The sequence below is a fragment of the Lautropia dentalis genome (assembly GCF_003892345.1).
GTDB lineage: Bacteria > Pseudomonadota > Gammaproteobacteria > Burkholderiales > Burkholderiaceae_E > Lautropia > Lautropia dentalis.
Window position 1 is genome coordinate 1,961,120 of record NZ_RRUE01000001.1, and the last position, 92,273, is coordinate 2,053,392.

At 65.9% G+C, this 92,273-nt stretch carries 60 protein-coding genes and 6 tRNA genes (1 of these 66 cut by a window edge); 26 read left to right on the forward strand and 40 right to left on the reverse strand.

The annotated features are described in order from the left end of the window. Both EHV23_RS07630 and EHV23_RS07635 read left to right on the forward strand, forming a co-directional pair. Nucleotides 1–2,747 carry the 3' portion of an efflux RND transporter permease subunit gene (locus EHV23_RS07630; protein ID WP_125095383.1) on the forward strand. Its footprint begins 388 nt before the window's first position, so only the last 2,747 of its 3,135 coding nucleotides appear in the window; its start codon lies off the left edge, out of view; its stop codon occupies nt 2,745–2,747. Beyond that, nucleotides 2,744–4,561, forward strand: coding sequence for an efflux transporter outer membrane subunit (locus tag EHV23_RS07635; protein ID WP_238990324.1), 1,818 nt, complete (start codon nt 2,744–2,746; stop codon nt 4,559–4,561). The genes EHV23_RS07630 and EHV23_RS07635 overlap by 4 nt, the downstream gene beginning before the upstream one ends. Before the next feature lie 151 nt (nt 4,562–4,712). Here EHV23_RS07635 and EHV23_RS07640 read toward each other — a convergent pair whose 3' ends face one another. The 8 genes from EHV23_RS07640 to EHV23_RS07675 form a co-directional block, all read right to left on the reverse strand. Next, on the reverse strand, nt 4,713–6,104 hold the full coding sequence (locus EHV23_RS07640; protein ID WP_125095384.1) for an NAD-dependent succinate-semialdehyde dehydrogenase: 1,392 nt from the start codon (nt 6,102–6,104) through the stop codon (nt 4,713–4,715). 614 nt (nt 6,105–6,718) lie between these two features. Beyond that, nucleotides 6,719–6,794, reverse strand: a tRNA-Gly gene (locus EHV23_RS07645). Between the two features lie 350 nt (nt 6,795–7,144). Further along, complete coding sequence (locus EHV23_RS07650; RefSeq protein ID WP_238990325.1) at nt 7,145–8,122, reverse strand: ABC transporter substrate-binding protein; 978 nt, start codon at nt 8,120–8,122, stop codon at nt 7,145–7,147. 66 nt (nt 8,123–8,188) lie between these two features. Continuing rightward, nucleotides 8,189–8,440, reverse strand: a complete 252-nt coding sequence (locus EHV23_RS15225; RefSeq protein ID WP_158615880.1) for a hypothetical protein — start codon at nt 8,438–8,440, stop codon at nt 8,189–8,191. Nucleotides 8,441–8,450: 10 nt separating this feature from the next. Then, nucleotides 8,451–10,400, reverse strand: coding sequence for a TonB-dependent receptor plug domain-containing protein (locus EHV23_RS07660; protein ID WP_238990384.1), 1,950 nt, complete (start codon nt 10,398–10,400; stop codon nt 8,451–8,453). 595 nt (nt 10,401–10,995) lie between these two features. Next, nucleotides 10,996–11,071: transfer RNA gene (locus EHV23_RS07665), tRNA-Gly, on the reverse strand. A 71-nt stretch (nt 11,072–11,142) separates the two neighbouring features. Further along, complete coding sequence (gene aldA / locus EHV23_RS07670) at nt 11,143–12,579, reverse strand: aldehyde dehydrogenase (protein ID WP_125095386.1); 1,437 nt, start codon at nt 12,577–12,579, stop codon at nt 11,143–11,145. A 265-nt stretch (nt 12,580–12,844) separates the two neighbouring features. After that, nucleotides 12,845–14,500 (reverse strand): putative transporter, encoded by a 1,656-nt coding sequence (locus EHV23_RS07675; protein ID WP_125095387.1) that lies wholly within the window; start codon nt 14,498–14,500, stop codon nt 12,845–12,847. A gap of 526 nt (nt 14,501–15,026) precedes the next feature. On the opposite strand from EHV23_RS07675, the gene EHV23_RS07680 reads away from it, so the two are divergent. Both EHV23_RS07680 and EHV23_RS07685 read left to right on the forward strand, forming a co-directional pair. Next, nucleotides 15,027–17,273, forward strand: coding sequence for a putative bifunctional diguanylate cyclase/phosphodiesterase (locus EHV23_RS07680; protein WP_338034500.1), 2,247 nt, complete (start codon nt 15,027–15,029; stop codon nt 17,271–17,273). A gap of 1,042 nt (nt 17,274–18,315) precedes the next feature. Continuing rightward, nucleotides 18,316–19,623 (forward strand): hypothetical protein, encoded by a 1,308-nt coding sequence (locus EHV23_RS07685; protein WP_125095388.1) that lies wholly within the window; start codon nt 18,316–18,318, stop codon nt 19,621–19,623. A gap of 246 nt (nt 19,624–19,869) precedes the next feature. On the opposite strand, the gene EHV23_RS07690 is transcribed toward EHV23_RS07685, so the two are convergent. Then, complete coding sequence (locus EHV23_RS07690) at nt 19,870–20,067, reverse strand: type II toxin-antitoxin system PrlF family antitoxin (RefSeq protein WP_238990326.1); 198 nt, start codon at nt 20,065–20,067, stop codon at nt 19,870–19,872. A gap of 291 nt (nt 20,068–20,358) precedes the next feature. On the opposite strand from EHV23_RS07690, the gene lexA reads away from it, so the two are divergent. From lexA to EHV23_RS07710, 4 genes are all read left to right on the forward strand, one after another. Then, nucleotides 20,359–21,153, forward strand: a complete 795-nt coding sequence (lexA, locus tag EHV23_RS07695; protein WP_125095390.1) for a transcriptional repressor LexA — start codon at nt 20,359–20,361, stop codon at nt 21,151–21,153. A 49-nt stretch (nt 21,154–21,202) separates the two neighbouring features. Continuing rightward, the gene (gene imuA, locus EHV23_RS07700) at nt 21,203–22,138 is read left to right on the forward strand and encodes a translesion DNA synthesis-associated protein ImuA (protein WP_238990327.1); all 936 of its coding nucleotides are present in this window, start codon (nt 21,203–21,205) and stop codon (nt 22,136–22,138) included. A gap of 3 nt (nt 22,139–22,141) precedes the next feature. Next, nucleotides 22,142–23,629: a Y-family DNA polymerase gene (locus tag EHV23_RS07705; RefSeq protein ID WP_125095391.1), complete on the forward strand. Its 1,488-nt coding sequence runs from the start codon at nt 22,142–22,144 to the stop codon at nt 23,627–23,629. A gap of 131 nt (nt 23,630–23,760) precedes the next feature. Further along, nucleotides 23,761–27,444 carry an error-prone DNA polymerase gene (locus EHV23_RS07710; protein ID WP_238990328.1) on the forward strand — a complete coding sequence of 1,228 codons (3,684 nt, stop codon included), beginning with the start codon at nt 23,761–23,763 and terminating at the stop codon, nt 27,442–27,444. A gap of 266 nt (nt 27,445–27,710) precedes the next feature. On the opposite strand, the gene EHV23_RS07720 is transcribed toward EHV23_RS07710, so the two are convergent. The 3 genes from EHV23_RS07720 to EHV23_RS07730 all read right to left on the reverse strand — a co-directional run bounded on the left by EHV23_RS07720 (nt 27,711) and on the right by EHV23_RS07730 (nt 31,861). After that, nucleotides 27,711–28,022, reverse strand: a complete 312-nt coding sequence (locus tag EHV23_RS07720; RefSeq protein ID WP_125095392.1) for an RpnC/YadD family protein — start codon at nt 28,020–28,022, stop codon at nt 27,711–27,713. A gap of 97 nt (nt 28,023–28,119) precedes the next feature. After that, a complete protein-coding gene (gene pdxK, locus EHV23_RS07725) occupies nt 28,120–28,980 on the reverse strand; it encodes a pyridoxine/pyridoxal/pyridoxamine kinase (RefSeq protein WP_125095393.1) in 861 nt (286 codons plus the stop codon). A 346-nt stretch (nt 28,981–29,326) separates the two neighbouring features. Then, complete coding sequence (locus EHV23_RS07730; protein ID WP_158615881.1) at nt 29,327–31,861, reverse strand: MFS transporter; 2,535 nt, start codon at nt 31,859–31,861, stop codon at nt 29,327–29,329. Between the two features lie 710 nt (nt 31,862–32,571). On the opposite strand from EHV23_RS07730, the gene EHV23_RS07735 reads away from it, so the two are divergent. Further along, nucleotides 32,572–33,795 (forward strand): ABC transporter substrate-binding protein, encoded by a 1,224-nt coding sequence (locus tag EHV23_RS07735; protein WP_203228907.1) that lies wholly within the window; start codon nt 32,572–32,574, stop codon nt 33,793–33,795. Between the two features lie 984 nt (nt 33,796–34,779). Here the strand turns inward: EHV23_RS07735 and EHV23_RS07740 are convergent. Then, the gene (locus tag EHV23_RS07740) at nt 34,780–37,044 is read right to left on the reverse strand and encodes a TonB-dependent siderophore receptor (protein ID WP_125095395.1); all 2,265 of its coding nucleotides are present in this window, start codon (nt 37,042–37,044) and stop codon (nt 34,780–34,782) included. A gap of 480 nt (nt 37,045–37,524) precedes the next feature. Between EHV23_RS07740 and EHV23_RS07745 the strand changes: the two genes are divergently transcribed. From EHV23_RS07745 to EHV23_RS07765, 5 genes are all read left to right on the forward strand, one after another. Beyond that, nucleotides 37,525–38,334 (forward strand): ABC transporter permease, encoded by an 810-nt coding sequence (locus EHV23_RS07745; protein WP_125095396.1) that lies wholly within the window; start codon nt 37,525–37,527, stop codon nt 38,332–38,334. Further along, on the forward strand, nt 38,331–39,497 hold the full coding sequence (locus EHV23_RS07750) for an ABC transporter ATP-binding protein (protein ID WP_238990329.1): 1,167 nt from the start codon (nt 38,331–38,333) through the stop codon (nt 39,495–39,497). Before EHV23_RS07745 ends, EHV23_RS07750 begins: the two co-directional genes overlap by 4 nt. A 158-nt stretch (nt 39,498–39,655) precedes the next feature. Then, nucleotides 39,656–41,092, forward strand: coding sequence for an NnrS family protein (locus tag EHV23_RS07755; protein ID WP_158615882.1), 1,437 nt, complete (start codon nt 39,656–39,658; stop codon nt 41,090–41,092). A gap of 230 nt (nt 41,093–41,322) precedes the next feature. Beyond that, complete coding sequence (locus EHV23_RS07760; protein ID WP_125095398.1) at nt 41,323–41,715, forward strand: DoxX family protein; 393 nt, start codon at nt 41,323–41,325, stop codon at nt 41,713–41,715. Nucleotides 41,716–41,745: 30 nt separating this feature from the next. After that, nucleotides 41,746–42,351, forward strand: a complete 606-nt coding sequence (locus EHV23_RS07765; RefSeq protein WP_125095399.1) for a nitroreductase family protein — start codon at nt 41,746–41,748, stop codon at nt 42,349–42,351. Between the two features lie 211 nt (nt 42,352–42,562). On the opposite strand, the gene EHV23_RS07770 is transcribed toward EHV23_RS07765, so the two are convergent. The 15 genes from EHV23_RS07770 to EHV23_RS07840 all read right to left on the reverse strand — a co-directional run bounded on the left by EHV23_RS07770 (nt 42,563) and on the right by EHV23_RS07840 (nt 61,194). Then, the gene (locus tag EHV23_RS07770) at nt 42,563–43,792 is read right to left on the reverse strand and encodes a multidrug effflux MFS transporter (protein WP_125095400.1); all 1,230 of its coding nucleotides are present in this window, start codon (nt 43,790–43,792) and stop codon (nt 42,563–42,565) included. Between the two features lie 337 nt (nt 43,793–44,129). Beyond that, complete coding sequence (gene efeO / locus EHV23_RS07775; RefSeq protein WP_338034501.1) at nt 44,130–45,104, reverse strand: iron uptake system protein EfeO; 975 nt, start codon at nt 45,102–45,104, stop codon at nt 44,130–44,132. Between the two features lie 150 nt (nt 45,105–45,254). Then, complete coding sequence (efeB, locus tag EHV23_RS07780) at nt 45,255–46,712, reverse strand: iron uptake transporter deferrochelatase/peroxidase subunit (RefSeq protein ID WP_238990330.1); 1,458 nt, start codon at nt 46,710–46,712, stop codon at nt 45,255–45,257. A 41-nt stretch (nt 46,713–46,753) separates the two neighbouring features. Beyond that, on the reverse strand, nt 46,754–47,938 hold the full coding sequence (gene efeO, locus EHV23_RS07785; RefSeq protein WP_238990331.1) for an iron uptake system protein EfeO: 1,185 nt from the start codon (nt 47,936–47,938) through the stop codon (nt 46,754–46,756). 168 nt (nt 47,939–48,106) lie between these two features. Beyond that, complete coding sequence (gene efeU / locus EHV23_RS07790) at nt 48,107–48,934, reverse strand: iron uptake transporter permease EfeU (RefSeq protein WP_125095402.1); 828 nt, start codon at nt 48,932–48,934, stop codon at nt 48,107–48,109. 424 nt (nt 48,935–49,358) lie between these two features. Beyond that, nucleotides 49,359–49,435 (reverse strand) — tRNA-Asp (locus EHV23_RS07795). A gap of 39 nt (nt 49,436–49,474) precedes the next feature. Further along, a tRNA-Asp gene (locus EHV23_RS07800) sits at nt 49,475–49,551 on the reverse strand. Nucleotides 49,552–49,620: 69 nt separating this feature from the next. Further along, nucleotides 49,621–49,696, reverse strand: a tRNA-Val gene (locus EHV23_RS07805). A gap of 109 nt (nt 49,697–49,805) precedes the next feature. Next, nucleotides 49,806–52,217, reverse strand: coding sequence for an endopeptidase La (gene lon / locus EHV23_RS07810; RefSeq protein WP_125095403.1), 2,412 nt, complete (start codon nt 52,215–52,217; stop codon nt 49,806–49,808). Nucleotides 52,218–52,690: 473 nt separating this feature from the next. After that, on the reverse strand, nt 52,691–53,956 hold the full coding sequence (gene clpX / locus EHV23_RS07815) for an ATP-dependent Clp protease ATP-binding subunit ClpX (protein ID WP_125095404.1): 1,266 nt from the start codon (nt 53,954–53,956) through the stop codon (nt 52,691–52,693). Between the two features lie 21 nt (nt 53,957–53,977). Beyond that, the gene (gene clpP, locus EHV23_RS07820) at nt 53,978–54,598 is read right to left on the reverse strand and encodes an ATP-dependent Clp endopeptidase proteolytic subunit ClpP (RefSeq protein ID WP_125095611.1); all 621 of its coding nucleotides are present in this window, start codon (nt 54,596–54,598) and stop codon (nt 53,978–53,980) included. A 385-nt stretch (nt 54,599–54,983) separates the two neighbouring features. Next, nucleotides 54,984–56,297 carry a trigger factor gene (tig, locus tag EHV23_RS07825; protein ID WP_125095405.1) on the reverse strand — a complete coding sequence of 438 codons (1,314 nt, stop codon included), beginning with the start codon at nt 56,295–56,297 and terminating at the stop codon, nt 54,984–54,986. Nucleotides 56,298–56,340: 43 nt separating this feature from the next. Further along, nucleotides 56,341–56,425, reverse strand: a tRNA-Leu gene (locus EHV23_RS07830). Nucleotides 56,426–56,665: 240 nt separating this feature from the next. Then, on the reverse strand, nt 56,666–60,052 hold the full coding sequence (locus tag EHV23_RS07835; protein ID WP_125095406.1) for an efflux RND transporter permease subunit: 3,387 nt from the start codon (nt 60,050–60,052) through the stop codon (nt 56,666–56,668). A gap of 2 nt (nt 60,053–60,054) precedes the next feature. Continuing rightward, nucleotides 60,055–61,194 (reverse strand): efflux RND transporter periplasmic adaptor subunit, encoded by a 1,140-nt coding sequence (locus tag EHV23_RS07840; RefSeq protein ID WP_125095407.1) that lies wholly within the window; start codon nt 61,192–61,194, stop codon nt 60,055–60,057. 232 nt (nt 61,195–61,426) lie between these two features. Between EHV23_RS07840 and hpnC the strand changes: the two genes are divergently transcribed. The 3 genes from hpnC to hpnE all read left to right on the forward strand — a co-directional run bounded on the left by hpnC (nt 61,427) and on the right by hpnE (nt 64,800). Next, complete coding sequence (gene hpnC / locus EHV23_RS07845; RefSeq protein WP_238990332.1) at nt 61,427–62,362, forward strand: squalene synthase HpnC; 936 nt, start codon at nt 61,427–61,429, stop codon at nt 62,360–62,362. An 85-nt stretch (nt 62,363–62,447) separates the two neighbouring features. After that, complete coding sequence (gene hpnD, locus EHV23_RS07850; protein WP_125095408.1) at nt 62,448–63,314, forward strand: presqualene diphosphate synthase HpnD; 867 nt, start codon at nt 62,448–62,450, stop codon at nt 63,312–63,314. Between the two features lie 34 nt (nt 63,315–63,348). Then, a complete protein-coding gene (gene hpnE / locus EHV23_RS07855) occupies nt 63,349–64,800 on the forward strand; it encodes a hydroxysqualene dehydroxylase HpnE (protein WP_125095409.1) in 1,452 nt (483 codons plus the stop codon). Nucleotides 64,801–65,023: 223 nt separating this feature from the next. On the opposite strand, the gene radA is transcribed toward hpnE, so the two are convergent. Together radA and alr are read right to left on the reverse strand one after the other, a co-directional pair. Continuing rightward, a complete protein-coding gene (gene radA, locus EHV23_RS07860; protein ID WP_125095410.1) occupies nt 65,024–66,385 on the reverse strand; it encodes a DNA repair protein RadA in 1,362 nt (453 codons plus the stop codon). 141 nt (nt 66,386–66,526) lie between these two features. Further along, nucleotides 66,527–67,663 carry an alanine racemase gene (alr, locus tag EHV23_RS07865; RefSeq protein WP_125095411.1) on the reverse strand — a complete coding sequence of 379 codons (1,137 nt, stop codon included), beginning with the start codon at nt 67,661–67,663 and terminating at the stop codon, nt 66,527–66,529. Nucleotides 67,664–67,967: 304 nt separating this feature from the next. Here alr and lplT point away from each other — a divergent pair, with 304 nt between their 5' ends. Then, nucleotides 67,968–69,254, forward strand: a complete 1,287-nt coding sequence (lplT, locus tag EHV23_RS07870) for a lysophospholipid transporter LplT (RefSeq protein ID WP_125095412.1) — start codon at nt 67,968–67,970, stop codon at nt 69,252–69,254. Between the two features lie 105 nt (nt 69,255–69,359). Here lplT and EHV23_RS16045 read toward each other — a convergent pair whose 3' ends face one another. The 3 genes from EHV23_RS16045 to tsaB form a co-directional block, all read right to left on the reverse strand. Next, complete coding sequence (locus tag EHV23_RS16045) at nt 69,360–70,301, reverse strand: uracil-DNA glycosylase (RefSeq protein ID WP_420813035.1); 942 nt, start codon at nt 70,299–70,301, stop codon at nt 69,360–69,362. A gap of 488 nt (nt 70,302–70,789) precedes the next feature. Then, nucleotides 70,790–71,335, reverse strand: a complete 546-nt coding sequence (locus EHV23_RS07880; protein WP_125095413.1) for a GNAT family N-acetyltransferase — start codon at nt 71,333–71,335, stop codon at nt 70,790–70,792. Continuing rightward, a complete protein-coding gene (tsaB, locus tag EHV23_RS07885) occupies nt 71,332–72,309 on the reverse strand; it encodes a tRNA (adenosine(37)-N6)-threonylcarbamoyltransferase complex dimerization subunit type 1 TsaB (RefSeq protein WP_125095414.1) in 978 nt (325 codons plus the stop codon). The genes EHV23_RS07880 and tsaB overlap by 4 nt, the downstream gene beginning before the upstream one ends. A gap of 574 nt (nt 72,310–72,883) precedes the next feature. Here tsaB and ompR point away from each other — a divergent pair. Together ompR and EHV23_RS07895 are read left to right on the forward strand one after the other, a co-directional pair. Beyond that, nucleotides 72,884–73,597 carry an osmolarity response regulator transcription factor OmpR gene (gene ompR / locus EHV23_RS07890; RefSeq protein WP_125095415.1) on the forward strand — a complete coding sequence of 238 codons (714 nt, stop codon included), beginning with the start codon at nt 72,884–72,886 and terminating at the stop codon, nt 73,595–73,597. A 110-nt stretch (nt 73,598–73,707) separates the two neighbouring features. Next, the gene (locus EHV23_RS07895) at nt 73,708–75,174 is read left to right on the forward strand and encodes an ATP-binding protein (protein WP_125095416.1); all 1,467 of its coding nucleotides are present in this window, start codon (nt 73,708–73,710) and stop codon (nt 75,172–75,174) included. Here the strand turns inward: EHV23_RS07895 and ispF are convergent. Both ispF and ispD read right to left on the reverse strand, forming a co-directional pair. Continuing rightward, nucleotides 75,083–75,568, reverse strand: a complete 486-nt coding sequence (gene ispF, locus EHV23_RS07900; RefSeq protein WP_125095614.1) for a 2-C-methyl-D-erythritol 2,4-cyclodiphosphate synthase — start codon at nt 75,566–75,568, stop codon at nt 75,083–75,085. The genes EHV23_RS07895 and ispF overlap by 92 nt on opposite strands. 166 nt (nt 75,569–75,734) lie before the next feature. Then, the gene (ispD, locus tag EHV23_RS07905; protein ID WP_125095417.1) at nt 75,735–76,526 is read right to left on the reverse strand and encodes a 2-C-methyl-D-erythritol 4-phosphate cytidylyltransferase; all 792 of its coding nucleotides are present in this window, start codon (nt 76,524–76,526) and stop codon (nt 75,735–75,737) included. A gap of 183 nt (nt 76,527–76,709) precedes the next feature. Here ispD and mfd point away from each other — a divergent pair, with 183 nt between their 5' ends. The 3 genes from mfd to EHV23_RS07920 all read left to right on the forward strand — a co-directional run bounded on the left by mfd (nt 76,710) and on the right by EHV23_RS07920 (nt 82,671). Next, nucleotides 76,710–80,696, forward strand: coding sequence for a transcription-repair coupling factor (gene mfd, locus EHV23_RS07910; RefSeq protein WP_420813036.1), 3,987 nt, complete (start codon nt 76,710–76,712; stop codon nt 80,694–80,696). A gap of 29 nt (nt 80,697–80,725) precedes the next feature. Further along, nucleotides 80,726–81,580 carry a phosphoserine phosphatase SerB gene (serB, locus tag EHV23_RS07915; RefSeq protein ID WP_125095418.1) on the forward strand — a complete coding sequence of 285 codons (855 nt, stop codon included), beginning with the start codon at nt 80,726–80,728 and terminating at the stop codon, nt 81,578–81,580. Between the two features lie 308 nt (nt 81,581–81,888). Then, a complete protein-coding gene (locus EHV23_RS07920) occupies nt 81,889–82,671 on the forward strand; it encodes an acetoin reductase (RefSeq protein WP_125095419.1) in 783 nt (260 codons plus the stop codon). Between the two features lie 193 nt (nt 82,672–82,864). Here EHV23_RS07920 and phaR read toward each other — a convergent pair whose 3' ends face one another. Beyond that, nucleotides 82,865–83,494 (reverse strand): polyhydroxyalkanoate synthesis repressor PhaR, encoded by a 630-nt coding sequence (phaR, locus tag EHV23_RS07925; RefSeq protein WP_125095420.1) that lies wholly within the window; start codon nt 83,492–83,494, stop codon nt 82,865–82,867. A 123-nt stretch (nt 83,495–83,617) separates the two neighbouring features. Here phaR and EHV23_RS07930 point away from each other — a divergent pair, with 123 nt between their 5' ends. Both EHV23_RS07930 and EHV23_RS07935 read left to right on the forward strand, forming a co-directional pair. Beyond that, complete coding sequence (locus EHV23_RS07930; RefSeq protein WP_125095421.1) at nt 83,618–84,037, forward strand: hypothetical protein; 420 nt, start codon at nt 83,618–83,620, stop codon at nt 84,035–84,037. 133 nt (nt 84,038–84,170) lie between these two features. Further along, nucleotides 84,171–85,379: an alpha-amylase family protein gene (locus EHV23_RS07935; RefSeq protein WP_125095422.1), complete on the forward strand. Its 1,209-nt coding sequence runs from the start codon at nt 84,171–84,173 to the stop codon at nt 85,377–85,379. Here the strand turns inward: EHV23_RS07935 and pgeF are convergent. Beyond that, nucleotides 85,324–86,160: a peptidoglycan editing factor PgeF gene (gene pgeF, locus EHV23_RS07940; RefSeq protein WP_158615883.1), complete on the reverse strand. Its 837-nt coding sequence runs from the start codon at nt 86,158–86,160 to the stop codon at nt 85,324–85,326. The genes EHV23_RS07935 and pgeF overlap by 56 nt on opposite strands. A gap of 303 nt (nt 86,161–86,463) precedes the next feature. Beyond that, nucleotides 86,464–87,429 carry an outer membrane protein assembly factor BamD gene (locus EHV23_RS07945; protein WP_125095424.1) on the reverse strand — a complete coding sequence of 322 codons (966 nt, stop codon included), beginning with the start codon at nt 87,427–87,429 and terminating at the stop codon, nt 86,464–86,466. Nucleotides 87,430–87,758: 329 nt separating this feature from the next. Here EHV23_RS07945 and EHV23_RS07950 point away from each other — a divergent pair, with 329 nt between their 5' ends. After that, complete coding sequence (locus EHV23_RS07950) at nt 87,759–88,868, forward strand: hypothetical protein (RefSeq protein ID WP_125095425.1); 1,110 nt, start codon at nt 87,759–87,761, stop codon at nt 88,866–88,868. Between the two features lie 143 nt (nt 88,869–89,011). On the opposite strand, the gene EHV23_RS07955 is transcribed toward EHV23_RS07950, so the two are convergent. Together EHV23_RS07955 and EHV23_RS07960 are read right to left on the reverse strand one after the other, a co-directional pair. Next, the gene (locus EHV23_RS07955; RefSeq protein WP_275265096.1) at nt 89,012–91,774 is read right to left on the reverse strand and encodes a non-ribosomal peptide synthetase family protein; all 2,763 of its coding nucleotides are present in this window, start codon (nt 91,772–91,774) and stop codon (nt 89,012–89,014) included. Nucleotides 91,775–91,795: 21 nt separating this feature from the next. Continuing rightward, nucleotides 91,796–92,273, reverse strand: a 478-nt coding sequence (locus EHV23_RS07960) for an IS3 family transposase (protein WP_125095615.1), incomplete at its 5' end; no start/stop codon positions are given.

Consider the following 92,273-nt stretch of genomic DNA (forward strand, 5'->3'; position numbering starts at 1 on the left):
CCAAGTCCTCCGGTGACATGTTCATGGTGCTGGCTTTCACGTCCGAGAACGGCAGCATGACCGAGAGCGACATTGCCGACTACATGGTGTCGTCGGTGAAGGACTCGATCAGCCGTGTCTCCGGTGTGGGCGGGGTGCAGGTGATGGGGTCGAAGTATGCGATGCGCATCTGGCTGAACCCGGAGAAGCTGCGCCATTATTCGCTGATGCCGTCGGATGTGACCTCGGCCATCACGGCGCAGAATGCCGACGTCTCGTCCGGCTCGCTGGGGGCGGTACCTTCGGTCCGGGGGCAGCGGCTGGATGCGACGGTGTCCTCGCGCAGCCGCCTGAAGACGGTCGACCAGTTCCGGAACATCATCCTCAAGTCCGACAGCAGTGGTGCCGTGGTGCGCCTGTCGGACGTGGCTACCGTCGAACTGGGTTCGGAAGACTATTCGGCAGCCAGTACCTTCAATGGTCAGCCGGCCTCCGGTGTGGGTATCGAGCTGGCCTCCGGTGCCAATGCCATCAGCGTGGCCAGCGCCGTGCAGGCGAAGCTGGACGAGCTGGCGCCCTTCTTCCCCACCGGGCTCAAGTATCACGTTGCCTACAGTACGACACCCTTCGTGAAGATCTCCATCGAGGAGGTGGTCAAGACGCTGGTCGAGGCCATCGCGCTGGTGCTGATCATCATGTACCTGTTCCTGCAGAACTGGCGGGTCACGCTGATTCCGGCGGTGGCCGTGCCGGTGGTGCTGATGGGCACCTTCGGGGTGCTGTCGCTGCTGGGCTATTCGATCAATACGCTGTCGATGTTCGCCATGGTGCTGGCCATCGGCCTGCTGGTGGACGATGCCATCGTGGTGGTGGAAAACGTCGAACGGGTGATGAGTGAGGAAGGTCTCTCCCCTTATGAGGCCACCCGCAAGTCGATGGGCCAGATCACCGGCGCACTGGTGGGCATTGCGCTGGTGCTGACAGCGGTATTCCTGCCGATGGCCTTCTTCGGGGGTTCCACCGGCGCCATCTACCGGCAGTTCTCCGTCACCATTGCGTCGTCGATGATCCTTTCGGTGCTGGTGGCCATGACGCTGACGCCGGCTCTGTGCGCCACCATCCTGCTGCCCATCGAAAAGGGGGGGCATACCACGCCGCGCGGGCCGCTGGGGCGTTTCTTTGCCTGGTTCAACCGTGGGTTCGACCGCATGGGGCGCGGTTATCAGGGCGGTGTGGGCCTGATCACGCGCCACCGCAAGACCGGCATGCTGACCTATCTGGCCATTCTGGTGGCCCTGGGGTTCCTGTTCTGGCAGTTGCCCACCTCCTTCCTGCCGGAAGAGGATCAGGGCGAGCTGATGGTGCAGGTCAAGTTGCCGTCGGGGTCCACACAGGAGCAGACGGTGAAGGTGATCAACGAGGTCACGGCCTGGGTGCGCGAGCAGCCCGAGGTGGCGTCGATGATGGCGGTGGCGGGCTTCAGCATGGGCGGCAGCGGGCAGAACTCCGGCATGGGCTTCATCGAGCTGAAGGACTGGAATTCGCGCAAGGCCAGTGCCGGCGAGATTGCCGACCGCATCACGGCGGCCATGGCCGGCAAGTACAAGGATGCCCAGATCTTTGCCTTCTCGCCGTCGGGCATTCCCGGGCTGGGTGAAAGTGCCGGCTTCTCGATGCGGCTGCAGGATCTGGGCGGCGCCGGCCATGAAGCACTGGTGTCGGCCCGCGAGCAGCTGCTGAGTCTGGCCAACCAGAATCCGAAGCTCAATGCCGTACGTTATTCGGCGCTGGAAGATGCACCGACCTTCGATATCAAGATCGATGATGCCAAGGCCAGCGCGCTCGATCTGAGCATCAGCGACATCAACAGTACACTGAGCACCGCGCTGGGCGGCTCCTATGTGAACGACTTCGTCAACCGGGGCCGGATCAAGCGGGTGTATGTCCAGGGTGAGGCCGGCGCGCGGATGGCACCGCAGGACATCAACCGCTGGGCCGTGCGCAACAGCAGCAATGCGATGGTGCCCTTCGCCTCCTTCAGCTCGACCGGCTGGAGCTATGCACCGGCCTCACTCGCCCGTTTCAATGGCTATTCCTCGATGGCCATCACCGGCGAGCCGGCCAGTGGTGTGAGTTCCGGTGACGCCATGAATGAAATGGCCAGGCTGGTCAGCCAGCTGCCCAACGGCTTCGGTTACGCCTGGACGGACCTGTCCTATCAGGAGCAGCAGTCGGGCTCCCAGGCACCGATGCTCTACGCAGTGTCGCTGCTCTTCGTGTTCCTGTGTCTGGCCGCGCTGTATGAAAGCTGGTCTATTCCGTTCTCGGTGATGCTGGCGGTGCCGATCGGCATTCTGGGTTCGGTACTGGCCACCACGCTGCGCGGTCACGAGAACGACATCTACTTCCAGGTGGGCCTGCTGGCCACGGTGGGTCTGGCTGCCAAGAACGGCATCCTGATCGTCGAGTTTGCCAAGGAACTGGAGGAACAGGGACGCACGCTGATCGATGCCACGCTGGAGGCGGCCCGCCAGCGCCTGCGCCCCATCCTGATGACCTCGCTGGCCTTCATGCTGGGTGTGCTGCCGCTGGTGGTCAGCACCGGCGCCGGTTCGGGGGGGCGCCAGTCGCTGGGGACCGGTGTGTTCGGTGGAACGCTGGTGTCGACCGTGCTGGGCATCTTCTTCGTGCCGCTCTTCTACGTGATCGTGCGGTCCATCTTCCCGGGTCGCCGGCGCAACCCCCCTGCCGTGGAGCAGCTCTCATGATGAAATCCTCGCACATCAGGCTGAAGCCTTCGTCCATGAGGCTGAACCCCTCATGCCTCTGGCGGAAACCCTCGACCACCCGGCCTGCCTCGCAGCAGCCGTCCCGTCTGGCCGTCGCCATGGCCGTGGCCTGTGCCGCCGTGCTGGCCGGATGCAGCAGCATGGCGCCCAGCTACCAGCGCCCTGAATCGCCGGTGCCGGATACGTTCCGGGATGGTGCGGCCGCAGCAGATGCGGTGCGCGGCAGCCAGGCGGCCGGTCATGGCCAGACGGCGCAGGACAGGCACCATGGAGGCTGGGCCGATGGCATGGTGGCCTCCCCGCAGGCCGGCAAGGGCGCGGGTGCGGCCAGCCGTACAGGGGCGGCTTCTGCCGGTTCCACTGAAGCTGGAGCAGGCGGTAGTGCAGCCAGCGGCGGTCAGGATGCTGCCGGTGCACCGGCGGGTGACACCATGGCCGCCATGCCCGACTGGCAGCAGCTGTTCGTCGACGAACGCCTGCGGCAGGTCATTGCCCTGGCCCTGAACAACAACCGCGACCTGCGCGTGGCCATGCTGAACATCGAGAAGGCCCGGGCCGAGTACCGCATCCAGCGTGCCAGCCTGTTCCCGGCCGTCACCGCCACGGGCAGCCATACGGCGCAGCGCAGCAGCTCGGTGGGTGGCATGAGCGGCAGCACGGGCACGCAGGCCGGCGGGACGGGGGCCGCGTCCGGCGGCCTGTCGGGTGATTCCCGCACCAGCCGTACCGCCAGTCTGGACGTGGGCATCACCAGCTGGGAGCTGGACCTGTTCGGCCGCGTGCGCAGCCTGAAGGACCAGGCGCTGGAGAGCTGGTTATCCATGAACGAGACCCAGCGCAGCACCCGCCTGAGCCTGGTGGCCGAGGTGGCCACCGACTGGCTGACGGTGGCGGCGTACCAGCAGCGGCTGGCGCTGGCGCAGGAAACGCTGGCCAGCCAGCAGCAGACCCTGCTGCTCACGCAGCGCAAGCATGCGCTGGGCGTGGTGTCGGGCGTGGACCTGGCCTCGGTGCAGGGCAGCGTGGAGAGCGCCCGGGTGGATGTGGCCAACTATGGCAGCGAGCTGGGCCAGGCCATCAATGCCCTGGAGCTGGTGGTGGGTTCACGCGTGCCCGATGCCCTGCTGCCCGAGCCCGGCGCCCATGTGGATGCCAGTGCCGTGGCGCTGGCGCCGCTGCCGGCCAACCTGTCGTCGAAGGTGCTGCTGGAGAGGCCGGACGTGCTGGCGGCCGAACATACGCTGAAGGCCGCCAATGCCAACATCGGGGCGGCGCGTGCGGCCTTCTTCCCGACCATTTCGCTCACGGCCACCACGGGGCGCTCCAGCGATTCGCTCTCCAGCCTGTTCGATGGCGGACGCGGTACCTGGACCTTCATGCCCAGCATCAGCGTGCCGATCTTCAATGCGGGTTCGCTCAAGGGTTCGCTCGATTCGGCGAAGATTGCCGGCGCCATCGAAGTGGCCAACTATGAAAAGGCCATCCAGACAGCCTTCAGCGAGGTGGCCAATGCGCTGGCCGTCCGGGCGCGCGTACAGGAGCAGCTCGATGCCCAGAAAGCCTACGTGAACACCATGACCCGCGCCCACCGGCTGGCCGAGGCGCGCTACCGCCATGGTGTGCAGAGCTATCTGGAGGCGCTGGATGCCCAGCGTACCCTGTACAGCGCCCAGCAGAGCCTGATCACCCTGCTGCTGCAGGAAGCCAGCAACCGGGTGACGCTCTACAAGGTGCTGGGGGGTGATGCACAGGCGCAGGCGGGCGCGGCTGCCTCGGGCACTGCATCGCGGTGAGCCGGATGCCCTGGTCAGGCTGGTGGCCCCGGATCTTCGGGGACCACCAGCATCTGCTGAAAATGTTGCCTGGAGCGCCCCGCCTGCCGGCCTCTCAGCCGGCACAGCGGGGCGTTTTCAACCAGCGCAACGGGTATCCGGGCCCCTGCCCTCAGAAATTGCCGTCGATGTCGGTCACGCCGATCAGCTTGTGATTGACGAACTCCTTCAGGCCCAGGTCGATCAACTCGCGACCGAAGCCCGAACGGCGGATGCCGCCGAACGGCAGGTCGGCCTTCACGGCCGTGGGATGGTTGATGTAGACCATGCCGGTGGAGATCTGTGCCGCCACACGGCGGCCGCGCTCGATGTCCTGCGTGAACACCGAACCACCCAGCCCGAACGGTGAGTCATTGGCCACCGCGATGGCTTCGGCCTCGTCCTTCACCTTGAACACCATCGACACCGGACCGAAGAACTCGCACTTGAAGGCGGGGTTCTCGAGGGTGACGTTGGTGAGCAGCACCGGGCGGGCAAAGGAACCCTTCGACGGTACTTCGGCGCCGATCACCTCCAGTTTGGCACCACGGGCCACGGCCTGGTCGATCTGTTTCTTCAGGTCGTCGACGGCCGCCTGCGACGACAGCGGGGCCAGCGTGGTGTCGGGATCCATCGGGTCGCCGGCCTTGAGCGCCGCCACGCCGGCCCGGTATTTTTCCATGAAGGCGTCGTAGACCGACTCGACCACGATGATCCGCTTGGACGAGCAGCAGACCTGGCCGGCGTTCCAGTGACGGCCGAACACGGCCCACTTTGCGGCCTTCTCGATGTCGGCATCGTCCAGCACGATGAAGGCGTCGGAACCGCCCAGTTCGAGCGTGGCCTTCTTCATGGCCTTGCCGGCCTGTGCGGCCACGATGGCCCCTGCCCCTTCCGATCCGGTCAGCGCCACGCCGTGCACGCGCGGGTCGTTGATGATCGTCTCGATCTGGTCGCGCGTGGCGTAGAGGTTCGTGAAGCCGCCCTGCGGCAGGCCCGCGTCGAGCATCAGTTTCTCGAACAGCGCGGCGCACTGTGGCACGTTGGAGGCGTGCTTGAGGATGACCACGTTACCCGCGGCCAGCTGCGGCGCGATGATGCGGGCAATCTGGTAGTACGGGAAGTTCCATGGTTCGATGGCCAGGATGATGCCCAGCGGATCGTGAACCAGTACGGCGTCGGAGACGGCCGGATCCTTGCACGGCAGCTTCTGCGGGGCCAGCTGGGCCTCGGCGTTGTGCACGTAATACTCGAAGATGGCGGCCGACAGTTCGACCTCGCCCTTGGCCTCGGTGAGCAGCTTGCCCATCTCGAGGGTCAGCATCTTCGCGTACTCGTTCCTGTTGGCCCGCAGCAGGTCGGCCGCCTTCTGCAAGACGGTCACGCGCTGGCTCACCGGTTTTGCCTTCCACTGCCGGAATGCTGCGTCACCCTGCTGCAGTGCCTGCTGCACCTCGGCATCGGTGGCATTGGGGAAGGTCTTCAGGGTCTCGCCCGTGAACGGGTTGGTGGTTGCGTAAGCCATGGTCATGCTCCTTCGGTTGAATGAAGGGGAAAACGCACAGGCGCGTTTCCGGACATCACTTTCGGGGCCGAAGGCTCGACACCCGAACGGGAGCCGGCATGACTGTGGCCTGCGCGAAGTCTCCGCCGGCGGTCTGTCCCGAAGTGTGTCATGGCCTCATCCAAACCCTTGACCCCCTCTTTGGGCGCGCAGGACGAGGCGGCCCGCCCTGCCTGCGCAGCCGCGCCCTGTCGGCACAGGGCCGGGGTCACGCGGGGATGAATGAGGTCATGACACGCTCCAGCGGCCGTCACTGGTGTGTCTGGGCATCATAGTACAAATGACAAACCCACGTTCGGGACAGGCCCTGTTGACCGTGATGGTGGTGCGGGAAAGGGGCTGGCGCTGGATGCCCAGCCCCCTTGCGAAGTCATGACGAAGATTCTCGATAACTACGCCAGCCCTCTCGTTGCACTTGATTCTTGAGATTGCCCGATGCTTCGGATGGCCACAAAAGGGAAAGGTCCGGCAGGCAAGACCGGATCCGCTCACGGAAGAGAAAAGCCCGGCAGAGAAAAGCGATCGACCATGAAAAAGGCCGCCAGCGGCATGAACCGGGCGGCCCCTTTGAAACCTGGAGCGGGAAACGAGTCTCGAACTCGCGACCTCAACCTTGGCAAGGTTGCGCTCTACCAACTGAGCTATTCCCGCATCGAAGAAGACATGATTATAGGGGGTTTCCGGCTCCTGTGGATGGGTGTTGCAAATAAACGTCACGGGCTGCGTCGTTCACCCACGCGGGTGCGAGTCTTTCGCGCTCATCAAAACATGTCCACTGCGTCAGAGCGCGTCATTCGCCTCTGCCAGAACGCGTCATCCACCCACGCACGTCATCCATCCACGCGCCAGCGTGAGCGGGCGGCGCGCTCCGGTGCAGATGAATGACACATGCGGGCGGCGCGCTCCGGTGCAGATGAATGACACATGCGGGCGGCGCGCTCTGGTGCAGATGAATGACACATGCGGGTCGAGCGAACGACACGCGCCAACGTGCCATTCGCTCACGCCGGTGTCCAGCTTCCCGCCAGCAGGCGCTGTGCATCCGCCGCCGGCAGCGGGTGACCGTAGAACAGCCGGAAGAAGTGCTGCACGGTCTGTGGCAGTGGGTTCTGTCCCCGCAGTGCCGGATGGCCGGGGTGCAGGTGTTCCAGCAGCCAGCGGATGCCGATCAGCCGGTTGACGCCCGGAGGGCTGTCCAGCCAGCCAAAGGGCAGCGCCGGTGCGCAATGCACGCGCCCCGTGCGCACGGCGCTGATGTTCCGCCAGAGCGGATCGGTACGCACCCGGCGGGCAAAGGCTGCATCCTGCGTGACGATGATCTGCGGATCCCACTGCAGCAGCTGTTCCATCGACACGCGGGCCAGTGAGCCCTGCTTCATGCCGGCTGCCACGTTGTGGGCCGCGCAGAAGTCCAGCAGTTCGGCGTTGATGCTGCCGGGACGCGCCGTTTCCAGTCCGTCCGTGCCCCGGTCGAAATACACGCGTGGACGTTGGGCCGGCGGGATGCCGTTGCGTATCCGCGTGGCCAGATCGATGAAATGCTGCGCCTCGCCGGCCAGCCGGGCTCCCCGGCCGGCTACGCCGAGCAGATGTCCCACTTCTCGCAGCTGGGCGGCCTGTTCGCCGATCCGGCCCTGGATGAGCACGGTGGGCAGGCCGGTCTGCTCGCTCACACGCCGCATGCCGGACACGTAGGTGTCATCCGCCGTGCCGGCGTCCAGCACCAGGTCGGGGTCCTGTTCGATCAGCGCCTCGAGTGGCACCGTGCTGCCCCGCCCGGCCAGCCGGCCGGTGACGGGCAGGTTGTGCAGCGCCGGGCCGAGCAGCGCCCGTGCACCGTCGGCCAGTGGTGTGGGCCAGCCCAGCAGTTTTTCGGGGGCGAGCACGGCTACCAGCACGCCGGCGGGCGGGCCGGCTGCGAAGACCCGGCGGATATGTCCGGGGGCCGGCAGCCCGGCACGGCCACCGAACCGGGCCACGATCACCTCGCCGGAGGCCGCTGCCGGCTCCTGCGCCTGTTCCTGTGCCCGCCTCTGTGCCCTTCCCTACAGCCGCGCCTGTTCCTGCCCTTGCTTCTGCCCCTGCCCCTGCCCCTGCCTCTGTTCCTGTTCCTTTCCTTGCGCCGGCCCCTGCTGCCTCTGTTCCTGTCCTGGCGCCTGCGCCTGTCCGTGTGCCGGTCCCTGTTCCTGCGCCTGCGTCGCGGCGGCGGTTCGCAGGTGTGCGAACGAGGCGGTCAGACCCAGCCCGGCCAGCAGCTGCAGGCAGTGGCGCCGTTGCGGGGGGATGTCCTGGTCCATGGCGGGAGCCTCAGAAGCGGTAGGTACCATTGATGAACCAGGTTCGGCCTGGCATGGGCAGGCCGTCGGCCAGCTCATACCACCGGTTGCCGATGTTGTTCACGCCAACGTCCAGCGACACGTCGGAGCGTGGTGTCCAGGTGGCGCCGAGGTCCACCACGCCGTAGCCGCCCGGTTCGCGCCAGGTATTGGTGCGCGCGGTGGCAAAGGATACCTTGCGGCCCTGTTCGGCCTCCACCGTCGACATCAGTGTCCACTGGGCGTGAACCTGCCAGCGCACGGCGGCAAACAGGCGGTGACGTGGCGTGTCGAGCAGCACGACGCTGCGGTCACTCAGGTTGGTGCGGTCCAGATAGGTATAGCTGGCATCTGCCTGCCACTCATGTCCGAACTGCTGCGACAGCGATAGCTCCACGCCCTGGTTGCGGGCGCGGCTGATGTTCTGCGCCTGTTCGCAGGTGGTGCCGCCACAGCTCGTGGAAGGCACGACGGCCGTCTGTATCAGGTTGCTCACACGGCTGTGGAACACGGCGGCCTGTCCTGTCGCGCCCGTCCAGGGTTGCCCGGTGATACCCACTTCGAGATGGTTGGCCGTTTCGGGCCGGAGATCGGGATTGGGCAGTGCACGGCCCATGCGGGCCGAGTAGCGGTCCTTGATGGTGGGAAAGCGTGTCCGGTGCGAGAGGGCCACGTACACTTCATCGCCCTGGGGCGTGAGGCTCCAGCCCAGCCGGGCCCGTCCATTGGTGGCGCTGGCCGAACCCGTAGGCCACTGCCAGACCCGTTTGGCATCGCGCTTCTCGTGGCTGGCCCCCAGCGCCAGATGCAGCCGGTCGGAGAGCGTGAGGGTGTCTTCGGCCACCAGCGAGGTGGTCACGTCGCGGTAGTAACGGCCGGTGTCGTCGTGGGTGTCGGTCTTGTAGTGCGCGGCCAGGCGCAGGTCGTGCCCTTTCCAGCGGGCGTTGGCCCATTCGAGGGTGGCGCCCTTGCTGGTGTCGCGGTAGCTGCTGGTGGGGCTGTGCTGGCTGTACGTGGCGTCGGTGTACATGTCCAGCCCGTTTTTGTAGGTGTCGTGATAGAGGCGCACCCTGAGCGCGTTGTCGGCGTTCAGGCGCGTGCTGCTCACGAAATAGACGCTGTCCTTGTCCCAGTACGGCCAGCGCCAGTAGCGCACGGCGTTGCGCTGGGTGGACCGGCCGGTGTAGACCGGATTGCCCTTCTCGCCCCGCTGGCGCACATAGCCCAGCGCGTATTCATCGGTGGCATTGGGCGTCAGCCCCAGCTTGAACGACAGGCGGTTGTCGGTGCGTGCGGCGTTGGCGCGGCTGTGACCCGTATCGGTGGGCGTGCGCTTGTAGTCCCGGAAACCGTGCGGCAGCGGGAAGCTGTCGGCATCCAGCCGGGACGCACCCAGCTGGTAGTACCAGCCTTGCTGCCTGCCGCCCAGATTGACGGCTGCCTTGCGGGTCTGGCCCGAACCCAGGCCCAGACGTACATCGCCCTCGAAGGGCCTGACCGGCTTGCGGGTGACGAGGTTGATGGCACCGCCCAGGGTGTTGGGGCCATAGAGCAGCGAGGCATCGGCACGGGCCACACGGATCTCGGCCAGGTCGAAGGTGGTGAAGCGACCAAAGTCCACGTAGCCGTCGTAGGGAACGTACAGGGGCACCCCATCGACGAACACCGGGACCTGACGGGGATCGAAGCCGCGCAGGCTGATCATTTCCTCGTTGCGCCCGTTGCGCGACAGGCTCACACCCGGCAGCAGGCGGGTCGCGTCGGCCACGGTGTCGGCGTTGTGGCGGGCGATGGTCTGCTGGCGCAGGGTGCTTTCACCAGGGGTCTGCCCGCCGTCCCGCGTGCCCGATACTGTCACGGTGCCCAGCGCGAACACGCCATCTGCGGCCTGTGTGCCTGAGTCCTGCGTGCCCGCCGCCGCCTGCATGTCTGCCCTTTGCATGTTTGCCGTTTGCATGTCTGCAGCGGGCGCGTCGGCCATCCCGGCGCGGGTGGTCTGTGTTTCTGCCGCCCGCACCTCGTCTGCCGGCGTGCCGCTGGCCTGTACGCCGGCCGCGTGGACGCCCGTGGCCATGAACCCGAGCGTGGCGAGCAGCAGCAGGCGGCCGGCCTGGTGACTGGTATGGGGGCTGTTGTGATGGCTGATGTGGTAGCCGTTGTGGTGGCTGGTGTGGTGGTTGGTGTGGTGGTTGGCGTGATGGCGCCGTTCTGGGGATTTTTCTGGGGAGTGTGCCTTGTCTGCCATGTCGATGCGTTATGTTCGAGGTTATATAACGGTGACAAGGCGACTATAAGCGATGAGGGCCGATGCCGGCGCTGACCCGGGTCAAGGCAGACGGCCGATGTGTGACGGGTCACACGCAGGGGCATGCGCAGGGCGCAGGTACTCGTCATGGCACCGGCATCCGTACATGGTGCGGATGTCTGCATGGCACGGGTGGTCGCAGGGTGCAACGGGTTCCTGTCCATGGCAGGGCGCAGGCGCCCATGCACGCGAAAAGGCCGCCAGCGGCATGAACCGGGCGGCCTTTGAAAACTGGAGCGGGAAACGAGTCTCGAACTCGCGACCTCAACCTTGGCAAGGTTGCGCTCTACCAACTGAGCTATTCCCGCATCGAAGAAGACGTGATTATAGGGATGTTTCCGGAGAATGCAAGGCCCTGCACGCAGGGCCTGATCAACGCTCAGCCCTGCAGGTATACCACCTGCGTATGGGTGTACTCGTACAGCCCGTGCTTGCCGTCGGCACCGCCCAGGCCGGACTTGCGCACGCCGGCGTGAAAGCCCTGCATGGCCTCGAAGTTCTCGCGGTTGATGTAGGTTTCGCCAAAATCCAGTTCGCGCATGGCCTGCATGGCCTTGCCCAGATCGCGGGTATAGACCGAGGAAGTCAGGCCGTAGTCGCAATCGTTGGCCAGTGTGATGGCCTCGTCCAGATCATCCACCACCTGAATGGGGACCACGGGCCCGAAAATCTCGCGACGCATGATGTCCATGCCATTGTGGCAGTTGGTCAGCACCGTGGGCTGGTAGTGAAAGCCCTGCCCCAGGTCGGCAATGCGGCCGCCGGTGACGACGGTGGCGCCGTCGTCCACGGCCCGGCGCACGCTGGCCGCCACGTTGTCCAGGCCCTTGCGGTTGATCAGGGGCCCCATCTCCACCTCGTCGTCGCCCCCGAGCGGATCGCCGTAGCGGGTGGCGGCCATGGCCTCGGCCAGGCGGGCGATGAATTCGTCGGCCACCGGCCGCTCCACATAGACGCGCTCGACGCAGTTGCATACCTGGCCGGTGTTGATGACGCGCGATCTGCGAACGGCATGGACGGCCAGTGCCAGGTCGGCATCGGCCAGCACGATGGCGGGGGCCTTGCCACCCAGTTCCAGATTGAGCTTGGTGATGTACGGGGCCGCTGCTGCCGCGATGCGTTCACCGGTGGCCACGCTGCCGGTAAAGCTGATCATGTCCACGCCCGCATGGGAGGCCATGGCCGCTCCGGTCGTGCCCTGCCCGTAGACCACGTTGAAGACGCCGGGGGGCAGCTCGCACTGGGCCAGCAGCTCGGTGAACAGGTGGCAGTTGATGGGCGTTTCCTCGCTGGGCTTGATGACGAGGGTGTTGCCGGTCACCAGGGCCGGTGCCATCTTGCGGGCGATCAGGAAGAACGGAAAATTCCACGGCAGGATGCCAACCACCACTCCCATCGGCTTGCGCAGCAGCAGGATCTGTTCGTCGGGACGGTCGCTGGTGATGATCTCGCCCTCGATGCGGCGTGCCCACTCGGCCATGTAATCCATGTAGTCGGCGGTGAAGGCAACCTCCACGGCGGCCAGGCTGCTGATCTTGCCCTGCTCCTCGGTCAGGGTGCGGGCGATGCGTGTGGCGTTGTCGCGGATGCGGCTGGCCACGCGACGCAGGTACTGGGCCCGTTCGATGGCGGGCCGGCGTGCCCACGCCTGCCGGGCGCCATGGGCCGCAGCAATGGCCCGGTCCACATCGCCCTGGGTGGACCGGGGAGCCCGGGCCAGCAGGGCACCGGTGGCGGGGTTGGTCACGTCGAGCAGGTCGGCGCTGTCGGTGAAGGTGCCGGCGATGTAATTGCGCAGCACGGGGACGGCAGTCATGTGAAGTCTCCTTTAAAAAGCTGTCCGTAACATGCGCTGGTCCCCGGGCCAGCGGCTACACGGTGCATGAGGCGAATCCTCTGCGGGATCTGGCCTGCCTCATTTTTCCTTCACATCTTACTCCTCCAGGGCCGCCGTGGGCGGGCCTGCCGTACCGGCAAAAAAATCCCCGGAAGTGGACCGGTGTCCGGCTTCCGGGGCGTGTCTGGCGCGTGTCATGGTTATGTTTGCCCACGCGCTTCCCTGTTTTTGGGCGTACTCTGCCCTACCCCGCCCACAGCAGTACCGCCAGTACCTGCGGCAGGATGATCCGCAAAAACATCACCAGCGGGTAGACGGTGGCATAGGCCAGGGCCGGTGCCCCGCTCTCCTCGCGCAGGCCGTTGGCAAAGGCCAGGGCCGGGGGATCGGTCATCGAACCGGCCAGCAGGCCGCAGAGCGTGAGGTAGTTGAGCTTGCCGCGCCAGCGGGCCAGAAAGCCCACGACGAGCAGCGGGATGAGGGTGATCAGTGCACCATAGCCCATCCAGGTCAGACCGTCGTGGCTGAGCAGCGTCTGGAAGAAATGCCCGCCAGCCTTCAGGCCCACCACCGACAGGAACAGCACGATGCCGATCTCGCGCAGCGCCAGGTTGGCACTGGGGGGCATGAACCAGTACACCTTGCCGATGGTGCCGATCCGCGCCAGCACGATGGCCACCACCAGCGGCCCGCCGGCCAGACCCAGCTTCAGCGCCACCGGCAGCCCCGGCACCGACACGGGAATGGAGCCCAGCAGCACGCCCAGACCGATGCCGACGAACACGGGCAGCATCTGCACCTGCTGCAGCTTCTGCTGGGCGTTGCCCACCAGCGCCATCACGGTCTCGATGTCTTCCTGCCGGCCCACCAGGTTGATCACGTCGCCGAACTGCAGCGTCATGCCGCCGGTGGGCACCAGTTCGATACCGGCCCGGTTCAGGCGCGAGATCACCACGTCGTGGTTGGACTGCAGGTTCAGGTGACGGATCTTCTTGCCGATCACGGCCTCGTTGGTGACCACCGCCCGTTCCGAGCGGTAGGCCGTGTTGTGGATGGGGGTGCTGTCGACGAACTCCTCGCCGATGATCATCTGCATGCGCCGCAATGCCGGTGGTGCTCCCACCAGATACAGCACGTCGCCCAGCGCCAGCCGCGTATCCACACGGGGAATGAAGAACTGCTCGCCCCGGCGCAGCCGCGAGTACATCACGTCGTGCCGGTCGAAATCGGGAATGTCGGAGATGCGCACCCCGTCCAGATTGGTGTTGGTGATGCGCACGTTGCAGCTCTCCAGCCCGTGCTGGCGCTTGCTGAGGCTCTCCTCGTGCTCATGGGCCTCGGCGGCGATGTCGATGCGAAACACCAGCCGGATCAGCCACATGGTGAACAGGATGCCCAGAATGCCGATCGGGTAGGCAATGGCATAGCCCATGCCCATCACCTCGGTGGCCTGCTCGCCACCCAGCTCGGCCAGCGTCTGCTGCCCGGCCCCCAGCGAGGGCGTGTTGGTGACCGCCCCGGAGAAGATGCCCAGAATCACCCCTAGTGGCACGTCCATGCCCAGGTGCAGGGCCACCACCAGCACGCCACTGAGTGCCACGATGGCCATGGCCACCCCGTTGAGACGCAGCCCGCTGTGCCGCAGCGACGCAAAGAAGCCCGGCCCCACCTGGTTGCCGATGGTGTAGACGAAGAGGATCAGGCCGAATTCCTGGATGAAGTGCAGCGTGTGCTCGTTGAGCACGAAGTCGTAGCGGTTGAGCCAGTGCCCCACCAGAATGCCGCCGAACAGGACGCCACCGATACCCAGGCTGATGCCGCGGATGCGGATGTGTCCAATGGCCAGGCCGAGCACGGCCACCAGGGAAAGCAGGCAGATGGTGAGGGCTACGTCGCTCATGACAGGGGCCCGCGCAGGCAGGCCGGATGCAGTAAGGGCCGTGGACAGCCTCCATCATGCGGGCGGCCCGGCAGCATGCGCCGGATGGCTGGCCCGCAGGGAGACTGAACGGCACGTCCCGGTAAGGTGGAGGAGAAAAACCGTCGGCCCATTCTATAGCCGTTGGCGGAGGTGTTGAAGATTGTCCCACCGTATATGCCCGGTGCTGGCGTGGCTGGCCGTGCCTGTGGCAGGGCCGTGAATGGGGCCATGGCACGCGCCGACACGGGACCAGGGGCGCCGCTGGCCCGGCCCGCAGCGACCGGCCGGCAGCCGGTACGGTGAGCGTGTGACTTTTTTCCGGTATCAAGGGTGTGTCATGGACGCATTTGTCCCCGCTCAGGCTCCAGCCATGTGCCGACAGGGCAGCGGCTTGCGTCCCTGCCAGGCAGGGTAACGCCAGCGGCGCACGGATCTGGGAGCAGCGCCGGGACGAACGCGTCCATGACTCACTACCAGCCCGACACGCTCTCAGCGAGGCCCTTCGTTGGAATTTCTGCCTGCTTCCTACTCCCCCGGTGTGGTGACGGCCTCGGTGCTGATCGCCATGTTTGCCTCATATGTGGCGCTCGATCTGGCCAAACGCGTGCGCAACCACGACCGCCGGGTGGCCATGACCTGGCTGGTGGGCGGCTCGCTCACCATGGGCACCGGCATCTGGTGCATGCACTTCGTGGGCATGCTGGCCTTCTCGCTGCCCATCGAGCTGGGCTACACGGTGGGGCTGACCGTGCTGTCGTGGGTGACGGCCGTGGGTGTCTCGGCGGTGGCACTGTACGTGGCCAGCCGCGGGCCGGCCTCGTGGCGTGATCTGGGCGGGGCGTCGCTGCTGATGGGGATCGGCATCTGTGCCATGCACTATCTGGGCATGGCGGCGCTGGACATGACGCCGCTGATCGTCTGGGATCCCTGGCTGATCGCGGCCTCGGCGGCCATTGCGGTGGGGGCATCGGCCGGCGCCCTGCTGATCTTCGGCTGGCTCGGCACGGTGAGCGAGGCGCGCAGCCTGTTCCTGCAGCCGGTGGCGGCCGTGGTGATGGGGGCAGCCATCAGCGGCATGCACTATACCGGCATGGCGGCCGCCAGCTTTCCGCTGGATTCGGTGTGCCTGAGTGCCGGTGCGCTGGCAGGCACCCAGCTGGGCACGGTGGTGGCCTTCTCGTCGGTGGCGCTGCTGGCCATGACGCTGTTCACCTCCATTCTGGATGCGCGCATGCGCAGCTCGCTGTCGCTGGCCAACCTGAAGCTGGAATCGGCCAACGAGGAACTGCGCCAGCGGGCCTTCATCGATCCGCTCACCGGCCTGCCCAACCGCCTGCTGTTCGAGGATCGTCTCAACCACGCCCTGCAGCGCTACGAGCGCAACCTGGACAACCGCCTCAAGCGCGAGCCCCGCAAGATGGCGGTGCTCTTCGTCGACCTGGACGGCTTCAAGCCGGTCAACGACCTGCTGGGCCATGCCGTGGGTGACGAGGTACTGAAGGAAGTGGCCCGTCGCCTGCGCGTGGCCACCCGTGACAGCGACACCGTGGCCCGCATCGGCGGGGACGAGTTCGTGCTGCTGATGGAGGATGTCTCCGGTGTGGCCGACTGCGCCGCCCTGGCCAGCCGGATCATCGGGCTGGTGGCCGAACCGCTGGAGGTTCATGGCCACAAGGTGTCGCTGGCCTGCTCGGTCGGGGTGGCGCTCTACCCGGACCATGGCGACCGTCACCAGCTGGTGATGCATGCCGATGCCGCCATGTACACGGCCAAGCGGGCCGGCGGGCACACCTATGCGCTGTTCGAGTCGCGGATGAACGAAGGCGTGCAGGAGCAGCTGGCCCTGCAGCACGACCTGCGTCACGCCGTGGAGCGCAACGAGCTGCTGCTGCACTACCAGCCCAAGATCGATGCGCGGCTGGGCCGCCTGCAGGGGGTGGAGGCACTGCTGCGCTGGCAGCATCCCACACGCGGCATGATCGGTCCCAATGTGTTCATTCCCATTGCCGAGCGCTTCGGGCTGATCAACGGGCTGGGCAACTGGGTGATCGAGGAGAGCTGCCGGCAGATGCGGGTCTGGGCGGATCAGGGCATGCTGATGAGTGTGGCCATCAACCTGTCGGTGCATCAGCTGCGCACGGAGGATCTGGTGCATCGCATCGAATCGGCCCTGACCCGTCACCGGGTGATGCCCAGCCAGCTGCTGTGCGAGATCACCGAGTCGGTGGCGATGGAGGACATCAAGAGCACGCAGCGTGCCTTCGAGGAGCTGCAGCGCATCGGGGTGTATCTGTCCATCGATGATTTCGGGACGGGCTATTCGAGCCTGAGCTATCTGCGGCAGCTGCCGGCGCGACAACTGAAGATCGACCGCAGTTTCGTGGCCGACATCGAGGTGCGGCCGGATGCGCGGGCCATCGTGGGGGCAGTGATCCAGCTGGCGCACCAGCTGGGGCTGCGGGTGGTGGCCGAGGGGGTGGAGACGGAGGGCCAGCGCGACATTCTGCTGGCGCTGCAGTGCGATGAGCTGCAGGGCTATCTGCTGGCGCGGCCGATGCCGGAGGCGGCGCTGGGGGTGTGGATGTCGCAGCAGGCGGTAATGGTGCCGTCGGTGCCGGCGCCGGTGGGAGCACCGCGGGCGCTGATCGATTCCACGGATGTGGAGGCGGTGGTGCGGGAAGGTGCCTGTGCGCTGCTGGTGCGGGAGCTGGAGGGGGGGCGGAAGGAGCGGGTCGAGACGGCTTTGTCGTGAGACGGCCTGGACTGCCGGTTTCGACATTGATGCGAACGGGCGCTGCACGCTGCAGGAGGTGTTCTCCCGCGACTGCGTGAAGTCGCGAAAGAAGCAACTCTCCGCCCGGGACCTGCGATTCATGGAAGACGGCTCCGTTGCAGCACGCGCCGCGGAGCGGGATACGATTGCTGCTCAACGCTCACTGAAGCTTTGTTGCCCACGACCTGCGTCGTGGTCAACAAACCTTCAGGGCCAGGAGTGTGTCATGGACTTGTTCGTCCCCGCGAAACCCCCTTTGGGCGTGCAGGACAAGGCGGCAGGGCCGCAGAATCCCGGATGGCTTCAAGGCACTGCCAACGCAGTCATGCGCGCCCAAAAGGGGTTTCCCCCCGGGCTGGCACCGAATCCGTGCGCTGCCTGCGTTGCCCTGCTTGGCAAGGCGGCCAGCCTTGCCTGCGCAGTGCGCCTTGTCAGCACACGGATTCGGAGCCAGCGCGGGGACGAACAAGTCCATGACACACTCCAGACACTTTCCGACAACCGGGGCTTCGCCCCGCCCGTCAGAAAGTCGTTCACGCGTACCGCGAAGTCGCAGCAATCGCATCCCGCTCCGCGGCGCTTGTCGGCTTGCATGGGGAGGCGATGGATGGGGGGATCCCTGCAGGGAGGCTCACGGTTGCCGTTCTGGCGACGGCTGGTCTGTTGTGACATTGCCGTGCCCGGACGATACACGCAATACAGAAGTTATGTTTCATAAAAACAACAAATTCTTCTACTCAGTGGTTTACGTACGATAAGCGATACAGAAAAGATCCAAAACATGGAGACATTCCTATAATTCTGTCACTTCCCGGCGCTGTTGATCGGTCTTTGGCTGCCGCCGGGCGGCTGGTTGGGGGAGCTGTGCATGTCTGCTGGAGGCTGCCCTTCTCTTTGAGCCCGCTGCTTTTTACTGAGCACCCGCCACTCACGGTTGCATGCTGGCGTAGCCCGGAATCCTCGGTGTTCCCATGCAGACCGACGACGGGAACCTTCCCACTTTTGTGAATAGAGAAAGAAGATGTCGCACTACGCTGCATCACACAGGGTCAGTAAACACCTCGGTTTGACAACAGTCTTGCTTTTGCTGGCCGCGTGCGGCGGTGGGGGTGATGGCGGCAGTGGTAACGCGGTGTCCAGCAGTCCCGTTGCACCGTCGGGCACGGCCCAGGTTGCCGATGCTGGCAGTACATCGGTGCCGGCAGCGCCTGCTTCCGGTGTTGATTCTCCGAATAACGTTGTGCCCGGCAGTCCAGCAGTGAGCCCTTCGCCCGGAGCAACCCAGACGCAGCAGCCAGTACCTACCCCCCAGCCAGTGCCGCAACCTGCGCCCTCTCCTGTGCCGGAGCCCGCGCCGGTTCCTGCTCCTGGTCCGGATGACGGCAAAACGGATATCCAGAAAAAGCCGCAGGAAAACCCTGTCGCTCCCAATACGGCTTCGCCTTCCGGGAACGCCGCACAGCAGCCACCGCTGCTCGATGGGAAGCTGAGTGGGGACGCGTTGATGACGATGCTGGAGTCAAAGGCGCCGGTTGATACGACATGGATGCCACAGCGTGCCGCATCACACTTCGCTGAACCCTATTCCATGTCGCCGGTTGCATCTCGGTCAGCCAAGTTGGAGGAGCGTCCTGCGCGTTTTCCTGCCATCGTTGCCCTGTCGAGAATTTCACCCGAGAATTATGACATGTCCAACGTTTCATATGCTGTTGCCGGAAACGGTGGCACCTATCGACCCGCCAAAGGCGATTTCGAGCTGATAGTGGGTACGTACGCTACGAATGCGAAGGCTGTGAGCGCTTACGCAACGGAAACGTTCGTCAACATGACGATGACCTTGAAAGGCAATGCGACCGAAACGGACTTTACGCTTGGCGGAGAAATCAGTGTCAATACTGAAACGGGCTGGCCTCGTCCGGAGGAAACTAACCACGATTTAAATCGCTATGGTTTTCAGATGGTTTCGGAGCAACCGAAGACGTACTCACGCGCCGCGTATTTTTCTGCAAATGAGCCCATCCAGACATGGAATAGCTGTTGTGGTACCGTTAAATTGTTCTGGCGTCCCGGCCCCAGTACCCGGGATGTCGATCTTTGCTGGAATGTCGACTCCTGGTATGTCAAACGGCTTCAGTGCAGCACATGGACACTGCAGGAAGACTGGGTACACGGCTTGCGCTTTACAGGAGGTGGTGTCTACATGGAAGACGATCACAGCGTCATTAATCACTGGGAATTGCTGGAAAACGGGGAGTACAGGTACTGGAACGAATCCGGCAAGTATCTTTGGCGTGTGGACGGCCGCAGCATCGACCTCTTCCATGGCTGATCTGTCATGATCTGGCATAACTCGACCGGTTCGGCATAATCCGGCCGAATCGGGCATGGTCAGGCTGCTTGTCTGACTATGGCAATGAAACAGCAGCCTGATCCGTTTCGGATGGCTGCTGTTTCATTTGTGTGCCACGGCTGCGTGTGGGCAAGGTATGTTGCCGCCAGTATATGTAGCATGGATGGCGGGGGCATCATTTGTGTCTCCTAGAGATCTTTGCAGGAAATTTACTAGTTTCCTCAGCTATTCGTCGTCCCCGGCAAGCGGCTGGTCGAGATCGATGTCGATGCCCCGAGTCAGCGTGTCTATCCGCGCAAGCAGCGCAGTGTCTACTGCCTGAAGACGTTCGGGATGGCTGGTGATGTCGCGCGCCAGAAATTCGAGGAAAGCGTTCAGAACAGGGTCATGCCTCTGTGATGTACTGTCTGTGGCTGAATGCATGATGGGTCTGCAATGGCAGCTGCCGGCAATGGATGGCTCCATTGTGGCAAAAAGTCCTGGACCCGTGCATGTCAACCAGTCTGGCGGAGCAGGTTACGCTGAGTGCTGCTTCGTGTCGGCTTCCGTCCGATGAATATCGACAGACGCACGCAGAACTGCATTGATGCGTGTCTGGTCAGCGCTTCCTGGTGGAGCTGCCCGCAGATGCCCTGTTGAGACCGCAAGCTGATCTGTCTGGCTGACAGCCTGCAAAGGTGACAGCCCTTCCGGATTGGTGTAATAATTTACACCATGAAGCTCACCGCACGCCAGCAGCAGGTGCTGCAGTACCTGCATCAGCACATCCAGACCCACGGTCTGCCCCCTACCCTGCACGAACTGATGGCCGCCTTTGGCTGGTCCAGTCCGGCGGGGGCTGCCAAGCACCTGCAGGCGCTGGCGGCGCGGGGGCTGATCGGGCACAGCGCCGGCAAGGCGCGGGGTATCCGGCTGCTGCCGGCGGGGCTGGAGGTGCTGGGGGGCGGCGTGACGTTTCCCGGGAAAACCGGCATCGTTGCCACTGCCATGGGGGCTGTCCATTCTGCCGGTGCCATTGACGCCGCCGGCTCTTCTGGTTCTTCTGTGCGGGTTGGTTTGGAGGGGGCGTCGTCCGCCGGGAAATCGGCCGGCCCGCCCGAACGTGCCGTGTCCCTGCTGGACGACGTGCTGAACCTCCCCCTGGTTGGCCGCGTGGCGGCCGGCCAGCCCATCCTGGCCGGGGCGCGCATCGAGCGCCACCTGCAGGTGGATCGCTGGCTCTTCCGGCCACAGCCGGATTTTCTGCTGCGCGTGCAGGGCGATTCGATGATCGACGACGGCATTCTCGATGGCGATCTGGTGGCCGGCAAGGCCACGCCCGAGGCGCTGCACGGGCAGACGGTCATTGCGCGGGTGGATGGGGGCATCACCATCAAGCGGCTCTGGCACCGCGACGGCCAGCTGCGGCTGCTGCCGCGCAATGTGCGCCACCGGCCCATCGTGCCGGACCCGGTGGAAGACTTCGCCATCGAGGGCATCTACTGCGGGCTGCTGCGCCGGCCCGACTGAGCCCATGACACACACGGAATCTGCAGGCTGACAGAGAGGAATGCAGGGTATGGGTGCTCTGGTTTCGAATGGGCGTGCGCATGTGAACGGGCGTACACAGGCCAGCGGCCTGATGGCTGCGGGTGGCATGGCTGCCGTGGATGGGCTGTCCGTTGCGAATGGGGCAGATACCGCTGGGTGCCAGACACAGGAGGCCATCACACTGGCCTCCCTGCTGGCGCGCCGGCAGGTATGGCAGTGGCGGGTGGCACCACAGCCGGTGGCGGGCATTGCCACGGGCATCCGCGCGCTGGATGCGGTGCTGCCCATGGGCGGCTGGCCGGCGGCAGCGCTGTCCGAGCTGCTGGTGCCGGTATGGGGACTGACCGAGCTGCAGCTGCTGTGGCCGGTGCTGGCGCGGCTGTCGCGTGCCGGTGGCCGGGTGGTGCTGGTGGCGCCGCCGTTCGTGCCCTTTGCCGGGGCGTGGCAGCGCGCAGGGGTCGATCTGTCGCGGCTGGTGGTCATTGGTGCCGCTGGAGCGAGCGGTGCGGCCGATGCGCTCTGGGCTTTCGAGCAGTGCCTGCGTTCGGGCAGCTGTGCGGCGGTCGTGGGCTGGCTGGCCGGTGCCGATCATGCAGCGCTGCGGCGGCTGCAGGTGGCGGCCGACCACGGGCAGTGTCTGGCGCTGGCCATGCGCCCTGCCCGCCATGCGGCGCAGCCCTCCCCGGCTGCGCTGCGGCTGCAGCTGCGGCCCGATGGCTGTGTGCAGGTGCTGAAGTGCCGGGGTGGGCCGGTGCCGGCGCAGCCGGTTGCGTTGGCGGCGCATGAACGGACGCTTCCATGGGGTGGCTTCAGCAGTGGCCACGGCGTGGCGTGCGGCCAGCACGTGGCGGAAAATGATGCTGCCACTGCCACTGCCACCGCCACCGCCTCTGCCATCGCTACCGCCACAGCCGCTGCCACGCCGAGTGCCGGGACGCCTGCACCATTGGCCATGAGGTGCTGACCCATGCTCTGGGCCTGCATTGCCCTGCCGGCGCTGCCGCTGGACGTGGCGCTGCGCACGCAGCCCGATCCTGCCCGGCCCGTGGCACTGATCGATGGGCCAGCCACTTGTCGCAGCCTGCTGGCCGTCAATGCGGCGGCGGCCCGGCTGGGGCTGCGCGCCGGGCAGAAGCTGACGCTGGCGCGGGCCATCCATGCCGATTTCTCCGCCCTGCCCTTCGATGCAGCGGCCACGGCACGCTGGCAGCAGTGGCTGGCTGCCTGGGCCTACCGCTTCAGTCATCAGGTCAGCGTGGCCTGGCCGCACAGCATCGTGCTGGAGGTGGGCCACAGCCTGCAGCTGATGGGCGGCTGGCCGGCCTTCGAGGCCCGGCTGCGGGACGAGCTTGGGCAGCTGCAGTTCCAGCACCGCATCGGGCTGGCGCCCAGCCCGCGGGCAGCCCACCTGCTGGCCTGGCTGAAGGATGGCGTGCAGGCGCACACCCCGGCACAGCAGCAGGCCCTGCTGGCCCGGGTGCCGGTGCGCCGGGCCGGTCTGCCGGGTCAGGCGGGGGAACGCCTGCACCGGCTGGGTCTGCGACGCCTGCAGCAGGTGTTCGAGCTGCCGCCCGATACGGTCCGGCGGCGTTTCGGTGCCGAACTGCTGCAGTATCTGGACGAGCTGCGCGGACAGCGCCAGACGCTGCTGGCCTGCTACGCACCGCCCGATCATTTCGACATGCGCATTCCGCTCGAATATGGGGTGAGCAGCCATCAGGTGCTGCTGTTTCCGCTGCGGCGGCTGGTGATGGACCTGTCGGCTTTCCTGCAGGGGCGCAGCCAGGGCACCCAGCAGGTGCTGGTGCGGCTGGAGCACGAGCCCGACCGTGCAGGCGCCCCGGACGATACCTGTCTGCGTCTGGACCTGCTGGCGCCCGAACAGTCGGGCGACGCGCTGTTCGGCCTGCTGCGCAGCCGGCTGGAGGCCCTGCCCCTGCCGCAGCCGGTGGTGGCCGTGCGGCTGGTGGTGCAGGCGCTGCAGCCCCTGCGTCCCCGGACGCAGGATCTGTTCGAGCCGCGCGGTTCCCAGCCGGCCGAATCCTGGGCGCGGCTGCGCGAACGGCTGCGGGTGCGTCTGGGTAAGCAGGCCGTGTACGGTGTGCAGCCGGTGGCCGACCCGCGTCCCGAACGCGCCTGGCGGCAGGTGATGGGGGCGGATGCCAGGGAGGCACATGAGTGCACAGATGGCCGACTCACTGTCACACGGAGATCCGCTGCAGCACGGCCCGACCTGCCATCCCGGCCCGGCTGGCTGCTGCCCGCCCCCCTGCCGCTGGAGCGTCCCGTGGCGGCCATCGTGCGTGGTCCCGAACGGCTGGAATCCGGCTGGTGGGATGGAGACGACCAGAAGCGCGACTACTACGTGCTGCGCCTGGCCAATGGCCAGCTGGCCTGGGCCTTCTGCCCGGTGGGCCAGCGGGGGCCGTGGACGCTGCAGGGGTGGTTTGCATGAGGCATGTACCCGATGACCGGTTGGCGCGTTCCGGCATGCCTGTGGGCCCCACGCCCGGTGCAGTCGTATCCGGTGTCGCTGCCGGTACGGGGTTTTCCGGTGCGGTACGGGGCGATGCGGAGGACCCGGACATGCCACGTTATGCCGAGCTGCACTGCCTGTCCGATTTCACCTTCCTGCGCGGTGCATCCAGCGCTGCCCAGCTGTTTGCACGGGCCAGGGCCTGTGGCTATGAGGCGCTGGCCATCACCGATGAATGCTCACTGGCCGGCATCGTGCGGGCCTTCGAGGCCAGCCGCGACACGGGCGTGCCACTGGTCATCGGCAGCGAGTTCCGGCTGACCGATGGCACGCGCTTCGTGCTGCTGGTGGAGAACCAGCAAGGCTACGAAAATCTCTGTGCGCTGATCACCACCGGCCGCCGCGCAGCATCCAAGGGACGATACGTGCTGTCACGGACGGATGTGGAACGGGCTTCGCGCGATGGCCTGCTCTGCCTCTGGCTGCCGGATGAGCACCCCGACGGAAAGGCAGCCGATGCAGGCGCTTCTGGTGTGGATGCGGGTAACGCGCAGGCAGGTGCGCCCGCGCCAAACGACGGTTGGGCAACAGACAACGGAGTCCCGGCGGCGGAAGATAAGGCTCTGGCGACAGCAGCAGCAGGTGACCTGGCTGCAGCCCTGGTGGCCGGAAAGACGAGCACCATGCCTGTCATGGATGCCGGCATGCATCCCCTGCTGGAACGGGCCGGCTGGATCCGCCAAACTTTTCTGCATGCCTGGCTGGCGGTGGAGCTGCACCGCGACCGCGACGATGCCCGGGTACTGGCAGAGCGTCTTGCCCTGGCGGAGATGACGGCTCTCACGCCCGTGGCCTGCGGTGACGTGCACATGGACGTGAAGCGCCGCCGTGTGCTGCAGGATACGCTGACCGCCCTGCGCCATCGCGTGCCGCTTGCGCAGGCAGGTGGGCTGCTGTTCAGCAATGGCGAGCGCCACCTACGCCGCCGTGAGGTGCTGGCCAGTGTGTATCCGCCCGCCCTGCTGGCCGAGACACTGGCCATTGCCCGACGCTGCACCTTCCGGCTGGACCAGCTGCGCTACGGCTACCCGCAGGAACTGGTGCCCGCCGGTCACACGCCCACCACCTGGCTGCGCAAGCTGAGTGAAGACGGCATGCGCTGGCGCTGGCCACAGGGGGTACCTTCCCGTGTGCGGCAGCAGGTCGATCATGAGCTGGCGCTGATTGCCGATCTGGGCTACGAGCCGTATTTTCTGACGGTGCACGACATCGTGCGTTTTGCGCGCGGCCGCGGCATTCTCTGTCAGGGACGCGGGTCGGCGGCCAATTCGGCGGTGTGCTTCGTGCTGGGCATCGTGGAGGTGGACCCCAGCCGCATGCAGATGCTGGTCGAACGCTTCATCAGCCGTGAGCGCAACGAGCCACCCGACATCGACGTGGATTTCGAGCACGAACGGCGCGAGGAAGTCTTTCAGTACATCTACCGCAAGTATGGCCGGCATCGGGCGGCGCTGACGGCCAACGTCATCTGTTACCGGGGCCGCAGCGCGGCGCGCGATGCAGCCCGGGCATTGGGTTTGCCGGCAGAGCAGATCAGCGCCATCAGCGCCTGCTTCGGCCGCGGCGGCTATGGGGTGGATGTGACCCTGCGCCTGCAGGAGGCCGGTTTCGACCCGGCCTCACCCCTGATGCAGCGCCTGCTCCATCTGGTGGAAGCGCTGCGCGACCATCCCCGCCACCTGTCGCAGCACGTGGGGGGCTTCGTGATGTCCGATGGTCCGCTGGCACGGCTCGTTCCCACCGAAAATGCCGCCATGTCCGAGCGCACGATCATCCAGTGGAACAAGGACGACCTGGATGTGTTGGGCATGCTGAAGGTGGACTGCCTGGCGCTGGGCATGCTGAGCTGCGTGCGTCGCGCGCTCGATCTGCTGGCCCGTCATCGCGGCCGCTACCTGACACCTGCCACCATTCCGCCCGATGATGAGGCCACCTACGACATGATCAGCCGGGCCGATACCGTGGGCGTCTTTCAGGTGGAATCGCGCGCCCAGATGTCGATGCTGCCGCGCCTCAAACCCCGGTGCTTCTACGACCTGGTCGTTCAGGTGGCCATCGTGCGCCCGGGGCCGATTCAGGGCGACATGGTGCATCCGTACCTGCGCAGGCGGCAGGGGCTGGAACCGGTGGACTATCCTTCGGAGGCACTGCGCGAAGTGTTCGAGCGCACGCTGGGCGTGCCCCTCTTTCAGGAACAGGTCATGCGTCTGGCCATCGTGGCGGCGGGTTACACGCCCGGCGAGGCCGACCAGCTGCGTCGCTCGATGGCGGCCTGGCGCCGCCATGGCGATCTGGAAATCCACCGTCAGCGCCTGGTGGGCGGCATGGTGGAACGGGGCTATTCTGCCGAATTTGCCGGACGCATCTTCGAACAGCTCAAGGGCTTTGCCAGCTACGGCTTTCCCGAAAGCCATGCCTGTGCCTTTGCGCTGATCACCTACGTGAGCAGCTGGCTGAAGTGCCATGAACCGGCCGCCTTTCTGTGCGCCCTGCTCAATGCCCAGCCGATGGGCTTCTATTCGGCCAGCACGCTGGTGCAGGACGCGCAGCGTCATGGCGTGCGGGTGCTGCCGGTGGATGTGCTGCGCAGCCAGTGGGACAACACGCTGGAAGGCGGTGAAGTGGGTGGTGTCCAGCCGGCCGTACGGCTGGGGTTCCGGCAGATCGCGGGATTGGGTGAGGCGGCGGCGCGGCGGATCGTGACGGCGCGTTTGGGGCAGATGGGGCAGGAAGGGACGGGCCGGACTGAAATGATTGTGGAGAGGATGGCGCAGAAAGGAACCGTGCCGGAGAAGGCGTGGCCGCAGAAGGTGGCGCCGGGGGCGCTACGCACGGGGTTTCGCGATGTAGCCGACCTGTGCCACCGTGCGCAGCTGGATGAACGTGAAGCCACCCTGCTGGCCGATGCCGGGGCGCTGGAAGCGCTGGCCGGCCATCGTCATGCGGCCCACTGGGCCGTGGCCGGTGTGGAGGAGCCCGCGCCGCTATGGGGCGACACCGTGACCGAGACGCCCGTCAGCCTGCCGGTGCCGACCGTGGTGCAGGATCTGGTGGCCGACTACCGGACGCAGGGCTTCAGTCTGGGCACGCACCCAATGGCCCTGCTGCGCCCTGCCCTGCGCGCCCGCCGCTGTGCCGACAGCCTCACGCTGCAGCGCTGCCCGCACGGCCGTTCGGTGCGGGCCGCCGGGCTGGTGACCATGCGGCAGCGCCCCGCCACCGCCAGCGGTGTGACCTTCGTGACGCTGGAAGATGAAGGCGGCACCGTCAATGTGGTGGTGTGGGAAGACGTGGCCGTGCGCTTTCGCAAGGCACTGGTGGGCAGCCGCCTGCTGGCCATCGACGGGCGCTGGGAGGTGGTGGATGGTGTGCAGCACCTGATTGCCCGCCGGCTGCACGACCTGAGCGGGCTGCTGGGGCAGCTGGTGACGGGGGGGGGCGGGATTATCACTGAGAACTGGCTTTCCCTTGCCAGTGTTTTCCTGTCAGGCAGAAAGGGGTACACCGATCAGCTTTGCCGAAGGTATGGCCCGGTTGATATCGGCTTGCGCACTGCGTATGGCGTCGGCCCTGTTTCTGGCGCTTCGTGTGAATGTGAGTGCCAGGTGGCCGGGACGGCCGATGCCTATCAGGGCATCGTCACACCCGGCCTCGCCCAGACGCTCAACCAGGACATCGGGGTCACTGTCGTGTGGGGCAAGCTGATATTTCAGTGTGAAGGTGTATTCCATTGATGGATTCCGATGTCACGGCCAGTATGGCGGTGTCACCGCTGATGAGAAACTGACTCACCTGCCGAAGTAAAACTGACCCACCTGGGTGAAGATGGTGGCTTGGTCTCTGGTGCGTGAGTTCATGCACATGACTTGGTCCAGGGAAAAGGACCTGGATCACCGGGGGGCGTTGATGCGTGAAATCACGGCCACCTCATCCCTGGGTACATGATGAGGCGGGCCTGACCGTGCTGCGTTGACAGCACCCGGTGGGGGCATACCGGCGTTCATTGCAACCGGAACACGTCATCCAGTGTTCTGGCTGTGAGAATCTGCCGTGTCCAGTGTCTGAGCTCGTCCAGACTGGCGGTTGTGACTCGCTGGGAAACTGCCGCGTCCAGCGGGCCGAAGCGCTCGGCCAACAGTTCCATCAGTGTCTGCTGGCGACCATCGAGGCGGCCTTCTTCCTGGCCCTGTTGCCTGCCTTCGCGGACGAATCGTTCTTTCATGGCCATCATCTGCTTGCTCTCCTCGGCATACAGTTCTTTGTACAGCAGGTTGCCAGCCGGGTGGTGCTGAAGTGCCCAGGTCGGACTCATGTTTAACGGTGAAGATAGTGCATCACTCCGTTCGTCGGTATCAGAGGCCAGATGGATACACGGTGCGCCATGTTGCCACGCTCATATATCCCTGCATTCACCCCCCCAGCAGCAACTCCCCGCTCTCCGCGTCCCGTGTCCGCTCCAGCGCCTGAACCACCGTATCGGCTGCCACGCGGGCGGCGTTGTGCAGGGACATGCCGGCCAGCAGCCGTGCGGTGAGCGTGGCGGAGAACAGGTCGCCGGTGCCCTTCACCGTGCTGTCGATGCGTTGGTGGCGGAAGGACTCGGTGCCCTCGTGGGTGACGATGACCACCTGTAGCTCGTCGGGGGCGCAGTCGGCCTGGGCAGCGCTGGTCACCACCACCCATTCGGTGCCCTCGCCCAGCAGGGTGCGGGCGGCGGCCACCGTCTCGCGGAGGGTGTTGACGGGCATCTGGGTCAGGCAGGCCAGCTCGAAGCCGTTGGGGGTCATGCCGGTGGCGACCGGCAGCAGCTGGTGGCGGTAGGCATCGACCATGCCGTCAGCCACGTAGATGCCGCTGTCATGATCGCCCATCACCGGGTCGATGACGATCTGCAGGTCGGGGTGCTGCTCCTTCAGGGCGGGCAGCCAGTGGGCCAGCATCCGGGCCTGGCTGGGGCCGCCGAGGTAGCCGACCAGCACCGCACGCAGCACGTCCAGGGCGCCGCGGGCTTCGAGGTCGGCCAGATAGCCGGCAAACCAGTCGTCGGGGATGGCGCCGCCGTGGATGCTGGCATAGTGCGGCGTGTTGCTGAACAACACCGTAGGCACGATGGCGGCTTCGAGACCGGCACGCTGCAGCACGGGCCAGGCCACGTTGTTCCCTACCCGGCCGTAGACCACCATGGACTGCACCGACACCACGTCCAGTGCCAGAGGGCGAAGTGCGTCGTAATGGACGTGTTGACCTTCTTCGGTGTGCAGCGAATCCATGGTGGGTGCGGGATTGGGTTGCCGGGATGGCAAAGGTTATCAGTGTTGCGATGCAAAATGCAAAGGTGCTGTGTGGTGGTGCCGGGGCGGGGCGAGCTGCAGCGTGTCATGAACTCATATCTGTATCCGTGAAACGTCTTTGGGGCGTGCAACAGGGCGGCTGTGTCAATGGCTTCAGGGCACTGCCAAGCACAGTCATGCGCGCCCAAAAGGGGGCCATCCGGGCTGGCCCCGGGGGTGTTGTACAGAGGGAAAAAACGCCGGTGGTGACGGGAAGTCGGTGGTGCGACGGGATGCAGGCGACCGGGGGCCGGCGCGGCGCTTTTCAGCTGGCCGGCCCGGGCCTTCAGCTGGCCGGGATTCGCCGCTGCGTCAGGCACAGCAGTGCGGTGATCAGCATCAGCAGGGCCAGCACATACCAGACGAGGTGCAGCCCGAACTCGCCGGTGGCGGTGGCGCCAAGCGCCAGCGGGCCGGCCGCTGCGCCCAGGAAGTGGGCGGTGATCAGCTGGGCGATGGCGGGGTTGGCCACGACCAGCTCGCCGTCGGGGTTGCCTTCTTCTAGGATCTTCACCGTGGCGCGGCCGATATCGCTGCCGTCGTCGAGCGGGCTCTCGCCCGGCGTGCGGGGCTGAAAATTGACCAGCTCCTCGCCGCGCTCTTCCATCGCCGGCATCTGGCCAAAGGGCGCTTCTTCGACCGTGCCGGATTCGGGTTCGATGGTCGTCGGCTCATCCGTCTGCTCATCATCGGGGGGCACGCTGATGGTCTCCGGAAACTGGATATCGTCGACGCCGGTATCGGGCAGCCGGGCATGTCCCAGGGCATCGAAAAGCGGCGTCACGGTATCCGGTCCCCAGCTGGATGCGGCCTTCGGCGCAGCGGCAACCGGCTCCGGGTCGGGGACGGCCGGGGTGGTATGGATGCCGACACCGTGGGCTTCGCCGGTGCGGGAGGCTTCGATGGGGGCTGCTTCGGCCCGGGGTGTTTCGGTCCAGGCGTTTCCCGTTTTGGCCAGGGCACTTTCCGTTCCGGTCAGGGTGCTTTCCGCCAGCGGTGTTTCAGCCTGGGGGCTTGCAGGCTGCAAGCTGTCAGCCAAGGCGTGGGCTGCCTGGACGGCTCCGGTCCGGGTTGCTTCTGCCGCGGTTGCCTCGGTTGTCGGGGCTTCGTCTGTCACCCCCTGCGCCGCTGTGGCGAGCGAAGCCGGCTCCGTGGCACCGGTGGTTGACAGGATGGACGAGGCCGGCTCGCCAGATGCTGCTTCCGGTGCCTGTAGATTCTCCCCGCCGCTTGCATGGTCTGCACGGCCGATTTCCGGGCCTGCGCTGCTGATCTCCGGGCCTGCGCTGCTGATCTCCGGATTTGTCCCGGTGGTTGCCGGATCTGCCTCGCTGCTGCCGTGTTTTGCAGCGCTGGTATCCGGGCCCGCGGCATCGCTTGCGGGTTCTGCACCCCTGGTGTCCCAGCCTGCAGCAGTATTGGCTGCCGTATGGGTTGCGGATTCTGCAGCACCGGAGCCGGGGTCTGCGGCATGGGTGTCCAGCCCTGCAACATGGCTTTCCGGGGTTGCCCCGGTGGCTTCCGGATCCGCGCCGCCGGCCCCTGATGCTGCATCACTGGCTGGCGCTGTGCCGGCGGTTGCTGGTTCGGCGGTGTTCCCGGACGAGGCGGGGGTGTCCGTGCCGGCGGAACCCGAATAGGAAGTCGTGTCCAGAACCGTGTCGCCCATCAGGGGGCCTGCGGCGGGCCGGAACGGCGGGCGGGTGTGGCTGTGACGGCCGCCCGTGTGACCATGCTGGCTGCGGGCGGCATGGCGCAGGGCCGCCGGCAGGATGGCGGCGTCGGGGTCCGGCGGATATTCCGGGGCCAGCATCTGGATCAGTGTTTCGTGCAGGCCGAAGAGCCCGGCCCCAATGCCGGCGGCACCGATCCACAGGGTCAGACGGTGTTCGGCGCTGGCAAAGGGCAGCAGTCCGATGGCTACGGCCGCGCAGGCCAGCATCAGTGCCGGGGCCAGGGCTGGCCGGGTGGTCAGTGCGGTATCGGCACTGCGCACCTGATTGAGCCAGGTGACCAGACACAGGGCGCCCATGCCTGCACCGCCCATGCTGATCATCATCGGCGTCATGCCGTTGCGCGGCATGCCGAGCTGGTGGGCGTACAGCCCCAGCCACACCACACAGCAGGAAAAGGCCAGTCCGGCCATGGCGTCGATGATGGCCAGAACCCAGGGCGGGCGATGGTGGCTGTGCATGTCCAGCCGGCCGTCATCGATGCGGTCGCGGGGGTCGTCGGCCGGAATCCATACCCGGACCAGCAGGGCGAGGGCCAGCAGCATCGGCACCCACGTGGACAGCGAGGCAGCCCAGCTGCGATGCCCGGCCTGGGGCGGCAGCACGGCACCGGCCAGAATGGCCGCCAGTGGCATGCCCGCCTGGACCATCAGCATCATCCAGGGACGGGAGTCGGCATCGCTGTGCGCCACGGCGGCCAGACGGCTGGCTGGCTGGGCGAAGGCCAGGGCCACGCCGCCCAGGGCCATGCCCACACAGGCGGCGCCCAGCGTGGGAATGGCGGCCGTCAGCATCAGGCTGGCTGCCGTGATCAGAAAGGTGAGCACCAGAACCTGGCGCGGCCCCTTGCGCTGCACGCAGCCGCTCGTCCAGCCCGACAGCAGGGCGGCGGGCAGAAAGAAGCTGGTGGCAAGCCAGCCGAGCCGTGGCGGGGTGGGACCGAATTTTTCGGGCAGGGAGGCGCCCAGGGTGCCCACCGCAAAAAAGACCAGCCAGGGCATGGCGCGTGACAGCAGCAGCAGTATGCCCAGACCGGTACGCGACTGGGCGGCAACGGCTGGCTGATAATCCATTTCTCCCTGATTCATGTCACTCCTCATCGACAGACACCCTGGCAGGCGGATCGGATATGCCTGCAGGGAGGCGGCATCAGAGAGGACTCGGCGTGCACCTGCACCGGTCTTCGTGTTGTTCTGGGGACACTGAATACCCTGCCCGTGACGATCCGGTACCGCATGCACCGCACGTGCGCTGCCATGCCGGTCCAGGCAGTGGTTTTTCCGGGGCCTGGCCGCCCATGGCGCAGCCAGACGCACCCGCATGTCCCTGTAGATGTCGCCCGCCCCAGAGCGTATGTCAACAGGGGCAAGAATATATTGCTGCCGTTTAACAAAATGCTGCAATGATGCAGCGGTATGCACGTCACTGTTTCCGGCCTTGTCCGGGGCCTTTCCGGGGGATAATGAGAACCATCATGCCGCGATGCTGCCCGGTTCGTGCCTGTCTGCCCCGTGCTGTGAGCCCGGTCTGCCCCGTGTCGGTCCCCTGTTCTGCCGGGTGCAGACCCTGATTTGACCGGTGCAGAGCCTGATGGGGCGCGGTACGGGGCACGGCGCAGGCTGCAGCGAGGGCGTTCCCGGCCGTCAGCCCGCATTCGGCATTCTGGGCCCTGCCCTGCAGGCGTGCCCGAACAGCCCGGAAACGGACGAGGGCGAACGATCTTCCCGGGTGTGGCAAACCGGGACAGGCAGATACATTTTGGATAGAAGAGATTGTCGAGATTACAAGGAGATATGTAATGGCTGAACACGAAAACGAATTTGTGGATGATGTAACCAGTGCCGGGCCGGGCATACAGAAACAGCGTCGCCGTGCGCTGGTGGCGGGCGCGACCCTGCTGGCCAGCGGCGCCCTGCCCGGCTGGGTGCGTGCCGCCGCCGATGCGGCCGAAGGGGCGGCAGGTTCTGGTGGTACTGCAGGGGCGGCCGACACCGGGTCGTCTGCTGCCGCCGCAGGTGCCGCGGGCAACGGGGCCGGTAACCCGGCGGGGGGCGCCGCGGATCGTGCGGCCGCTCCGGGCAGTCCGGCCGTGGTGGGGACGAAGAAGGTTCCCCGTCTGCTGCTGGCTGGTCCCTATGCCACGGTGTCGAACCCGCTGATTCGCATCGTCGAGGCTGGCCTGCTCAAGGACGCGGCGGAGAAAGTGGAGTTCATCACCTGGCGCACGCCCGACCAGCTGCGGGCCATGGCACTGAAGGGCGAGGCCGACTTCATGGCCATGCCCAGCAATCTGGCGGCCAATCTCTACAACCGCGGGGCGAAGGTGCAGCTGCTCAACATCGGTATCTGGGGCATTCTGTGGATGCTGGCCTGCCGGGACGGGCTGAAGACGCTGGCCGACTTCAAGGGTGAGGAGGTGGTGATGCCCTTCCGAGGTGACATGCCGGATGCGGTGTTCCGCCTGCTGTGCACCAAACAGGGCATCAATCCGGACAAGGATCTGACGTTGCGCTATGTGGCCTCACCGCTGGATGCGATGCAGCTGCTGATCACGCGCCGCGCCGACAATGCGCTGCTGGCCGATCCGGCCATTGCGGTGGGGCTGCGCAAGACGCAGTCGTTCCCGGTGAGTGCGATTGCGCCGACGCTGTACCGCAGTGTGAGCATTCAGGCCGAGTGGGGCCGGGTGTTCAATCGCGATCCGCATTTCCCGCAGGCGGGCATTGTGGCGCTGGGGGCGCAGCTGGGCAACAAATCGCTTGCGGCGGCGATGGAGGCGGCCTGTGTGGAGGCGCAGGCCTGGTGTGAGGCCAATCCGGATGCCTGCGGCGAGATGGTGGCAAAACGGATCGATGCGCTGACGCCGGAGGGGGTGGCGGATGCGGTGAAGGCCGATGATGCGAAGATCGTGGTGGGCAAGGAGGCGCGGCCGGAGCTGGAGTTCTTCTATCGGCAGCTTCTGGAGATGCAGCCGGGGCTGGTGGGGGGCAAGCTGCCCGATGATGGGTTCTATTTCGGGTGATCTCTTCCTGTGCACGGGGAGGTGCTGTTCTTCTGGAGGGCGGTTCCTTGTATGCGCCATCGGGGTTGCAGAGGGGCAGCTCCTCCAGTGCGCGGGAGCCATTTATCGCAGTGTTGTTCTGTGGTTCTGTGCCGCGCGAAAGACGGCTTCGGGCGGGGCGGCCCGCGGACCGGTGGACTCCTGCGGCTCATACACTCACTGCGGTTTTGATGCCCACGACCTTCGTCGTGGTCAACAAACCCGCAGGCCTATAACACTTCCCGACAACCGGGCTGACGCCCGCCCGTCAGGAAGTGTTCACGGCTACCGTGAAATCGCCGCATGAGCCCCCCGCTCCGCGGACCGCTTCTCATGCTCCACCGTTGCGGCTTCGACGGGGGGGCTGGTCGTGAGGTCTGCTGTGCTGTACCTGCGCTCTGACTTTTGTCGTTATGGTTTTGATTGCAGGTAGCGAAATGGCTGAAATGACATGGCGATGGGGATTCCAGAATCCCTGACCCAGAGGGCACTTCAGCTGTGCACGGGATCGCACTGAATGAATCCCGTTATGGCATTGAGTTCTCCCCGGGATTGTCCTCCGACGTATTTGCGACAAGCGCCGCGGAGCGGGATACGAGTGCTGCGACTTCGCGGTAGGCGTGAACGACTTTCTGACGGGCGGGCGAAGCCCGGTTGTCGGAAAGTGTTTTAGCGCTGAAGGTTTGTTGACCACGACGCAGGTCGTGGGCAACAAAGCTTCAGTGAGCGTTGAGCAGCAATCGTATCCCGCTCCGTGGCGCGTGCCTCATCGAAGTCGTGCTGCACAGATTGCACCTGTCACACCGGATTCGCACAATGCAGCGCAGGCTGAATCTGCTTCATCGGCGTTGTGTAGCGTGGTGAACACATAAAGAAACCCCCACGAGCCAAACAAAAAGCCCATGGGGGTGATCATCGAGCCGCCCCCGGGCGTCCTGCAGACACCCGGAGAACGGAGACGATGCCTTACAGCGTGGCGTTCAGCGTGATGTAGAACATCCGGCCCGGTTCGTTGTAGGTGGCCGCACCGGCACCGTAGATGGTGCGCGGGTTGTTCACGCCGATGGCATTGCCGCGGCGGTACAGGCGCTTGTCGAACAGGTTCTCGATGCCCAGACCCACCTTGAAGTTGCGGTTGATGGCATAGCTGCCACCCAGACCGACCAGCGCATAGGGCGAGAGGTTGGTGCTCTCCTCACCCTGCACCGGCAGCCCCTGGTAGTCCAGCTTGTTGGCCTTCTGCTTGCCATAGAACGTGGCGCTGCCGAAGACGCTGGCCTCTTCCGTGAGCTTCCAGTCCAGACGCGAGTTCACCGTGTATTTCGGGATGATCGAGAGCTGCTCGCCGGTGGACTTGTTCTCGCTCTTGATCATGTAGGTCAGGTTGTTCGACCACGAGAGCTGCGGCGTGAACCTGTAGTTGAACGTGCCTTCCAGACCATGGACCAGCGCCTTGGGCACGTTGTCCCACTGGAACACGTTGGCGTTGGCAAAGCGGCCCTGCCCGCCCGTGGCCTTGCCGATGGCGGTGTGGCCGGCGTCGATCTTGTTGCGGTAGTCGTTGTGGAACCAGGTCAGGCCGGCCACCAGGACTTCATCCGCATACTCGGCACCCAGCTCGGTGTTGATGCTGGTTTCGGCCTTCAGGTTGCTGTTGCCCATCAGGTAGCAGGCACCGCCACCACCCCAGCAGCCGATGCCGCGGCTGTACAGCAGGTAGTTGGGGTTGAGCTGGTACAGGTTGGGCGCCTTGTAGGCGCGGGCGATGCCGGCCTTCAGGGTGATTTCACGCGTCAGGCTGTGCGACAGGTTCAGCGAGGGGCTCCAGTTGTTGCCGGCCTTGCTGTGGTGATCGAAGCGCACGCCCGGGGTCAGGATGGTGTCGCGGGTCAGCTCGATGTTGTCCTCGACGAAGACCGAGTAGATCTTTGCGTCGATTTTCGGGCTGCGGCCGGTGCCGGACAGGCCGGCGATGGTGCCGCCTTCGGTGGTGGTCTGCGAGACCGAGTTCCGGTCGGTGAATTTCTGGTTGACCACCTCGGCACCGAGCGTCATGACGTGATCCAGCTCACCCCACTTGCCGGGCTGGTTGTATTCGCCGTGCAGCGTGGTGGTGTCCAGTTTGGCCGTGGTGAAGGTGCCGTCGGAGAACAGGCCCTCGGTGCCGCCGGCCAGCCCCTCGTCCATCCGGGTGTTGCGGGTGGCTTCGTACTGCAGGTAGGCGGTGGACGATGCGCCGCCCTCGTACCGGCCCGTATGGGTCAGGGCGTAGTTGGTGCGGTACATCCGGTTGGTCTCGCTGCCGATGGCGTCGCGCACGCGCTGCGAGGTGGGGGCCAGCTGGCCATTGGGCAGCGTGGTGAAGTTGTTGGTGTTCTGGGTGTCACCGGTGTAGATGTTGCCCTGGCGGCTGAAGCTGGCGTCCAGGTCGATGCGGTGCATGGTGTTGGGCCTGAGGCTCAGCCGTGCATCGAGGTCACGGTTGCGCACGCCCTCGCGGCCGGCCGGGAAGGTGCCGGCGAAGGTGCCGGTCCGGGTGGATGCATGGCCGCGGTTGATGTCCCAGGCGTCGGAGTCGGTCTTGGCGATGTTGCCGGTCAGACGGAAGCCCAGCATGTCGGAGATCGGGCCGGCCAGGCTGAAGCTGGCACGGCGCTCGCCGCCCTCTTCCTTGTGCTGGCGCTTGCCGTAGTACAGCGTGGCCGAGGCACCAAATTTGTCGGGCGTGCCCTTGGTGACGATGTTGACCACGCCACCGGCGGCACCGTTGCCGTAGCGGGCGGCAGCCGGGCCACGCAGCACCTCGATGTGGTCGATGGCCTCGGTGGGCACCCAGTTCATGTCGCCGCGGGTGTCACGCTCGCCCCGCCAGCCGAAGCGCACCGACTTGCGGCTGTTGACGGGTTTGCCGTCGATGAGGATGAGCGTGTTTTCCGGGCCCATGCCGCGCAGGTCGATCTGGCGGTTGTTGCCGCGCTGGCCACTGGTGGAGTTGCCGGTGAGGTTCACACCGGGCTGCTTGCGCAGCACGTCGCTCAGGTCGTTGGTGGGCAGCTGCGAGAGGTCTTCCTGCGTGACGGTGGACACGCCGGGCGCCTGTTTCCAGGCCTGTTCGGCGGTACCGAGCACTTCGACCTCGGGCAGCACGGTGGCCTGCTGTGCAAAGACGCCGGGTACGGCCAGTGGCAGGATGGTGGCAGCCAGCCACTGCAGTTGCTTGTGTTTGCTCATCGTACTCTCTTCGATGGATTGCGGAACTTCAGTTGGACAGGGATATTCGTTTCAGAACCGCCGCCGGCGCAGCGCCCGCAGCAGCCGTTTCAGGACAAAGTAGAGGCCCGATCGTTCGCAAATGCGAATGATAGATGTCAATCGTCAGCGGATGATACCCGTTTGGGAGGCCTCCGGGAAAATCTGGATACGGCCCGCTGTTGTCCGGAGATCGTGATGTCAGGCCGATCGACAGGCAAAAAGGGGTGGTGGATGGCTTGTTCCGGATGCGGTGCGCCGTTGCCGGAATGAGACGTTTCGTGGGGGGCGTGCACCTGCCCACTGACGATGTTGCCCGTGTCCGGCCCGATGCCACGCCCTGGCCCTGATATTGCCGCTTCGCTCGCCATTCCAGTGGGTTGCCGGGTCTTGATATTGCTCGTGCCGGTCACGATGGGGAGGATGCGACAATGGTGCGTAATCGATGCAAGGATGCTCTGAATGAAGCTGTTGCAAACCTGGCTGGCCGCCCTGCCCGGTTATCTGTGGAGTGGCTGGGGCGCCATTGCCAGCCTGCTGCTGGGCATGGCACTGTGGGAGGCGCTGGCCGCCCATTACGGCCCTCTGGTGCTGCCCACGCCGCTCGAAACGGCGCAGACGCTGCTGCAGCTGATGCAGGGCAGCAGCAGCGAGTCCCTCTGGCCTCAGCTGGCGGTGACGGCACGACGCGCCTTTGCCGGGCTGGCGCTGGCGCTGGGGCTGGGCAGCGTGCTGGGTGTGGTGGCCGGCATGTCGATGACCGCCTCGATGATGGCCCGCCCCTGGGTGACGGTGCTGCTGGGCACACCGCCCATTGCGTGGCTGGTGCTGGCCATGCTGTGGTTCGGCACGGGTGACGGCACGCCGGTGTTCACCGTGTTCATCGCGGGCTTTCCGGTGGTGTTTGCCGGCGGGCTGCAGGGGGCGCGCACGCTGGAGCGGCGCTGGCGCGACCTGGCCGACGCGTACCGGGTGCCCTGGCATATGCGGGTGGTCGATATCTATCTGCCACACGTGCTGTCGTACCTGTTTCCGGTATGGATCGTGGCGCTGGGCAGTGCCTGGAAGGTGGTGGTGATGGCCGAGCTGCTGTCGGTCAGCGATGGCGTGGGGGCGGCGCTGGCCTCGACACGCGCACAGCTGGACATGTCCGGTACGCTGGCCTGGATCAGCACGGTGGTGCTGGTGCTGCTGGGCATCGAATACCTGATCCTCGAGCCCATCAAGCGCGAGATCGAGGCCTGGCGCGATGCGGGAGGCCGGATGGGATGAAGGCAGACACGATGAGCGCCATGGACGGGCCGGCAGCTTTGCAGCCGGTGCAGATGACGGAAACACACGCCACGAAGGACAGGCATGCCACGACGGACAGGCACGGAGCCGGTGGCGCCGGCGATGGCACTGGAACGGCGGGGGGCACAGCCTCCCTGCACCGTGTGCCCCGGTCTGGCAGCGCCGGTTCGGGCGAGCTGCCGGCGCTGGAGGTAACAGGGCTGGAACATGCCTTTGCCACGCGCACGGTGCTGCAGGGTGTGTCGCTGCGTCTGCCGGCCGGGCAGACGCTGGCACTGGTGGGACCATCGGGGTGCGGCAAGAGCACGCTGCTGCATCTGTGTGCCGGGCTGCTGGATGTGCAGGATGGCGAGGTACGCAACGGTTTCGGCCGTACGGCCGTGCTCTTTCAGAGTCCGCACCTGCTGCCCTGGAAGACCACGCTCGACAACATTGCACTGAGCCTGAAGGCGCGCGGGGTGAACCGGCGCATGCGCACGGCCCGGGCCATGGCCATGGGTCATGCGCTGGGGCTGGATGACGTGGCGCTGGCGCAGTTTCCCAACCAGCTCTCGGGGGGCATGCAGAGCCGGGCGGCGCTGGCGCGTGCGCTGGTGCTGGAGCCGGACCTGCTGCTGCTGGATGAGCCCTTTGCGGCGCTGGACATCGGCCTGAAGGCGCAGATGCACCAGCTGCTGCTCGAACAGCAGCGCACCCGGGGCCTGGCGGTGCTGATGATCACCCACGACGTGACCGAGGCCATCACGCTGGCCGACCAGGTGCGGGTGATGGCGGCCAGCCCGGGCCGCTTCGTCTGGGAAATGACGCTGCCGGTGCCGGCCATTGCCCGTTCGGAAGCCTGGGTCCACCAGCACACGGCGGCGCTGCTGGCACAGCCGGTGGTACGGGCGGCGTTCGAGCTGCCGCCGCTGCGGGGTGTGGCGGTGGAGGCCGGGCCGGAGACGGCCGCCGCTGCGTCGCCCGATGGCGCCTTGGGCGTTGCTGGAGCGGCGCAGTCCTTGGCGTCGCCGGGGGATCGCGCGCCGCAGGCTTGTTCGGATATGCCGGGCCGTGGTGCACTGCAGGTGCCCGGTGATCTGCAGGTGGTGGATGCCGGCGTGGCGCTGGATGTGGATTCGACGGTCAGGCGGACCGGTTGCTGAATGGGGGTGCGATGGATCAGGTTTCTTCCAGCCGGCCGCTGAACGGAGGCGAGATGCACTTGGCCTCTTCCGGTGACACGCCTTCGGGTACTGTGCCCGAAGGCAGTATGTCTGCGTCAGCTTCGCGTCCGCTCCGCAGCCGGGATCCTTCGGGTACTGTGCCTGCCGGCGCTGTGTCTGCGGGTGATGCTCCGGATGAAACGAAGGCCGTCCCGGTCTGGCGGCTGGCCCATCCGCTGTGGCTGTGCGGCTTTCGGCCATTCTTCGTGGCCACGCTGCTGGCCGGGCTGGGGCTGGTGGCGCTGTGGCTGCTGTTTCTGGGGCTGGGCTGGCCGCTGCCGGCCGTGCCTGGCGGCGCGCAGGTCTGGCATGTGCACGAGCTGCTGTTCGGGCTGTCGCTGGCGGCGGTGGCGGGCTTTGCGCTGACGGCGGTGCCCGAGTTCACCGGCACGCGGTCATTCCGGGCGCGCCATGTGCGGCAGCTGCTGGCCTGGTGGCTGGCGGGCCGGATGGCGTTCTGGCTCAGCGGCTTCTGGCCGCCGGTGATGCTGGCCCTGGCGGGGGCCGCCCATGTGGGCTTTGCGGTGATGCTGACGGCACTGATCGGCCCGCGGCTGTGGCGCGACCCGGGCCACCGGCAGCAGGGCTTCTGGTGGGCACTGCTGGCACTCGTGTGCACGGTGACGGGCTTCTACGTGGATGCGCTGCGGGACGAGTATCCGATGCGCTGGCTCCATGCCACGCTGGGCGTGCTGATGTGCCTGATCGTGGTGGCGATGAGCCGCATCTCGATGTCCATCGTCAACGCGAGCATCGATGACCTGAATGCCGAGGAACGGCGGGCAGCCCGGCAGGTGACGCAGACGGCTGCGCCGGCTGTACAGGTTGTTGCAGGTGGTACGCCGAATGCCCGGATGGGGGCAGATGCAGCGTCCGGGGGCCTCGCAACGGCAACTGGGGCCGTATTGCCTGCATCAGCTCCCCGGGTGGTGGCTGGCCACGATGATGACGAGCGCGAGGCCTATCTGGCCCGCCCGCCGCGGCGGCATCTGGCGGTGATCTGCATCACGCTGTTCACGGTGATGCAATGGTTTGCGCCGGACGACCGGGTGACGGGATGGCTGGCGCTGGCCTCGTCGGCTGCCATGCTGAACCTGCTCAACGACTGGCATGTGGGGCGGCCGCTGTTTCACCGCTGGCCGCTGATGCTCTACGGCGTGTATCTGTTCATGGCGGCCGGTTACGGGCTGACCGGTCTGATGCTCCTGCAGGGCGATGGCAGTGCCAGTCCGGGAATTCACCTGCTGACGGTGGGCGCGCTGGGGCTGGCTGTTTACGCCGTCATCTGCATTGCCGGGTATACGCACAGCGGCCTCGAGAAGAACGGCCGCCCCTGGGTGATCGTGGGGGCAGTGCTGCTGACCACAGGGGCGGTGCTGCGGGCGCTGGCCTACTGGTTCGATCCGCCGGTGCTGCTGCAGGCAGCCGGGCTGATGTGGTGTGCAGCCTATGCGCTGCAGGCCTGGCAGATGCTGCCGGTGTTCCTGCGGGCGCGTGCGGATGGTGCGGAAGGCTGTGCGGGGGTGCAGGACTGAGGGAGTATTGTTCTGTTAAGTGAGACAATAGTCTTTCCCATTGCCTGACGGGTGGCGTTCCGCCGTGCCAAAGCTGGCTTAGAATGTCCTCACGATGGACAGTCGCGCTGCGGACGGTTGTGGTGCGGTATGCCCGGCATGTCTGCTCCGATGTCTGCCTGCCATGCCAGACATCTGTCCACCCCCTCTCCTCCCCCTGCCCCCGGGCATTTCCCGAACGGTTCCCCATCATGAACTTCCTGTCCCGCTTCCAGTCCCCGCTGCTGTCCGTCCTGCGCATCGTGACGGCGTACCTGTACATCTGGCACGGTACGTCCAAGGTCTTCGGTTTTCCGGCCTCCATGGGCGATATTTCCGGCAACCCGATGATGATCGCCGCCGCGGCGCTGGAACTCATCGGCGGTGCATTGTTGATTCTGGGCCTGTTCACCCGGCCCGTGGCCTTCATCCTGTCGGGCCAGATGGCCGTGGCCTATTTCATGGCTCACGCCGCCCAGGGCAATCCGCTGCTGCCGCTGGCCAATGGCGGTGAGTCGGCCGTGCTGTTCTGCTTCATCTTCCTGTACATCGCGGCGGCCGGTGCCGGTTCGCTGTCGGTCGATCACCTGCGCGGCAAACGCTGAGTTCTCTCCCCTCTCTTACTGGAGTCATACATGTCCCTGCAACATCTGCATCAGGTGGCCGAAACCCGCCGTTCCATCTACGCACTGAACAAACAGCTGCCGGTACCGGCCACCGAGGTGGTCAGGCTGGTCGAGCATGCGGTCAGGCACACGCCGTCGTCCTTCAACTCGCAGTCCACCCGTGTGGTGGTGCTGCTGGGCGCCGAGCACGAAAAGCTCTGGAAACTGGTCGAAGAAGCACTGGCGAAGATCGTGCCGGCCGAGAACTTCAAGCCCACCCAGGACAAGCTGCATGCCTTTGCGGCGGCCGCGGGTACGGTGCTGTTCTTCGAGGACCAGGCCGTGGTGAAGGGGCTGCAGGAGAAGTTTGCCCTGTATGCCGACAACTTCCCCGTCTGGGCCGACCAGACCAACGCCATGCACCAGTACGCCATCTGGACGGCACTGGCCAGCGTCGGCGTGGGCGCCAACCTGCAGCACTACAACCCGGTGATCGACGAGGCCGTGGCCCGCACCTGGAACATTCCCGCCTCGTGGCAGCTGCGTGCCCAGCTGGTGTTCGGTGGCATTGCCGCCCCGGCCGGCGAAAAAACCTTCGCCCCGGTCGAGGATCGGCTGAAGGTCTACGGGCTGTGATGGACCCGTTGATGGGCTGAAACCCTCCCCGGGTGCCGGTCACCCGGGCTGGACGCCGGTTTCCCTGTTTGTGTGCAGGAGCCGGCGTTTCTTCGTGGTGGCTGCGGAAGGTACTTCAGAGGAGGGATGCTTGCTGTCCCTGCCCATCTCCCGGGGAGACTTTACTGTCCTTGTCCCTGCCCTTGTCTCAGGGAGACTTTACTGCCCACCCTTACTCCTGCTTTTGTCCCTGTCCCGTCACGGCTTGCTGAGCGGTTCCGGCCGGACTCATCCTGCAGCCGATGATCCAGAGGATCAGGCCCGCGATCAGGCCGGTCAGGTGGGCGATGGCCAGCAGCTGGGCGCTGTGGAAGATGAGCGGTGCCAGAAAGGCCGAGACCAGGGCGAAGATGGTCATCTGCACGAAGCTCTGCAGCGAGGCGGCCAGCCCGCGCATCTGCGGGAAGATGCTCAGCACGTCCACCGTCATGGCCGGAACCGCCAGTGCCATGCCGAGGTTGTAGAAGCCCAGATGGATCGTGGCCCAGGGTACCTGCGGGTGATCGGTGAGTGAGGTGTAGATCACGCTGGCCACGGTGGCGCCCAGCATCAGCACGAAACCGATGGTGATCAGGCGGCCGGGGGCCACCTTGCGAGCCAGCCGGCGTGACAGGCTGGAGCCGATCAGCATGCCGGCGGTCATCGGGATGAACATCCAGCCGAAGCTGGTTTCGGACAGCCCGAGGATGTTGATGATCAGCTCGGCGGAGGAGCTGACGTAGATGGACACGCCGATGAAGGCGAGCGCGATGCCCAGGATGCGCAGCACGAACGGCCCGTGACCGAGCGCCTGCGCATAGTTGCCCAGAATGCGACCCATCCGGAACGGTACGCGCCGCTCGGCCGGCAGGGTTTCGGGCACGCCCCAGGCCCAGAGGGCCCAGAGGCCGAAGCCGTAGAGCGAGAGCATCACGAACACCGATTGCCAGCCCAGGGAGGCCTGCAGCCAGCCACCGATGATGGGGGCGACCGAGGGGGCGATGGAGAACACCATGGTGATGAGCGACATGACGCGCTGGGCCTCGGGGCCCTGGAAGCGGTCCTGCACGATGGCGCGCGAGAGTACGACACTGAAGCCGGCGGCAATGCCCTGCAGCCCGCGGGCCAGCATCAGCACGCTGATGCTCTTTGCGAAGATGGCCAGCACCGAGGCACCTGCGAAGAGCAGCAGCGAGGCCATGACCGTCGGCCGGCGCCCGAAGCTGTCGGACAGCGTGCCGGCAAACAGCGTGGTGAGGGCCATCATGGCGATGTAGATGCTCAGCGTCTGCTGAACGGTGGCCGGGTCGGCCTGCAGGCTCTGGCCGATGGCCTGCAGGGAGGGCAGATAGGCATCGATGCCCAGGGCACCGACGATGGCCAGTACCGCAAGGGACAGGGTGATACCGGAACTTTTCAGCATGGGGACGGCAGGAGAAAGAGGCCTGGGTGCGCGAGATGCCGCTGATATGTGGCTACGCAAGGCAAAGACTGCAGATGATAAAGGATGTGACAAGGGGAGCGAAGGCGGCATCGTGGCCCATGCATGAAAACACCCGCCTGCCCCGAAGGCCGGCTGGGCCGGCCGTGGGGGAGACGGGTGCTGGCTGGGAAGGCAGCAACCGGCGCTAATCAGACAGGCACCCACCCCCTTCCCTTTCGGGAACGGGGTGGGGCGGCAGGGCCGCAGAAGCCCCGATGGTTCCGGGGCATGGCCCGTACCGTACCTGGGACCGCGCCGTCGCGCTTGCCCGAGGGGCTCAGTTCAGACCGAACATGCCGCGCAGTTTAGACAGATCCTCGGCCAGGGTGTTGACGCGGCCGGAGAGGATCTTGCGGTCGGTTTCGCTCAGTTTGTCATAGCTTTCGAAGCCGCCGCTCTTGGTTTTGTATTTCTTCAGGATGGTGAAGACCGTGTCGAAGTTCTTCTCGGTCTTGGCCAGGAAGGCCTTGTCTTCGCGGGCGATCAGCGGCTTGAACAGCTCGACGATCTTGTAGGCGCCCTGGAAGTTGGCTTCGAAGTCGTACAGGTCGGTGTGGCTGTAGCGGTCTTCTTCGCCGGAGATCTTGGTGGCAGCCACTTCTTCCATCAGGGCAGCGGCACCACCGACCACTTTCTCGGGCGGGAAGGTCAGGTCGGTCAGACGCTTGTGCAGCTCCTCGACATTGGCCTGCAGCTCATCGGCGTATTTTTCGACACTCTTGGTGTCCTTCGTGACCCACAGGGCGTGCTCGATGCGGTGGAAGCCGCCGAAGCCCGGGTCTTCCTCGCGTTTTTCGTGGTCATCGGCGCGGGAGTCGATGGCGGCGTCCATGTCGCTGAACAGCTCGGCCACGGGTTCGACGCGCTCATAGTGGGTGCGCACCGGGGCGAACAGCGATTTGGCCTTGTCGATGTTGCCGGCCTTGACGGCAGCCACGAACACCTTGGTTTCCTTCACCAGCTGGGCGACGTTCTGGTCCACATACACCTTGTATTCGGCGATGGGGGCGACCAGCTCGCTGGGCTGCACGGCGGCCTGCGCGCTGACGGCCGTCAGGGCCAGGGCGTTGGCGACCAGCACGGACAGGATGCTGCGACGAATGCTCATGAAAAAAGCTCCTTGTTGCGTAAGGGAGGATGAAACTGTGTATGGCAAAACCAAACTGCGTATGGGAGGACCAAACTGCTTAAGGGGTGATGAAACAAAACGACTGAAACCGGTGTGGAAAGGAGACTCAGGAGACCATGACACACCAGGAAACGAATCGAAAACGAAACTCAGTCTGATGAAGCCTCAGCATTTTAGGAGGAATTGCCGGGGCTGCACAAATGCCTGGGACAGCGGCGCGGCGATGGCACCGGCTGGCAGTTCATGTCCTGCGTGAAGTTCCGTGCCGAACCATCAGCTGCGCGTGCTGCCGCTGCTCGCTTCCATCAGCGTGCGGCCGATCCAGTCATTCTTGTCGCGGATGCCGGGCAGCGTGAAGAAGTAACCACCGCCGATGGGCTTGATGTACTCCTCCAGCGGCTCTCCGTCCAGGCGCTTCTGCACAGTGATGAAGCCCTTCTGCAGGTTGGCCTGGTAGCAGATGAAGAGCAGGCCCATTTCGAGCTGGCCGGATTTGGTCACGCCGTTGGAATAGTTGAACGGCCGGCGCAGGATCAGGTTCTCTTCGGTCTGCGGGGTGCGCGGGTTGGCCAGGCGGATGTGGGCATCCAGCGGCGTGTGCTCGCCCTTCGGATCCTTCGTGTAGTCGGGCACGTCGAACTCGGTCTTGCCACCGTCCATGGGGGCGCCGTTGTCCTTGAGCCGGCCGAAGATCGCCTCCTGCTCCTGCAGCGGGGTGCGGTCCCAGCGTTCGACGAAGTTGCGGATGATGCGCACGGCCTGGTAGGTGCCGCCCACGGCCCACGCAGGCTCGCCGCTCTTCGGGCCGACCCAGACGACGCGGTCCATCAGCGCGGCATCGGCCGAATCGGGGTTGGCCGAACCGTCGCGAAAGCCCAGGAAGTTGCGGGCGCTCTCGGGCTGCTGGCCCTTCACTTCCGGAATGGGGGGCACGTTGCCTTCCTGCTTCCATTGCAGCACGAGCAGGTCGGGCAGGTTCTTGATGATGTCGCGCAGGGCGTTGATGATCGTGTCCGGTGTGTTGGCACAGAACTGGATCGACAGGTCGCCGTGGCAGAGGGCCGGATCGAGCGCATCGTTGAAGAAGCGCGTCATGCGTTGCAGATGGCGCGGCTTGACATCCTTCAGGCCGAAGCGCTCGTCGAACATCGAGTCGCCCAGCGAGACGGTGATGGTCAGTGCGTCGGGCGTCACCACCGGGCCAAGCAGGCCGGAGCTGGCCGGGGGCAGCTTGGGATCGAGCTGCACTTCCTTGCCGCCCTGGGTGAGGAAGGCGATGCGGGCCGTCAGCGTGCGAAACAGGCGCTCCAGCTCTTCCCTGTCCTGGGCGAGCACCGAGAACGAGGCCAGCATGCCGGCACTGGGGCGCGGGGTGACCACGCCGGCCTGGTGCACGCCCAGGTACGGCACACGTTCCTGGAAGACGGTGCTGGTGGGGGCGTCGGTGACCTGCCCTGCGCCGTCATGGTCAGACCCGGTGCTGGCTGCAGCAGCGTCTGCTGCGGCGGCCGGGGCCGGGTGTGCAGCCAGCCCGGCCAGACCCACGGTGGCCGCCCCCACCCCGCCCAGCCAGGCGCGGCGACCGGCAGACTGCGGGGCGCCAGAGGACAGGCCCATGCCGGCCGGACAGGTCAGGGGCACGCCGGCCTGCGGGGCTGTGGGCTGCCCCGCGTGCACCGGACAGTGCTGGCCTGCCGTGGTTTGTGGGGCGCTCTTGCTGCGATCGTGCATGAAAGTCTCCTGAAGAGAATATCCGTGACAGCGAAAGCTTATTACTCCAGTTTGAGGGCTGCGTTGACCTTGGCCAAGTCATCCGCCAGTTTGCTCACCGTGGCGGTGATGGCCTGGCGGGCGTCGGCCGGCAGTGCGCCCGGTTTGAAGCCGTCGCCGTCGCGGTACGGTTCCAGCTCCTTCGCAAACTGGGCAAAGCCATCCTCGATGGATTTCTTCAGGTCCGGCGCCGGCTTCGTCAGCATCGGCAGCACCAGATTGGCCAGTTTCTTCGTGCCGTCCAGCGTGCCCTGCAGGTCGGCGGCCTCGGCATGGCTCCAGCCCTCCTCGCCCCCATTGGGCAGGTTGTCAGCAGTGCGGCGCAGCAGGCGGGCCGCCGAGCTGGCCAGCCGCTCGGGCTGGGTTTCCAGTGCGGCCAGACGGGTCTTGAGCGTGTCGACATCGGCCGCCAGCGTGTTGGCCACCGGCTGCAGGGCTTTCAGGTCGCCCTGCCCCTGGCCGAACAGACCGTACTCCAGACGGTGGAAGCCGCGGAATTCCGGATCGGCTTCCCGTTTGGCGAAGTAGTCGGCCCGGCCGTTGATGCGGGTCTCCAGATCGGCAAAGTTGTCGGCCATCGGCTCAATGCGCTTGTACAGCAGGTGGGCCGGGGCATAGAGGGCTTGGGCCTGCTGCAGCTGGCCGGCCTGGATGGCGGCCTGCAGCTCACCCACCGCATCGGCCAGCTGGCTGCTCTGCGAGATCAGGTAGAACTTGTACTCGGCCTGGGCGCCCAGGAAGTTCAGGGCCGACGGGTTGTTGCCCTCGGCCTCGGATTCGGCCGACGGGGTGACATGCAGCTTGCCGCGCGGGTTGCTGAGCAGGCCGCAGGTGATGTCGTAGTCGCCGGGACGCAGCTTGACCTTCATGGTCTGCGTGAAGCCGGGGGCGATGTTCTCGCGCTCCTCCACCACCATGATGCCGTCCAGAATTTCCCACTCCAGCGCACGGTCGGAGTTGTTGACGATGCGGAAGGTGGTGCGGCCGGCCGGAACGGTGATGTCGTTGGGTTTGCAGACGTTGTCCTGGATGGTGACCGTGACGGTGTTGGCATCATCCTGTGGTGCCGCCTGCTTGGCCTTGTTGGAGGCATACCAGAAGGCCCCCAGGCCGGCAATGACCAGGACGGCCGAGCCGCCGACGGCAACCCGCATCAGGGAGGAGGATTTCTTGTTCGGATCAGGCATGATGTGTGATGGATGTCAGGTGAAAGAAGGGGCTGGTCTGAACGGGACTGCGTGTGCGCTCAGCGCTGCCGGATCGGGCGGGCACGCATTCCGCATGGCCGAACACGCAGTGCGTCCAGCACAGGTGCGAGCAGGTCCATGGATGCTGCATGCACATGCAGCCTTGCATCAGCGTGTGGTGGCCGGAGACGGTGCCGCCGGCTTCAGGAACAGGTACAGCGTGATGGCGAGGAAGGCCACGTAGACGATCGCCTCGCCCACCACCGGGGCAGACTGGTAGCCCAGCAGGCCGGAGAGCACGGTGCCCAGCGGGCTGTCCATCGGCAGGGTGTCGTCCAGGTTGAACACCACCTCCTGCAGCTGGTTCCAGATGCCGGCCTCGTGGAACTTGCGCAGCACACCGGCCAGCAGCCCGGCAGCCACCAGCAGGATGAAGCCGCCGGTGAAGCGGAAGAACTTGCGCAGGTTGAGCCGCACGCCACCGGAATACAGCCCGTAACCGATCACCACCGACACGGCGATGCCGGCGAGCGCCCCGACCGGTGCCTCCCAGCCCTGGCTTTGCTGGAAGATGGCCAGCAGGAAGAACACCGATTCGAGCCCCTCGCGGGCCACGGCCAGAAAGACCATGCCGATCAGCGCCCAGCCGGCGGCGTCGGTGCCCTGCCCCAGCGCCTTCTCGACCGACGCCTGCAGGTCGCCCTTGATGTTGCGGGCCGTTTTCTTCATCCAGAACACCATGGAGGTCAGCATGCCGACGGCGATCAGGCCGACCACACCCTCGAACAGCTCCTGTTCCTTCTGGGGAAACTCCGCCGCCATCAGCTGCAGGGCGGCGCCGGCAAAGAGCGACAGCGCACTGGCCAGCAGCACCCCCACCCAGACGGCGGGCATCAGGCCATCACGGCCGCTCTGCTTGAGGTAACTGGCAACGATGCCCACGATGAGGGCGGCTTCGATGCCCTCGCGAAGCATGATGAGAAAGGGAACGAACATGGTCCGGAAGAGGAGGAATTTGTGATGGGGCAATGATAATCATTGTTTGAATTCTTCCAAGCCGGTAGCAATGCGCCCTTCATTCTCATTGTGTGAAGCTGTACCGCCAACCCCTTGATTGTCCGGGCAAAAGAAACTGGGGTGTCTGGCCTGAACGGGCGCCGAAGCTTGCGCTTCAGCGGCCCGAACTGTGCAGGTTCCGCTGGGGCATGACAGTGTACGGCGCGTCGGGTGCTGGCGGTGCAGCCGGGGTTTCTGGCGGCCTGGCCCTGAACGCAGGCGGCGTAGGGGCGCAAAGGCAGCAAAAGCAGCGTTCAGGCACAAAACAGCGTTTGGACACAGAAGCAGCGCATGGCCACAAACATGGGCACAAAAAAACCACCGCGAGGGTGGCTTTTCTGTTTTTCCGGTTGCCCGGAGAAGGTGGCGGAGCGGACGGGGCTCGAACCCGCGACCCCCGGCGTGACAGGCCGGTATTCTGACCAACTGAACTACCGCTCCGTTCCAGCGGCTGGGTTGTTTGCACTTTTCGAAAAAAGCTGGCGGAGCGGACGGGGCTCGAACCCGCGACCCCCGGCGTGACAGGCCGGTATTCTGACCAACTGAACTACCGCTCCGTTCAAACAACTGGTTTGCTGCTGAAGCAGGCATTATAGCCCGCATTTTTTGTCTGTCAACAAAGCTGCTGGTGGGTGCTGAGAGCCTCGAACTCCCGACCTACGCCTTGTAAGGGCGCCGCTCTACCAACTGAGCTAAGCACCCAGCGCGTTGCAAACAAAAGAAGATGATAGCAGGGATTTTGGACCAAATGCAAATCTGGTATGTACGGCAACCGATAACGGCAGGCGGCGCAACAGGGCGCCGCCTGGTCTCAGTGCGCGACGATCCCGTCGGCAGGCTTGGTGGCCGTCACCGGCGGCGTGGCCGGGGCGAGAGCCTCGTCTGCGTCGGGCAGCGGCTGCGGCATGCGCTCCAGCGCCAGTTCCAGCACCTTGTCGATCCACTTCACCGGCACGATCTCGAGGTTGTTCTTGACGGTGTCGGGCAGCTCGGCCAGATCCTTGATGTTCTCTTCGGGAATCAGCGCAAGCCTCAGACCGGCCCGCTGGGCGGCCAGCAGCTTCTCCTTCAGGCCACCGATGGCCAGCACCTCGCCCCGCAGGGTGATCTCGCCGGTCATGGCCACATCGGCCCGCACCGGAATGCCGGTCAGCACCGACACCAGTGCCGTGGTCATGCCGATACCGGCGCTGGGGCCGTCCTTCGGCGTGGCGCCCTCGGGCACGTGCACGTGGATGTCGTTCTTCTCGTAGAAGTCCGGCTTGATGCCCAGCTGGGCAGCCCGGCGACGCACCACGGTCATGGCGGCATTGATGGATTCCTTCATCACGTCGCCCAGCTTGCCGGTGGTGAGGTTCTTGCCCTTGCCCGGCACGGCGATGGCCTCGATGGTGAGGATCTCGCCCCCGAATTCGGTCCAGGCCAGGCCATTGACCTGCCCCACCTGGTTGACCTTCTCGAGCTGGCCGTAGGGGAAGCGGCGCACGCCGAGGAAGGTGCTGAGGTTGTCGGCCGTGATCTCGATATGCTTGAGCGTCTTGTCGAGCAGCAGCGCCTTGACCGCCTTGCGGCAGATCTTGGAGATCTCGCGTTCCAGCGAGCGCACGCCGGCCTCGCGGGTGTAGAAGCGCAGGATGTCGCGGATCACCGGCTCGGTGATCTTCAGCTCGCCCTCTTTCAGGCCATTGTTGCGGATCTGCTTGGGCAGCAGGTAGCGCTGGGCAATGGAGACCTTCTCGTCCTCGGTGTAGCCGGACAGGCGGATGATCTCCATCCGGTCCAGCAGTGCTGGCGGGATGTTGAGCGAGTTGGCGGTGGCCACGAACATCACGTCCGACAGGTCGTAATCGACCTCCACATAGTGGTCGGCGAAGGTGTTGTTCTGCTCGGGGTCGAGCACCTCCAGCAGCGCAGCCGAGGGGTCACCCCGGTAGTCGCTGTTGATCTTGTCGACCTCGTCCAGCAGGAAGAGCGGGTTGCGCACGCCCACCTTGGTCAGGTTCTGCAGGATCTTGCCCGGCATGGAACCGATGTAGGTGCGGCGGTGGCCGCGGATCTCGGCCTCGTCATGCACGCCCCCCAGTGCCATGCGCACGTACTTGCGGCCGGTGGCCCGTGCAATGGACTGGCCCAGCGAGGTCTTGCCCACGCCCGGAGGGCCGACGAGGCACATGATGGGGGCCTTCACCTTGTCGACGCGCTGCTGCACGGCCAGGTACTCGAGAATGCGTTCCTTGACCTTTTCCAGCCCGTAGTGGTCGGCGTTGAGCACTTCCTCGGCATGGGTGAGATCGTTGCTGACCTTGCTCTTTTTCTTCCAGGGCAGTGCCAGCAGTACGTCGATGTAGTTGCGCACCACGGTGGCCTCGGCCGACATGGGCGACATCAGGCGCAGCTTGCGGAACTCGCTCTCGACCTTCTTGCGGGCCTCTTCGGGCATGCGGGCGGTGCGGATCTTCTTCTCGATGTCCTCGAAGTCGGCGCCGTCCTCGCCCTCGCCCAGCTCCTTCTGGATGGCCTTGACCTGTTCGTTCAGGTAGTACTCGCGCTGGCTCTTCTCCATCTGGCGCTTGACGCGGCCACGGATGCGCTTCTCGACCTGCAGGATGTCCAGTTCGTTCTCGATCTGGGTGAGCAGCTTTTCCAGCCGCTCGGTGACCGGCAGGGTTTCGAGTACGTCCTGCTTCTGGTCGATGCGGATGGGCAGGTGGGCGGCGATGGTGTCGGCCAGGCGCCCCGGATCCTCGATGCTGGCCAGCGAACTGAGGATTTCGGAGGGCACCTTCTTGTTGAGCTTCACGTAGTGCTCGAACTGGCCCAGGATGGTGCGGCGCAGGGCCTCCACCTCGGCCGAGACGGGCTCTTCGGCACCCAGGTCCTGCAGCTCGCAGGCGAAGTACTCGCCATCGGTATCGACGCGGGCAATGCGGGCGCGGCTGGCGCCCTCGATCAGGACCTTGACCGTGCCGTCGGGCAGCCTGAGCAGCTGCAGGATCCTGGAGATGCAGCCGACGTCGTACACGTCACCGGCCGACGGGTCGTCCTTGGTGCCGTTGCGCTGCGCCACCAGCATGATGCTCTTGCCGGACTCCATGGCGGCTTCCAGCGCCTTGATGGAGCGCTGGCGCCCCACGAACAGCGGGATGACCATGTGGGGGAAGATCACCACGTCGCGCAGCGGCAGAAGAGGCAGGACCAAGGGGGCAATGTTGCTATCGTTCATCTGTTTCCCGACAGTGTGCTGACCGCTGTGCCCGGACCTTTCCAGGATCACAGGGGTAAGCATATGTGCGATATGCGGTCAATCCAAAAGATTACAAGAATATCCGGCCATCGGTACGGTTTTCCTTATGAAACCGTGTCTGGTCCACCAACATTTGTGTGGTGTGACAGGCGGCCTTCCCGGCCGGCCGGAAGGCGAGCCGGAGCCGATGGATCGTGTCTTTCCGGAAAATGCATGGCCCGGCCGCCTTCGGAGGAAAGCGGCCGGGCCGGGGCCGGTGCCCGGCGCGGGTCGGGGCGCTGCCCTCTTCACGCCGGCCCGGCCGCGTACCGGCGGGGCGCCATGTGCGCAACACGGGCCGGACGCCCCGGATCCGGCCGGCCGTCATGTTCATTGACGCCATGTGCCGGCAAGGCTGGTCGCCCCACTCTGCCGGGCCGGTCAGCGCCGGCCGCTGCCCGGGACGCTGCCTGTCAGCTGTTGCCGCCCGACACCCGGGGGCTGTCGGCGTAGACCAGCACCGGTTTGCTCGTACCCTCGATGACGCTCTCGTCGACGACGACCTTCTCGACGTTCTTCATGCCGGGCAGCTCGTACATGATGTCGATCAGGGCATGTTCCAGAATGGAGCGCAGGCCACGGGCACCAGCCTTGCGCTTGAGCGCCAGGCGGGCGATGGCCTTGAGGGCAGCCGGGCGGATGTCCAGTTCCACCCCTTCCATCGAGAAGAGTTTCTGGTACTGCTTGACCAGGGCGTTCTTCGGCTCGGTGAGGATGCGCACGAGCGTGGCCTCGTCCAGCTCGTCCAGCGTGGCCTGCACGGGCAGGCGGCCGACCAGCTCGGGGATCAGGCCGAACTTGATCAGGTCGTCCGGCTCGATGTCCTGGAAGAGTTCGGACAGCGAGCGGTCGGTGGCGCCCTTCACTTCCGCCCCGAAGCCGATGCCGGAGCGCTCGGAACGGTTGCGGATCACCTTGTCCATGCCATCGAAGGCACCGCCACAGATGAACAGGATGTTGGTGGTGTCGACCTGGACGAAGTCCTGGTTGGGGTGCTTGCGCCCGCCCTGCGGCGGAATGGCCGCCACGGTGCCCTCGATGAGCTTGAGCAGCGCCTGCTGCACGCCCTCGCCCGACACGTCGCGGGTGATGGAGGGATTGTCGGCCTTGCGGGAGATCTTGTCGATCTCGTCGATGTAGACGATGCCGGTCTGGGCCTTCTCGATGTCGTAGTTGCAGGAGGCCAGCAGCTTCTGGATGATGCTCTCCACATCCTCGCCCACGTAGCCGGCCTCGGTCAGCGTGGTGGCGTCGGCCATCACGAAGGGCACGTTGAGCAGGCGGGCCAGCGTCTGGGCCAGCAGCGTCTTGCCGGAGCCGGTGGGGCCGATCAGCAGGATGTTGCTCTTGGTCAGCTCGACATCGTCCTTGCCGCCCTTGTGGCGCAGGCGCTTGTAGTGGTTGTAGACGGCCACGGCCAGCGTGCGCTTGGCTTTCTGCTGGCCGATGACGTACTGGTCGAGAATGCCGGCGATCTCGGACGGAATGGGCAGGCGGTCGCCGCCTTCGCCCTGGGTCTCGCCCTGCCCTTCCTCGCGGATGATCTCGTTGCAGAGGTCGATGCATTCGTCGCAGATGAACACCGACGGGCCGGCGATCAGCTTGCGGGTTTCGTGCTGGCTCTTGCCGCAGAAGGAGCAGTAGAGCGGTTTGTCGCTGGAACCTGTTTTATCGGACATGTACGTTGTTCTCCGGGCAGGTCACTTCTTCGCGTCGGGGCGGGCCGATGCATCGGCCCGCGACTTCATGACCTGGTCGATCAGGCCGTACTTCAGGGCTTCTTCGGCCGAGAGGAACTTGTCGCGGTCGGTGTCGCGCTCGATCACTTCCAGCGGCTGGCCGGTACGCTCGGCGAGGATTTCATTGAGCACGGCCTTCAGGCGAAGGATCTCGCGGGCCTGGATCTCGATGTCGGTGGCCTGGCCCTGGGCGCCGCCCAGCGGCTGGTGGATCATCACGCGCGAGTTGGGCAGCGCATAGCGCTTGCCCTTCGTGCCGGCGGCCAGCAGGAAGGCGCCCATGCTGGCGGCCATGCCGATGCACAGTGTGGACACGTCGGGCTTGATGAACTGCATCGTGTCGTAGATGCCCAGACCGGCCGACACCACCCCACCCGGCGAATTGATGTAGAAGTGGATGTCCTTGTCGGGGTTCTCGCTTTCCAGATAGAGCATCTGGGCCAGCGCCAGGTTGGCCGTGGCATCGTTGACCGGACCGACGAGGAACACCACGCGTTCACGCAGCAGGCGGGAGTAGATGTCGTAGGCGCGTTCGCCCCGGCCGCTCTGCTCGATGACGATGGGCACCATGCCCAGACCCATGGGCTGCTGGGCCGAGGTCGGGGCAAAGGGGTCCGTGCCCTGTGACAGGTGCAGGTTGACCTGGTCTTCGACCAGACTGTTGAAGGTCATGGGAACTTCCTCGTTGGATGGCGTGAATGGCAAAAACGCGACCGGCCGGTACATGGCCGGCCGGTGTCGATGATCCCCACATGGGGCTCATGCGTGAATCTGCAAGTGGGAGGCACCGGACACCGGTACGACGGCCGGCGCCCGGCAGCTGCCGGAAGGCGGTCTGTGCCGGGCCAGCGACCGGCAGGCACAGATGCCCTGCCCCGCAAAAACCATGGGCCGGCCACCGGTGCGGGTTCCGGAGGCCGGTCTGGCCAGGTCCGGACCTGCGTCCGGCACGGGCCAGGGGCCGGGATCAGGCCAGACCCTTCATCAGCTCGTCGAAGCCCACTTCGTGGTCGGTGACCTTGGCCTTCGACAGCAGCCAGTCCACCACGTTCTGTTCGACCACCAGGGCCTCGACCTCGGCCAGACGGTCGCGGTCGGAGAAGTACCAGCGTACCACTTCGGCCGGGTTCTCGTAGGTGGAGGCGAACTCCTCGATCTGCTTGCGGATCTGTTCGGGCTTGGCCTGCAGGGCGTTTTCGCGCACCACTTCCGAGACGATCAGGCCCAGACGCACGCGGCGGGTGGCCTGTTCGTTGAAGGCATCGGTGGGCACCGGCGGGGCCTTGCGCATGTCCAGGCCACGGGCGGCGAGGTCTTCGCGCATGCGGGCGGCCAGCGATTCGGCCTCCTGCTCCACCAGGGCCTTGGGCAGTTCGATGTCGGCCAGACCGACGATCTTGTCCATGACGGCCGTCTTGGTGCGGGACTGCACGCGCTGGCGCACCTCGCGCTCGAGGTTGCTGCGCACGTCGGCACGGAACTTCTCGACGTCGCCATCTTCCTGGCCCATCTGTTTGGCGAATTCGGCATCGACCTCGGGCAGCTCGGGGCCTTCGACCTTCTTGACGGTGACCTCGAACTGGGCGGTCTTGCCGGCCAGGTGTTCGGCACCGTAGTCATCGGGGAACTTCACGTCGAAGGTGACGGTCTCGCCGGTTTTCTTGCCCAGCACGCCGGCCTCGAAGTCGGGCAGCATGCGGCCCTCGCCCAGCACCATCGGGAAATCCTCGGCGGAGCCGCCGTTGAAGGCTTCGCCGTCGAGTTTGCCGGTGAAGTCGATGGTGGCGCGGTCGCCCTTCTTGCCACCGCGGCGCACGGCCTTCCAGGTGGTGCGCTGTTTGCGCAGCACGTCGATGGTGGACTCGAGCGCCTTGTCGTCGACGCTGGCGGTGTAGCGGTCGACTTCCAGGGCGGACGGGTCGCCCAGCTTCACTTCGGGATAGACCTCGAAGGTGGCGGTGAACTCGGTGGGTTCGGCCGCATCCTTCTGGGCTTCGGTGGGGGCGATGTCGGGCTGGCCGGCCACGCGCAGGCCGTGCTCCTGCACGGCGTCGCCGAAGGCGCGCGAGATGGCATCACCCAGGGCCTCGGCACGAACCTGCGGGCCATAGCTCTGCTCGACCAGGCGCACCGGCACCTTGCCCGGACGAAAACCGGGCATGCGGGTGGTCTTGGCCATCGAACGCAAGCGCTCCTGGACCTTGGAGGAAATGTCGGCCGGGTTTACCGAAATCGTCAGCCGGCGTTCCAGGGTGCCGGTTGTTTCAAGCTGGGAAGCCATCCGTCGTTGAGTTCCGTTGTTTGGGTTGTAAGTGAAAACAGGCTGGTGCGGCTGAAAGGACTCGAACCTTCACACCTTGCGGCGCCAGAACCTAAATCTGGTGCGTCTACCAATTTCGCCACAGCCGCCCGTGCGGGTGTCTGCAATATTCCGGTGATTCTAGCCCAAACACGGCAGCGCGCTGAACGAAACGCAACGCGTGGTGGCAAACACGGTTCATGCCTGACGAACGTGCCGTTTCCACCCCGGAAATGGAGGGCAGTGACGACAGCAGGGCCAGAGGCCCAGAGGGGGGATCCGGGACGGAACGTGGGGGTGAATGGGACCGTGACATGTGCCTGCAGGAGCGCCCGGTTGCGCAGGCGCAGTCACGTCCCGGACGCGCGCGGCTCCTCTCCGGCCGACGGCGGCCGGATCCGGTACCAGGTGACATAGAGTGCCGGCACCATCAACAGCGTGAGCGCGGTGGCCACCACCAGCCCGCCCATGATCGCCACGGCCATCGGGCCCCACAGCACATCGCGTGACAGCGGGATCATCGCCAGAATGGCCGCGGCGGCCGTGAGGGTGATCGGGCGGAAACGTCGCACGGTGGCCTCGCGCACGGCGTGCCAGCGGCTGTGGCCGGCCTCGATGTCCTGGCGGATCTGCTCGACCAGAATGACCGTGTTGCGCATGATGATGCCCGCCAGCGCGATGGTGCCCAGCATGGCCACGAAGCCGAAGGGCATTCCCGAGACGAGCAGTGCCGCCACGATCCCGACGATGCCCAGGGGTGCGGTCAGCACCACCATGGCCACCAGCGAGAAGCTGCGCAGCTGCAGCATCAGCAGCGTGAGCACGAGGCCCACCATCAGCGGCATGCCGGCGTTGATCGACGCCTGGGCATCGTCGCTGCCCTCCACCGGGCCACCGGCGTCGATGTGGTAGCCGGCCGGCAACCGGGCACGTAGCGGCTTCATGTGCTTTTCGATCTGAGCCATCACATCCCGCCCCTGCATGCCCGCCAGGACCTCGGCGTTGACGGTGAGGGTCGGGACGCGGCTGCGGCGCCAGATGATCGGCTCATCCATCTCCATCTGCAGCCTGGCCACCTGCGACAGCGGCACGGTGCCGCCGCGGGCAGTGGGCAGCTGCAGCGAGCCGAGGGTGGAGAGCTGCGTGCGTTCGGCCTCGGGGGCACGGATGACCACCGGGATCAGCTGGTCGTCCTCGTGCAGGGTGCCGATGGGGGTGCCGTCGATGATGGCGCCCAGTGCACGGCTGACCTGGCCGCTCGACAGGCCGACGGCCCGTGCCCGGTCCTGGTCGACATCGATCTTCAGCGTGGGCGCCCGCTCACCCCAGTTCATGTGCGCACCGTAGGTGTAGGGGTTGGCGCTGACCAGGTCCAGCAGGTCTGCACCGAGCCGCTTGAGTTCGGCGATGTCCGGCCCCGAGACGCGGAACTGCACCGGAAAGGCCACCGGTGGCCCCAGCGGGTTCGGATAGGCGCGGGTGCGCACCCCCGGAAACTGGCTGTCCAGTGCCGGGCGCAGGCGGCCCAGCAGGCGCTGGCGAGCCTCCAGATCCTTCGTCAGCACGACGAACTGGGCATAGTTGGTGCGGTAGAGCTGCTTGTCCAGCGACAGGAAATAGCGGGGGCTGCCGTTGCCGATGTAGGCCACGAAGGTTTCGGCGTCCGGGTCGGCGGCCAGCCATTTCTCGAGCTTCTCTGCCTCGCGGCGGGTGGCGGCCAGACTGGCCCCTTCCGGCAGCCACAGGTCGACCAGGAACTCGGCCCGGTTGGAATCCGGGAAGAACTGCTTGGTGGTCAGCCCCATGCCGAAGATGCCCGCCACCAGCAGCACCAGCGTGACCAGCAGCGTGAGCCACCGGTGGCGCATGGCGCCCTCGATGGTGGCGCGCAGGCGGCGGTAGAACGGGGTGTCGAAGAGGTCGTGTTCCGGATCTGCAGGCGTTGCCGGCGAGGCAGCGACGTCCATGACGGTGATGCGATCCGGGGCGGCCGGCTGGCCCGTCACATCGGCCACGGTGGCCGCCCGGGAGGTATCCGGCCGGTCCTTTGCTCCAGCCTCTGGCTGCAGGCTTCCCGGAGTATCGGCCTGGCCTGCAGCAATGGTCTTCCGGGCGGCCCGTGGATGGGCCTTGAGCAGGTAGCTGCCGATGAAGGGCACGGCGCCCACGGCCATCACCCAGGAGATCAGCAGCGCCAGCGTGACCACGGCGAAGATGGTGAACGTGTATTCGCCGGTGGATGAACGTGCGGTGGCGATGGGCAGGAAGCCCACGGCGGTGATCAGTGTGCCGGTCAGCATCGGGAAGGCGGTGCTGGTGTAGGCGTAGGTGGCGGCCGAGAAGGTGTCGAGCCCCTCCTCCAGCTTGCGGGCCATCATCTCGATGGCGATCATCGCGTCATCGACCAGCAGGCCCAGCGCGATGATCAGCGCTCCGGTGGAGACACGGTGCAGGTCGATGCCGAACACCTTCATCCCCAGGAAGGTGGCGGCCAGCACCAGCGGAATGCTCAGCGCCACCACCAGCCCCGCCCGCAGGCCGAGGCTCAGCAGGCTGACGGCCAGTACGATGATCACGGCCTCCATCAGCGAGTGGATGAAGATGCCCACCGCCTCGCCGACGATCTTCGGCTGGTCGCTGACCTTGCCGTATTCCACCCCCACCGGCAGGTCGGCCTCGAGCTGCTGCATGCGGGCATCGAGGTTGCGGCCCAGCTGCAGCACGTCACCATTGGGCACCATCGAGATGGCGATGCCGATGGCCTCGCGACCCCCGAAGTGCATCAGTTCGGTGGGGGGATCGGCATAACCGCGCCGGACGGTGGCGATGTCGCCCAGCCGGATGATCCGGTTGCCGGCGGTCAGGCGCAGGGCCTGGATGGCCTTCACGTTGTCGAACTGGCCGCTCACCTCCAGCCGCACGCTGCGTTCGTCCGTGTGCACGGTGCCGGCGGGGGTGATCAGGTTCTGGGCGGCCAGTTCGCGGGCGATCATCTGCGGCGTGATGCCCAGTGTGGCCAGTCGTGCCGGGCTGATGTCGATGTGGATCTGCTCGGGCTGCACGCCCACCAGCTCGATCTTGGCCACGTCCGGCACCTTCAGCAGCTCGGCGCGGATGGCCTCGGCGTGCCGGCGCAGGGCCGACATCGGGATGCCGTCGCCGGTCAGTGCATAGATGGTGCCGAAGACATCGCCGAACTCGTCGTTGAAGAACGGGCCGCGGATGTCGGCCGGCAGCCGCCAGCGGATGTCACCCACCTTCTTGCGCACCTGGTACCAGTAGTTCGGTACCTCCCTCGCCGGCGAGCTGTCCTTCAGCTCGAGGACGATCATCGATTCGCCGGCCTTCGAGTAGCTGGTGGTGCGCTTGAAATACGGCACTTCCTGCAGGGTCTTTTCGATGCGGTCGGTGACCACTTCGTCCACCTGCCGGGCGGTGGCACCGGGCCACTGGGTACGCACCACCATGGCGCGGAAGGTGAAATCCGGATCCTCCCGCTGGCCCAGCTGGAACAGCGCCAGTGCTCCGCCGATGCCGAACACCAGCAGGAAGAACAGCGTGACCTGCGGAAAGCGCAGTGCCAGGGCAGACAGGTTGAAGCGTTCGGCCGGGCGGGGAGCAGGGGCCGGGCGCGTGGGTGCACTGGATGCGTCGGGGTGTCCGGTCACGGTGTCGTCATGGCCGGGACCTCCATCGTCATGGCTGGAGGAGGCGTCATCATGGGCGGGGTCGTGCATTATCACTGCCCTCCCCGGCCGGTGCCCTTCGTTGCACTGGCCGCATCGCCGGTGCCAGCCGGTATGCCACGCTGCAGACGGACCTTCTGTCCGTCGCGCAGCAGGTTGGCGCCGGCCGTGATCACCTGTTCACCCGCCTGCAGCCCCCGGGTGATGACGACGCGGTTGCCGCTGGTGGCGCCCAGCTGCACGGCCCGCTGGTGGACCGTCTGGTTCGCTGTGTCGATCACCCAGACCCAGGTGCCGGCATCGCGGCTGTAAAGGGCGGAGAGCGGAACGCTCAGCACCGGTTCGCCGGGATCATCCGGCTGGGCGGTGGCGCTCATGCCCAGTGCCACGTCCCGGGTGTCACCCAGCAGCGCCAGCCGGGCGGCATAGGTGCGCGAGGCGGGGTCGGCCGATGGGCTCAGTTCGCGCAGCAGCGCCTGCCAGTGGCGGCCCGGCAGGCTGGCAAAGCTCACCTCCCACTGTTCCACGGCACGGACCCGGCCCAGCTCGGCCTCCGGAATGGCCACCGCCACTTCCACGTCGCCCTGTCGCGCCACCTGCATCACCGGCTGGCCGGGCGCCACCACCTGCCCCGGTTCCACATGCACTGCGGTGACCACCCCCTCCACCTCACTGGTCAGGTTGCGGTAACCGAAGGCGTTGTCGGCCTGTCGCAGCTGCGCGGTGGCGGCCTTCAGGCGGGAGCGGGCCACATCGACGGCGGCGCGGGCCCGGTCGACATTGGCGCTGCTGACGAAGTTGCGGGCGTGCAGGCGTTCGGCCCGCCCCAGATCGGCCTCGGCCAGCTTCAGCTCGCTGCGGGCCGCCACCTGTTCGGCGCGCCGGGCGTTGACCAGCGGCTGCAGGTCGGCAGGATCGATCCGGGCCAGTACCTCACCGGGATGAATACGGTCGCCCACATCCACGGGACGGGCAATCACCCGGCCACCGGTCTGGAAGGCGTAGGCGGTTTCGGTGCGGGCACGCACGTCACCCGCCAGGGTCCAGCTGGCCAGCAGCGGACCGGGAGTGAGCGTTTCCGACAGGACGGGCCGGGGCGGCTCCTCGTGGGGCTGGGGCTTTGGGCTGCAGCCTGCGAGCAGGGCCTGGAGCACCAGCAGAAAGAAAGGCAGTGTGCGCAGAAACGGAGGCATGAGGAAGATGCCCGGATGTATGACCGGTTGTAACTGACTGGTTGGTTAGACATTGTGCCATCTTTGTTCATCAACCGTTCATGAATACTTCATGCCCCCTTTATGATGGCGGGCGTGATCTGCCATGGTGCCTGGCGCGTGTACCCTGCCTGGCAAGACGGTCACAGGCTCCGGGTATGTTCCCGCAAACCGCCTGGAACAGCGCGCCTGGACGCGTGGATACAATCGCGCCATGAATACATCGCCCGCCCCCGACCCTGGGCAGCCAATGCCGTCGTCCGCCGACCCGTCGCATCCGGCCGGCCCGGTTTCCGGGCCGTCCGCGCACAGTCCCTGGCATGCCGTCGAGCACACCGAGAACTTTCCGGTGGGGTCATGGCTGGTGCCGGCCCGGCTGCGGGGTGCGGTAGTGGCCGTCTATCATTTTGCGCGGCATGCCGACGATCTGGCCGATGAGGGCGATGCCCCGGTGGTGGCGCGCGAGGCCGCCCTGCTGGCGCTCGATGCCGCGGTGCAGCAGGCCAGCCGCGGCACACCCAGCGGCATCGCCGTGGTGGACGGGCTGATGGCGCCGGCCGCCCGCCACGGGCTGGACTGGCAGTGCTTTCGCGACCTGATCGACGCATTCCGGCAGGATCTGCGCGTGACGCGCTATGCCCGTGCCGATGATGTGCAGGACTACTGCCGCCGCTCGGCCGATCCGGTCGGACGGCTGATGCTGCAGCTCTACGGCGCCGACACCCCCGACAACCGCGGGCAGGCGGACGCCATCTGCAGCGCCCTGCAGCGCATCAACTTCCTGCAGGACATCGGCATCGATGCCGGCAAGGACCGGGTCTATCTGCCCGAAGAGACGCTGGCGGCCGCCGGCAGCAGCGCCGCGCAGCTGCTGGCCGAAGCCCGCGCCGGGCGTCTGGGGGCGGCCAGCCGCCTGGCCGTGCAGCGGGAATGGCAGCGCGCGCAGGCACAGCTGCAGTCGGGCGTGGGCCTGACTGCCCGGCTGCCGTGGCGCCTGGCGGCCGAACTGCGCTTCATCATCGCCGGCGGGCAGCGGATTCTGGACCGGATCGCCGGTGCCGGTTACGATGCCGTCGCCCATCGCCCTGCCCTCGGCTGGCGTGATGCACCGGCCCTGCTGGGCCTGGCCCTGCGGCCGCGGCGCCGGTGAGCTTTGACCCGGCTGGCCGATTTGCTCCGGCAGGCGCAGGCAGGGACAATGCGGGCTACGGGTTTTTCTTCCACGCGGTTGATCCATGACACCTGACGAATACTGCCAGGACAAGGCGGTACAGAGCGGTTCGAGCTTCTATTACAGCTTCCTGTTCCTGCCCCCCGAACGGCGGCGGGCCATCACCGCGCTCTATGCCTGGTGCCGCGAGCTGGATGACGTGGCCGATTCCCAGGGGGACCGCGGCGTGGCCCGGCGCAAGCTCGACTGGTGGGCGCAGGAGGTGCGTGACCTGTACGCCGGCGCGCCCACCCACCCGGTGACGCGTGCGCTGCAGCCTTTTCTGGCGCCCTTCGGCATCCAGCGCCGCCAGCTGATGGAAGTGATCGATGGCATGCGCATGGATCTGGACGACGTGCGTTATCTGGATTTCGAGAGCCTGAAACTCTACTGTCGCCGCGCGGCCGGTGTGGTCGGCGAAATGTCGGCCGGCATCTTTGGCTACAGTGATGCACAGACGCTGGTCTACGCCGACCGGCTGGGCCTGGCCTTCCAGCTCACCAATATCATCCGCGACGTGGGTGAGGACGCCCGCATGGGCCGTGTCTATCTGCCACAGCAGGATCTGATCCGTCACGGCCTGAGCCGCCAGCAGTTCCTGTCCGGGCGCGCCGGGCTGGAGGAGCAGCCGGCCTTCCGGGCGCTGATGGCCGAACAGGCCGCACGGGCCCGCGATGCCTACCGGGAAGCCTTTGCCGCCCTGCCGGAAGTCGACCGCAACCGCCAGCGCCCGGGGCTGATCATGGCGGCCATCTACGTGGCGCTGCTCGACGAGATCGAACGCAGCGGCTACGCCGTGCTCAACCAGCGCATCGCGCTGACACCGCTGCGCAAGTTCTGGCTGGCCTGCAGAACCCGGGCCACCGGGCGTGCGCCGCGCATCGCCTCATGACCGACACGGCATGCTCTGATCACCCACGCACATCATGCGACACATGTTTTCCGACCGGCACGCCCGGCATACCCCGCCGACGCGGCCGATGGACCCGGTCATCATCATCGGCGCCGGCTGGGCGGGCCTGTCGGCAGCGCTGCACCTGCGGCAGGCCGGCGTACCGGTCCGCGTGCTGGAGGCCGCGCCCCAGGCGGGCGGGCGGGCCCGCCGGCAGGTACTGCCCTGGCCCGATACCGACGGCATCGCGCTGGACAACGGCCAGCACCTGCTGCTGGGGGCCTATCGCGACACGCTCGATCTGGTGGCCTGGCTCGATGGCCAGGGCATGGATCGCCTGCCGCTGCGGCTCGAGAATGCAGCCGGCCTGCAGCTGCGCCGCCGCCGTCATGTCCTGGCGGCCGGCACTCCCGATTCGCTGAGCCGCCAGCTGGCCGAATCGCTGTCGCTGCTGGCGGCGGTGCTGACGTCCCGCGGGCTCTCCCGGGGTGATCGCCTGCAGCTGGTCTGGACGCTGTTTCGTGCCCGGGCGGCCGGCTGGCGGCCCCCGGTGGGCGTGCGCACGGTGGCCGAGTGGTACCAGTACACGCGCCAGCCGGCGCGGCTCGTGCAACAGCTATGGGATCCGCTGGTGATCAGTGCGATGAACACCCCGCCGGCGCTGGCCTCGGCCACCGTGTTCCTGCGCGTGCTGCGCGACAGTCTCGGCCAGGCCCCCACCGCCAGCGATTTCGTGCTGGCCGGGCAGGATCTTGCTGCCCTCTTCGTCGATCCGGCCGTGGACTGGCTGGAGCGCCATGGCTGCCCGGTACGGCTGCGCACCCCGGTGCGCGAGATCCGGGTGGACCTCCAGGCCCGGCCGCATCATGGCTATCTGCTTCGCGCTTTCGATCCCTCGGCGGGCGAGCAGCAGCTGCGTGCCCGTCATCTGGTGCTGGCCACCCCGCCATGGACGGCGGCGCGCCTGCTGGCCGATCTGGCGCCTCCGGCCTCGCTGGCGCCACTGGAAGGCTTTGGCTGGCGGCCGATCACCACCGCTTATGTGGGCTGGCGGGCCGGCAACCATGCGCTGCCCACCCGGCTGCCGCCCGTGTTCTCGCTGGTCGATGCCCAGGGCAAGGCCCAGCCGGCCCACTGGTATTTCGACCGGGGCCGCCGGGCCGGATGGCATCTGGGCGCCCTGGTGATCAGCGACAGCGGCGAGGCCATGGCCCAGGGCGAGGATGCCCTGCGTGCCGGGCTGCAGAAACAGCTGGCCACGGTGATGGGCCTGCCACCGGCCGAGCACATCGTGCTTATCCACGAAAAGCGCGCCACGTTCTCATGTACCGATGACCGCCCGCTGGTCACGCCCGGTTCCCTGCTGCCGCAACTGCCCGGCGTGGCGCTGGCCGGCGACTACAGCTACGGCGGCTACCCGGCCACGCTGGAAGGGGCCGTGCGCAGCGGGCGAATGGCAGCGGAGATCATTCTTTCGGGGGTGTGAAAACGGCACACGCCAGCAGTCATGGCCCGTCGCCGAATCTGCACACTGCCGGCGCTGCCCTGCCTGGCAAGACGAGCAGCTCCGCCTGCGCGGCGCCCTGCGGTTCGCCGGTGCCGATTTTCACCTCGTTGATCGGCCAGCCTCGCCTGTGCGGCGCCCTGTCAGCACACGGCGGGGCCAGCGCGGGGGCCGATGAATCCATAACCTGCTTCAGGACGCGCGCTCAGTCCCAGGCCTGCTCCAGCGCCTCGCCGATCCGTTCCACCGCCACCACCTCCAGCCCGGCCAGCGGCTTGCGTGGCGCGTTGGCCTTCGGGCAGATCACCCGGGAAAAGCCCAGCTTCAGCGCCTCGCGCAGGCGTTCCTGTCCGCGGGGTGACGGCCGGACTTCGCCGGCCAGCCCCAGTTCGCCGAACACGGCCAGGCCGGGCGGTAGCGGCCGGTTCTTCAGCGACGACAGCACGGCCAGCACCACCGCCATGTCGGCCGCCGGCTCGGTGATGCGCACACCGCCCACGGCATTCAGGAACACGTCCTGGTCGTGATAATGAATGCCCGCGTGACGGTTGAGCACCGCCAGCAGCAGCGACAGCCGCATCGGATCCAGCCCCACGCACAGCCGCCGCGGCGCGCCGCCGGCCGACTGGTCCACCAGCGCCTGAATCTCCACCAGCAGGGGCCGGGTGCCCTCCTGCGTGACCAGCACGCAAGAGCCTGGCACCGGATCGGCATGCTGCGACAGAAAGAGTGCCGACGGGTTGGTGACCGCCTTCAGCCCGCGGTCGGTCATGCCGAACACGCCCAGCTCGTTCACTGCGCCGAAGCGGTTCTTGATGGCACGGATCAGCCGGTAGGTGGAATGGCTGTCGCCCTCGAAATAGAGCACCGTGTCCACCATGTGTTCCAAAATGCGCGGGCCGGCCAGCGCCCCTTCCTTGGTCACGTGGCCGATCATCACCACCGCCACGCCCTGCTGCTTGGCCAGCCGCGTGAGCTGGGCCGCACAGTCGCGCACCTGCGACACGCTGCCGGGCGCCGAGGTCAGGTCATCGCTCATCATCGTCTGGATCGAGTCGATCACCACCACGGCCGGTCTGACCTGCGCAATGGCCTGGGTGATATGCGCCAGCGAGATTTCGGCCAGCATCGGCAGCGTCCGGCCGTCGATCCCTAGCCGGGCCGCCCGCAGCGCCACCTGGGCCAGCGATTCCTCGCCGCTCACATACAGCACCGGCTGGTCCTGCGACATGCGGGCCAGCGCCTGCAGCAGCAGCGTGGACTTGCCGATGCCCGGATCCCCGCCGATCAGCACCACCGAGCCGGGCACCATGCCACCGCCCAGCACGCGGTCGAACTCGGCCAGCCCAGTGGGCAGCCGCGGTACCGTATCGACCGGCACGTCCGACAGCAGCGCCACCGTCGAGGTCTCGGCCAGCATGCCGGTGGTGGGCCGGCCGCCGCCTGCCGGCTTTTTCGGCACGCGGAATTCTTCCAGCGTGTTCCAGGCATGGCAGGCCGGGCACTGGCCCAGCCACTTGGCGGTGGTGTTGCCGCAGTCGCGACAGACGAACTGGGTTTTGCTCATGAATCCGTTCCGGGGCGAGCCGGGGCCTGTCCGTTCGGATCAGGCCGGGCCGGTGGTAATCGTATGCGGGTGTGATCGTACGGTCTCTGCGCTGACGGTGCGGATCCGCACGCGTGTCATGGACGCTTCAGCCTCTGCACGCTAGCCGGTCTGGCGCCGTACCCGGGCGGTGATGGCGCACATCAGTTCATAGCCGAGCGTGCCGGCCGATTCGGCCACCTCGTCGATGAAGACCTGCTCGCCCCACAGTTCCACCGGGGTGCCCGGCCCGGCGTGCGGCACCGGAGTCAGATCCACCGCCAGCATGTCCATCGACACCCGGCCCAGCGTGCGGCTGCGCACCCCGTCGATGGCCACCGGCGTACCGGTGGGCGCCACGCGGGGGTAGCCATCGGCATAGCCGCAGCCGACGATGCCGATGCGTATCGGGGACTCGGCCACGAAACGGCCGCCGTAGCCGGTCGCCTCACCCGGCGCCAGTGTCTGTACCGCCAGAATCTCGCCCTGCAGGCGCATGGCGGGCTGCAACCCCAGTTCCGGCGCCCGCCGTCCGGCAAAGGGACTGGCACCGTAGAGGGCAATACCCGGACGCGCCCAGTGTTGCAGCGACGCCGGTAGCGTGTAGAGTGCGGCCGAATTGGCCGAACAGTGCGCCAGTTCGCTGCCCGCCGGCAGGCGGGCGGAGACGGCCGCCACGGCCTCATCGAACACCGCCAGCGGCGTGTCGGCACCGCCCGGGCTGTCGGCGTTGGCAAAGTGCGTCATGCAGCCGGCGAGCTGCACGTTCGGTGTGGCCAGCAGTGCATCCAGAAAGGCCGGCAGCGCCGCCGGTGTCACGCCCAGCCGGTTCAGCCCCGTGTTGATCTTCAGATACACCTGCACCGGCTGACCGGCCGCTGCAATCCACTGCAGGTGCCGGGGCTGCGAAATGGCCAGCGTCAGCTGCTGCTGTGCGGCCTGTCGCACGTCGCCCGCATCGAAGGGGCCTTCGAGCATCAGCACCGGCCGTGTCCAGCCCCGCTCGCGCAGCAGGCGGGCCCCCTCGAATTCGAGCAGTGCCATGCCATCGGCTGCCGCAAAGCCCTGCAGGGCGTTGAGCAACCCGTGCCCGTAGGCGTCGGCCTTGACCACGGCCCAGAGCCGGGTGTCCTGGCGGGACTGGACCTGGAGGGCGCCGCCCGGAGTGGGCTGGTGGGCTTCGGCGATCAGTGTTCGCATCCGTGCCAGGTTGTGGACCATGGCGCCGGTCAGGGTGGTGGCGGTGAGGTTTCGCGGCATGGCGTGATGATAACGGCACGTCCGGCCGGGGGCCGCAGTGGTGTCCGTCCGGTGCCACGGCCGGGGAACCACGCTGCCGCGAATTGTTACCCGCGTACACGGGGCGGCGGCGCAGCGGCCATTTTCCGAATTTCCAGCGCTGGATTGTTACCCGCGTACACGGGACGGCGGCACGCAGCCGGGTGGGTACGGTTATCATCGCGGGCGAGGCATGCCCGTGGCGTGCCGGAAACCCACATGGGCCGCCGCAGACGTGTCGCACGACCCGTCGCACGGCCCCCAAGACTGGAAGGGATCCGCCTGGATGAAACCCGGCTTCTACACCATCATGGCCGCGCAGTTCCTGTCGTCACTGGCCGACAACGCGCTGCTGATCGCTGCCATTGCCCTGCTCAACGAGGCCCATTCGGCCGACTGGCTGATTCCCTTCCTGAAGCTGGTCTTCGTGGTGTCGTACGTGCTGCTGGCGCCCTTCGTGGGCGCCTTTGCCGATGCCATTCCGAAGGGCCGGGTGATGTTTCTCACCAACGCCATCAAGCTGCTGGGCTGCATCCTGCTGCTGGGCATGCTGCCGCCGCTGGCCGCCTATGCACTGGTGGGTTTCGGCGCAGCGGCCTATTCGCCGGCCAAGTACGGCATTCTCACCGAACTGCTGCCCCCCGAGAAGCTGGTGGCCGCCAATGGCTGGATCGAGGGCACCACGGTGGCCTCCATCATCCTCGGCACGGTGCTGGGCGGCGTGCTGATCTCGCCCCATGTGGCGCCCTGGCTGCTGTCCTTCGACCTGCCCGTGCTGGATACCCACATCGACACGCCGGCCGAGGCCGCGGTGATGGTGATCATCGGCATCTATGGTGCGGCGGCACTGATCAACCTGCGCATTCCCGATACCGGCGCCCGCTATCCGGAACGCGCCAGGCATCCGCTGTCGCTGCTGCAGTCGTTCTGGCGCTGCAACCTCACGCTGTGGCGTGATCCACTGGGCCAGATCGCACTGGCCGTCACCACCCTCTTCTGGGGCGCTGGTGCCTCGCTGCAGTTCCTGGTGCTGAAGTGGGCCGAGCACCAGCTCGACATGCGGCTCGACCAGGCCACCCGCCTGCAGGGCATCGTCGCCCTCGGCGTGGCACTGGGCGCGGTGCTGGCCGCCTCGTGGGTGCCGCTCAAACGCTCGCTGCGGGTGCTGCCGCTGGGGGCGGCCATGGGTGTTGCCGTGGCCGCCATGAGCCTCGTGCACAACGAGATCCTCGCCATGATCGTGCTGCTGGTCATCGGCCTGCTGTCGGGCTTCTTCGTGGTGCCGATGAACGCCCTGCTCCAGCACCGCGGCTACGTGGTGATGAGCGCCGGCCATTCCATCGCCGTGCAGAACTTCAACGAGAACCTCAACATCCTCGTGATGCTGCTGTTCTACGCGCTGATGCTCTGGCTGAACCTGCCCATCAACCTGGTGACCGTGCTGTTCGGCCTCACCGTGTCGGCCATCATGGTGCTGGTGATGATCTGGCACCGCCGCAACCAGCGCATCAACGACACCGAGCACCTGATCGGCGAAGACCCGCACCACGGCAACGTGCCCGGGGCGCACTGAATACCCGGTCAGGCGCAAGCCCGCAGCCGGCATTGCCAGGCGTTGCCGCACACGCAGTGGCATGACCTGCCTGATAACCCGCCTGATATCGGGCACCCGACCGTATCAGGACGGACGCCGGGGTGAGCCAGCGCGGCCACCGGTCGTGCGCCTGCCGGCCGGTTCGGGAATGGTCACCGGCTCACCGGCCGCTTCGGTGACGGTGGCCAGCGCCAGACAGAGGTCTTCCCATGCCTTCAGCTTGTCCTGCTGGTTGCGCAGCAGATAGGCCGGGTGGTAGGTGACCACCACCGGCACCTGCCGGTCATCCAGCGTGATGTGGTGCAGCTTGTTGCGCAGCCGGCCGATCTGCAGGTCCGACTGCAGCACGCTCTGTGCGGCAAAACGCCCCAGCAGCAGGATGCAGTCCGGCTTCACCAGCCGGATCTGCTCGTGCAGGAACGGCTCGCAGGCAGCCACCTCGTCCCGTTCCGGATTGCGGTTGCCCGGCGGCCGGCACTTCAGGACGTTGGCAATGAACACCTCGGCATCCGGATCGATGCCGGCTGCGTCCAGCATCGCATCGAGCAGCCTGCCGGCCTGGCCGACGAATGCCTCCCCGCGCCGGTCCTCCTCCGCCCCGGGGGCCTCGCCGATCAGCAGCCAGCGCGCCTGCTGCGGCGTGCCCCGGCCGAACACCGTATGCGTGCGTGTCTGCGACAGCCGGCAGCGCCGGCAGTCGGCCACGTCCTCGCGCAGCTGGATCCAGCGCTCGGCTTCGGTCAGCGGCCGGGGGACATCGGCGTCCGCCATCCCTGCAGGCGCGGCGGCCGATGCATCGCCGCTCCCGCGGGAACCTGCGACCGGTGATGTCCGGGGTGTCTGTCTGCCGGTGGCCGCCGGAGGCGCGTCGTCCCAGACCGGTATCTGTACGAGGAGGCCGCTGTCGTCCTGCCAGGGTTCGGTATCCCAGCTGGCCAGCGCCTGGTCTTCGTCCCAGGCGGGATGGCCAGTATCAGGTTCCCCGACAGCGTTGCCGTGCGCTTCCCGGGATGATGAACCGGACATGGAGCCGGATACCGGCGTCTGCTGCCGATGGGTGACATCATGGGGCGTGTTCGAAGATCCGGACAGGGGACCGGATACCGGTGCGGATGCAGGTGCAGTCTGTTCGGGAACTGCCCCTTTCGCAGGCCCGGCGCCTTGGTGGTCCTGCCCGCCTGCCTGAGCCTGCCGTTGGTGGGCACCTGTTCCCGCCTGCGAGACATTCCCGGTGCCGGTCTGCGCGTCTGCCGGCACGTCATCCGCCATGCCATCGGGTGCCCCTAAAGCATCAGGCAATCCATCAGGTATTCCGTCAGGTGCCGGCGTCCCCTGAAGCGCTGCGGGATCCACCGCCATCCGTTCGCCCGCCCCGGGCAGGGCACCCGCGCGCGGCTGCCACAGCGGCCCCAGCCCGAGCGCTGCCCAGGCATGGCGCCGCCGGGCGGTCAGCACGGGGTCGGCCGCCCTGTGTTCGGCCGGGGGCGAGGGAATCGCGGCAGGCTGTTCTTCGGTCATCGGCTGTCCTGTTCTGAGTCGCCGGGTACGAGATCGCAGCGTATCACCCAGGCGTCGTCGGTACGGCCATCGGCGTGGCGGTAGTAGGCCCTGCGCTGGCCAACCGTCCGGAAACCCCGGCTGCGGTAGAGCCTCAGAGCCGGCGCATTGGCGCTGGCCACCTCGAGAAACAGGCAGCGCCCGCCCTGCCCGCGAATGTGTGCCAGCAGGATATCCAGTGCTTCGCCCCCCAGCCCCTGCCCCTGATGACTGCGGGCCATGGCAAAGGTAAGCAGTTCCCATTCGTCCAGAACCCCCACCAGCACCGCGTAGCCGACCGGCGCCGTCGGATCCGCTCCGGTGAAGATCCAGGCCAGATAGCCGGCATCCAGCGCACCGGCAAACTGGCCGCTGCGCCACGGGAAGGGTTGCACGTCCTGTTCGATGGCGTCCACTGCCGGCAGGTCGGCCGCCGTCATGGCCCGTACACGCAGTCGCCCGGCGGCCGTCTGCCCGGATGGTGATCGGGCAGCTACCTGCGATACGTCCGCTGCTGCCTTCACCCGGCGTGCTCCCCGGGCTGGTGGCACGCACCGCCATGGTCACCTGCCTGGGCTGTCTGGGACGCTTCGGCATGCCGTGGGGGGATAGCGGCCGGGTGTGCTTCCGGGTCGCGAACAGGTGGTGATATCGGGGCTGCCTGCCGCACTCCGGCCTGCCGTGCCGCCTCGCGGGCGGCTGCCAGCTGGCGCTGGCCTTCACGGTCGAGGGCCACCTGGTCACGCACGTACAGCGGACAAAGGGTGCTGGCCGGCTGCAGGGCTGGCGCCCCCCGGGCACCGGCCACGGCCAGCACGGCCTGGGCCGAGGGCCGGCGGGCGGCCGCCAGGCCGGCGTCCTGCCCGGTTTTCATGGCCCATTCCCGCAGGGCGGCAAAATCCGGCCCGAACCCGCTGCCGGCCAGATGCACGGCCTGGATCTTCCCGGCGGCCTGCAGGGTATCGGCCAGCGCGGCAAAGGCGCTGGCGGCCTGTTCGGCTGCGCCCACGGCGGGCGCCAGAACCTCCTCCGGCCAATGCCCCGGGCGACACAGGAAGGCGGCGTAATAGCATTCGTGCATCCGGGCATCCAGCGCGGCGCACAGCAGCCAGGGGGTGGATGCCTCGTCCAGCGGAAAACGCCACTCCGGCACGGTGGCCGCCAGAGCAGGCAAGGCCCCGATGGCGCCGACCGGTCGCTGCCGGGGTAGCGCCAGCCCCTGCACGAGGCCCACGGCGATGCGCAGCGAGGTGAAGGCGCCGGGGCCGGTGTTGACCAGAAAGCGCTGGACGGCCGACAGCGGCTGGCCTGCCTGCGCCAGCGCCTGCCTGACCAGCGTCAGGGCATCGCGCGAGGCCTGCGCACCACCCTGCACGCCCAGCCGTTCGCGGGCGCCCAGCGCGATTTCCGGGATGGCCGCTCCGGACAGGTCTTCACCTGCCAGCGCTACCGTGCAATCGTCCCATTCAATGGACAGGGCCAGACTCAGAGAATTCATCCCGCGATTCTACCGGCTGGCGCAGCCTGCGCGGTGTCCGGGCCTGCCCCGGCTGCCCTGTTCGTATCCCGGACAACCAGGGGTTTCCGACTGTGGCCACCAAACGGGCCGCGGGTTCCGGATGCTTACATTTTCGGGCAGAATAGCCCTATCTGGCGCGATTTCGTGCCGATCTGCCATTCGGTGGCGATGGTAGCTGTTACGCCTCGAGGAGGCCCCGGCGACAGGCATTCCGACGGTTGGGGCAAACAACGCAACATGTCGCCATGCGCGACAAGGCGTCGCGTCTTTGTGCTTTTTGAAACAGATACAGGGACTTCCCCGCGTTCCCCCCACAGGGAATCCCCTGTCACCCGACCGGAATGTGGTGATGTCACGAACATCTGCACCTGTTTCAGGTTATCGTTGAGCCTCACGGGTTTAACGGGATCTGACGGTGTTTTAGAATCGACAAAATCAGAGTTTTTACAGACCTTGTAACTACGGGTAAAAGATTGCCGAAGAGACAAGGATCTTCACAACCAGATGCCTCTAAACTGGTCAGCGGGTAAAGGAAACCCGATATCATCGAAAAATGAACACCAGCGTCAGGAAACTTGTTGTCGTTGATGACGACGCCAAACTGCGGGATCTGCTCAACCGTTATCTGACGGAGCAGCAGTTCGAGGTCACCCTTGCTGCCGACTCGGCCTCGCTGAACCGGCTGATGCAGCGCGAAAGCTTTGACCTGATCATCCTCGACCAGATGCTTCCCGGCGAGGACGGACTCTCGATCATCCGCCGGCTGCGCGCCGCCAACGACCGGACCCCCATCATCATGCTCACCGCCAAGGGTGACGATGTCGACCGCATCATCGGTCTCGAGATGGGGGCGGACGACTACATGCAGAAGCCCTTCAACCCCAGGGAACTGGTGGCCAGGGTGCATGCGGTGCTTCGGCGCCAGATCACCAACGACAGCCCGGGCGGCGCCATGCACGACATCGGCGCCGTGTCCTTCGGCCCCTTCGTCTTCGATCTCGGCACCCGCACCCTCTCGCAGGATGGCAAGCGCCTCAACCTCACCACCGGCGAGTTCTCGGTGCTCAAGGTGCTGGTGCGGCATCCGCGCATCCCGCTGTCGCGCGAAAAGCTCATGCTGCTGGCCCGTGGCCGCGAGTATGGTGCCTTCGACCGCAGCCTGGATGTCCAGATCTCCCGCCTGCGCAAGCTCATCGAGCCCGACCCCCAGAACCCGCGCTTCATCCAGACGGTCTGGGGTGTGGGTTACGTGTTCGTGCCCGCCTGAGCCCGTCTGGCTCTCGCCTGCGGGGGCCATGCCGGCAGCGCCTGTCTTCGGGGTCCGCATCGCACGCCTGAAGCGGCCCCTTTCCCTTCACCGTCTGCAAGGATCGTCGCTTGAGACTCAGCCTGTTCTGGCGCACCTTTGCGCTGATCAGCCTGCTGCTGGCCATCAGCCTGGGCGCGTGGTACCAACTGTACCGTGCCTTCGAGCAGCCTCCCCAGGCCAGCCGCTTCGCCTGGGAGATGGCCTCGGCCATCAATCTGGCCCGCACGGCCCTTTCGCATGTCGAACCCGGCCCGCAGCGCGAGGCCCTGCTGAAGGATTTCGCCAGCAACAGGGGGCTGCGTGTCTACCCCCTCAAGGACAATGACCGCATCGAGCGCTGGCCCGACCGCAAGATGGGCGCCGAGGTCGAGGGCCAGCTGGCCCGCCGTCTCGGGCATCCGGCCATGCTGGCCAGCCGTGTCAATGGCGTCTTCGCCCTCTGGGTCAGCTTCGACATCGGCAGTGAACGCTACTGGCTGATTGCCGAGCCCGAACGCCTCGAAGCACCCACCGGCAGCAGCTGGACCGAAATGGCTGCCTCGGCCATCGGCATCCTGCTGGCCACCATTGGCGGGCTGCTCATCAGCCGGCTGGTCAACCGGCCGCTGGCCAATCTCGCCCGTTCCATCGACCGCCTGTCACGCGGCGAGCCGCCTCCGCGCCTGCCCGAAACCGGTCCCCCCGAAATTGCCATGCTCAACCGCCGCTTCAACGAGCTGGCCGGCGAGCTGCAGGCCATGGATGCCGACCGCGCCATCGTGCTGGCCGGGGTTTCGCACGACGTGCGCACCCCGCTCACCCGGCTGCGCCTGGAGGTGGAAATGAGCGCCCTGCCCGAGGCCGCCCAGGCCTCGATGATCGAGGAGATCGAGCGCATCGATTCCATCGTCCACCAGTTCGTCGAATTTGCCAGCCCGCTGGAGCGCACCGTCGAGGTGGTCGACATCAACGACGTGTTCTCGCAGTTCCTGCGTCTGTACAGCCGCGAGCGCGCAGCCGGCCTGCTGTCGGTGTTCAAGCGTGTCGAACACGGCCTGAGTTGGCAGGGCAACCCGGTGCTGCTCGAGCGCATTCTCAGCAACGTCTTCGAAAATGCCATCAAGTACGCAGCCACCCCGGGCGAGCGCAACGTGCGCATCGACATCATTGGCCGGCGCCACGAAAAGGGCGTCGAACTGATCTTTCGCGATCATGGCCCGGGCGTGCCGGAGGCCTCGCTCAATCGCCTGGCACGGCCGTTTGCCCGTCTCGATACCGAGCGCAGCGCCATCGGCGGCTCGGGCCTGGGGCTGGCCATCGTGGCGCGGCTGGCACGGCGCACCCGTGGCGGCATGATCATCGAAAATGCCTCCGGCGGCGGCCTCAAGATCCGCGTCGTGCTGCGCGACCTCGATTCCGCCAAGGTCGCAGCCCGTGAAACCTTCGTCGATACGCTGGATCCGGTCAGCGCACCAGCAGAGCTGATGCAAGCGCAGCAATCGACTCGCAACGGCCGACGGTCCCGACCTTCTCGTTCGTCTTCGCTTTCAGGTTGATCTGCGCGGGGTCACACCCGATGGCGCCCGAGAGCGCCGTGATCATCCCCGGCAGCCAGGGTTTCATCTTCGGCTGCTGGGCAATGATCGTCGCATCGATGTTGCCCAGCTGCCAGCCCCGGGCGCGCACCGCAGCCATCGCCTCCTTCAGCAGTACCAGGCTGTCGGCCCCCCTGAAGGCCGGATCGGTATCCGGAAAGTGATGGCCGATATCACCCAGACCGGCGGCCCCCAGCAGCGCGTCGGTGATGGCATGGGCCAGCACGTCGGCATCCGAATGCCCGGCCAAGCCCAGCGGATGTTCCACATGCACACCGCCGATGATCAGCGGTCGCCCTTCCACCAGCACGTGCAGGTCGTAACCCTGCCCGATCCGGAAGGGTATGGTCGTCACTGCTGCGGCAACCCCGGGTTGTGCGTCGCTGCCGGCATGGGCGCCCGAGGCAGCGTGGGTGCTTCCATGGGGGGCCGGGCTGCTGGCAGCGGCACGGGTGGCCGGTGTCGGGATGGGCGATGCGGGATGGGATGAACTCATGGGTCTGTTGTCAAAAGGGAAAAATCTAGTCCTCGACGGCCGGTTCCATCCGCATCAGGATGCGCAGCATGATCAGGTCTTCGGCCGTGGTGATCTTCAGGTTCAGCTTCGAGCCCATCACCATGCGTGGCCGGCCACCCTCGGCCTCGATGGCGCCGGCCTCGTCCGTGACGTTGGGGTGCGCCTCCAGCGCCTTGCGCAGCGGCCCGAAGCGGAAGGTCTGGGGAGTCTGGGCCAGCCACAGCCGGCTGCGGTCCACCGTGCCCCCGGAACGGAATTCGTTGGTGGCCGCCAGCGAGGCACGGCTGTCGATGCGCTTGACCGTATCGGTCACCGGCATGCACAGCAGCGCGCCGCAGGGTTCGTTCTCGAGGTGAGCGGCCAGCCGGCGCAGCGTGCCGGAATCGATGCCCGGCCGGGCGGCATCGTGCACATGAACCCAGTCGTGCGGGTGCGTCAGGCCACGCTGGGCCATGGCCATCAGGCCGTTGAGCACCGTGTCGCGGCGGGTGGGGCCACCGCGACGGATCAGCAGCACCTTCGGATGGCGCAACCCCGGCAGGCGCAGCACCAGCGGATCATCGGCCTGCACCACCACGGCCACCCGGCTGATCCAGGGTTCGGCCAGAAAGGCCGCCACCGTCACCTCCAGCACCGTCTGGCCGTTGCCCAGTTCCAGGTACTGCTTGGGCACCCGGGCACCGAAGCGGCTGCCACTGCCGGCCGCCGGAATCAGCACGAAGTGCCGCGGGCGCACCGGCTCCGCGCCGGCATCGGCCTGCCTCTGCATGCTGTCCCTGTTCATCGTGCTGACCATTCAACCTTCCATTCCATGTCGTCGCGTATCCGGCCACCCTGGAGTGTGCCGTGGACTCATTCGTCCCTGCGAACCCTCTCCGGGCGTGCAGCCGGTAGAATGACAGGCTGTCCGGACGGCTGAGTCCACGCCGCCGCGGCGGTGGGAACCGCCGGTCTTCTTCCTGCCACGACAGGTCATATCTTGCACGCTTCCATCCATCGACTTCCTGCCGGCTTCGGCTCATCGGATGCCTGGCTGCTGGCGCAGCATTTTCGCACGGGTGCCGATGCTGCTTCCGCCTCACAGGCACCCTCGCCGGGCCGAACTCACGTCATTGTATGCGCGCAGCCCGCCGACTGCAGCCGCCTCGCGGCAGAAATCGCCTGGTTTGCGCCCGAACTGGCCATTGCACGCCTGCCAGACTGGGAAACCCTGCCCTACGACAGCCTCTCGCCCCATCAGGATCTGGTGTCCGAGCGGCTGGCGGCGCTGCATCGCCTGCAGCAGGGCAAGCTGGATGTGCTGCTGGTGGCGGCCAGCACGGCCGCCCATCGTCTGGCACCGCCGTCGTGGCTGGCCTCGCGCACCTTCCAGTTCGCCCAGGGCATGAAGATTGATGAAGCGGCCCTGAAATCGCAGCTCACCCTGGCCGGTTACGAACACGTCGAACAGGTGCTGCGTCCCGGCGAATATACGGTACGGGGCGGACTCATCGACCTGTTCCCCATGGGGTCGCCCCTGCCCTACCGGTTGGACCTCTTCGATGACGAACTCGAGAGCCTGCGCACCTTCGACCCCGACACCCAGCGCAGCCTCTACCCGGTCAGGGAAGTCAACCTGCTGCCTGGGCGAGAATTTCCGCTGGACGAGCCCGCACGCACCGCCTTCCGTGGACGCTGGCGCGAGCGCTTCGATGGTGACCCGTCGCGCGTCACGCTCTATCGCGACATCGGCAACGGCGTGGCCCCGGCCGGCATCGAATATTATCTGCCGCTTTTTTTCGAACAGACGGCCACGCTGTTCGATTACCTGCCCGACAGCACCGAACTGATTCTGCACGGCGACATCCAGGGCCAGCTGCAGGCATTCCGGCAGGACGCTCACCAGCGCTTCGATTTCATCGGCCACGACGCCGAACGCCCGGCGCTCACGCCGGATGAGCTGTTTCTCACGCCCGAACAGTTCTTCGTGCGCAGCCAGGCCTTTGCACGCGTGTCCGTCCCGACCGTGTCGTCCGATGCGCGTGATCTGGCGTCAGGTGGCCAGACACCAGCCGGCCCCGTACAAAGGGTCACGACAGGCGCTGACCCTGCGCTCGCCGCTGATCCTGCCGAACGCGGTGCAGGCGCAGCCGCCGCAGCATTCGGCGCCGGTATGTCAGAGGGCGATGCGGCAGGCAGCATACCCGCATCGTCCCAGGTGTCACCTGCGCCAGACAGCACCCCCGCATCCCATGTGCCGCCTGCACCGGGGCGCGCCCATGCCTTCAACGCCTTCGCTGTGCCGAACGTGGCCGTCAACCGCCGCCAGGACGATCCGGTCGGCGCCCTGCGCAACGTGCTCGATGCGCCCCCCCTCATCACCGCTACCCCTGAAAAACGCCTGATCATCGCCGAATCGCTGGGCCGGCGTGAAACCCTGCAGGAACTCTTTGCCGAATCGGGCCTGAAAGTGGCCACGGCCGAAGACTGGGCCACGGCCATGGCCACCGATGCCGCCGTGGTGCTGACCATCGGCCCGCTGCAGCGCGGCTTCCGCCTGGCCGATGGCCAGCTGCTGGTCATCACCGAAAGCGAGCTGTTTCCCTCCTTCGTCCGGCAGAACAAGCGCAGCAAGGGCCAGACCACCCAGGTCGACACCCTTATCCGTGATCTCTCCGAACTGAAGCCGGGCGACCCGGTCGTACATGCACAGCACGGTATCGGCCGCTACATGGGGCTGGTCAACATCGACCTGGGCGACGGCCCCGCCGAATTCCTGCACCTCACCTATGCCGGCGATGCCACGCTGTACGTGCCGGTGGCCATGCTGCACCTCATCGGCCGCTATTCCGGTGCTGCCCCCGAAAATGCCCCCCTGCACACGCTCGGTTCCGGCCAGTGGGACAAGGCCCGTCGCAAGGCCGCCGAAAAGGCACGCGACACGGCGGTGGAACTGCTCGACCTCTACGCCCGTCGCGCTGCACGCCCCGGCCATGCCTTCCAGTTCGAGCCGGCCGGCTATGCCGCCTTTGCCGAGGGCTTCGGCTTCGAGGAAACCCCCGACCAGCAGGCCGCCATCCATGCCGTCGTGCAGGACCTGATCGCCCCCAAACCCATGGACCGGCTGGTCTGCGGCGATGTGGGCTTCGGCAAGACCGAAGTGGCGCTGCGTGCGGCCTACGTGGCTGCCAGTACCGGCCGCCAGGTGGCGGTGCTCACGCCCACCACGCTGCTGGCCGAGCAGCATTTCCAGACCTTCAGCGACCGCTTTTCCAGCTTTCCGCTGAACGTGGCCGAACTGTCGCGCTTCGGCACCGCCAAGTCCACACGGACCACGCTGGAGGGGCTGGCAGGCGGCAAGGTCGATATCGTCATCGGCACCCACAAACTGCTGTCGAAGGACGTGAAATTCCGCGACCTCGGGCTGGTGATCATCGACGAGGAACACCGCTTCGGCGTGCGCCAGAAAGAAGCGCTCAAGAACCTGCGTGCCGAAATCGATGTGCTCACGCTGACCGCCACGCCCATTCCGCGCACGCTGGCCATGAGCCTCGAAGGCATCCGCGATTTTTCCGTCATTGCCACGGCGCCGCAGAAACGCCTGGCCATCCGCACCTTCGTGCGCAAGGAAACCGGTGGCACCATCCGCGAGGCCATGCTGCGCGAACTCAAGCGCGGCGGGCAGGTGTATTTTCTGCACAATGAAGTGGGCACCATCGAGAACCGCCGCCAGATGCTGGCCGAACTGGTGCCCGAGGCGCGCATCGAAGTGGCGCATGGCCAGATGCCCGAGCGCGAGCTGGAACGCGTCATGCGCGATTTTCACCAGCAGCGCTTCAACGTGCTGCTGTGCACCACCATCATCGAAACCGGCATCGACGTGCCCACCGCCAACACCATCATCATGCACCGGGCCGACAAATTCGGTCTGGCGCAGCTGCACCAGCTGCGCGGACGTGTGGGCCGCTCGCACCACCAGGCCTACGCCTACCTGCTGATTCCCGACGAGGAAGCCATCACGAAGGACGCCACCAAGCGCCTGGAAGCCATCCAGATGATGGAAGACCTGGGGGCCGGCTTCTACCTGTCGATGCACGATCTGGAAATTCGTGGGGCCGGTGAAGTGCTGGGCGATTCGCAATCCGGCGAAATGCAGGAAGTGGGCTTTTCGCTCTACACCGACATGCTGCAGCAGGCAGTGGAAGCGCTCAAATCCGGCCGCGAACCGGACCTGGCCGCCACCATGGCACGCGTACCGGAAATCAAACTGCATGCGCCGGCGCTCCTGCCCGAAGATTATTGCCCGGACGTGCACGAGCGGCTGATTCTCTACAAGCGCCTGGCCAATGCGCGCGACGGTGTGGAACTGACCCAGCTGCGCGAGGAACTGGCCGACCGTTTCGGCAAGCTGCCCGAAGCCGCAAAGACGCTGATCGAAAGCCACCGCCTGCGGCTGATGGCCACCGACATCGGCCTGGCCAAGGTGGATGCCGATGCCGACACCATCCTGCTGCAGTTCGATCCCGAACCAAAAACCTCGCCCGCACAGATCCTCACCTTTGCCCAGGGCCGGCGCGACACCACCTTTGCCGGCCAGGACCGGCTGCGCATCAAGGTGACCAGCAAGGATATCGGCGAGCGCCTGCAGACCGTGCGCAGCATCCTGCAGGCGCTGCTGCCAAAAACGGATGCCAAAGCGGACACGTCTGCTGGCGGTACGGGCTCGGGCAAAGGTGCAGACTCGGGTGCCGCATCCGGCAAAAAAGGCAAAAAGGCAAGCGCCGGGAGCGCATCCAGCGGCGCAGACGCGGCAGCCCGTGCTGCGGCCGAGGAAGCCGCCCGCACCGCCCGCGATGTGGCGGCCATTGCCGCGCATACCCCTGCGCCGCCTGCCAGAAGCCGCAGCCGGAGCCGCTACGGTTCTGACCCGGCGCCCGCCACGGTGCCCTCCGGCAGCAGCCGCAAGACGAAGGCCTACCGCTTCTGAACACATACCAGCCCATCCATCATTCCTCTATGCCCGACAACCTGATCATCGTCCGCAAAGCCAGCGGACTGGACCCCGACACCCTTCACACCCTGAGCACGGCACTGGGCACAGCACCCGAGCGCATGGGCGGCGAACGCCCCACCCTGCTGCGCTGGCAGGCAGCCCCCCAGTCGTCCGCCACCTTCGACGCCTGGGCGGAAGAATACGGCGTCGATGCTGCCAACGTGCCAGCCAGTCTCTCGCTGGCCGATTTCCGCCTGCTGGCCATCGACATGGATTCGACGCTGGTGACGATGGAAACACTGGACGAGATCGCCGACGTGGCGGGGCTGAAGGCCGAAGTGGCGGCCATTACCGAGGCCGCCATGCGCGGCGAGATCCGCGACTTTACCGAGAGCCTGACCCGCCGCATGGCGCTGCTGCAGGGCGTGGGTGAAGACCTGATCGAACGCGTCTACCGCGAGCGCCTGCACCTGTCACCGGGGGCGGAGGTGCTGCTGGCTGCCGCCAGGGCCGCCGGGCTGAAGACGCTGCTGGTATCGGGAGGCTTTACACACTTCACCGACCGGCTCAAGGAGCAACTGGGCTTCGACTACGCCTTTGCCAACCAGTTCGATATCGTCGATGGTCGCCTCACCGGCCGGGTGCTGGGGCCGATCGTCGATGGCGCCTTCAAGGCGCAGGCCGTGCGCCAGTGCTGCGCCGAGATCGGCTGCGCGCCCTCGCAGGCCATCGCCATCGGGGACGGTGCCAACGATCTGGGCATGATGGGCGTGGCCGGACTGTCGGTGGGCTATCACGCCAAGCCGGTCGTGCGGGCGCAGGCCACCTGGTCGGTGCGTGTGGGGGGGCTGGACACCGTGGTGGACTGGCTGGGCTGATTCTGCCGACGACACCACTGATCTGCCATGCCGGGAAGTCACGGGGATATACGAAGATGAGTGAAGAAGGCAGCCATGTCCTTCAGGAAATGCATGAACCAGGCTGGCTTTCACGCGATCGACCTGCTCGGCACATGCTGCCTTGATGCGTTTTTGGCGTGGTGTGACCGGAGCATGCACGCGATGAATTCTGGGCCCATGGGATCTCCTGCCCCTTTTTTCCGCACGGCGTATGATGACCCCTGACCTGCCCCGGCAGCAGCCCGGGTGCGGTGTCATCCAGTCAACACAACACGAGGAAGACAGCCATGAGCGACAAGGTAGCGGTCATCACGGGTTCGGGCGACGGTCTGGGCAAGGGCATTGCCCGGCGGCTGGCCAGCGATGGTTTCAACATCGTGCTTTCGGACATCAACCCCGAGACGCTCAAAGCCACCGAGGCAGAATTCAGGGCGGATGGCGTTCCGGTCACGGCATTCCAGGGCAACGTGGCCAAACGGGATGACCAGTTCGCCCTGGTCAAACATGCCGTCGATACCTTCGGCCGCGTGGATGTCTTCGTCAACAACGCGGGCATCGAGGACGTGATGCCGCTGGAACGCGTCACCGACAGCGAGTTCGACCGCGTGTTCGACATCAACGTCAAGGGCGTGCTGTTCGGCATCCAGGCTGCCGCCGAACAGATGAAAAAACAGCAGCAGGACGGCCGGGTGTACAAGATCATCAACGCCGCCAGCATTGCCGCCCACGAGTCCTACGACCTGCTGGGCGTCTACTGCGCCAGCAAGCACGCCGTGCGCGCCCTCACGGTGGCGGCCGCCAAGGAACTGGCCCGCTTCAACATCAACGTCAACGCCTACTGCCCCGGCGTGGCCGGCACGCGCATGTGGGATCGCATCGACGAGGAAATGGCCAAAATCCACGGCTGGGCGCCGGGCGAAGCCTTCAGGCGCTTCACCGCCGGCATTCTGCGGGGCCGTCCACAGGAACCGGCCGACGTGGCCGCCCTGGTGCACTTCCTCGCCTCGGAAGATTCCGACTACATCACCGGCCAGTCCATCCTGACCGACGGGGGCATGGTGTTCCGTTGATCCATCCCCGGCCAGGCGTTTGATGCGGACAGGGGGTCTCTCCCAGGGCCATGTCCAAACTGTGCGGGGGTGGCCTCGGGCCGATCCCCGCCTGACGAGGGACAAGGCAGCGTTCCGCAGGGCCGTTCGTGGAAAGAGGGAGATTTCTTTGCTGAGTTTCTCCGCAGAACGGGCAGCTTTTGCTGAAGCGTAGTCAGTTTTTCGTGTCGCCGTTCAGGATGCCAGACCTCGTGTCGAAAGCCGATGTACGCTGCCCATCCGGCGCCGGGGCGTCAGACTGACCCTGACCGCCAAAGCCCTGCCCTCCCGGCATGTCATCCAGCGCCGCCCGGGTCTGCTGCTGCATCTGCGCCTGCATGCCGAGGAACAGGTTCTTGCTCTGCTCGATGTAGTCACTCATCATCCGCTGCATCACCGGCGCATGGTCCTGCATGAACTGCGCCCAGCGCATGGCATCGGGCAGACTCCCGCCGGTGTCGCCACCGTGCTGCGCCTCGGCGTGGGCCTGCACCTCGATGAAGGCCTGCAGCGTCTTTTCCAGACAGGTACTCATCAGCCCCTGCATGGGGTGTCCGTGGAAGCGGATCATCTGCGCCAGCATCTCCTGCGGGAAGAGCGGCGACGGGCCGGCCTCGCCCTCGACGATGATCTGCAGCAGGATGCTGCGCGTCAGGTCTTCCTGGCTGCGCGCATCCACGACCTGAAAATGCGCGCCATCCAGAACCAGCTGCCGGATGTCGGCCAGCGTGATGTAGACGCTGGTCTGCGTGTCGTACAGCCGGCGGTTCGGGTATTTCTTGATCAGCCTGGGGGTGGGGGCCATGAGGGTGTCCACGATCAGGGGAAAGGCCGCGGACGGCGCTTTCAGAGGAGGAGGAAATGTCTTGTATTTCATCTGATGATAACCGCATGGCCGCCCTTCTGCGCATTGCCCCCTGATTCGTGGTTGATCCTGATCAGCAGACCGGTGGCGCTGTTGTGCGTCTCCCGCCTGCGGCACAATCGCGGCATGCTGATCGTCATCATTGCCTGGCTCTACGTGGTGGTGCTGATGTCTGCGGCCGAAACCTCAGCCATCGCGGGCATCATGACCTTCTTCCTGTACGGCGTCCTGCCGCTGGCCATCCTCACCTACCTGCTCAACACGCCAGCCCGTCGTGCGAAGCGCCGGCGCGCCGAGGCGCTGGCCGAGCCCTCCGGCATGGCTGGGGCCACGGTTCCTGTCGTGGCAGCAACGGGCGAGGACATCACGGATGAGCGTGCAATGAACGACGCCGCTGCGGACAACGCAGCCAGCAACGAACCCGAGGCTGTGTCTCCGGTGTACCCGGTTCGTCACCATGAGTCTGGACCGCCCAATGGCTGAGACCTGTATCCTGCAGTAACGGAACCGGCGTCTCTGATGTCCCGCGACCACGGTATTGCACCGGTATTGCCGGGGAAATCCGGCCACGGGGGCTATACTGCCCGCTTGTAAAGCATGACGACTGGAGGGCCGTATGTCCCTGCTCGACAATGCCATCTGGTGGCATGTGTATCCGCTGGGTGCCATGGGCGCCCCCATTCATGACCGCTCCGGCGACGATGCCGGCCATCGCCTGCCCCGGCTGGAAGCCTGGCTGGATTACGTGGTGGAACTGGGCTGCTCCGGGCTGCTGCTCGGGCCGATCTTCGAATCGGTGGCGCACGGCTACGACACGCTGGACCACTTCCGCATCGATGCCCGCCTGGGCGACGATGCCGACTTCGACCACTTCATGGCCGCCTGCCGCGAGCGCGGCCTGAGCGTGATGCTCGATGGCGTGTTCAACCACGTGGCAGCCAGCCACCCGCGCGTCGAGGAACTGGCCGAGCGCGACGAACACGGCAACGTACAGTGCTGGGAAGGCCACTGCCAGCTCACCAACCTCGACCACAGCAAGCCCGAGGTGGCCCAGCTGGTGGTGGACGTGATGCTGCACTGGCTGCGCCGCGGCATTGCCGGCTGGCGGCTGGACGTGGCCTACGACGTGCCCCGCAGCTTCTGGCGCAAGGTCACTCGCCGCGTGCGGGAAGAATTTCCCGATGCCCTCTTCCTCGGCGAGGTCATCCACGGCGACTACGCCCGCTTCGTCTACACCAGCAAGCTCGACACCGTCACCGAATACGAACTCTGGAAAGCCACCTGGAGTTCCATCAAAGAGCGCAACTTCTGGGAACTGGACTGGACCCTGGGCCGGCACGCGAAGATGTGCGAAACCTTCGTGCCGCAGACCTTCATTGGCAACCACGACGTGACCCGCGTCGCCTCGCAGGTGGGTGGTGCTGGCGCCATCGTGGCCGCCGCCATCCTGTTCACCGTGCCCGGCATGCCTTCCATCTATTATGGCGATGAGCAGGGCTTTCGTGGCCTGAAGGGCGAAGGCGAACGCCACGACGACGACCTGCGCCCGGAACTGCCCGAATCACCCGATGGCCTGCTGCCCTACGGCTGGTGGATGTTCAACCTCTACCGGGTGCTGATCGCCCTGCGCCGCCGCAACCCCTGGCTGGCCCGCGGCAAACTGGAAGTGCTGGCCAAGAGCAACACCGCCATCTACTACAAGATCAGCGACGATGCCGGCAATTACCTGCACGTTCACCTCGAAACGGAACCCCGCATGCTGGTGATCATCAGCCAGCATGATGGCGAAGTGTTCCGGTGGGAGGGGGAAAGCGATCCGCCGTAAGCCAGATGAGTCCCGCCATGCGGCCGCAGGGTGTGCTGCGCCGGTAGCTCCAGAAGTGTTCCGGCTCCGAGTACGTGCAGTGCCCGGCCGTGTGGATGGTGGTGATACCCAGCGCCTGCAGGCGCAACCGGGCCAGAAGGGGCAGATTGGCCAGCCATTTGCCGGGCGTCCGGCCGGGCTGGAAGGCGGTACCAGACCCAGCTGTCAGAAACGCATCCCGCACGTCGTCCCCCACTTCAAAGGCCGTGGGGCCGATGCACGGGCCCAGCCAGGCCACAAGGTCGGCATCGGGCACCTTCTCGCGCATCGCCTGCACGGTGGCCTCCAGCACACCACCGGCCAGCCCGCGCCAGCCAGCATGCGCTGCGCCAATCACCCTGCCCTGCGTATCGGCCAGCAGCACCGGCAGGCAGTCGGCCACCTGTACGGCCAGCGCGATACCGGGCAGTGTGGTGATCTGGGCATCCGCTTCGGGTTCAAGCGGGTGGATATTCGCGCCAGAGACGACACCAGGGGCTTCATCGGTTGCGCCCGCTGGCGCGCCATCAAACGGCATGTCGGCAGACGGGCTTTCCGGATGATGTCCCGGCATCACGGTTGCGGGCAGGTGGGCTCTGGCCTCGGCGTCGTCCAGATCCAGCACCCGGATGCCATGCACCTGTTTCAGCCACGACACCGGCATCCCGATGGCCTCTGCTACACGCTGGCGGTTTTCCTGCGCGGCAGCCGGATCGTCCCCACAATGAATGCCCAGATTCAGCCCGCCTGTGCTGGCTGACACCGCGTTTACCCCGGCTCCAGTGTCATCACGCGTACGACTCACCGCAAGGCGGTGCAGGTCCGTCTGGCCAGAAAATGCATCCACGCTGCCGGGATGAATGGCCTGCTTGCCTGCCCCGGTCAACCCGGCCGTGTCCCATGGTCCCCACGGTCCTCGGCTTACTCCACCACCGCGCAGCGTGAAGGCCCAGCCCACGGCGGAATGGGGGCTGGGCGGCATCGGCAGAAAGGCGGGTTCCTGCATCGGCATCCGGGCGTCGGTCAGGGTCAGTCAGGACTGGGCGGTATCGGGACAGGAACCCTGCTACATGCCCGGTGGCGTCATCTGGCCGCCAGCGCCCTGGGCGCCGCCGGAATCATCGCTGCTGCTGCCCGTATCGCGGTTCTGGCGCAGGAACTCGGGCAGGTCCGGAATCAGCGGGGCCTGGGCCGGTGCCATGTTGGCATCGGCCGGGCGTTTGGCACTCGGGTCCGGATCCTTCGGTTTGGGGTAGTTGGCCAGATAGCGGCTGTCCGGCCACGTGCAGGCCAGCACGCGTACCGTGTCGTCGCGCAGGTCCGGCAGGTTCAGGTTCTGGTAGGACGTAGCCAGAATGCTCAGCGCCTCTTCCGTGGCCGGCGTGCCCTGATAGGACGACAGCACCCCCTGCGCCCGGTTGGCCGATGCCACATAGGCGCCGCGGCTCAGGTAATAGCGCGCCACGTGTACCTCGCCCGAGGCCATGCTGTTGACCAGCGAGCGCATGCGGGCAATCGAATCTTCACGATAGCGGCTGTTGGGGAAGCGGTTGACCACCTGCTGGAAGGCATCGTAGGCCTCGCGGCTGGCGGCCAGATCGCGCTCGGAGGCGTCCTGCCCGGCCCAGCGGGCGATCATGCCGGTGCCGTTGCTGAAGTTGATCAGCCCCTTCAGGTAGTAGGCGTAATCAAGCCGTTCGTGCGCCGGGTGCAGGCGGATGAAGCGGTCGATGGACGACAGGGCTTCCGCCCGATCGCCCTGCTTGTAGTGCGCCCAAGCGATGTCGAGCTGCGCCTGCTGGGCGTAGCTGCCGAACGGGTAGCGCGATTCCAGCCGCTCCATGCCCTTGATGGCACTGGACCAGTTGCCGGCGTCGAGGTCTTCCTTGGCGTCGGCATAGAGCTGCTCGGCGCTCCAGTTGGCCGTAGGATCCTTCTCGGTGGCAGCACAGCCGGCCAGCAGAATGCCGGCGGCCAGTAGCGACAGCCACACACCGGCGCGGCGGGCGGGGGGGGTCTGGGGATGGGGCATGGTTCCTCCGTCGAGCGGGACATTATAGACAGGGCGCCATGGCTGCGGGGTAACGGCCCCGGAACAGCACCCGGTCACGATCGCCGGAATCAGCGGTCACGATCATCGGAATACCCAGCTTTCGTCAAACCGTTGCCCAAAACGCTACTGTTGAAGTATCTGCCTGACGGGAACGCTTGCGAGCCGCTCAGGCAGGTGCGGCGCAGGGAAATCGTTCTTTTAACAGGTTGTCACCTTGCAACATTTGCTGTCCGTTGTCGCAACAAATCTATAACATGGAACAACGCATGCAGTTTGATGCGCGTAAATCTCTCGATTCAAGGTTCATCATGAAAGAAGTACCCGCCCAGACACGATCGTTCCTGTTTGTTCCCACGGCCATCGCCATGGCCGTCCTGCTCGCCGCCTGCGGCAGCGGCAGTGATGGCGGCGACACGAACGTGTCCTCCAGCCCGTCACCCAAAGCCCAAAGTGCTTCGGTCAGCAAAATCACGGCCGGCGCCGACGCCATTACCGACGCCATCACCCGTGGCCAAAACGCAAGTGCACCCAGCACCAAAGGCAGCACACCAGCCAGCTACACCGCCCGCGGTGTGGCGCCGCTCATCTCGAAGGACGGCATTCGCGGCGACGTACTGCTGGCCATGTTCGACCAGAAAGCCTGTAGGGGCGAATTCGGTATCCATCGCGTCGAATCCCTGAAGGGCGCCCCCCTTTCGCAGGACACCGCTGTCAAGGAGGACACGCCACCGGTATTGACCGACGCCTCGCTGAATGTCGAGGCCTATACCTACGATATGGACAAGTTGCACGACGGACGCTACGTGCCATCCCGGGTACCGGCCTATGTCTACTACTGCATGTACCCGGACATTCGCTCGTACAGCAACCCGGTCAACCCCGGCGACTACACCTACAGCATGACCACGGCTGGCCGTTATCACACCTATCTGACCATGTTCTACTACGGCGTCCCCTGGATTACCAGGGGCGTGAACGAGGCCAAGGTGGACTATCCGCTTACCGTCACAAAGGATCAGGTCATCATCGGTGCCCAGGTAAAGCTGCTGCTGAATGAAGACCTTCTCTACAACTGGGAATATGGCGAGAGCATGAAGGAAGGCCGCAAAGAGGAAACCCTGCTGAATGGCACGGCACGCGGCTATCAGCGTCAGGCACTGGTTCCCTTCGGTGTCCTCAACCAGTGGCAGGACGCCGTCGGCAACAACCTGCGGCTGCTGCTGATCAAGGGCGACAAGGCCAACGAGGCACGTCTGTGCACGCACCTGAACAGCTCACTGGCCAAGCGCCTGCATTGCGTTACCTGGCAAGTGCCCGCCGACTGGCGCTGGGGCAAGGAACTCAAAGGTGGCTATCACTACCTGATTGAGGACCGCAGCGTCTACGCCGGCGAAACTGGCTTCATGTACTGGGATTAAGCTGCGAGTTCCCGGCCAGTCCCGAGCCGAAGGCCGAGGCCGGAGGCTCGGGTGGTCATGCCTCATTCCTTTTGATGAGCAGGAATATCACCAGCCGACTCATTTGTCTTTGAACAGCCACGGGAACCCTTCGTCATCGATTATCAGCTCCGTCCGGGAAAGAACCCCACCGACTGGAAGTACCTGATGTAACGATCCAGCATCGGTGCATCGGCCGGTTCCAGATTGACACCCAGGGCCCTTGCCACATCACAGGTCAGTGTACTGTCCGTCGGAACCGGTGACACTGACTCATCTGCTTCTTCGCCATCCGCATGCCCTGCCGGCAGCAGGAATGCCCCCAGCCTGGCCGATGGATCCTCCGGATGGGCCTCGAAGAACTGCAACGCACGTTCACGCCATTCATCGCCAGATACCTCCGTGATCGCATAGCCGTTTCTTCGTAACGCAGCCAGCAGTGCCGCCCCATCGGAGAAGCCGGTGGCTATCGGATGCCAGGTATGGTTTTCCAGTCCGGGAGCACGCGACAGGGCAACAATGGCTGCTGCCACCCTGTCCACGGCCGTCAGAATTTCCCCGAATGCACCATGTGGTGCATATCCCAGCACAGGAATCATCCTGAAAATCCCCCAGAACGAATCGTCCAGCTGACAGGCACCATGCACACTGTCACCCGCAATCCGGCCTGCCCGATGGATGGTCACCGGAATGCCCCGGTTGCGAGCTTCCTCCGCCAGTCGTTCTGCCGCCCACTTGGTCTGGACGTAGCCGCTCTGGAGGTGCTCGCCATGGTGTGCCAGGCAGTGTTCCGTCAGCCTGTCATCGCCTTCGGCATCGGCGGGCGACAGCACGGACGTCGTGGAAACGAAATGGAAATGCTTGGCATGATGACGTGCTGCCATGGCAATCAGTTCCCGCGTACCCTCAATATTGGCCATACGCATCTGCTCATAGGGCATCAGGTGATTGACGTAGGCGCCACTGTGGTAGATGGCATCCAGTCGTTCGCACATAGATTGATGAACATCCCCATCCAGTCCCAACAATGGTCGGGACAGATCTCCCACCAGAATCTCGATCCGGTCGAAATCGATATCTCCGGTAATGCGATACTGCTCCAGGTTCTTCTGCAACCGCAGTAGTCCCCGCTCGGGATTGCTGGCCCGTACAAGGCATATGATGTGGGCATCCGTACGCCTCAGAAGTTCACGCAGGAGAAACGCTCCCAGAAAACCCGTTGCGCCCGTCAACAGTATCTGTTTGACCGATTCAACAGGAACGGGAGCTGCCTCTGCAACGATCTCATCGGGCAATACGGCATCCTGCTGCATACGGGCCCAGACGCTTTCATCCGGATGGCCTGATGCCGCTTCTCCCTGGATCAGCTGGGCCATGCCTGCCACGGTCGGGGCGCGATAGAAAGCCTGCAAGCCGATTTCATGACCCAGCCTGCCCTGAACACGAGCGAGCAATTGCATGATCAGCAGCGAGTGCCCGCCCAGATCGAAGAAACTGTCGTGCCGGCCCACACGCTCCACACCCAGCAGTTCCTGCCAGATTCCAGCCAGCAGCTCTTCCACCGAGCCCTGTGGCGCCTCGTATTCATGGGTGATCAGCGCTTCCGTATCCGGCGCCGGCAGCGCCTTCCTGTCCACCTTCCCATTGGGGGTCAGCGGCATCGCTTCCAGCCTCACGAACGCGCTCGGCACCATGTACGCCGGCAGCTCTGCCTTCAGGTGATCACGCAATCGTTCCGCATCCGGTAGCGCTTCTTCAGTCAGTTTCTCATGGGTCGTCCAATACGCCACCAGCCGTCTGTTGCCCGGATGATCTTCCCGTGCCAGTACCACGGCCTCTCTGATTTGTTCCAGTGCAGCCAGTCGTGCCTCGATCTCGCCAAGCTCCACCCGAAAGCCACGGATCTTGACCTGATCATCATTGCGGCCAACAAACTGCAACACTCCATCGACCCGCCAATAACCCAGGTCCCCCGTTCTGTACATCCGCGCTTCCGGCACGTCACTGAACGGATCCTTCACGAATCGCTCTTCGGTCAGTTCCGGCTGGTTCAGGTAGCCCCTGGCCACGCCTTCACCACCAATGCAGATCTCACCCTGAACACCAATCGGCACAGGCTGCCCCTGGTCATCCAGTACATAGATCCGTACGTTGGCCAGCAGTCTGCCTATCGGCGCACGTACAGCCTCCTGCGCCTTCACTGCGTGCGCGGTGGCTGTCACCGTCGTCTCGGTTGGACCATACTCATTCAGCAGCACGACCCGCTCGCCCTGGCGCTCGAACCAGTGTGACAATGCACCCGCATCCAGCCGTTCGCCTCCAAGCGCGATCAGTCGCAGCGCTGCAGGCAACTCATCCGGTACTTCATAGGCCAGCCGGTGCCAGAAGGCCGCCGGCAGGTGCGCTACCGTGATGCCCCACGCCTGACATGCCTGCCAGAACGACACGCTGTCACCGATGCAGGCCTCGTTGCGCAGTACCAGCGTTGCACCTGAAGTCAACGTACCGAAGATCTCCTGGGCCGCCACATCGAAAGCCATCGAGACGAACTGCAGAACCCGGTCCTTTTCTGTCAGACCATATGCACGGTGGATTCCCGGCAACAGATTGTCCTGCTGGCGGTGCTCGACCATCACCCCCTTGGGAAGGCCGGTAGACCCCGACGTGTAGATCACATACGCCAAGTTCGTCGAGTCCTGGCCTGTCCCTTCCCGGCCAATGTTGCCCTCGGGCTGACCCGCATAGGTGGATTCATCATCAAGCAGCAGAATCGCTCCCGAACCTCTGTCATCTCCCCGGGCCGCTGCCTGCAGCCGCTGCTGCAGCCTCTTCTGCGTCAGCAGCGCCTGCGCCTGTGAATCCTGAGGTGTACTGTCAACCGTAGACAGTTGCTTTAATGTGAAGTCCGTTCAAAGAAAACCTTGCCTGAAGGCCACTGGCGACTGGTAGCCAAGTGCACTGTGCAGTCGCTGACGGTTGTAGAACACCTCGATCCACTCGGTGATCGCCGCTCGTGCCTGCGCACGCGTGGCGAAACGCCGCTGGTACAGCAACTCGTTCTTGAGTGATCCCCAGAAACTCTCCATCGGTGCGTTGTCGTAGCAGTTTCCCCGCCGTGACATCGACACCTGCATGCCCAGGGCATCAAGTCTTTCACGGTAGCGACTTGCGCAGTACTGGCTTCCCCGATCGGAATGATGCAGTAGTCCGGGCTCGGGGCGGGCATACCGGACAGCCCGGTTCAGAGCCTCCAGTGTCAGCTCGTGTGTCATGCGCTTCGACATGGCGTAGCCGACGATCTCCTGAGTGAACACGTCCTTCACGCCAGCCAGATACAGCCAGCCTTCATCCGTACGCACATAGGTGATGTCCGTCAGCCAGACCTTG

What these genes read in the sequence shown, in the direction of transcription:
- EHV23_RS07945 (WP_125095424.1), bottom strand. Translation starts at nt 87,429, where the DNA reads ATGCCCCATCCCCAGACCCCCCCCGCCCGCCGCGCCGGTGTGTGGCTG.
- EHV23_RS07760 (WP_125095398.1), top strand. Translation starts at nt 41,323, where the DNA reads ATGAACTTCCTGTCCCGCTTCCAGTCCCCGCTGCTGTCCGTCCTGCGC.
- EHV23_RS07705 (WP_125095391.1), top strand. Translation starts at nt 22,142, where the DNA reads ATGCTCTGGGCCTGCATTGCCCTGCCGGCGCTGCCGCTGGACGTGGCG.
- EHV23_RS07660 (WP_238990384.1), bottom strand. Translation starts at nt 10,400, where the DNA reads ATGCAAAGGGCAGACATGCAGGCGGCGGCGGGCACGCAGGACTCAGGC.
- EHV23_RS15225 (WP_158615880.1), bottom strand. Translation starts at nt 8,440, where the DNA reads ATGGACCAGGACATCCCCCCGCAACGGCGCCACTGCCTGCAGCTGCTG.
- clpP (WP_125095611.1), bottom strand. Translation starts at nt 54,598, where the DNA reads ATGGGTCTGGGCATGGTGCCCATCGTCATCGAGCAGAGCGGCCGGGGC.
- EHV23_RS07750 (WP_238990329.1), top strand. Translation starts at nt 38,331, where the DNA reads ATGAAGGCAGACACGATGAGCGCCATGGACGGGCCGGCAGCTTTGCAG.
- pdxK (WP_125095393.1), bottom strand. Translation starts at nt 28,980, where the DNA reads ATGGATTCGCTGCACACCGAAGAAGGTCAACACGTCCATTACGACGCA.
- EHV23_RS07840 (WP_125095407.1), bottom strand. Translation starts at nt 61,194, where the DNA reads ATGCCTCCGTTTCTGCGCACACTGCCTTTCTTTCTGCTGGTGCTCCAG.
- radA (WP_125095410.1), bottom strand. Translation starts at nt 66,385, where the DNA reads ATGAGCAAAACCCAGTTCGTCTGTCGCGACTGCGGCAACACCACCGCC.
- EHV23_RS07950 (WP_125095425.1), top strand. Translation starts at nt 87,759, where the DNA reads ATGAAAGAAGTACCCGCCCAGACACGATCGTTCCTGTTTGTTCCCACG.
- lplT (WP_125095412.1), top strand. Translation starts at nt 67,968, where the DNA reads ATGAAACCCGGCTTCTACACCATCATGGCCGCGCAGTTCCTGTCGTCA.
- lexA (WP_125095390.1), top strand. Translation starts at nt 20,359, where the DNA reads ATGAAGCTCACCGCACGCCAGCAGCAGGTGCTGCAGTACCTGCATCAG.
- tsaB (WP_125095414.1), bottom strand. Translation starts at nt 72,309, where the DNA reads ATGAATTCTCTGAGTCTGGCCCTGTCCATTGAATGGGACGATTGCACG.
- hpnC (WP_238990332.1), top strand. Translation starts at nt 61,427, where the DNA reads ATGAATACATCGCCCGCCCCCGACCCTGGGCAGCCAATGCCGTCGTCC.
- alr (WP_125095411.1), bottom strand. Translation starts at nt 67,663, where the DNA reads ATGCCGCGAAACCTCACCGCCACCACCCTGACCGGCGCCATGGTCCAC.
- ispD (WP_125095417.1), bottom strand. Translation starts at nt 76,526, where the DNA reads ATGGTCAGCACGATGAACAGGGACAGCATGCAGAGGCAGGCCGATGCC.
- tig (WP_125095405.1), bottom strand. Translation starts at nt 56,297, where the DNA reads ATGGCTTCCCAGCTTGAAACAACCGGCACCCTGGAACGCCGGCTGACG.
- EHV23_RS07765 (WP_125095399.1), top strand. Translation starts at nt 41,746, where the DNA reads ATGTCCCTGCAACATCTGCATCAGGTGGCCGAAACCCGCCGTTCCATC.
- EHV23_RS07635 (WP_238990324.1), top strand. Translation starts at nt 2,744, where the DNA reads ATGATGAAATCCTCGCACATCAGGCTGAAGCCTTCGTCCATGAGGCTG.
- hpnD (WP_125095408.1), top strand. Translation starts at nt 62,448, where the DNA reads ATGACACCTGACGAATACTGCCAGGACAAGGCGGTACAGAGCGGTTCG.
- aldA (WP_125095386.1), bottom strand. Translation starts at nt 12,579, where the DNA reads ATGACTGCCGTCCCCGTGCTGCGCAATTACATCGCCGGCACCTTCACC.
- EHV23_RS07710 (WP_238990328.1), top strand. Translation starts at nt 23,761, where the DNA reads ATGCCACGTTATGCCGAGCTGCACTGCCTGTCCGATTTCACCTTCCTG.
- EHV23_RS16045 (WP_420813035.1), bottom strand. Translation starts at nt 70,301, where the DNA reads ATGTCCGGTTCATCATCCCGGGAAGCGCACGGCAACGCTGTCGGGGAA.
- EHV23_RS07935 (WP_125095422.1), top strand. Translation starts at nt 84,171, where the DNA reads ATGTCCCTGCTCGACAATGCCATCTGGTGGCATGTGTATCCGCTGGGT.
- EHV23_RS07835 (WP_125095406.1), bottom strand. Translation starts at nt 60,052, where the DNA reads ATGCACGACCCCGCCCATGATGACGCCTCCTCCAGCCATGACGATGGA.
- lon (WP_125095403.1), bottom strand. Translation starts at nt 52,217, where the DNA reads ATGAACGATAGCAACATTGCCCCCTTGGTCCTGCCTCTTCTGCCGCTG.
- serB (WP_125095418.1), top strand. Translation starts at nt 80,726, where the DNA reads ATGCCCGACAACCTGATCATCGTCCGCAAAGCCAGCGGACTGGACCCC.
- EHV23_RS07745 (WP_125095396.1), top strand. Translation starts at nt 37,525, where the DNA reads ATGAAGCTGTTGCAAACCTGGCTGGCCGCCCTGCCCGGTTATCTGTGG.
- EHV23_RS07675 (WP_125095387.1), bottom strand. Translation starts at nt 14,500, where the DNA reads ATGAGCGACGTAGCCCTCACCATCTGCCTGCTTTCCCTGGTGGCCGTG.
- EHV23_RS07730 (WP_158615881.1), bottom strand. Translation starts at nt 31,861, where the DNA reads ATGAATCAGGGAGAAATGGATTATCAGCCAGCCGTTGCCGCCCAGTCG.
- EHV23_RS07740 (WP_125095395.1), bottom strand. Translation starts at nt 37,044, where the DNA reads ATGAGCAAACACAAGCAACTGCAGTGGCTGGCTGCCACCATCCTGCCA.
- clpX (WP_125095404.1), bottom strand. Translation starts at nt 53,956, where the DNA reads ATGTCCGATAAAACAGGTTCCAGCGACAAACCGCTCTACTGCTCCTTC.
- hpnE (WP_125095409.1), top strand. Translation starts at nt 63,349, where the DNA reads ATGCGACACATGTTTTCCGACCGGCACGCCCGGCATACCCCGCCGACG.
- EHV23_RS07690 (WP_238990326.1), bottom strand. Translation starts at nt 20,067, where the DNA reads ATGCATTCAGCCACAGACAGTACATCACAGAGGCATGACCCTGTTCTG.
- EHV23_RS07735 (WP_203228907.1), top strand. Translation starts at nt 32,572, where the DNA reads ATGGCTGAACACGAAAACGAATTTGTGGATGATGTAACCAGTGCCGGG.
- EHV23_RS07920 (WP_125095419.1), top strand. Translation starts at nt 81,889, where the DNA reads ATGAGCGACAAGGTAGCGGTCATCACGGGTTCGGGCGACGGTCTGGGC.
- ompR (WP_125095415.1), top strand. Translation starts at nt 72,884, where the DNA reads ATGAACACCAGCGTCAGGAAACTTGTTGTCGTTGATGACGACGCCAAA.
- EHV23_RS07720 (WP_125095392.1), bottom strand. Translation starts at nt 28,022, where the DNA reads ATGAGTCCGACCTGGGCACTTCAGCACCACCCGGCTGGCAACCTGCTG.
- phaR (WP_125095420.1), bottom strand. Translation starts at nt 83,494, where the DNA reads ATGGCCCCCACCCCCAGGCTGATCAAGAAATACCCGAACCGCCGGCTG.
- imuA (WP_238990327.1), top strand. Translation starts at nt 21,203, where the DNA reads ATGGGTGCTCTGGTTTCGAATGGGCGTGCGCATGTGAACGGGCGTACA.
- EHV23_RS07685 (WP_125095388.1), top strand. Translation starts at nt 18,316, where the DNA reads ATGTCGCACTACGCTGCATCACACAGGGTCAGTAAACACCTCGGTTTG.
- EHV23_RS07640 (WP_125095384.1), bottom strand. Translation starts at nt 6,104, where the DNA reads ATGGCTTACGCAACCACCAACCCGTTCACGGGCGAGACCCTGAAGACC.
- efeB (WP_238990330.1), bottom strand. Translation starts at nt 46,712, where the DNA reads ATGCACGATCGCAGCAAGAGCGCCCCACAAACCACGGCAGGCCAGCAC.
- efeO (WP_238990331.1), bottom strand. Translation starts at nt 47,938, where the DNA reads ATGCCTGATCCGAACAAGAAATCCTCCTCCCTGATGCGGGTTGCCGTC.
- efeU (WP_125095402.1), bottom strand. Translation starts at nt 48,934, where the DNA reads ATGTTCGTTCCCTTTCTCATCATGCTTCGCGAGGGCATCGAAGCCGCC.
- EHV23_RS07770 (WP_125095400.1), bottom strand. Translation starts at nt 43,792, where the DNA reads ATGCTGAAAAGTTCCGGTATCACCCTGTCCCTTGCGGTACTGGCCATC.